The organism is Nocardia kruczakiae NBRC 101016 (assembly GCF_001612965.1).
GTDB lineage: Bacteria > Actinomycetota > Actinomycetes > Mycobacteriales > Mycobacteriaceae > Nocardia > Nocardia kruczakiae.
Genome location: NZ_BDBL01000011.1, coordinates 1 through 115,343 on the forward strand (window position 1 = coordinate 1; position 115,343 = coordinate 115,343).

The 115,343-nt window shown below is 67.2% G+C and carries 110 protein-coding genes, 1 pseudogene and 1 riboswitch (1 of these 112 running past the window's edge); of the genes and pseudogenes, 44 read left to right on the top strand and 67 right to left on the bottom strand.

The window, feature by feature from the left end:
- The 3 genes and pseudogenes from NK1_RS09855 to NK1_RS09865 form a co-directional block, all read right to left on the bottom strand.
- Positions 1–297: pseudogene (locus tag NK1_RS09855) on the bottom strand (hypothetical protein); the annotation flags it as partial.
- 73 nt (positions 298–370) lie between these two features.
- Positions 371–1,513: a hypothetical protein gene (locus tag NK1_RS09860; protein WP_245660415.1), complete on the bottom strand. Its 1,143-nt coding sequence runs from the start codon at positions 1,511–1,513 to the stop codon at positions 371–373.
- A 355-nt stretch (positions 1,514–1,868) separates the two neighbouring features.
- On the bottom strand, positions 1,869–3,407 hold the full coding sequence (locus NK1_RS09865; RefSeq protein ID WP_369689808.1) for an NAD(P)H-quinone dehydrogenase: 1,539 nt from the start codon (positions 3,405–3,407) through the stop codon (positions 1,869–1,871).
- An 82-nt stretch (positions 3,408–3,489) separates the two neighbouring features.
- Between NK1_RS09865 and NK1_RS09870 the strand changes: the two genes are divergently transcribed.
- Positions 3,490–3,972 carry a gamma-glutamylcyclotransferase family protein gene (locus NK1_RS09870; protein WP_039776727.1) on the top strand — a complete coding sequence of 161 codons (483 nt, stop codon included), beginning with the start codon at positions 3,490–3,492 and terminating at the stop codon, positions 3,970–3,972.
- Positions 3,973–4,024: 52 nt separating this feature from the next.
- Here NK1_RS09870 and NK1_RS09875 read toward each other — a convergent pair whose 3' ends face one another.
- The 4 genes from NK1_RS09875 to NK1_RS09890 form a co-directional block, all read right to left on the bottom strand.
- Positions 4,025–5,188 (bottom strand): M20 family metallopeptidase, encoded by a 1,164-nt coding sequence (locus NK1_RS09875; protein WP_063008329.1) that lies wholly within the window; start codon positions 5,186–5,188, stop codon positions 4,025–4,027.
- 149 nt (positions 5,189–5,337) lie between these two features.
- Positions 5,338–6,513 (bottom strand): M20 family metallopeptidase, encoded by a 1,176-nt coding sequence (locus NK1_RS09880; RefSeq protein WP_063008330.1) that lies wholly within the window; start codon positions 6,511–6,513, stop codon positions 5,338–5,340.
- Between the two features lie 204 nt (positions 6,514–6,717).
- On the bottom strand, positions 6,718–7,419 hold the full coding sequence (locus NK1_RS09885) for an enoyl-CoA hydratase-related protein (RefSeq protein WP_036498405.1): 702 nt from the start codon (positions 7,417–7,419) through the stop codon (positions 6,718–6,720).
- An 89-nt stretch (positions 7,420–7,508) separates the two neighbouring features.
- Positions 7,509–8,417, bottom strand: a complete 909-nt coding sequence (locus NK1_RS09890) for a ribonuclease Z (RefSeq protein ID WP_063008243.1) — start codon at positions 8,415–8,417, stop codon at positions 7,509–7,511.
- Positions 8,418–8,518: 101 nt separating this feature from the next.
- On the opposite strand from NK1_RS09890, the gene NK1_RS09895 reads away from it, so the two are divergent.
- Together NK1_RS09895 and NK1_RS09900 are read left to right on the top strand one after the other, a co-directional pair.
- The gene (locus NK1_RS09895) at positions 8,519–9,298 is read left to right on the top strand and encodes a purine-nucleoside phosphorylase (RefSeq protein WP_063008244.1); all 780 of its coding nucleotides are present in this window, start codon (positions 8,519–8,521) and stop codon (positions 9,296–9,298) included.
- A gap of 9 nt (positions 9,299–9,307) precedes the next feature.
- Complete coding sequence (locus tag NK1_RS09900) at positions 9,308–11,014, top strand: phospho-sugar mutase (RefSeq protein ID WP_063008245.1); 1,707 nt, start codon at positions 9,308–9,310, stop codon at positions 11,012–11,014.
- A 79-nt stretch (positions 11,015–11,093) separates the two neighbouring features.
- Here NK1_RS09900 and upp read toward each other — a convergent pair whose 3' ends face one another.
- Positions 11,094–11,723 carry a uracil phosphoribosyltransferase gene (gene upp, locus NK1_RS09905; RefSeq protein ID WP_036498402.1) on the bottom strand — a complete coding sequence of 210 codons (630 nt, stop codon included), beginning with the start codon at positions 11,721–11,723 and terminating at the stop codon, positions 11,094–11,096.
- A 114-nt stretch (positions 11,724–11,837) separates the two neighbouring features.
- Here upp and NK1_RS09910 point away from each other — a divergent pair, with 114 nt between their 5' ends.
- From NK1_RS09910 to NK1_RS09930, 5 genes are read left to right on the top strand one after another with little or no spacing between them, the layout of a single operon-like run.
- The gene (locus NK1_RS09910) at positions 11,838–12,158 is read left to right on the top strand and encodes a type VII secretion target (RefSeq protein ID WP_063008331.1); all 321 of its coding nucleotides are present in this window, start codon (positions 11,838–11,840) and stop codon (positions 12,156–12,158) included.
- Entirely contained in the window at positions 12,155–13,297 is a 1,143-nt protein-coding gene (locus tag NK1_RS09915; protein ID WP_063008246.1) for an NlpC/P60 family protein, read from the top strand. The genes NK1_RS09910 and NK1_RS09915 overlap by 4 nt, the downstream gene beginning before the upstream one ends.
- Positions 13,294–13,641 carry a hypothetical protein gene (locus NK1_RS09920; RefSeq protein WP_036498400.1) on the top strand — a complete coding sequence of 116 codons (348 nt, stop codon included), beginning with the start codon at positions 13,294–13,296 and terminating at the stop codon, positions 13,639–13,641. Before NK1_RS09915 ends, NK1_RS09920 begins: the two co-directional genes overlap by 4 nt.
- A gap of 22 nt (positions 13,642–13,663) precedes the next feature.
- Positions 13,664–13,996: a YbaB/EbfC family nucleoid-associated protein gene (locus NK1_RS09925; protein WP_030513580.1), complete on the top strand. Its 333-nt coding sequence runs from the start codon at positions 13,664–13,666 to the stop codon at positions 13,994–13,996.
- A gap of 33 nt (positions 13,997–14,029) precedes the next feature.
- Entirely contained in the window at positions 14,030–15,292 is a 1,263-nt protein-coding gene (locus NK1_RS09930) for a SatS C-terminal domain-containing protein (RefSeq protein WP_063008247.1), read from the top strand.
- A 41-nt stretch (positions 15,293–15,333) separates the two neighbouring features.
- On the opposite strand, the gene NK1_RS09935 is transcribed toward NK1_RS09930, so the two are convergent.
- From NK1_RS09935 to NK1_RS09955, 5 genes are all read right to left on the bottom strand, one after another.
- On the bottom strand, positions 15,334–16,428 hold the full coding sequence (locus NK1_RS09935; RefSeq protein ID WP_036498398.1) for an adenosine deaminase: 1,095 nt from the start codon (positions 16,426–16,428) through the stop codon (positions 15,334–15,336).
- Between the two features lie 111 nt (positions 16,429–16,539).
- Complete coding sequence (locus tag NK1_RS09940; RefSeq protein ID WP_084460740.1) at positions 16,540–17,043, bottom strand: DMT family transporter; 504 nt, start codon at positions 17,041–17,043, stop codon at positions 16,540–16,542.
- The gene (locus tag NK1_RS09945) at positions 17,040–17,564 is read right to left on the bottom strand and encodes a DMT family transporter (protein ID WP_167354244.1); all 525 of its coding nucleotides are present in this window, start codon (positions 17,562–17,564) and stop codon (positions 17,040–17,042) included. Before NK1_RS09945 ends, NK1_RS09940 begins: the two co-directional genes overlap by 4 nt.
- A gap of 146 nt (positions 17,565–17,710) precedes the next feature.
- Complete coding sequence (locus NK1_RS09950) at positions 17,711–18,997, bottom strand: thymidine phosphorylase (protein ID WP_063008250.1); 1,287 nt, start codon at positions 18,995–18,997, stop codon at positions 17,711–17,713.
- A gap of 44 nt (positions 18,998–19,041) precedes the next feature.
- The gene (locus tag NK1_RS09955; RefSeq protein WP_063008251.1) at positions 19,042–19,443 is read right to left on the bottom strand and encodes a cytidine deaminase; all 402 of its coding nucleotides are present in this window, start codon (positions 19,441–19,443) and stop codon (positions 19,042–19,044) included.
- A 329-nt stretch (positions 19,444–19,772) separates the two neighbouring features.
- Here NK1_RS09955 and sdhC point away from each other — a divergent pair, with 329 nt between their 5' ends.
- The 7 genes from sdhC (at position 19,773) to NK1_RS09995 (ending at position 25,301) form a co-directional block, all read left to right on the top strand.
- Entirely contained in the window at positions 19,773–20,174 is a 402-nt protein-coding gene (gene sdhC / locus NK1_RS09960; protein WP_051024341.1) for a succinate dehydrogenase, cytochrome b556 subunit, read from the top strand.
- A 1-nt stretch (position 20,175) separates the two neighbouring features.
- Positions 20,176–20,607 carry a succinate dehydrogenase hydrophobic membrane anchor subunit gene (locus tag NK1_RS09965; protein WP_030513572.1) on the top strand — a complete coding sequence of 144 codons (432 nt, stop codon included), beginning with the start codon at positions 20,176–20,178 and terminating at the stop codon, positions 20,605–20,607.
- Between the two features lie 13 nt (positions 20,608–20,620).
- Entirely contained in the window at positions 20,621–22,405 is a 1,785-nt protein-coding gene (sdhA, locus tag NK1_RS09970) for a succinate dehydrogenase flavoprotein subunit (RefSeq protein WP_063008252.1), read from the top strand.
- Positions 22,405–23,181 (top strand): succinate dehydrogenase iron-sulfur subunit, encoded by a 777-nt coding sequence (locus NK1_RS09975; protein WP_036498394.1) that lies wholly within the window; start codon positions 22,405–22,407, stop codon positions 23,179–23,181. The genes sdhA and NK1_RS09975 overlap by 1 nt, the downstream gene beginning before the upstream one ends.
- 179 nt (positions 23,182–23,360) lie before the next feature.
- Positions 23,361–23,570 carry a type II toxin-antitoxin system VapB family antitoxin gene (locus tag NK1_RS36185; protein ID WP_218023098.1) on the top strand — a complete coding sequence of 70 codons (210 nt, stop codon included), beginning with the start codon at positions 23,361–23,363 and terminating at the stop codon, positions 23,568–23,570.
- The gene (locus NK1_RS09985) at positions 23,567–24,001 is read left to right on the top strand and encodes a PIN domain nuclease (RefSeq protein WP_063008253.1); all 435 of its coding nucleotides are present in this window, start codon (positions 23,567–23,569) and stop codon (positions 23,999–24,001) included. The genes NK1_RS36185 and NK1_RS09985 overlap by 4 nt, the downstream gene beginning before the upstream one ends.
- A gap of 415 nt (positions 24,002–24,416) precedes the next feature.
- Positions 24,417–25,301, top strand: coding sequence for a phenylalanine 4-monooxygenase (locus NK1_RS09995; RefSeq protein WP_063008255.1), 885 nt, complete (start codon positions 24,417–24,419; stop codon positions 25,299–25,301).
- A 57-nt stretch (positions 25,302–25,358) separates the two neighbouring features.
- Here the strand turns inward: NK1_RS09995 and NK1_RS10000 are convergent, their stop codons facing one another.
- Both NK1_RS10000 and NK1_RS36020 read right to left on the bottom strand, forming a co-directional pair.
- Complete coding sequence (locus NK1_RS10000; protein WP_439955937.1) at positions 25,359–25,958, bottom strand: acyl-CoA-like ligand-binding transcription factor; 600 nt, start codon at positions 25,956–25,958, stop codon at positions 25,359–25,361.
- 49 nt (positions 25,959–26,007) lie between these two features.
- Positions 26,008–26,139, bottom strand: a complete 132-nt coding sequence (locus tag NK1_RS36020) for a hypothetical protein (RefSeq protein WP_281189149.1) — start codon at positions 26,137–26,139, stop codon at positions 26,008–26,010.
- A gap of 155 nt (positions 26,140–26,294) precedes the next feature.
- On the opposite strand from NK1_RS36020, the gene NK1_RS10005 reads away from it, so the two are divergent.
- Positions 26,295–27,608: a serine hydrolase gene (locus NK1_RS10005; RefSeq protein WP_063008333.1), complete on the top strand. Its 1,314-nt coding sequence runs from the start codon at positions 26,295–26,297 to the stop codon at positions 27,606–27,608.
- A gap of 219 nt (positions 27,609–27,827) precedes the next feature.
- Here the strand turns inward: NK1_RS10005 and NK1_RS10010 are convergent, their stop codons facing one another.
- The 7 genes from NK1_RS10010 to NK1_RS10060 all read right to left on the bottom strand — a co-directional run bounded on the left by NK1_RS10010 (position 27,828) and on the right by NK1_RS10060 (position 40,573).
- The gene (locus tag NK1_RS10010; RefSeq protein WP_063008257.1) at positions 27,828–28,217 is read right to left on the bottom strand and encodes a hypothetical protein; all 390 of its coding nucleotides are present in this window, start codon (positions 28,215–28,217) and stop codon (positions 27,828–27,830) included.
- A 2-nt stretch (positions 28,218–28,219) separates the two neighbouring features.
- Complete coding sequence (locus NK1_RS33575) at positions 28,220–36,190, bottom strand: toxin glutamine deamidase domain-containing protein (RefSeq protein WP_157104183.1); 7,971 nt, start codon at positions 36,188–36,190, stop codon at positions 28,220–28,222.
- A gap of 11 nt (positions 36,191–36,201) precedes the next feature.
- Positions 36,202–36,522 (bottom strand): WXG100 family type VII secretion target, encoded by a 321-nt coding sequence (locus NK1_RS10040; RefSeq protein WP_167354245.1) that lies wholly within the window; start codon positions 36,520–36,522, stop codon positions 36,202–36,204.
- A 91-nt stretch (positions 36,523–36,613) separates the two neighbouring features.
- Positions 36,614–37,084, bottom strand: a complete 471-nt coding sequence (locus NK1_RS10045) for a YbaB/EbfC family nucleoid-associated protein (protein WP_157104184.1) — start codon at positions 37,082–37,084, stop codon at positions 36,614–36,616.
- Between the two features lie 24 nt (positions 37,085–37,108).
- The gene (locus tag NK1_RS10050; protein WP_063008265.1) at positions 37,109–37,750 is read right to left on the bottom strand and encodes a hypothetical protein; all 642 of its coding nucleotides are present in this window, start codon (positions 37,748–37,750) and stop codon (positions 37,109–37,111) included.
- Positions 37,751–37,964: 214 nt separating this feature from the next.
- Positions 37,965–40,229 carry a hypothetical protein gene (locus NK1_RS34375; protein ID WP_157104185.1) on the bottom strand — a complete coding sequence of 755 codons (2,265 nt, stop codon included), beginning with the start codon at positions 40,227–40,229 and terminating at the stop codon, positions 37,965–37,967.
- A 5-nt stretch (positions 40,230–40,234) separates the two neighbouring features.
- On the bottom strand, positions 40,235–40,573 hold the full coding sequence (locus NK1_RS10060; RefSeq protein WP_063008267.1) for a hypothetical protein: 339 nt from the start codon (positions 40,571–40,573) through the stop codon (positions 40,235–40,237).
- An 824-nt stretch (positions 40,574–41,397) separates the two neighbouring features.
- Between NK1_RS10060 and NK1_RS10070 the strand changes: the two genes are divergently transcribed.
- Positions 41,398–42,393 (top strand): NAD(P)-dependent oxidoreductase, encoded by a 996-nt coding sequence (locus NK1_RS10070; protein ID WP_063008269.1) that lies wholly within the window; start codon positions 41,398–41,400, stop codon positions 42,391–42,393.
- 40 nt (positions 42,394–42,433) lie between these two features.
- Here NK1_RS10070 and NK1_RS33580 read toward each other — a convergent pair whose 3' ends face one another.
- Positions 42,434–42,637: a DUF397 domain-containing protein gene (locus tag NK1_RS33580; RefSeq protein WP_084460744.1), complete on the bottom strand. Its 204-nt coding sequence runs from the start codon at positions 42,635–42,637 to the stop codon at positions 42,434–42,436.
- On the bottom strand, positions 42,637–43,515 hold the full coding sequence (locus tag NK1_RS10075; RefSeq protein ID WP_063008270.1) for a helix-turn-helix domain-containing protein: 879 nt from the start codon (positions 43,513–43,515) through the stop codon (positions 42,637–42,639). Before NK1_RS10075 ends, NK1_RS33580 begins: the two co-directional genes overlap by 1 nt.
- 217 nt (positions 43,516–43,732) lie before the next feature.
- On the opposite strand from NK1_RS10075, the gene NK1_RS10080 reads away from it, so the two are divergent.
- From NK1_RS10080 to NK1_RS10095, 4 genes are read left to right on the top strand one after another with little or no spacing between them, the layout of a single operon-like run.
- Complete coding sequence (locus NK1_RS10080) at positions 43,733–44,098, top strand: hypothetical protein (protein ID WP_157104186.1); 366 nt, start codon at positions 43,733–43,735, stop codon at positions 44,096–44,098.
- Positions 44,095–44,727 (top strand): DUF3558 domain-containing protein, encoded by a 633-nt coding sequence (locus tag NK1_RS33585; protein ID WP_084460745.1) that lies wholly within the window; start codon positions 44,095–44,097, stop codon positions 44,725–44,727. Before NK1_RS10080 ends, NK1_RS33585 begins: the two co-directional genes overlap by 4 nt.
- Positions 44,728–44,729: 2 nt before the next feature.
- A complete protein-coding gene (locus NK1_RS10090; protein WP_063008273.1) occupies positions 44,730–46,082 on the top strand; it encodes a hypothetical protein in 1,353 nt (450 codons plus the stop codon).
- On the top strand, positions 46,079–46,807 hold the full coding sequence (locus NK1_RS10095) for an ESX secretion-associated protein EspG (protein ID WP_063008274.1): 729 nt from the start codon (positions 46,079–46,081) through the stop codon (positions 46,805–46,807). Before NK1_RS10090 ends, NK1_RS10095 begins: the two co-directional genes overlap by 4 nt.
- Before the next feature lie 106 nt (positions 46,808–46,913).
- Here NK1_RS10095 and NK1_RS10100 read toward each other — a convergent pair whose 3' ends face one another.
- From NK1_RS10100 to NK1_RS10115, 4 genes are all read right to left on the bottom strand, one after another.
- A complete protein-coding gene (locus tag NK1_RS10100) occupies positions 46,914–47,537 on the bottom strand; it encodes an antibiotic biosynthesis monooxygenase (protein ID WP_063008275.1) in 624 nt (207 codons plus the stop codon).
- Between the two features lie 97 nt (positions 47,538–47,634).
- Positions 47,635–48,648 (bottom strand): inner membrane protein YhjD, encoded by a 1,014-nt coding sequence (yhjD, locus tag NK1_RS10105; RefSeq protein ID WP_063008276.1) that lies wholly within the window; start codon positions 48,646–48,648, stop codon positions 47,635–47,637.
- A 51-nt stretch (positions 48,649–48,699) separates the two neighbouring features.
- Positions 48,700–49,722: a tryptophan--tRNA ligase gene (trpS, locus tag NK1_RS10110; RefSeq protein ID WP_063008277.1), complete on the bottom strand. Its 1,023-nt coding sequence runs from the start codon at positions 49,720–49,722 to the stop codon at positions 48,700–48,702.
- A gap of 59 nt (positions 49,723–49,781) precedes the next feature.
- The gene (locus NK1_RS10115; protein WP_063008278.1) at positions 49,782–50,714 is read right to left on the bottom strand and encodes an oxygenase MpaB family protein; all 933 of its coding nucleotides are present in this window, start codon (positions 50,712–50,714) and stop codon (positions 49,782–49,784) included.
- A gap of 99 nt (positions 50,715–50,813) precedes the next feature.
- Between NK1_RS10115 and NK1_RS10120 the strand changes: the two genes are divergently transcribed.
- Positions 50,814–51,521 carry a TetR/AcrR family transcriptional regulator gene (locus NK1_RS10120; RefSeq protein ID WP_245660417.1) on the top strand — a complete coding sequence of 236 codons (708 nt, stop codon included), beginning with the start codon at positions 50,814–50,816 and terminating at the stop codon, positions 51,519–51,521.
- A 6-nt stretch (positions 51,522–51,527) separates the two neighbouring features.
- Here NK1_RS10120 and NK1_RS10125 read toward each other — a convergent pair whose 3' ends face one another.
- The 3 genes from NK1_RS10125 to NK1_RS10135 form a co-directional block, all read right to left on the bottom strand.
- Positions 51,528–52,049: a barstar family protein gene (locus tag NK1_RS10125; RefSeq protein ID WP_063008279.1), complete on the bottom strand. Its 522-nt coding sequence runs from the start codon at positions 52,047–52,049 to the stop codon at positions 51,528–51,530.
- Complete coding sequence (locus NK1_RS10130) at positions 52,049–52,591, bottom strand: ribonuclease domain-containing protein (RefSeq protein ID WP_245660418.1); 543 nt, start codon at positions 52,589–52,591, stop codon at positions 52,049–52,051. The genes NK1_RS10125 and NK1_RS10130 overlap by 1 nt, the downstream gene beginning before the upstream one ends.
- Before the next feature lie 172 nt (positions 52,592–52,763).
- Positions 52,764–53,552, bottom strand: a complete 789-nt coding sequence (locus NK1_RS10135; RefSeq protein WP_084460746.1) for an exodeoxyribonuclease III — start codon at positions 53,550–53,552, stop codon at positions 52,764–52,766.
- Between the two features lie 14 nt (positions 53,553–53,566).
- On the opposite strand from NK1_RS10135, the gene ephH reads away from it, so the two are divergent.
- Positions 53,567–54,499: an epoxide hydrolase EphH gene (gene ephH, locus NK1_RS10140; RefSeq protein WP_223273386.1), complete on the top strand. Its 933-nt coding sequence runs from the start codon at positions 53,567–53,569 to the stop codon at positions 54,497–54,499.
- Between the two features lie 63 nt (positions 54,500–54,562).
- Here ephH and NK1_RS10145 read toward each other — a convergent pair whose 3' ends face one another.
- The 7 genes from NK1_RS10145 to NK1_RS10175 all read right to left on the bottom strand — a co-directional run bounded on the left by NK1_RS10145 (position 54,563) and on the right by NK1_RS10175 (position 60,730).
- Complete coding sequence (locus NK1_RS10145) at positions 54,563–55,819, bottom strand: acyl-CoA dehydrogenase family protein (protein WP_063008281.1); 1,257 nt, start codon at positions 55,817–55,819, stop codon at positions 54,563–54,565.
- Between the two features lie 18 nt (positions 55,820–55,837).
- Entirely contained in the window at positions 55,838–56,707 is an 870-nt protein-coding gene (locus tag NK1_RS10150) for an SDR family oxidoreductase (protein WP_063008282.1), read from the bottom strand.
- A gap of 14 nt (positions 56,708–56,721) precedes the next feature.
- Positions 56,722–57,603, bottom strand: a complete 882-nt coding sequence (locus NK1_RS10155) for a MaoC/PaaZ C-terminal domain-containing protein (protein ID WP_063008283.1) — start codon at positions 57,601–57,603, stop codon at positions 56,722–56,724.
- A 4-nt stretch (positions 57,604–57,607) separates the two neighbouring features.
- On the bottom strand, positions 57,608–58,042 hold the full coding sequence (locus tag NK1_RS10160; protein ID WP_036498339.1) for a type II toxin-antitoxin system Rv0910 family toxin: 435 nt from the start codon (positions 58,040–58,042) through the stop codon (positions 57,608–57,610).
- A gap of 13 nt (positions 58,043–58,055) precedes the next feature.
- Entirely contained in the window at positions 58,056–59,273 is a 1,218-nt protein-coding gene (locus NK1_RS10165; protein ID WP_063008284.1) for a lipid-transfer protein, read from the bottom strand.
- A 234-nt stretch (positions 59,274–59,507) separates the two neighbouring features.
- Complete coding sequence (locus NK1_RS10170) at positions 59,508–60,152, bottom strand: TetR/AcrR family transcriptional regulator (protein ID WP_063008285.1); 645 nt, start codon at positions 60,150–60,152, stop codon at positions 59,508–59,510.
- A 38-nt stretch (positions 60,153–60,190) separates the two neighbouring features.
- The gene (locus NK1_RS10175; protein WP_063008286.1) at positions 60,191–60,730 is read right to left on the bottom strand and encodes a potassium channel family protein; all 540 of its coding nucleotides are present in this window, start codon (positions 60,728–60,730) and stop codon (positions 60,191–60,193) included.
- Positions 60,731–60,986: 256 nt separating this feature from the next.
- Here NK1_RS10175 and NK1_RS10180 point away from each other — a divergent pair, with 256 nt between their 5' ends.
- From NK1_RS10180 to NK1_RS34380, 3 genes are all read left to right on the top strand, one after another.
- The gene (locus tag NK1_RS10180; RefSeq protein WP_157104187.1) at positions 60,987–61,370 is read left to right on the top strand and encodes a hypothetical protein; all 384 of its coding nucleotides are present in this window, start codon (positions 60,987–60,989) and stop codon (positions 61,368–61,370) included.
- A 624-nt stretch (positions 61,371–61,994) separates the two neighbouring features.
- The gene (locus tag NK1_RS10185; protein WP_245660419.1) at positions 61,995–63,338 is read left to right on the top strand and encodes a hypothetical protein; all 1,344 of its coding nucleotides are present in this window, start codon (positions 61,995–61,997) and stop codon (positions 63,336–63,338) included.
- On the top strand, positions 63,335–65,464 hold the full coding sequence (locus tag NK1_RS34380) for a hypothetical protein (protein ID WP_157104189.1): 2,130 nt from the start codon (positions 63,335–63,337) through the stop codon (positions 65,462–65,464). Before NK1_RS10185 ends, NK1_RS34380 begins: the two co-directional genes overlap by 4 nt.
- 1,040 nt (positions 65,465–66,504) lie before the next feature.
- On the opposite strand, the gene NK1_RS10195 is transcribed toward NK1_RS34380, so the two are convergent.
- From NK1_RS10195 to NK1_RS10205, 3 genes are all read right to left on the bottom strand, one after another.
- Entirely contained in the window at positions 66,505–67,767 is a 1,263-nt protein-coding gene (locus tag NK1_RS10195) for an FAD-binding protein (RefSeq protein ID WP_063008289.1), read from the bottom strand.
- Positions 67,768–67,931: 164 nt separating this feature from the next.
- Positions 67,932–69,098 carry an MFS transporter gene (locus NK1_RS10200; protein WP_063008336.1) on the bottom strand — a complete coding sequence of 389 codons (1,167 nt, stop codon included), beginning with the start codon at positions 69,096–69,098 and terminating at the stop codon, positions 67,932–67,934.
- 308 nt (positions 69,099–69,406) lie between these two features.
- Entirely contained in the window at positions 69,407–70,624 is a 1,218-nt protein-coding gene (locus NK1_RS10205) for an NADP-dependent isocitrate dehydrogenase (RefSeq protein ID WP_030513542.1), read from the bottom strand.
- Positions 70,625–70,936: 312 nt separating this feature from the next.
- A riboswitch (SAM riboswitch) is annotated at positions 70,937–71,048 on the top strand.
- A gap of 13 nt (positions 71,049–71,061) precedes the next feature.
- Between NK1_RS10205 and NK1_RS10210 the strand changes: the two genes are divergently transcribed.
- Entirely contained in the window at positions 71,062–71,301 is a 240-nt protein-coding gene (locus tag NK1_RS10210) for a hypothetical protein (RefSeq protein ID WP_063008290.1), read from the top strand.
- 44 nt (positions 71,302–71,345) lie between these two features.
- The gene (gene metX / locus NK1_RS10215) at positions 71,346–72,464 is read left to right on the top strand and encodes a homoserine O-acetyltransferase MetX (RefSeq protein ID WP_374726736.1); all 1,119 of its coding nucleotides are present in this window, start codon (positions 71,346–71,348) and stop codon (positions 72,462–72,464) included.
- Between the two features lie 15 nt (positions 72,465–72,479).
- Here metX and NK1_RS10220 read toward each other — a convergent pair whose 3' ends face one another.
- Entirely contained in the window at positions 72,480–72,725 is a 246-nt protein-coding gene (locus tag NK1_RS10220; protein ID WP_063008338.1) for a DUF3017 domain-containing protein, read from the bottom strand.
- A 197-nt stretch (positions 72,726–72,922) separates the two neighbouring features.
- On the opposite strand from NK1_RS10220, the gene NK1_RS10225 reads away from it, so the two are divergent.
- On the top strand, positions 72,923–73,387 hold the full coding sequence (locus tag NK1_RS10225) for a tRNA (cytidine(34)-2'-O)-methyltransferase (RefSeq protein WP_036498362.1): 465 nt from the start codon (positions 72,923–72,925) through the stop codon (positions 73,385–73,387).
- 14 nt (positions 73,388–73,401) lie between these two features.
- Here NK1_RS10225 and NK1_RS10230 read toward each other — a convergent pair whose 3' ends face one another.
- Together NK1_RS10230 and NK1_RS34385 are read right to left on the bottom strand one after the other, a co-directional pair.
- Positions 73,402–76,743: an error-prone DNA polymerase gene (locus NK1_RS10230; RefSeq protein WP_063008291.1), complete on the bottom strand. Its 3,342-nt coding sequence runs from the start codon at positions 76,741–76,743 to the stop codon at positions 73,402–73,404.
- A gap of 51 nt (positions 76,744–76,794) precedes the next feature.
- Positions 76,795–76,950, bottom strand: a complete 156-nt coding sequence (locus NK1_RS34385; RefSeq protein ID WP_157104190.1) for a hypothetical protein — start codon at positions 76,948–76,950, stop codon at positions 76,795–76,797.
- A gap of 128 nt (positions 76,951–77,078) precedes the next feature.
- Here NK1_RS34385 and NK1_RS10235 point away from each other — a divergent pair, with 128 nt between their 5' ends.
- The gene (locus NK1_RS10235; protein WP_063008292.1) at positions 77,079–78,428 is read left to right on the top strand and encodes an MFS transporter; all 1,350 of its coding nucleotides are present in this window, start codon (positions 77,079–77,081) and stop codon (positions 78,426–78,428) included.
- 6 nt (positions 78,429–78,434) lie between these two features.
- Here the strand turns inward: NK1_RS10235 and NK1_RS34390 are convergent, their stop codons facing one another.
- On the bottom strand, positions 78,435–78,611 hold the full coding sequence (locus tag NK1_RS34390; RefSeq protein WP_157104191.1) for a hypothetical protein: 177 nt from the start codon (positions 78,609–78,611) through the stop codon (positions 78,435–78,437).
- Positions 78,612–78,815: 204 nt separating this feature from the next.
- Here NK1_RS34390 and NK1_RS10240 point away from each other — a divergent pair, with 204 nt between their 5' ends.
- Positions 78,816–79,796, top strand: coding sequence for an SDR family NAD(P)-dependent oxidoreductase (locus NK1_RS10240; protein ID WP_063008293.1), 981 nt, complete (start codon positions 78,816–78,818; stop codon positions 79,794–79,796).
- Positions 79,797–79,818: 22 nt separating this feature from the next.
- Here the strand turns inward: NK1_RS10240 and NK1_RS10245 are convergent, their stop codons facing one another.
- From NK1_RS10245 to imuA', 4 genes are all read right to left on the bottom strand, one after another.
- Entirely contained in the window at positions 79,819–80,709 is an 891-nt protein-coding gene (locus NK1_RS10245) for a ferredoxin family protein (protein ID WP_063008339.1), read from the bottom strand.
- A gap of 65 nt (positions 80,710–80,774) precedes the next feature.
- The gene (locus tag NK1_RS10250) at positions 80,775–81,542 is read right to left on the bottom strand and encodes an alpha/beta fold hydrolase (protein WP_063008340.1); all 768 of its coding nucleotides are present in this window, start codon (positions 81,540–81,542) and stop codon (positions 80,775–80,777) included.
- Positions 81,543–81,613: 71 nt separating this feature from the next.
- Complete coding sequence (locus NK1_RS10255; protein WP_063008341.1) at positions 81,614–83,218, bottom strand: DNA polymerase Y family protein; 1,605 nt, start codon at positions 83,216–83,218, stop codon at positions 81,614–81,616.
- 22 nt (positions 83,219–83,240) lie between these two features.
- On the bottom strand, positions 83,241–83,972 hold the full coding sequence (gene imuA' / locus NK1_RS10260) for a DnaE2-dependent mutagenesis accessory factor ImuA' (protein WP_063008342.1): 732 nt from the start codon (positions 83,970–83,972) through the stop codon (positions 83,241–83,243).
- A 393-nt stretch (positions 83,973–84,365) separates the two neighbouring features.
- Between imuA' and NK1_RS10265 the strand changes: the two genes are divergently transcribed.
- A complete protein-coding gene (locus NK1_RS10265; protein ID WP_062994172.1) occupies positions 84,366–85,511 on the top strand; it encodes a serine/threonine-protein kinase in 1,146 nt (381 codons plus the stop codon).
- A 7-nt stretch (positions 85,512–85,518) separates the two neighbouring features.
- Here NK1_RS10265 and NK1_RS10270 read toward each other — a convergent pair whose 3' ends face one another.
- The 3 genes from NK1_RS10270 to NK1_RS10280 all read right to left on the bottom strand — a co-directional run bounded on the left by NK1_RS10270 (position 85,519) and on the right by NK1_RS10280 (position 88,299).
- Positions 85,519–86,181, bottom strand: a complete 663-nt coding sequence (locus NK1_RS10270) for a response regulator (protein WP_036498325.1) — start codon at positions 86,179–86,181, stop codon at positions 85,519–85,521.
- Between the two features lie 154 nt (positions 86,182–86,335).
- Positions 86,336–87,829 carry an ATP-binding protein gene (locus NK1_RS10275; protein ID WP_174552712.1) on the bottom strand — a complete coding sequence of 498 codons (1,494 nt, stop codon included), beginning with the start codon at positions 87,827–87,829 and terminating at the stop codon, positions 86,336–86,338.
- A 101-nt stretch (positions 87,830–87,930) separates the two neighbouring features.
- Entirely contained in the window at positions 87,931–88,299 is a 369-nt protein-coding gene (locus tag NK1_RS10280) for a DUF6223 family protein (RefSeq protein WP_063008294.1), read from the bottom strand.
- Positions 88,300–88,532: 233 nt separating this feature from the next.
- Between NK1_RS10280 and NK1_RS10285 the strand changes: the two genes are divergently transcribed.
- The 5 genes from NK1_RS10285 (at position 88,533) to NK1_RS10305 (ending at position 93,362) form a co-directional block, all read left to right on the top strand.
- Positions 88,533–89,750 carry a sensor histidine kinase gene (locus tag NK1_RS10285; RefSeq protein WP_063008343.1) on the top strand — a complete coding sequence of 406 codons (1,218 nt, stop codon included), beginning with the start codon at positions 88,533–88,535 and terminating at the stop codon, positions 89,748–89,750.
- A complete protein-coding gene (locus NK1_RS10290) occupies positions 89,747–90,439 on the top strand; it encodes a response regulator (RefSeq protein ID WP_063008295.1) in 693 nt (230 codons plus the stop codon). The genes NK1_RS10285 and NK1_RS10290 overlap by 4 nt, the downstream gene beginning before the upstream one ends.
- Positions 90,440–90,715: 276 nt before the next feature.
- Positions 90,716–91,345, top strand: coding sequence for an MspA family porin (locus NK1_RS10295; RefSeq protein WP_063008296.1), 630 nt, complete (start codon positions 90,716–90,718; stop codon positions 91,343–91,345).
- A 72-nt stretch (positions 91,346–91,417) separates the two neighbouring features.
- Positions 91,418–93,148 carry a PspC domain-containing protein gene (locus NK1_RS10300; RefSeq protein WP_063008297.1) on the top strand — a complete coding sequence of 577 codons (1,731 nt, stop codon included), beginning with the start codon at positions 91,418–91,420 and terminating at the stop codon, positions 93,146–93,148.
- The gene (locus tag NK1_RS10305) at positions 93,141–93,362 is read left to right on the top strand and encodes a hypothetical protein (RefSeq protein ID WP_063008298.1); all 222 of its coding nucleotides are present in this window, start codon (positions 93,141–93,143) and stop codon (positions 93,360–93,362) included. Before NK1_RS10300 ends, NK1_RS10305 begins: the two co-directional genes overlap by 8 nt.
- A gap of 82 nt (positions 93,363–93,444) precedes the next feature.
- Here NK1_RS10305 and guaA read toward each other — a convergent pair whose 3' ends face one another.
- Entirely contained in the window at positions 93,445–95,025 is a 1,581-nt protein-coding gene (guaA, locus tag NK1_RS10310; protein ID WP_374726730.1) for a glutamine-hydrolyzing GMP synthase, read from the bottom strand.
- Between the two features lie 216 nt (positions 95,026–95,241).
- Here guaA and NK1_RS10315 point away from each other — a divergent pair, with 216 nt between their 5' ends.
- Entirely contained in the window at positions 95,242–96,039 is a 798-nt protein-coding gene (locus NK1_RS10315) for an alpha/beta fold hydrolase (protein ID WP_063008345.1), read from the top strand.
- 21 nt (positions 96,040–96,060) lie between these two features.
- Here NK1_RS10315 and NK1_RS10320 read toward each other — a convergent pair whose 3' ends face one another.
- On the bottom strand, positions 96,061–97,230 hold the full coding sequence (locus tag NK1_RS10320) for a GuaB3 family IMP dehydrogenase-related protein (RefSeq protein WP_036498307.1): 1,170 nt from the start codon (positions 97,228–97,230) through the stop codon (positions 96,061–96,063).
- A gap of 333 nt (positions 97,231–97,563) precedes the next feature.
- Positions 97,564–99,108: an IMP dehydrogenase gene (gene guaB / locus NK1_RS10325; protein ID WP_223273388.1), complete on the bottom strand. Its 1,545-nt coding sequence runs from the start codon at positions 99,106–99,108 to the stop codon at positions 97,564–97,566.
- Between the two features lie 290 nt (positions 99,109–99,398).
- Here guaB and NK1_RS10330 point away from each other — a divergent pair, with 290 nt between their 5' ends.
- Complete coding sequence (locus tag NK1_RS10330; protein WP_025347353.1) at positions 99,399–99,812, top strand: DUF5319 domain-containing protein; 414 nt, start codon at positions 99,399–99,401, stop codon at positions 99,810–99,812.
- Positions 99,813–100,013: 201 nt separating this feature from the next.
- Here the strand turns inward: NK1_RS10330 and NK1_RS10335 are convergent, their stop codons facing one another.
- The 3 genes from NK1_RS10335 to NK1_RS10345 form a co-directional block, all read right to left on the bottom strand.
- Positions 100,014–101,216 (bottom strand): anti-sigma-D factor RsdA, encoded by a 1,203-nt coding sequence (locus NK1_RS10335; RefSeq protein ID WP_084460752.1) that lies wholly within the window; start codon positions 101,214–101,216, stop codon positions 100,014–100,016.
- Complete coding sequence (locus tag NK1_RS10340) at positions 101,209–101,787, bottom strand: sigma-70 family RNA polymerase sigma factor (RefSeq protein ID WP_030513512.1); 579 nt, start codon at positions 101,785–101,787, stop codon at positions 101,209–101,211. Before NK1_RS10340 ends, NK1_RS10335 begins: the two co-directional genes overlap by 8 nt.
- 127 nt (positions 101,788–101,914) lie before the next feature.
- Positions 101,915–102,802, bottom strand: coding sequence for a hypothetical protein (locus NK1_RS10345; RefSeq protein WP_245660420.1), 888 nt, complete (start codon positions 102,800–102,802; stop codon positions 101,915–101,917).
- 647 nt (positions 102,803–103,449) lie between these two features.
- Here NK1_RS10345 and NK1_RS10350 point away from each other — a divergent pair.
- From NK1_RS10350 to NK1_RS10360, 3 genes are all read left to right on the top strand, one after another.
- Positions 103,450–103,743, top strand: a complete 294-nt coding sequence (locus NK1_RS10350; protein ID WP_030513510.1) for a WhiB family transcriptional regulator — start codon at positions 103,450–103,452, stop codon at positions 103,741–103,743.
- 421 nt (positions 103,744–104,164) lie between these two features.
- Positions 104,165–104,740, top strand: coding sequence for a sigma-70 family RNA polymerase sigma factor (locus NK1_RS10355; protein ID WP_036498306.1), 576 nt, complete (start codon positions 104,165–104,167; stop codon positions 104,738–104,740).
- A 1-nt stretch (position 104,741) separates the two neighbouring features.
- Positions 104,742–105,050 (top strand): RskA family anti-sigma factor, encoded by a 309-nt coding sequence (locus NK1_RS10360; protein ID WP_245660421.1) that lies wholly within the window; start codon positions 104,742–104,744, stop codon positions 105,048–105,050.
- A gap of 305 nt (positions 105,051–105,355) precedes the next feature.
- On the opposite strand, the gene groL is transcribed toward NK1_RS10360, so the two are convergent.
- From groL to NK1_RS34395, 3 genes are all read right to left on the bottom strand, one after another.
- Positions 105,356–106,963, bottom strand: coding sequence for a chaperonin GroEL (groL, locus tag NK1_RS10365; RefSeq protein ID WP_063008300.1), 1,608 nt, complete (start codon positions 106,961–106,963; stop codon positions 105,356–105,358).
- Positions 106,964–107,132: 169 nt separating this feature from the next.
- Positions 107,133–107,435, bottom strand: a complete 303-nt coding sequence (gene groES, locus NK1_RS10370; protein WP_030513506.1) for a co-chaperone GroES — start codon at positions 107,433–107,435, stop codon at positions 107,133–107,135.
- Positions 107,436–107,979: 544 nt separating this feature from the next.
- Positions 107,980–108,126 carry a hypothetical protein gene (locus NK1_RS34395; protein ID WP_157104192.1) on the bottom strand — a complete coding sequence of 49 codons (147 nt, stop codon included), beginning with the start codon at positions 108,124–108,126 and terminating at the stop codon, positions 107,980–107,982.
- Here NK1_RS34395 and NK1_RS10375 point away from each other — a divergent pair.
- Positions 108,125–109,714: a DUF7159 family protein gene (locus tag NK1_RS10375; protein WP_063905953.1), complete on the top strand. Its 1,590-nt coding sequence runs from the start codon at positions 108,125–108,127 to the stop codon at positions 109,712–109,714. The two genes, NK1_RS34395 and NK1_RS10375, sit on opposite strands and share 2 nt — an antisense overlap.
- Positions 109,715–109,741: 27 nt before the next feature.
- On the opposite strand, the gene tsaD is transcribed toward NK1_RS10375, so the two are convergent.
- From tsaD to alr, 6 genes are all read right to left on the bottom strand, one after another.
- Complete coding sequence (gene tsaD / locus NK1_RS10380) at positions 109,742–110,776, bottom strand: tRNA (adenosine(37)-N6)-threonylcarbamoyltransferase complex transferase subunit TsaD (protein WP_063008301.1); 1,035 nt, start codon at positions 110,774–110,776, stop codon at positions 109,742–109,744.
- Positions 110,773–111,306 carry a ribosomal protein S18-alanine N-acetyltransferase gene (gene rimI, locus NK1_RS10385; RefSeq protein WP_063008302.1) on the bottom strand — a complete coding sequence of 178 codons (534 nt, stop codon included), beginning with the start codon at positions 111,304–111,306 and terminating at the stop codon, positions 110,773–110,775. Before rimI ends, tsaD begins: the two co-directional genes overlap by 4 nt.
- Positions 111,303–111,992 (bottom strand): tRNA (adenosine(37)-N6)-threonylcarbamoyltransferase complex dimerization subunit type 1 TsaB, encoded by a 690-nt coding sequence (gene tsaB / locus NK1_RS10390; RefSeq protein WP_063008303.1) that lies wholly within the window; start codon positions 111,990–111,992, stop codon positions 111,303–111,305. The genes rimI and tsaB overlap by 4 nt, the downstream gene beginning before the upstream one ends.
- A gap of 259 nt (positions 111,993–112,251) precedes the next feature.
- Complete coding sequence (gene tsaE / locus NK1_RS10395; protein WP_063008304.1) at positions 112,252–112,737, bottom strand: tRNA (adenosine(37)-N6)-threonylcarbamoyltransferase complex ATPase subunit type 1 TsaE; 486 nt, start codon at positions 112,735–112,737, stop codon at positions 112,252–112,254.
- Positions 112,730–113,827 (bottom strand): alpha/beta fold hydrolase, encoded by a 1,098-nt coding sequence (locus NK1_RS10400; RefSeq protein ID WP_245660422.1) that lies wholly within the window; start codon positions 113,825–113,827, stop codon positions 112,730–112,732. Before NK1_RS10400 ends, tsaE begins: the two co-directional genes overlap by 8 nt.
- 32 nt (positions 113,828–113,859) lie before the next feature.
- Positions 113,860–115,002 (bottom strand): alanine racemase, encoded by a 1,143-nt coding sequence (gene alr, locus NK1_RS10405; RefSeq protein WP_245660423.1) that lies wholly within the window; start codon positions 115,000–115,002, stop codon positions 113,860–113,862.
- Between the two features lie 161 nt (positions 115,003–115,163).
- Here alr and NK1_RS10410 point away from each other — a divergent pair, with 161 nt between their 5' ends.
- Positions 115,164–115,343: the beginning of an SDR family oxidoreductase gene (locus tag NK1_RS10410; protein WP_063008307.1), read on the top strand. 639 nt of this gene lie beyond the right edge of the window; the window shows 180 of its 819 coding nt (coding positions 1–180); its start codon is at positions 115,164–115,166; the stop codon falls past the right edge of the window.

Sequence of the window (115,343 nt, forward strand, 5' to 3'; positions counted from 1 at the left end):
CGTGGTGTCGGCCGCGCGCGGCGCCTCCGGTGCCGGAGGGCGCACGGTTTCCGGCGCCGCGGTCGAATCCGGCGCGCGGTATTGCGGGGGCGGCGGCGGGACGGACGGCGTCGCGGGGGCGTCGGCGGGCTGCCAGCCCAATGTGGGGCGTTCCGGTTCCCCGACCGGTGCCCAGCCGATCGCACCCGTTTCACCCGTCGGCGGCCCGAAATCGTTCAGCGGTGGTCCGAATCCGGAAACCGGCGGGCCGAATCCCGACTCGCCTTCGTCCCGGTCCTGATCGTCGCCGGAGGCCATCACCCGTTCCTTCCCCGAGACACACGCGTGGGGCGGTCGCGAACGACCGCCCCACGCGTCGATTCAGTCTGTATCAGTACTGGACCGTGCCACCCCACTGTGTGGTCGCACCAGCGACATTCACCGTTTGCGGAGCGAAATCACCCTGCGGGAGTCTACCAATCTGAGCGGCCGCATCCAGTGCCGCGGCGCCACCCGGCTGCTGCTTGATCCAGCCCTCGACGGCGGCCTTGGCCGCATTGGCCTCGGTGGTGTCGACGTAGTTCTCGGACTTCAGATCGTCGAAGCCGGTGGCGTGGGTGTACGAGGTGATCTTGATCTTGTTCGCCTCGACGAACTCCACCGACACACCCGCGTCGCCCACCCCGTTCGGAGTGCTGTAACCCACCGTGCCGACATATCCGTCGAGGTTGCTGAAGTGGTGGGTGTTGGCCACGTAGCCCGGCAGCAGCCCGCCGCCGTCGACGTTGGCTCCGACCTCGGTGTGTGGGCCGTTCATCTGGACGACCGGTGCGGCCGGTGCGGCCTGCAGGCTCGGCGAGGTCCACTGCGCCTGCTGCGACGGGGTCGAATTGCCCTGCTGGCTACGCAGCGTGTCCGCGTTGCCGCCGTTCTGCGACTGCGGCTTGTTCGGAGTGCCGACGGTCTGATCCGGTGACTGCTGCCCCGGCTTCAGCTGGTCGGCCTGACCGTTGGGGGTGGGCTGGTCCGGAACGACGGCCGGCTGCACCTGGCCACCCTGACCGGGCACCGGCAGCGGCGCGACACGCGGGGTGGTCACACCCGGCTGCGTCGGCGAGGCCAGGTTCTGGTCCGGCTTCGGCGTGTTCTGGTTGGGGGTCGTGACACCCGGCTGCGGGGTGGTGACGCCCGGCTGGTTCGGAGTCGTCACACCCGGCTGATTGGGGGTGGTGACGCCCGGCTGCGGGTTGCCGTTGCGCTGGGGCCCGTTCTGCTGGGTCCCGTTCTGCTGGTTGTTGTTCTGCTGCGGCCCGTTCTGCTGAGTGCCGGTCTGCGGAGCGTTCTCCTGCGTGCCCGGCGCGTTCTGACCCTGGCCGTTGTTGTTGTCCTGCGCGGGTGCCTCGTTGGTGGCGCCCGGCTGCGCCGGAGTGGTCGGCACGCTCGGCTGATCGGCCGGCGCGGCACTCGCCGTACCCGACGCGAGGATGGTCGCCACGGCGGCCGCGGTGGCCAGTGGCAACGACGTCGTGGCCATCGCTCGCTGCGCCCGACTCGGCTTACGATGTTTCACTGTCTCGCAATCCCTTTCCCGAGCTCGGCCAGTGCCATCGACCGACGAACGCCGCTCGACGGGGCCGTCTCCATTGGTCCCTCATCGATGTCCGGCCCGCACCCTGCTGCGGTCCGCGAGCCGCTCGCGGATTCCCGGCCCGGGAAAGATTGCATTCCCCCCGCCACGTGAACCTGCCAACCGCCCACCACTGACATCTCTGCCGGAAGTGAACCATACGAACAAGTTTCAGGCAACCGGTGCTACCCGACTGTGGGAAGCCGCACTCAGGCCGGCAAAAGATCAAGCGGGGCAGCACATTTGAAACAGCAGCCGCCCACTAGTCCAGATCGTCATGACGCATCAACTGCCGCGCCGCCTCGGTGACCGATCCCGACAGCGACGGGTACACCGAGAACGTCTGGGCCAGGTCGTTCACCGTCAGATTGTTCTGGACCGCGATCGCGATCGGCAGGATGAGTTCGGAGGCGATCGGCGCGACCACGACGCCACCGATCACCACACCGGTGGCCGGTCGGCAGAAGATCTTCACGAAGCCGCGGCGCAGGCCCGACATCTTGGCGCGCGGATTGGTGTTGAGCGGCAGCATCACCGTGCGCGCGGGCACCTCACCGTTGTCGATCGCGGTCTGGCTGACACCGACCGTGGCGATCTCGGGCCGGGTGAACACCGCGGAGGCGACGGTCTTCAACCGGATCGGCTGCACTCCCTCGCCGAGCGCGTGATACATCGCGATCCGGCCCTGCATCGCCGCCACCGAGGCCAGCGGCAGCAGCCCGGTGCAGTCACCGGCGGCATAGATCCCGGTCGCCGCCGTCCGCGAGACGCGGTCGACGCGCAGATAACCGCCGCGGTCGAGTTCGATGCCGATGCGCTCGAGGCCCAGATCCTGGGTGTTGGGCGTGGAACCCACCGTCATCAACGCGTGGGAGCCGGTGACCGTTCGTCCGTCCGACAGTTTGACCACGATCCCGTCCGCGGTCCGCTCGACGGCGTCGGCACGGGCCTGTTTGACGAGCTCCACCCCGCGTTCGGCCAGGGCGTCCTCGAGGACCAGCGCGGCGTCGGCGTCCTCCCCCGGCATCATCCGGTCGCGGCTGGAGACCAATTTCACCTTCACGCCCATCTCGGTGTACGCGGAGACGAATTCCGCGCCGGTGACACCGGAGCCGACGACGACGAGCGTTTCCGGCAGTTCCTTCAGATCGTAGAGCTGACGCCAGGTGAGGATGCGTTCCCCGTCGGGTTCGGCGCCGCGCAGCACCCGCGGGCTGGCCCCGGTGGCGATCAGGACGATCTCGGCCTCCATCACCCGTTCGGTGCCGTCGGCGAGCGTCGCGCGCACCAGATGTGTGGCCAGACCGGCGATCTGGTCGATCAGCTGACCGCGGCCGTTGAGGATGGTGACCCCGGCGGCCTGCAGTTTGGAGCGGATGTCGGACGACTGCGCCTGCGCCAGCGCCTTCACCCGGGAGTTCACCTCCGACAGCCGCACCTGCGCCTGCGCCACGTGCAGCGTGATGCCCAGATCACGCGCGCGCCGCAGATCGGTGCGCACACCGGTCGAAGCGATGAAGGTCTTGGACGGGACGCAGTCCCACAGCACGCATGCGCCACCGATACCGTCGGAGTCGATCACGGTGACCGTGGCTCCGTGCTGAGCTGCCACCAACGCCGCCTCGTAGCCGGCGGGGCCGCCCCCGATGATTGCAATGCGGGCCATGTGTACCTCCGCTATCGAGCCGTGCGGCCGGGATCTCCGGCACCTGTCGTCAACGTTATCGGTCCTGCTCCTCATCGTTTTGACCGCGTCATGGGTGACGTTGCGCGTGTCACCTACCGGTAATTCTCCGGACATCCGCCCGCCCCGCCGGAGACAGGCACGGCCCGAACCCGGCCGGATCGAAACAAGCAGTCCCTACATTCGATACTCTTGCCAGGTGCCGATATACGCCGCCTACGGATCCAATATGGACCCGGAGCAGATGCTCAAGCGCTGTCCGCACTCCCCCGTCTACGGAACGGGCTGGTTGGAAGGGTGGCGCCTGACCTTCGCCGGCGACGACATCGGCTGGGAAGGCCCGCTCGCGACGGTGGTCGAGGATCCGGGCTCCCGGGTGTTCGTCGTGCTGTACGACGTCTCCGCCGAGGACGAGCAGAGTCTCGACCGGTGGGAGGGTTCGGATTTCGGTATCCACAAGAAGATTCGGCTCCGGGTCTCGCCCAATTCGGGGACGGGTACGCAGCCGGTGCTGGCGTGGCTGTACGTGCTGGACGCCTACGAGGGCGGGCTGCCCTCCGCCCGCTACATCGGGGTGATCGCCGACGCGGCCGAAAAGGCCGGGGCTCCGGCCGATTACGTCCACGCGCTGCGCACCCGCAACAGCCGCAACGTGGGTCCGGGAACCTTCGGCTCGATGTAGCCGGGACGGAGCCGAACAGCCCGCCGGGTTCGCCACCCGACGGGCCGTCCGTTCAGCGTGCCTGCAGGACCAGATTGGTCATCACGCGCACGCCGGCCGCCAGCGCGCGCTCGTCGATGTCGAAGGTCGGCTGGTGGATGTCCAGTTGCGGGCCCTCGCCCGACCACACGCCCAGCCGCGCCATGGCGCCCGGAACCTCCTCGAGGTACCAGGAGAAGTCCTCGCCACCGCCGGACTGCGGAGTATCCGACAGCGCGTCCGGGCCCAGACCGAGAATCGCGTCCTCGAACATCCGGGTGGAGAATTCGTCGTTGACCACCGGCGGCACGCCACGCTTGTAGTTCAGCTGATACCGCACCCCGGTCGGGGCGAGCAGCCCGTCGACGATCTCGCGGACCATCGGCTCGAGCAGCGACCAAGTGGTGTGGTCACCGGTGCGCACGGTCCCGGTCAGCATGCCGGTCTGCGGAATCGCATTGGGCGCCTTACCCGCCGACACCGCACCCCACACCATCACCGTGCTGGTCCGCGGATCGATGCGGCGGCTCAGCAGTCCCGGCAGGCCGGTGATGACGGTGCCGATGGCGTAGACCAGATCGCTGGTGAGATGCGGCCGGGAGGTGTGTCCGCCCGGCGAGTCCAGCACCAGTTCCACGGTGTCGGCGGCGGAGGTGATGGCGCCGACCCGCACCCCGATCCGCCCGACCTCGAGCCGGGGATCGCAGTGCAGCGCGAAGACGCGCGAGACGTCGTCCATCGCACCGGCGGCGACCATATCGATGGCACCGCCGGGCATGACCTCCTCGGCGTGCTGGAAGACCAGCCGGACGCCGACCGGAAGATCGCCCATCTCGGTGAGGGCCAGGGCGGTACCGAGCAGGATCGAGGTGTGCGCGTCGTGACCACAGGCGTGGGAGACGCCGGGAACGGTCGAGGCGAACGGCCGCCCGGTGTACTCCTGCAGCGGCAGCGCATCCATATCGGCGCGTAGTGCCAGGCGCGGCCCGGCCGGGCCGATATCGCAGATCAGACCGGTGCCGGTGGGCAGTTTGCGCGGTTCCAGACCGGCTTTGACCAGCCAGGATTCGACGAATTCGGTGGTGCCGTGCTCGGCGCGGGACAGTTCCGGATTGGCGTGGATGTGGCGGCGCCAGCCGATCAGATCGTCACCGTGTTCGCTCAGCCACCCCTCGACCGCGGCCTGTCCGGCCGCGATCTCCGCCTGCCGTCCGGTCGCGAGTCCGGTGTGCCGACAGGTTCCGGCCTCCGGGCCTACCGCCTTGCTCTGCAGAGCGGAACCCGCGTCGCCGCGAGCCGCCGCGGCATCTCCCTCGCGGCCCGCCGGTGATGACCGGCCGATCGTGCTCACCGAATTTCCTCCTGTCGCTGAATACTGCGCTCCGACAACCTGTCCCTGTGTAGTTGATCGCCCGCAACCTGGATTGCGGTACGGGCCAGTGCCCGCGCCCCGTCGGTCACCGCGAGATCGGCCGACGGCGTCACACAGGCCGCGGCGAACTCCCGCTGGTGTGTCACCGCGCCGTTGGCCTCGATGCCGATAACCGGGTGGATGCCGGGAATGACGTTGGTGACATTGCCCATGTCGGTACTGCCCAGGGGCCGTGCTGCCTCGAGTTCCGGCGCGAGCGGCATGCGACCCATACCGATGATCTGCTCGCGGTAAGCACACAGTAGTGCGGAATCCGGCGTGAGCTCGGTATATGTGGGCGCCAGCGCCCGGATTTCATGGGTGCATCCGGTTGCCAGCGCTCCCGCCTCGAAGCAGGCCGAGGCGCGCTGCAGCAGATCGTCGAGGGATGCGGAATCGTCTGCCCGCAGGTAATACAACAGTTCCGCATGGCCGGGCACGATATTCGGGGCAACACCGCCCGACTCGACTATACCGTGGAGTTGCTGGCCCGGGCGCAGATGCTGACGGAGCAGACCCAGCGCGACCTGCGAGACGGTGGCGGCGTCCCCGGCGTTGCGGCCGTACTCCGGCGCGGCGCTGGCATGGGCTTCGCGACCGTGGAAGGACACCGACAGATCGGCCAGGGCCAGCGACCGCGCGCCCACGATGTCCAGCGGACCCGGATGCACCATCAGGGCCATCGCGACCCCGTCGAAGACGCCGCGCTCGAGCATCAGCACCTTGCCGCCGCCGCTCTCCTCGGCCGGCGTGCCGAACACCTTCACGGTCAGACCGCACCGATCGGCCACCTCGGCCAGCGCCAGCCCCGCGCCCACCGCGGCCGCGGCGATGATGTTGTGGCCGCAGGCGTGACCGATCTCGGGCAGCGCGTCGTATTCGGCGCAGATGCCCACCACCAGCTCGCCGCTGCCGAAGGTGGCGACGAAGGCGGTGTCCAGGTCCGCGACCGGCCTCTCGATCGCGAAACCGCGCTCGCGCAGCGGGGCCAGCGTCTTGGCCACGCTGCGGTGCTCGGCGAATGCCAGCTCGGGTTCGGCGTGGATGGAATGCGAGAGGGCGATCAGTTCCGATTCGGCCGCTGTGACCGCGGCATCGGCGGCGGCGAGCAGGGCCGGATCCGCCGGGTCCACCGAGGCGTCGGCATCGCCGGCACGGAGATCATCGGCGGCGGCCCGGGGGTCGCCGGCGGGGGCGCGGCCGGATGCCGCGGCCCGGTGCGCCGACCGGTCCGTGCGACTCCAGCTGCGTTCATCCCCGCTGCGTGGCATGGCACACAGTCTCGCACTGTGCGCCACGCGGTGATCATCCGGTGTTCAGGAGCCGAAGGCGAGATTTTCCGGTGTCGTGGGGGTATTCAGGCCCGCGAGCGCCCGTCCGTGCAGCGCACGCTTGATAACCGGCAGATTCGGCTTGCGGTTGCCGGTCAGTGCCGCGGCGCGCGCGACCGCCGCGGCCAGCACACCGTCGGCCTCGGCCGCCTCGTCGACGATGCCCGCGGCGATCGCGTCGGCGGCGCTGTAGCGGCGGCCGGTGGTCATCGCCTCGAGCGCCACCTGATTGGTCAGCCGCTCGGTGACGAGCGCGTTCATCGCCACCGTGAACGGCATTCCCAGATGGACCTCGGGCAGGCACCAGTACCCGCGATCCGAGCGCATCACCCGGAAGTCGTGCGAGGTGGCCAGCATGGCGCCCGCACCGAAGGCGTGCCCGTTCAGCGCGGCGACGGTCGGCATTTCGAAGGCCAGCAGCCGGCTGAAGACGGTGTGCACCCGGTCCAGGTACCAGTGCATCCTGTCCATGTTGCCGAACAGCCAGTCGGTGTCCAGGCCGTTGCTGAAGAATTTTCCGGTGGCCACCGTGACCAGCGCCGCCGGCCCTTCGGCGGCCTCGACCTCGTCCAGTTTCGCGTGGATGGCGTCGATCCAGTCGGGATGGAAGCGGTTCTCGCTGTCGGTCTGACCCTCGTTGCCGAGGTAGAGCACGAATACGTCCCCGTCACGGTCCAAGTACGGCATACGCAGAGAATATGCAGCTCCGAATGAACGCCCGCATCACACCCCCCGGCCAAGTTACCGGCGAGTTGTGATCACCGCTGGTGCACCGGTCACCGACGCGGCGGGAGCGGCACCCGCATCAGGTCCTCGGCGATCACCAGGTCCCCGTCGAAATACCGCTGCGCCTCGGCCCGGTGCCCCGCCAGATCGCCGTAGCGCTGCGAGAAATGGGTGAGCACGAGCGTTCGCACGCCTGCCTCCGCCGCCACGCGTGCCGCCTGCCCGGCGGTGAGGTGACCGAAATCGTCGGCCAGTTGCGCCTCGGCCTCCAGGAAGGTCGCCTCGATGACGAGCATATCGGCGCCTTCGGCCAATTCCGCTACGCCCGAACACATTCGGGTGTCCATCACGAAGGCGAAGCGTTGCCCGGGCCGCGGAACCGACACCTCGTCCACGGTGACCCTGCGACCGTCGGGCAGCCGGACCGCGCCTTCGCGCTGCAACGTCCCGACCATCGGACCCGCCAGGCCGAATTCGGCGAGGCGCTCCGGCAGGATCCGATAGCTGTCGGGTTCGACGAGCCGATAGCCGAAGGTGTCGATGCGATGCGACAGCCGCACCGCCTCGAAGATGAACGGCGCGTCCGGCAGCGGCACCGGGCCGTCCGCATCGATCGGATGCTCGCGCAGACCGGGAAAGTCGGGCACCACGCCGCGCAGATGTGTGAGCAGATCCGCGCCCGATCCCGGGAAGCAGATGTCGACCGGATGGGTGACCTGGTCCAGATTGAGCCGCGCCAGCACCCCGGGCAGGCCGAGGCAGTGATCGCCGTGGAAATGGGTCAGCCCGATCCGGGTGATGCCACTCGCCGAAACCCCCGCGAACAGCATCTGCCGCTGCGTCCCCTCCCCGGGATCGAACAGCAGGCCGTCACCGTCCCAGCGCAACAGATATCCGTTGTGATTGCGCCGGCGGGTCGGCACCTGACTGGCCGTCCCGAGGACTACGAGTTCACGCACGGCACCATCCTGCCCTCGCCCCGGCGACCGCGCCCGGCCGCGGCACCCGTGTCCGGCCCGCGCCGCGCACAACCGGCCCGTCGGCGCACTATCGTGGGCGCATGCTTGCCGAACAGGCCGCCGAGGCGATCGCCACACGTACGGGAGTCACGCGTCATCGGGTCGCGGTGGTACTCGGATCCGGCTGGCAGTCCGCCGCCACCGAGATCGGAGCGCCGCGGGCGTCGATTCCGATGACCGAACTGCCCGGCTTCGAACCGCCGACAGCTCAGGGACATCAGGGCATCGTGCATTCGGTGCAGGTCGGCGAGGTGCCTGTGCTGCTGATGATGGGCCGCCAGCACCTCTACGAGGGCTACGAACCGCACCGGGTGGTGCACGCGGTCCACGCGGCGGCCGCGGCGGGTGCGGAGACGGTGGTCCTCACCAACGCCGCAGGCGGGATCCGTCCGGGCCTGCGGGTGGGCGAGCCGGTACTGATCAACGACCACCTCAATCTCACCGGGCGCACCCCCCTCACCGGCGCCGCGTTCGTGAACATGGTCGACGCGTGGGACCCCGAATTACGCACGCTGGCAAGGGAAATCGACCCCTCGCTGACCGAGGGCGTCTACGCGGGCCTCAACGGTCCGCAGTACGAGACACCCGCCGAGATCCGCATGCTGGGCGGCATGGGCGCCGATCTGGTCGGCATGTCGACCGTGCTGGAGGCGATCGCGGCACGCTCGCTGGGCCTGCGACTGCTGGGCATCTCGCTGGTGACCAATCTGGCCGCGGGCGTGACCGGCGCGCCGCTGTCGCATCAGGAAGTGCTCGCCGAAGGGCAGGCCGCCGCACCGAGATTGGGCAAACTGCTGCGCGGTGTGCTGGAACGGTTGTAGGCGGGCGCCATGTTGCGATTCGGAACGGCAGGTCTGCGCGGCCCCCTGCGGGACGGGCCGGACGGGATGAACGTCGGCACGGTGGCGCGCGCGAGTGCCGGTGTGGCGGCGTGGCTTCGGGACCGCTGCCTGGGCGGCGGTCTGGTGGTCGTCGGCCGCGACGCCCGGCACGGCTCCGCGGAATTCGCCACCGTCACCGCGGAAGTGTTTGCCGCAGAAGGCTTTTCGGTGCTGTTGCTGCCGCGCCCACTGCCGACACCGATCGTGGCGTTCGCGGTGCGGGAGCTGGGAGCGGTGGCCGGCGTACAGATCACCGCGTCCCACAACCCCGCCACGGACAACGGTTACAAGCTCTATCTGGACGGCGGTTCGCAGCTGATTCCGCCTGCCGACACCGAGATCGAACGCCGCATCGATGCGGTCACCGAACCGATCGCGCGCACCGATCCTTCGACCGGCGCCCCCTCGCCGTCGATCCTGTCGCTGCCCGCCGATGCAGCCCGCGCCGACCTCGGCGAGGAACTCGTTCGCCGCTACCTGACGCGAGCCGCCGCCGTGCCCGAGACGATCGGCGGCGCGCGAACGATACCGCTCGGTGCGGACCACCACATCGTGGGCGAGAAACGCGAGGCGCGGCACGACGGCGAGGTGCGCCGGGCCGGTCAGCCGCGCGAGCCCGGTGGCACTCTCGAACCGGTCGATCCTGACGCGGAACCCGTTGCCGGGGAACGAATGACCACACCCCGCCCCGATATCCGGATCGCGTTGACGCCCATGCACGGGGTCGGCGGCGAGACGGCGGTGGCAGCGCTGGCGGCCGCCGGGTTCCGGGACGTCCATGTGGTCGACGAACAATTCACCCCCGATCCGGACTTCCCGACCGTGGCATTCCCGAATCCGGAGGAGCCCGGCGCCGCGGATCTGCTGCTCGCCCTCGCGGAGAAGGTCGGCGCCGATCTCGCCGTCGCACTCGATCCCGATGCCGATCGATGCGCGCTCGCGGTACCCGGCCCGCAGGGTTGGCGCATGCTGCGCGGGGACGAAACCGGCGTGCTGCTGGCCGATTACGTGTTGCGCGCTGCTCCGCCCGACTCTTTGGTCGCGACCACCGTCGTGTCGTCCCGGCTGCTCGGGAAGCTCGCGCCCGCACGCGGCGCCCGCTACGCCGAAACACTGACGGGCTTCAAGTGGCTCGCCCGCGCCGGTGCGGGCCTCGTATACGCCTACGAGGAGGCCATCGGTCACTGCGTCGACCCGGGCGCCGTGCGCGACAAGGACGGCATCACCGCCGCCGTCGCCGCCGCCGACCTCACCGGCCGCCTGCGGGAGCAGGGGCGTTCGCTGCTCGACGTCCTCGACGACTATGCCGTGGAGTTCGGCCTGCACGCCGGCGACCAGGTGTCACTGCGACTGGCCGATCCAACGGCCGCCGCGCAAGCCGTTGCCCGTCTGCGCGATACGCCGCCCGAGGTGATCGCGGGCGTCCCCGTCACCTGCACGGATCTGTCGACGGTTCGCGGCCCGATGCGGACCGACGCCCTGGTCTTCGAGGGCGAAGGGCAGCGCGTCGTCGTCCGTCCCTCGGGTACCGAGCCGAAGCTCAAATGCTATCTGGAGGTCGTCGAACCGGTCCCCGGCCGCGACGCGCTGGCTCGATCGAAAGCGGTTGCAGCAGATCGGCTCTCGGCGCTGCGTGACTTCTGCGAAAATCTGTGAGCCGCTGAGCTTCGGGCTGTCACGCCGGTTCGGTGGCCCGCGCACGCACCATCGTTGCGCTGCCCAGCGGCGGGCGACCTCAATCGTGACGCGGACCGAATTGCCGGTCCCCGGCATCACCCAGCCCCGGCACGATGAAGGCGTCGGCATTGAGTCCGGAGTCGACCGCGGCGGTCACCAATCGCACCGGCAGGCCCGACTTCTCCAGCGCCGCAATACCTTCCGGGGCGGCGACGACGCAGACGGCGGTGATGTCGGTGGCGTTGCGGGCGCACAGCAGTTCCAGGGTGTGGCGCATGGATCCGCCGGTGGCCAGCATCGGATCGAGGACGAAGACGGGTAGGCCCGACAGATCCGCGGGCAGCGATTCCATGTACGGCACCGGACGATGGGTCTGCTCGTCGCGCGCCACGCCGACGAAACCCACGCGGGATTCCGGAATCAGCGCACTGGCGGCGTCGACCATGCCGAGCCCGGCGCGCAACACCGGAACGAGCAGAGGTGGTTTCGCGAGCCGGGTGCCCCTGGTCGGCGCGACCGGGGTGTCGATGTCGAAGGTGTGCGTCGGGGCTTCCCGCAGTGCTTCGTAGACGAGGAATCCGGTCAGATCGGCCAGTGCCGCCCGGAATCCCGCGTTGGACGTGCGGGCATCGCGCATGGCCGTCAGGAGGGTGGCCGTCAGCGGGTGTTCCACGATATGCGTACGCATGAGGGAACGATAAGGTCTGTCGGGGTTCGAAAGTGGGAACCGTTGCGCAGGGGCATGCGTCGAACTACTCGGATGACGTAATCTGCCACCAGACCAGCACGATGGGGGATGTTGATGCACAAGATCTCGGTCGACACCGAGGGCGTCGCCGCCTACGGTGCCACAGCCGCGGGACTGGCCGGTGAAATGGGTGTTGCCGCGGCGGGTGCCGCCGGCGCCGACCCGCTCCTGCTCGGCCCGATCTTCGGACTGGTGGGGGGCGATTTCGTCGCCGCCTATGCCGCGGCCCATGCCGGGCACGTCGCGGGGATCGGCGAATTGTCCGCGGTGATGGGCAGTCTGGGGGCCGCCACGACAGGCGCCGCCGCCGCCTACTCCGAAACCGACGCCGCCCACGCCGCCGCACTGCGCGCCGCGGAAGGCCCGATCGGATGACGGGCGTCATCGATCTCGACGCACTCGCCCAACCACTCATCGATCTGCTCACCAGCTTCGGCTCCGGTGTGCTGCCGGCCGGCGGCCCGGCGGACGCACTGCGCCAGGTGTCCACCCACCTCGACGGAATCCACCAGGCCGGCAGCGCGAGCATCAATCAGATGACCAACGCCTGGAACGGCGGTGGTGGCGACGCCGCGATGGACAAGGCGCTCAAGGTGCAGACCTCGGCGGCCACGATGTCGGATCGTGGCAACGATATGGCCGATGTGGTCAGCCAGGCCGCCGCCACGGTGCAGACGGGCCAGAAGGAACTCGACGGAATCGTCCAGTCGTTCGTGCAGTCGGTGACGGCGCTGGGGCCCGCGCTGACGACTCCTCCGGGACTGATCACCGTGGTCAACTCGGCGATCGACCATTTCGGCCAGGCCCTGAATGTGGTCGGCCGGGTGCGGTCGGACCTCGACACGCACACCACCTCGATGACCGAGCTGACCCCACCCCCGCCGACGCCGTCCATGTCGGGTACCCCGGTGGCCGCGGCCTCGGTCGCCGCGCCCGCGCTGAGCACCGGCGCGCAGACGGCCAGTTCACTGCTCGGCGGGCTGGTGTCGAGCGGCGGTTCGATGATGAGCAGCATGACCAGCCCGGCCTCGGCGGCGACGCAGTCGCGGTCGAGCTCGGGTGCGACGAAAACCCCCGGAGCTCAGCAGTCCGGCGCCGACAAGCCCGGCCGCCACGGCGGCGTCATGATCACCCTGCCCGACGGCAGCCAGGTCGAGGCGCCCAATCAGAAGGCCGCCACCGCGGTCAAGGCGGCGATCAGCGCCTGCGGCACGCCGTACGTCTGGGGCGGTAACACCCCCGGGTCCGGGCTCGACTGCAGCGGCCTGACCAAGTGGGCCTACGGCGAGGCCGGCGTCGACCTGCCCCGCCTCGCCTGCGATCAGAGCGCCGGGGCGACACCGGTGAGCCCGGGCGATGTCATGCCGGGCGATCTGGCCATCTGGGACGGTCACGTCGCGATGGTCGTCGGTAACGGACAGATGGTCGAGGCCGGTGATCCGGTGCAGATCGACTCGATTCGAACGGAGAACATGGGAATGGCGTTCCACGGGTTCTACAGGCCGACGTCATGAGCCAGCCGCAGCAGCAGATCCCGAGCGTCACGGTCGCCGCCAGCACCAATCGCGCCGGCACCATCAGCGTGCGGGCCACCGATCAGGGCATTCCGGTGGAGATCAAATTCGAGCGCAGCGAATACCGTTACGGCGCACAGGCTTTGGCCGCGGAGATTCTGCGGCTGACCAAGCGGTCGGCGATCGTCGCCAAGGCCCGCCGGCGCGAACTGCTCGCCGAATCCGGCATGCCCACCGAGATCCTGGACAAACTGGGCCTGCCCACTCGTCAGGAAGCCGTCGACGAACTCGACCGCATGGACGACGAGGACACCGGACCCACCAGCTGGATGAGGCCCGTATGAGCGCTGCCGGAAAGGACGCACTGTGAGCGCGGAAATGGATGCCCTCGTCGCCGCGGCGACGAATAAACTCGAGGCCCTCGAGGCCGCGCTCTACAACCTCAAGAACGTGCGCGGTCGTTTCACCGCCGAGGACGGTTCGGTGAGCGTCGAGGTCGACAGCGACGGCGCCCTGGTGGGGCTGGATCTGTCCGAGGCCGTCACCTCGCATTCCCCGGCCGAAGTGGGCCAGTTGATCATCTGGGCGTGCCAGCAAGCTGCGCAGAATGCGGGAGAGCAGCGCTCCGAGGTGGTCGCCACCCTGAATTCCGCCTTCACCGCACCCGAATCGGGAAACGTTGGGGGGCGGGCCGAATAGTGCCGAAGGCAACGGCTCGATAGGCTTCCGGTCATGGCTTCTGGAGACATCGTCCCGATCGAGCTCGGTCTCACCGACGGCGATCTGGTCACCCTGTGGGCACCGCGCTGGCGAGACGGTGACGACGAGTGGGAGGCATTCCTCGGTCACGAGGACGAGCTCTACGGATTCGACTCCCCCGCGGAGCTCGCCGCGTTCATCCGGACCAACGACGACAACGATCTGGTGGACCATCCGTCCTGGAAGGTCGTCGTCGGTTTGTCCGCCGCCGAGCTGGAGCCGCAGGAGGAGCACGTCTTCGATCTGGTCGGCGTCCCGGAGCTCGCGGCCGGTGAACCCGACCCGGAGACCATCGCCGAACTGGAAGAGACCCTCGAGATGGTCCGCACCATCGGCGAGGTGTGCGAACTCGAGGTGGTCACCAAGTTCTTCGGCTCGCACCCCGTCCTCGGCGCACTGCCGGCGGGTGTGACCGCGTTCGTGGGCCGCGACGGCGAACAGCTGTGGGATCAGGTCGGCAACGCGATCGCCAAGGACTGGGATCAGGTCGTGGACGCCATCGATTCGGTGGTGGCCTCGCCCGAGGTCGATGCCGAAGCGCTGGCCGTGGCCGAGGCGGAACTGCTGGCCGCCGAGGAGAACGTCGTCGATGCCGAGGACGCCGCCGACACCGACGACGACGACATCGAACCGGTCGACCTCGACGAGGACGAGGACACCGACGAGGAAGACGACGAGGACGAAGAGGAGACCTTCTGGCACGAGGTCGGCATCGACCCGGTCAAGATCGTCACCTCCGAGGGCGAATTCTTCACCCTGCGTTGCTATCTGGACGACGAGCCGGTGTTCCTGGGCGCCAACGGCACCATCACCGTCTTCCCCTCCGAACGCGCGCTGGCCCGCTATCTGGCCGACGATCACGACCACGATCTGGCGCGGGTCAGCACCTACGGTGAGGTCCGCACGGCGGCGGTCGACGGATCACTCGAGGTCGAGGTCACCGAGGAGAACGTCTACGTGCTGCCGGGTCTGGCCGACGATCTGGGGCAGGGCCCCAAGTCGGTCGACATCGATCAGCTCGATCTGGCGGTCGAATTGTTCACCGACGCAGCCGATTACGTCGGCGACGACTCGGTCGAGCAGGCGCTGGCGAAGTCGACGCCGCTGGGCTGGTACGTCTCCTATCTGCTGGAGCCGGACCCGACCCGGCTGGCGCCGAGTCCGCCGTTCACCGCCGAGGCCGAGAGCTGGCGGGCCCTGGAGCAGGCCTTCGAGAACCGGCTGGAGAAGGGCTAGCCGGCTCCCGAGGCGCAGTCGTCATCCCGGAGACAGCGCGGTCATCCGATCAGCACGGCGTAACCGGGTTTGATCACCTCGTCGATGATGCGCAGCCGGTCCGGGAACGGGATGAACGCCGACTTCATGGCGTTGATGGTGAACCGTTCCAGATCGCTCCAGCCGTAACCGAAGGTTTCCACCAGCTTCAGCATTTCGCGGCTCATGTCGGTATCGCTCATGAGCCGGTTGTCGGTATTGACCGTGACCCGGAACCGCAACCGGGCCAGCAGGTCGAACGGATGCTTGTCCAGAGCCGGGACCGCACCGGTCTGCACATTCGACGAGGGGCACAACTCGAGCGGAATCCGTTTGTCGCGCACATAATTGGCGACCAGCCCGAGGGTGGGTTCGGCGCCGTCGCTGTCGAAGATGTCGTCGGTGATCCGCACCCCGTGCCCGAGCCGATCGCAACCGCAGAACGCCAGGGCCTCGTGGATCGACGGCAGTCCGAACGCCTCCCCGGCGTGAATGGTGAACTGCGCGCAATTGGCCCGCATGTATTCGAAGGCGTCCAGATGCCGCGAGGGCGGATATCCCGCCTCGGCGCCGGCGATGTCGAATCCGCCGACGCCGCGGTCCCGGAAGCGCACCGTCAGTTCGGCGATCTCGCGGGAGCGGGCGGCGTGCCGCATGGCGGTGAGCAGGCAGGTCACCCGGATGGGGGTGCCGGCTTCGGCGGCCAGCCGCTCCCCCTCGTGGAACCCGGCCAGGGTGTGCTCGACGACCTCGTCGAGGGTGAGGTCCCGTTCGAGATGCTGTTCGGGCGCGAAGCGGACCTCGGCGTACACCACGCCGTCGGCGGCCAGATCCAGCGCGCATTCGCGGGCCACTCGCCGCAGCCCCTCCGGCGTCTGCATCACCGCCACCGTGTGGGCGAAGGTCTCGAGGTAGCGCTCGAGCGATCCGCTGTCGGCCGCTTCGCGGAACCAGTGCGCCAGCGCCTCCGCATCGGTGGCGGGTAGCTGGTCATATCCGCAATCCTCGGCCAGTTCGAGCACGGTCGCGGGACGCAGGCCACCGTCGAGATGGTCGTGCAGCACGGCCTTGGGGGCCTGGCGGATCGAGGCGAGAGTCAAAGGCATCGGTCCAGTCATGTAACGACGCTATCCGCATTCGCGGACCCGCGCAGGCAACTTGCCCCGGTGTGCATCCAACCGCCGGGCTGTCGTTGCCCGACGGTCGCCGGCGCGTAGCCGGACGCGGGCTCAGTACTTCGCCATCAGATAGGCGCCCACGACGATCAGCGCACAGCCCGCCAATCGTTGCGCGCTGACCGGCCGGCGCGGGAAACCCATGACACCGAAGTGGTCCATGACCACGGCGAGCAGCATTTGGCCCGCGATGATCAGGGCATTGAACGTGCTCACTCCCACGCTGGAGGCCACGGTGATCATCGCGAAGATGGCGGCACCGCCGGTGAGCCCGCCGAAGGGGGCCCATCGTGGCATCGCCTTCAGATCCGCCCGAGACGGCCACGGCTGCCGCGGTGAAATCGCGAGTGCCACAGCGAATATCGCGCCGACACCGGCGAGCGCCACCGCGTAGGAGATCACGCCGCACAGAAAGACGTTGTGCAGGGCGAGTTTCAGTGAGTTCTGACATCCGGCCTCGACCGAGCGCAGGGCGCCGCCGACGAGCATCAGGACGAAGACGAGAATCATCGCCCCGCGGCCGAGCGTCGCAGGCCGGACTGTGGTGCGGGCGGTCATCGCGCCGCCTCCCGCGCCGGCACGAATTCGGGTGGCCTGGGCTCGGCCGCACGGGCATCGCCGGCCATGAGATAGACGGCGACCGCGATCAGCGCGGCCGCCAGCAGCCGGGGCGGGGTGGCGTGCCGTTCGGCGAAACCCATCGCGCCCACGTCGTCCATCACCAGCGCGACCAGCATTTCGGCCACGATGACCACGGCATTGAAGGTGGCGACACCGACATATTTGGCCACGGTGATCATGCCGAGCACCGCGACACCGCCGATCAGCCCGCCGAACGGCGCCCACCAGGGCATTTGTTCCACGTCGGCCCACGTCGGCCACGGCGAGTGCGAGACCACGGTCGAGATGACGAGGAAGACCGAGAATCCGGCCAGCGCGACGGCGTAGGACACCACCGCGCACAACCACATGTTCTTCAGATGGAATTTCTGCGTGTTCTGGCAGCCGACCTCGACGGACCGCAATCCGCCGGCGGCCAGGATGAACACGAAGATGAGTCCGAGAGCGACAGCACCCACGAGCACACGTCCTTCGCTAGGCAATCGAATGCCGTCCGCACGCAGGCGGTGCCTACCAGCCGGATTCTGCGGTCGTGCGCGATCAGAATAGCAACCTGAACGACGTGCCGTTGGTTATTGGCACAATAAACAGGTCACTCTCGTATTCAGAGCCCGATCCGGCCGAGGATCAGCGGATGCGCGACCGGCGGAACCGGCCCGATGTCGTATCCCGCCCGCAGTGCCGCGATCGCCGCGGGTACGGCCGCTTCGGAGTCGGTATGCAGGGTGAACAGCGGCTTACCGGCTGTCACCGAATCGCCCGGCTTGCAGTGCATTTCGACTCCCGCGCCGAATTGCACGGGATCACCCTGACGAGCGCGGCCGGCGCCGAGTCGCCAGGCGGCGAGGCCGACCGCCATCGCATCCAGCCGGGTGAGGACACCCGACTCCTGCGCCACCAGGGTTTCGGTGTGCCGCGCCCGGGGCAGTAACGCATCGGGATCGCCGCCCTGCGCCGCGATCATCGCCCGCCAGCGATCCATCGCGCGGCCGTCGGCCAGCGCATCGGCGGGGTCGACATCGTGAATTCCGGCCTGTGTCACCATTTCTCGCGCCAGGGCGACCGTCAGTTCGACGACATCGGCCGGGCCGCCCCCGGCCAGCACCTCCACCGCTTCGGCGACCTCGAGCGCATTACCCGCCGTATGTCCGAGCGGAGTGTCCATCGCCGTCAGCAGCGCGACCGTCCGCACGCCGGAGTCGGTCCCCAATTCGACCATGGCCGTGGCCAATTCGGTGGCATCGCGGAAGTTCTTCATGAACGCTCCGCTGCCGACCTTCACGTCCAGGACCAGTGCGCCGGTCCCCTCGGCGATCTTCTTGCTCATGATCGAACTGGCGATCAGCGGAACCGATTCCACGGTTCCGGTCACATCGCGCAGCGCGTACAAGCGCTTGTCGGCCGGCGCCAGATCGGCCCCGGCCGCGCAGATCACCGCGCCGATCTCCGGATCGGTGAGGATCGAGCGCATCCGCGCGGGGTCCAGATCGGCCCGCCAGCCCGGAATCGACTCCAGTTTGTCCAGGGTTCCGCCGGTGTGGCCCAGGCCGCGGCCCGACAGCTGCGGAACCGCCGCCCCACAGGCGGCCACGAGCGGCGCCAGCGGGAGGGTGATCTTGTCACCGACCCCACCCGTGGAGTGTTTGTCGACGGTCGGCCGGGGCAGGTCCGTGAAATCCATCCGCCGGCCGGAGGCGATCATCGCGGCGGTCCACCGGTCGAGTTCGCGGCGGGTCATGCCGCGCAGCACGATCGCCATCGCCAGGGCCGACATCTGTTCGTCGGCGACCTCGCCACGGGTGAACGCGTCGACCACCCAGTCGATCTGCTCGTCGTCGAGTTCCGCACCGTCGCGCTTGGCCGCGATCACCGACACCGCCGTATGGGTCATGGCGAAAAGCCTTCCAGATCCCGTTCGGGGTGCGGAAATTCACATCATTTCCGGCCGGCGGCCAGATCGTCGGGCCCGAAGGCGTCCGGCAGCAACCTCGCCAGCGGAACCGGACCGTCGCGATGATCGACGAGCAGTTCCGGGCCGCCGTGCTCGTAGAGCACCTGCCGGCACCGTCCGCAGGGCATCAGGATTTCCCCGTGCGAATCACAGACCGCGATCGCCAGCAAACGGCCGCCACCGGAGGAGCAAAAGTTACCGACGAGTACAGTTTCGGCGCAGACGCCGAGCCCGTATGAGACATTTTCCACATTGCAACCGCTCACAATGGAACCGCCGGCGGTGAGAGCAGCGGCGCCGACCGGAAAGCCGGAGTACGGTGCATACGCATTACGCATTACTCGAAATGCGTTGTGACGCAGGGAATTCCAATCAATTTCCGGCATATCGGTCCTCCGCTCGAATGGTTGATATGACAGCGTAGAAATGGCATCGCGACGCTGTCGAACATTCAGGCAAGGCAAACCTAACTCCCCGCTCGAAGGCTCAACGCACGGCACGCCGAATTAGTTCCGCGAATCGCCGGGGATTAGAGTTCTCCACAGATCGGTCCAGGTTTGGCAACGCACCGCCGGCCACCGCCTCCGGATGTCAGCGCCCGAGATGAGCTGGTGTTTCTCCAGATTCACATGCTCGGCGTATGCCGAAGCTGCGACCGGATCCGACTGCCGGCTCGCCGGCGTGTCCATCAACGACGTTGGAGGCACCGCACTCTATGACGACCACACTGGAAGCTCCGGCCCAGCCGAAGCGGAAGACCCTGTACCGCGGCGACCCGGGTATGTGGTCCTGGGCGATGCACCGGATCACCGGTGTCACGATCTTCTTCTTCCTGTTCGTCCACGTACTCGACACCGCTCTGGTGCGGGTCAGCCCGGACACCTACGACCGGGCCATCGAGACCTACAAGAACCCGGTCGTGGCCCTCATGGAGATGGGCCTGGTCGTCTGCGTGCTGTTCCACGCGCTCAACGGCGTCCGCGTCATCCTGGTGGACTTCTGGTCCAAGGGCCCCAAGTACCAGCGCCTGATGCTGTGGATCGTGCTCACCATCTGGGTTCTGGTCTCCGCCGCCGGCGTCGGCCGCCAGTTCTTCTACCTGCTGACGGAGCACTGATATGACCGCACCTGTTCTCGGCAAGTCCTACGACCGGCCCGCCAGCCTCGACTCGCCGCGCACCCCGCGCCGTTCCTCCGGCAACAACTTCGAGAAGTACGCGTGGCTGTTCATGCGCTTCTCCGGCCTGCTACTGATCGTGCTGGTGCTGGGCCACATGACGATCATGCTGATGCTCGACGGCGGCGTGAAGCGGCTGAACTTCGGCTTCGTGGCCGGCCGCTGGGCCAGCCCGTTCTGGCAGTGCTGGGATCTGGCCATGCTGTGGCTGGCGCAGCTGCACGGTGGCAACGGCCTGCGCACGGTCATCGACGACTACTCCCGCAAGGACTCCACCCGCTTCTGGCTGAAGACCCTGCTGGCCGTCGCCATGATCCTGATCATGGGCGTGGGCACCTACGTCATCTTCACCTTCGACCCCAACATCAGTTAGGAACGCCTCCGCGATGAGTGAATCCCGTCCGGTTCAGGAACACCGCTACGACGTGGTCATCGTCGGTGCCGGTGGCGCGGGGATGCGCGCGGCGATCGAGGCCGGCCCCCGGGCTCGCACTGCCGTGCTGACCAAGCTGTACCCGACCCGCAGCCACACCGGCGCGGCTCAGGGCGGTATGTGCGCCGCGCTGGCCAACGTCGAAGAAGACAACTGGGAATGGCACACCTTCGACACCGTCAAGGGTGGTGACTACCTGGTCGACCAGGACGCCGCGGAGATCATGGCCAAGGAGGCCATCGACGCGGTGCTGGACCTGGAGAAGATGGGCCTGCCGTTCAACCGGACGCCCGAGGGCAAGATCGACCAGCGTCGTTTCGGCGGTCACACCCGCGACCACGGCAAGGCGCCCGTGCGCCGCGCCTGCTACGCCGCCGACCGCACCGGCCACATGATCCTGCAGACGCTCTACCAGAACTGCGTCAAGCACGACGTGGAGTTCTACAACGAGTTCTACGTTCTCGACCTGGTGATGAGCGAGACCGACCGCGGTTCGGTCGCCACCGGTGTGGTCGCCTACGAGCTGGCCACCGGTGAGATCCACGTCTTCCACGCCAAGGCGATCATCTTCGCCACCGGCGGTTCCGGCCGCATGTACAAGACCACCTCCAACGCGCACACGCTGACCGGCGACGGTATGGCGATCGTGTTCCGCAAGGGACTGCCGCTGGAGGACATGGAGTTCCACCAGTTCCATCCGACGGGCCTGGCCGGCCTGGGCATCCTGATCTCCGAGGCCGTCCGCGGTGAGGGCGGCATCCTGCGCAACGCTTCCGGTGAGCGCTTCATGGAGCGCTACGCCCCCACCATCAAGGACCTCGCGCCCCGCGACATCGTGGCCCGGTCGATGGTCAAGGAGGTCCTCGAGGGTCGCGGTGGCGGCCCGAACAAGGACTACGTCTTCATCGACGTGACCCACCTCGGCGAGGACGTGCTCGAGGAGAAGCTGCCCGACATCACCGAGTTCTCCCGCACCTACCTGGGGGTGGACCCGGTGAAGGAGCCGGTGCCGGTCATGCCGACCTGTCACTACGTGATGGGTGGTATCCCGACCCGCATCCGCGGTGAGGTGCTGCGCAACAACACCGACGTGGTCCCCGGCCTGTACGCCGCCGGTGAGTGCGCCTGCGTGTCGGTGCACGGCTCGAATCGCCTGGGCACCAACTCGCTGCTGGACATCAACGTGTTCGGCCGCCGCTCGGGTATCGCCGCCGCCGAGTACGCCGCCCGCACCGAATTCGTCGAGCTGCCGGAGAACCCGGCGCAGATGGTGCAGGACTGGCTGGCGCTGCTGCTCAGCGACCACGGCAACGAGCGGGTCGCCGACATCCGGACCGACCTGCAGGTCACCATGGACGCCAACGCCGCGGTGTTCCGCACCGAGGAGACCCTCAAGACGGCGCTGACCGACATCCACGCGCTCAAGGAGCGCTACCAGCACATCACCGTGCAGGACAAGGGCAAGCGCTACAACAGCGACCTGCTCGAGGCCGTCGAACTCGGCTTCCTGCTGGAGCTGGCCGAGGTCACCGTCGTGGGCGCGCTCAACCGCAAGGAATCGCGCGGCGGCCACGCCCGCGAGGACTACCCCGACCGCGACGACGTCAACTTCATGCGCCACACCATGGCGTACAAGCAGGTCGAGCCCGGCAAGCCGGCGGAGCTGATCGCCGACATCCAGCTCGACTTCAAGCCGGTCGTGCAGACCCGTTACGAGCCGATGGAGCGTAAGTACTGATGACTGCTGTAGCCGAAGCCCCGGCCGGGCAGAAGCCGGCCCCCGTGCCCGACGGGTCGACCATGGTGACGGTCAAGGTCGCCCGGTTCAACCCCGAGGACGACAAGGGCGCGCACTGGGATTCGTTCCAGGTGCCGGTCCTGCCGACCGACCGCTTCCTGAACGTGCTCATCTACATCAAGTCCTACCTGGACGGCACGCTCACCTTCCGGCGCTCCTGCGCGCACGGTGTCTGTGGTTCGGACGCCATGCGCATCAACGGTGTGAACCGGCTGGCGTGCAAGGTGCTGATGCGCGACATGCTGCCCAAGAACGGCAAGGAGCTCACCGTCACCGTCGAGCCGATCCGCGGCCTGCCCGTGGAGAAGGACCTCGTGGTGAACATGGAGCCGTTCTTCGACGCGTTCCGCGCGGTGAAGCCGTACCTGATCACCTCGGGTAACGCGCCGACCCGCGAGCGCATCCAGTCCCAGACCGACCGGCACCGCTTCGATGACACCACCAAGTGCATCCTGTGCGCCTGCTGCACCACCTCCTGCCCCGTGTACTGGAGCGACGGGAGCTACTTCGGCCCGGCCGCGATCGTGAACGCCCACCGCTTCATCTTCGACAGCCGCGACGAGGGCGCCCGCGAGCGTCTCGACATCCTCAACGACGTCGAAGGCGTCTGGCGCTGCCGCACCACCTTCAACTGCACCGACGCCTGCCCCCGCGGCATCGAGGTCACCAAGGCCATCCAGGAGGTCAAGCGCGCCCTCCTGTTCGCCCGCCCGTGAGGTAGCAGACTCGCAGAGTCCGAAAAACGAAGGCCGCCCGCATCTTTCGATACGGGCGGCCTTTCGTATGCGGTCCCGGCCCGTAGCGCACGCACCCATCCACACGGCCGGTGGTGCCGAATAACGGTTGCATCAACCAGTATTGCTCGCCATATGGGGGCGGACATACCGTGGTAAATATGAAGACGATGATCGACTTGGACGACGAGGCCTTGATCCTGGCGGCCAAAGAGCTGGGCACAACCACCAAGAAGGACACCGTCAACGCGGCGCTTCGGTTCGTCGCCGAACGCCGTCGGCGCGTCGAGGAGATTCTGAACGATCCCTACGGCTTCGGAGTCGGTCCGGATATCGGCGACCCCGAGGTCATGCGCGGGGCTCGGCGGTGATCGAACCGATCCCACTGCGTCTGCACCTGATCGATACATCCGCATATGCACGCCTGAGCGACCCCGGCGTCCGGACCGTCATCGCCGGTTTGCTCGCCGATCGTGCGGCCGCAACGTGCGTCACGCTCGATCTCGAAGCGGGCTACTCGGGTCGAAATCTGGCAGACGTCCAGAACATCGCGGACAGCCGCCGGACACGATTCACCACGCTCCCGGTCACCGAGCCGATCGCCGACCGGGCTCGTGAAGTGCAGCTATTGCTCGCCAGACAGGGAAAGCATCGTGCAGCCGGCATCGTCGATCTACTCACCGCGGCAGTCGCCGAGTACCACGGAGCCACGATCCTGCACTACGACGAAGACTTCGAACACATCGCCTCGGTCACGCGTCAGCCACATGTCTGGGTCGTGCCGAGAGGCAGTATCGACTGACGAACGATTATTCGAGCCACAAACGAAAGCGAGGTGGGCCGTCATTTCGAGCGCGGCAGCGAAGGCCGTGGGCGCCGAGATCGTGTTCGAGGACGGCTGGTCGATATACATACCAGGCGCGCCGATCGCTGCTACCGGCGCGACACTGGACGAAGCAGTCTCCGAAATGCTGCTCGCACTTCGCGAATACGCTGCAGACTGGCGGGACCGATTGCAGTCGGCACCGAACCACATCGGACGTCAGGCATTGGTCCAGCTTGTTGAGCGCAGCTCGGATGGCGAACTCGAGGCCTTGCTGCTGGCACAGGGTGGATGTCCCCTCGGGCGCGACCGGAGGACCGGCTGCAACTAGGCAATTTGCTCAGTTTGCTGGGGGTTTGTTGTCGGATTGGGGCCGGGGTGCTTGCCTGGAGGCATGTTCACCGAAGCTCAGTTGTATTCGCCGGTTACCACGGGTAGCGACGGCGATGTCACGGTGCATTTGAGTGCCGAGCATCCGGGTGTGCACGATCCGGAGTATCGGGCGCGGCGCAACGCGATCGCCGCGCTGGCGCTGGCGTATCGGGAGGGGGAGGCTCTGCCGCGTATCGACTACACCGAGGAGGAGCAGCAGGTGTGGCGCATCGTGTCGGCGGAGTTGACACGCAAACATCGGACGTACGCGTCGGCGGAGGTGCTCGACGGCGCCCGGCGGCTCGGCCTGCCTGCCGACCATATTCCGCAGCTGGACGAGGTGACCGCGAAACTGGTGCCGCTCACCGGTTTTCGTTATGTGCCGGCGGCGGGACTGGTGCCGTTGCGGGAGTTCTTCGGCTCGTTCGCCGATCGAATTTTCCACTCCACCCAGTACATTCGCCACCATTCCGCGCCGCTGTACACGCCGGAGCCCGATTCGATTCACGAAATCATCGGCCACGCAAACCAATTGGCGTCACCCCGGTTCGCCGCGATCTATGCCGAGGTGGGCGCCGCCGTGGCCCGGCTGGAGACCGAGGCGGCGCTGAAATTCCTGGCCGACGTGTTCTGGTTCTCCATGGAATTCGGCGTGGTGCGCGAAAAGGGTGAAGTGCGTTGCTACGGTGCGGGTTTGCTGTCCTCGTTCGGCGAGATCGAGGAGTTCCGCCATGCCCGGCTGCGTCCGCTGAACATTCACGACATGGGCACCGCGACCTACGACATCACGCACTATCAGCCGATTCTGTATTGCGCGGAGTCGATTTCCGAGATCGAGGACGTGATCGGCGGCTTCTTCGCCACCATGACCGACGACAGCGCGGCCGCCGAACTGGCCGCGCCCTGAGCCGGGCCCGGCCGGGTCGGTGCACGCTCGGGAGTGAACCACGGCCGCCGATGACCGTCAGTCGGCCGAGTCCGCGGAATCGGTGGTCGCCGGCGGCCCCAGCGGCATACCCGCCGCGATGAATTCCGCGATCCGGTCCACCTTCTCCAGATCGAGCCCGTCCCGGCCGAACGCGGTCATCATCGCCCCGATCATCGCCCCGGAAAACGTGCGGACCTCGAAATCGTCGGGTTCGCGCCCGATCCTGCGAGCGAGCAGACCGGCGATCAGATCCACATTGCGTTCGGTCTCCTGCATGATCACACTGCGCAGCTCGGGCTCGTTGTAGATCAACTTCATCCGATCCTGTTCGAACTGCCAGTCCTGCGGGTCCAGATTGTGGAAGGTGTCGCGCATCGCCTGGCGGAACGCGGCCAGCGGCGACAGCTCCAGCGGCTGGGACTCGATGGCGTCGATCATGATCGGATCGACGTCGTCGGCCAGGACCACCTGCTCTTTGGTCGGAAAATAGCGGAAGAACGTGCTCGGCGAGATATCGGCGGCCTCGGCGATCTGCTCGATCGTGGTCGCCGAATATCCCTGTCGCTGAAACAGTTTCATCGCTTCGGCGCGGATGGTGCGGCGGGTGCGCTGCTTCTTGCGTTCGCGCAGACCCATCCGGGGCGACGTGGTCGCCCCGGAATGAGCCCGAGCGGGTGCCTTCGACTCAGCCGACATGCATCGATTCTCCCGCATCGGCGGCGGAGCGCGGGTCCGGCTCCCCGCTTCGGGTCCGGATCGCGGCGAGCAGCGCCGCCACCGCGCACACCCCGGCACACAGCCACAGCATCGCGCCCATCCCAATTCCGATGATCTCCGCAAGTTCATGACATGTCCATTCAGTTGGTTGTGTCTATATTTTGATAGTAACTATCATTTCATGGTCTCTGTCAATACTTGACCGCTCCGGGTGTTCGCGGCGCTATCGCGCAACGCCGCATAAGCTGCATGTCGATGAACACCCGCATGTCCCGCACCGTCCGCCTCCGCCGATCCCGCTCGCTGGCGGCCGCTGTTCTGACTGCCGGGCTGCTGGGCGCCACCACGGTCACCGGGCTCGGTGTGGCAGACGCGGCCCCCGCGCCGCCGTCGACGCCGTTCACGACGCCGAATACGGATTCCTGCCCGAACAAGACGGCCCCGCCGCCGCCGATCGACACCTCGGAGGTGCCGGCGCCCGGCAGTACCACGCCGTCACCGCTGCCGGTGCCGTCGGATCCGATCGGCGGCGACAAACTCGGGCGCTGCGGAGTGGTGGTTCCGGCGGGAGCACCACCGCTGCCCGCCGACATCTCGGCGACCGCGTGGCTGGTGGCCGACCTCGACACCGGCAAGGTGCTGGCCGCCAAGGATCCGCACGGCCGCTATCGGCCCGCGTCGACGATCAAGACGCTGCTGGCCGCCGTCGCGCTCCCCGCGCTGGACCCGAACCAGGTCGTGATCGGCACGCAGGACGACGCGAATGCCGACGGCACCCGCGTCGGCATCGGTCCCGGCGGCCGCTACACGAACGACCAGCTGTTCCACGCGCTGCTGATGTGTTCCGGCAACGACGCCGCCCACGCCATCGCCACCCAGCTCGGCGGCGACGAGGCCACCGTCGCGAAGATGAACGCGATGGCGAAACAGTTGCACGCCATGGACACTCGGGCCGCCACCCCCTCCGGCCTGGACGGCCCCGGGATGAGCACCTCGGCCTACGATCTGGCGACGATCTTCCGCCACGACATGCAGAACCCCACCTTCGCCTCGATCATCCACACCGAGCAGTACGACTTCCCGGGCTATCCCGCCAACCCCGCGATCCCCGACGACAAGGACCACCCCGGCTTCCCCATCGCCAACGACAACCACCTGCTCTACGACTACGACGGCGACCTGGGCGGCAAGACCGGCTACACCGACGACGCGCGGCAGACCTTCGTGACCGCCGCCGAGCGGGGCGGCCACCGCCTGGTCGTCACCCTGCTCAAGGCCGACGTCCTGCCAATCCGCCCGCCGGAGCAGGCGGCCCGCCTCCTGGACTACGCCTTCGCCCTCCCCGCCGGCGCGACTATCGGCTCCCTCCCCGACCGCAACACCGGCGAGAACTCGAACACCAACGTCGCCCTGGCCTCCCCGCCCGCCCACGACACCCCGACCGCAGCCGCGCCGACGACACCCCACGGCAACTCGAACCTGCGGACGATCGGCATCATCGGCGCGTTGGGGCTGGCCATCGCGCTGGGCTTGTTCGGGTGGTCACGCATGGGACGGTCGCGGCGGTAGACCGCAACTTTCGCCCGAAACGACGCCCTAGGAAGGTTCGACGAGGCGCATCGTCCGGTGGTCGAAGCGAAAGCAGTCAGGCCGACGCCCAGCCATCGTCGTCGCCTCGGCCTTGGCACCGACTATCGCAAATTCGGCCGTGACCTCCGCTGTCAGGTGTCTACCGGTTTGTGTTCAAGGCGGGCAGATAAGCGGCAAACTCGTCCATATGCTGCCGATTCAGTCGGATTCGCCGGAGCGGCGTTGCGCCTCTTTCGCTTCTCTTACGTACAGATCGTCATTCCAGGAGATGTCTTCGGGCTCGGGCGGATCACCTTTCCACGAAAAGAACCACTCGATCCAGTCTTCGCTGGGCAATTCACTGGCCGCAGAGCCATCCACCGCGAGACGGCGCGAAAAGTCCTCTGCCGTGGATCGGTCGACCGGTTCGTACCGATCCCAATTTCGGTGATCGGAGGTGAATTCGCGAACGCGCGCGGGATCGTATTGCCATGATTGGATAGCTTGATTCCATACCAGCGCGTCGTTCGATCTGTCGGTAGTAACGAACATCGTGAAGGGACGCGTGGTGCCGTAATCCCCCTCGCATACAGCTTTGTAATAGAGCATGTCTATTCCTTCCCGGGATGGAACGAATCCCCCGTCAGAGCTCGCACATCGAGGCCGAATTGGTCAACCACCCAAGCTAAGGATCGCCCGTTCTCGTCCAGCCACGTCAAGTAGGTTTGCCATTCATCCGGGTTCTTCCTGAGCCACTTGGCGAACCCGGTGTCAACAGGAGAAGGTTCGCCATCATGACGGGCTGGTAGATTTTCAGCAAGACCGAGATCGCCGTTGATTTGAAGCGTAGAGAAAAATGCGTGCACACGACGCTCGATCGGCTCGTCCAGACGCCGGAACACTTCATAGTATTCGTGGGTCAGTTTGTTCGCCCGCCAACTGGCATCGGTCGGAAACTGCAACTCGAACAGCCGCCCCTCGGGGGTTCTGACTGTCGTATTCATGCCGTAGTAGCGATTTCCCTCTCGCCAGAAATTCTTTATGTCGACCATCTCGTAACCATGCTCCTTCAATCGTTCGATTGTAGCCTCGAACGACTCGAGGTAGCGCTCCTCCGGCAACCGAACGGAGAATCGGACGACATCGTTGACCCGGGTGAGAAAGTCCGTGACACTCTCCTCGGGCATTCGCTCGGTAAAGTACTTCCGCCCAAGCGATTCCGGCGATTTGACTCGGTGGTCTTCGCCGCGCATCTCCGGTGGATCCGACCGCAGACCGAGCCCATCGGTCACTTCGGTGAGGATGCCTTGCAGATCACCCAGCACGCGGTCGGCAGTGGGTTGTGCATCGAGCACCGCCGTTGCGATCTCATTCACTTCGTCCGCGGACAGCTCCACTTCGACTGCCCTGGCGGGTTTCGCCGCGTAGACCGGCGCCTCATCCGAGCCACCGAGCTCGCCGGGCAATAGACTGCGCTGCTCCGCTGCCCTGAAGAGGGCAATTTCGCCCCACGTCTCGGCTACCTGGCCGCGGCGGTATCGAACGACTCCTTCGTCGCCACCGACTCGCAATCGGCCATCCGGCAATTCGCGAATATCGACGCCGAGCGCATTACGCGCACGACGATCGGCGTCCCACTCGTGCGGCCAGTCCGCCAATCGGTCGGTGGGAGCGTGCAACGCCGTCGGTACGTGGTCGAGCCCTGCCATGCGCGCAGCGGTCACCCGGCGATTATCGAGGCTGGCGATACGTCCGTCGGCCCACGTCACCGCATGCACGGGACCACCGCGCCACCCACCTGCGGCCATCGCATCCGCCAAATCGGGAATCGACAATCCATCCGAGGTCGCGCGGCTGACACTGCGTTGGGTGAATCGCACCTGCTCGGGTGGCACCATCGCCGTGACCTGCAGTGCCTGTTCGATGCGGGTTCGCTCCTCGATCGGCAGACCCGCGAGATCACCCATTCCCAGATCTTCAACTGTGGCGGAACGAAATTCGTCTGCAAACGAGGTGTAGTCGCCGTCGGCGCCGAACAGGTCCTCCAGACGGGGTCCTGATTCGGGGGGCCTCGGAGCCTGCTCGGCCATTCCGTCGACCACGTGTGGTGTCTCGTGGTCGCCCACACGAGGATCGGCCGCTGGCGTTGGCGCCTGCCCGTTGTTCTCCCCTAGCTCTCCCAGGTCCCCTCGTTCGGCCAGACCCCGTCCTGACTGCTCCGCATCTCCGCCCACGCTATGACGTTGCCCGCCATCGGCGCCGGGGGCTGGTACTGGAACGTGGTCTTGTCGATCGTCAGTTGGTACTCGGCGTTCTCCTGCGGGGGATCGGTCAGGGACAGGATCTGGACGTCGTACTGGATCGTGTTCGGATCCTCCTGGATGCGTCTGATGCTCAGCCGCCATTGGCGTGGGTAGATCTGATACGCCGTCGGCGGGCGGCCGGTCTGCTTCGCCTCCCGGAAGTCGTCCGCGATCATCATGCCGCTCCAACTCGGGTACTCGAATACCGTCCCGTTGTCCGCGTCGATCACCAGATTGGTCATGCCCACGTTCTGGCCCGTATCGATCTCCTGTTGGGTTGGGACCGTCTGAACCAGCCAGCCGATCTCGAACGGGTACAGGCGAAATCTGCGCTCGGGGTTGAAGATGCGGGCCAGGTACTCCTCCACCTGTTCCTGGGTGCGGTACTCCGCCATGTGTTCCTCCTCGCGGATCCGGGATGGGCGTAAACCACAAACGCAGCGAACCGCCCACCATATGTTCCGGCGGGTGTGCCGACATCGTCCCGGCCTGCGGATCCCACCACACTGGTCCAGCCGCGTCGCGCGGGTAGACGATGACGGTGGCGTGGGTGCCACCCTGGGTAGGCGATCCGTCGCGCTCGTAAAGAAGCTCGCCGGTCATCAGGTCCCGAGCGTGCCATTCGTTGACTACCAGCGCCGAGGACCCGGGCCCCATCTGTCGGATCATGTCGTGCAGAGCCACGAACTGTTCAGGCAGCGGGCGACCGTCTTGGAACTGATGCAGGCTGTCACCGATCCAGTTCGCCGCTCGCTCCACGCCGTGGATCTCACCACTGCTTCTGTCGATCGTGTTGTCGGGCAGCACATCCGGCCACCTTGGCGCTGACACCTCCGGCCGTCCGTGGAATGAAGCCAACGCCGACAAGGAACAGTCCAGACAGTTGTTGCCACGCCCTTGAACCCGAGGACCCCCGTCGTTGATCAGACGGCCGTAAGCGTTGGTACGCGGATCTGCACCTACCTGGAACCGATCACCGTCGCGGAGAGCATCCTCCACCATGGCCTGATACTCGGCGCGCTCCACCGACCGTAGGTTTCCGGTTCCGTAGTTGCGGTGTTGCGCCGGGCTTTCCACTGCCGAATCGGTATTCGCATGAGCGATCGTGTTGCTCAACTCGCGCACACTGCCCGTCCCGAGGCCGAGATGCGATTCCGGTGAAAGCCCGAGTTGCTGGTGCAGCTGCCGCGCGATCGCCTCGGGCGGGGTTCCCGGATGCCAGCTGCCGGGCGAATCACTCACGTGCATATGGATGTTCGCCGCGTTGGGGTCGGCTGTATGAACAAGATCCACAAGCACGCGATCACCGGAGAGCAACCGCCAGCCAGTGTTGAAAGCTCGGTCGGTCGCGAATTGGGCGTTCTCCCACAGGCGTTGAACGTCGTGAGGCGAGATGTGACCGTCGTGCGTGACGTTGACCCCAAGTCTCACGACAGTTACCGGGCCACCCGGGGCATTCGGATAGCGCCGGACGTCGAAGGCAGGCCGTGGACTGTCGCGGTCGGTACGGACCGGGATGACCCGATCGCCCTCCGGACGTTGGTTCCGATAGAACTCACGCTCGCGACGCGCTTGCTGGGCACGCTGCACCTCCGGGGACAGCGGCCGCGGCTGCGGGTGCCCCCCTTCACTTCGCGGGCCGTGCGGACTACTGGAATTGTCTCGCGGCGCCGGCACTGGGCGTTGCCGCGGATCGTGCGGCGGCGCGTGATTCGGCGCGGCCTCGCCCGACCGAGGAGCAGATCGTGGAGGCTCATGATTCGGAACCGAGCGAGTCGGCGGCCGATCCATCGGGTGATGCGGCGGCGGATTCGGATGCCCATGGGCGGTGGACCCACGCATATCCGGCCTGGGCTGCATGGGCGAGGGAGCCTCCGCGTGAGGATGCACAGGGCCCGGTGCCGGCCGCGGATGTTCTACCGGACGAGGTGGCGTGCTGTTGACCCACGGTGGGGTCGGACTCGATCCACGCCCGTAGTCGTGGTCGGGCGGGCTCGACTCCGGTGCCCGATTATCCGGTAACGGAGCGGGAGTGCGGGGTTCAGGCTGCCTCGGCGCATGCAGGGGTTGGTGCGGACCCGGTCCCTCGTGCAGCGGTGTGCGCGTTGCCGATTCGCCGGTATGTGGCGCGCGGAAATGCTCCGGCGGACGGTTGGGCAAGGGCGCTCGGTCAGGCGTCGGGTCGACCGAATGTGGCTCCTGTCGAGGTGTCGGCGCATCGCGACGAGGCTCGTGCGGCGGTATCGGCGCATCGGATTCGGGTGCGCGCGACGACAACCACGGCTCGGACGGCCGGTCGCGTGCCTGCACCGGTTCCGTCCGATTGTGTTGCGATGCAAGCGGTTCAAATTCAGGCAGATTGTGTGTCTCGGCGAATCGCGGATTATCGAGGTGCGTGAAATGCGGATTGTAAATCGGTTCACCGACGGAGACCGATACTCGATTTCCGTCAGGGTCGAGAATGAGCTCACGTGGCCATATTCGATAGATCGTGTCACCGGTGATGCCCCCGGGCGCGAGGATCTCTGCTTCCTGATGAGTGCCTGCAAAACCGTCCTTCATCGAACTGTGTGCGGTCGCGTCATGGAACGTCGCGTCCACATCGATGCCGTACGGGTGATACAGCTCGTGCATGTAGCGGATCTGGCGGAAGTTGCCGTCGGGCAACTTCTGCACGAGGCCCCGGGCAGCGAGTTCCTCCATGTCTCCGGTCATGCCCGGCTCCCGGCTGACAGTCCGCTCAGGACTGGTCGACAGCGAAAGCAAGCCGTCCGGAACGCCGCCGGCGGTGCCGACGTGCTTACCGATGTTCAGATTATTCGGATCCCGTGAGGCAAATCCCGAAGAGAAGATCTCCGGACCTCGTGAGTCCATCCGGAATAGAGCATTCTTCGCGTCCAAGAACTCGGAATCGGCGCTGAGGTCCCGCCAAAGAGGAACGGCCCCATCACCGGTATAACCCACTATGAACCCGTTCGGGTCGACTGCCGCGACCGCTTGGTCCAACGCACTGGTGGGCATATCACGGGTCAGATGGCGCGGGAGCTGATCCGCCGGACAGCCTGCATCGAAAACTGTGGGCTCGAGGCTGGCATACCGACGCTTGTTGCGTGGGTCGAAGATCCTCTGGTCGGCAACCTCGGTGAGGTATTCCTTTGTGAGAACTTCGGGTGTCTCGTAGACGGTCTGGTCGATAGCGATGTCGGAACGGACCCGCTCGTAGCCCCAGTTCCCGTATTTCAGCCGCCCATCTCGGATACCGCGAACGACATCTTCGATCGACCAGCCGTGTTCCCGCGCGAATTTGTGCGCGGCCTCTCTTTCTGTGAAATCCAGTCCGCTGAGATCTGGTCCCGATGTGGAATGACCGGGCTCAGGTACCGAGGTAGCGGCGACGACCGAATCCGAAGGTTCTGGAGGGTCGCTCAGGCTTGAATCCCGCCCCCGCCCGGCCAGTTCGGGTCGTTCCCCTTCCGCGCCAGAATGCGTCCGGCTACTTTCATCGCCAGCGGGTCGTTCGTTCCGTCCGCCGCTTTGACGGCCGGGCCTGTCTTCTCGATCACCAGCTCGCGGTTCAGTTCCGTCTCGCTGCTCCCGAACCGGTAGATCACCTCGGTCTCGGTTTCCGCCGTCTTCCGGTAGATCACGTACAGGGCCATCTTTTTCTCCCCAGTTCTGGTAGTTCTCGCCGGTGCGCTCGGGGATGTCGCTTTCCCAGTCGGCTTTGGTGTTGGCGTGCGCGTGCGCCTCGCGGTAGCTGGCGTCCGGGTGTTCACGGAGGTAATTCGATTCCGCCAGTTCATGTTCCAGCAGCTTGATGTCGGCGGGTAGCGGCTCGCCGCGAGACAGACGCATCCATGCCTCGGCGATATCAGGGTCGGCATCGAAGCGGCGGTTCTCGTGGCCGACGACATTACCGTCGTCGTCGAACACACTCAGTTTGTGTTCGGACTCGAACAGGTGCTGCTTCACCTGGCCGATTTCGTGCTCGGTGAAGCCGACCGAACCATCCTCGCGCGGCACGTCTGCGAGATTCTCGACCATATCGTGCACGTCGTTCCGCGAGGAGCGGATGGTGTCGTAAGCCTCGCCGGCCCACTTGTCCTGTGCCGCGACATCGAGCGGGTTGCGAGGACGGAATACACCGCCGCTCTGCGACTGCTCAGGACCGGCGTTGTCACCATCGGAACTGTGTCGATGATCTATTGGGCGACTGGGTTCCTCGTGCGCGGCGGTGTGGTGATCTGCCCCGCGGTCACGAGCGGGAGTCGGTACACCGACCGGGACCGCTTGCGCTTGCTGCGCGCCATCGGCGCGGGCGCCCGTCGGGGTGTCGACGCTCTCCGGTCGCCCGGCCGGCTGATCGAGCCGACGGTTTCCGTTCGAGACATCCTGTCGCGAAGCATCTCCGGGCACACGATCGCCGCGCGGAGAATCCGGATGCGCACTGCCCGGCTCCGGAAAACGAGAATCGGCGGGCCTGCCTGGCTCGTGCGGCGCCGACGCGTCGTTTCGATGAGCGGGATCCCCAGTGTGCTGTAGGTCTCCTGGATTTCGCGCGCCCGACGGGTGAGCTGAGCGGGGAGGAGTGTGGGGATTGTCCGGACGCACTGGCGTGCCCGACGGCCGCTCGGTGGCGACCGGCGGACGATGCGACGAGTCGGGAACCGGCCGGACGGTGGCATCCGGCCGAGCCGGCGCATCGGTATGGCCTGGGCGAGCGGGCGTGGCCTCCGGGCGCGGAGGGGCGCCGGCGGTCGAGGGTTCGGTTGTCCGGTGCACAGGCGCATCGGCGAGCGGCGAGCGCGGAGACTCCGGAACCCGCTGCGGCGCATGGCGATCCGGAGCGGGCGTCTGCGTATCCGGTCGCGTTGCGACGTCCGGCGCCGGGCGCGCCACAGGCATCTGTCGATCCCCTGGCGCAGCGCTCGGAGCCTGCGGTTGCGATGGTGGGGCGGAACGATCGGGTGACGGCGTCGCCGCCTGTGCTGGTGCCTGCTGATTCGTCGATCCCGGCTCGGGAGTCTGCGGCCCGCCGTTCGACCGCGCTTCGGTCGGAGGCTTGGCATCGCCGGCCTGACTCGCCCCGTTCGAGTCGGCTCGAGCCGCAAGGGATGTGTCGTGTCCGGCCGCGACAGTGGCGGCGTGATCGGCACCGTCTCCTTGGGACGCGGTGGGAGGGGCGTCTGCCTGCACGGTCCCCGGATCCGGATGGGTGCCGGAGGGATGTGTGTCGGACGGAGCCCCCACCTCCGAGGACGAAGGACGCGGGGGCGGATCGGTCGGCGAATGCTCCGAACCGCCCGCGGCAGGCTTGTCGGGGGTCGAATCGGCATGGGGACCGGTCGTTGCATCACCGTGCGGTGTGTTGTGTGACCCCGGCTTACTGGCCAGGCCGCCTCCGGCGCCGTCCAGCAAAGTGCTGGAGTCGATCGAATGATCGGGGTTGGTCGCGAGTTGAGCCGCCGCGTTGCCGACGACGTTGGCCGGCACCTCCGCCACATTCTTGCCGACCAATCCGGCGACCAGCCCGGGTTCGGCCCCGCCGGCGAGCCGACCGGCGAGATTGCCGCCGATGCCTTCGCTCATCGGCCCGGCCACACCCCCGGCGACGGCCCCTGCTCCCGTTGCCCGGAGGAAGCCGGCCAGATCGAACCCGTCTTGGCGGTGGCCCGCCGCCAGCTGAATACCTTGTGCCGCAGCGTCGGTGCCCGCACCGATACCCGCGCCGATCGCCGCCTGCGTAGCCACCTTGGCGCCCACGCGCATTGCGAGACGCCGGGCTACGAAGGCCGCACCCTTGGTCGTGATCTCGGTCAGCAGTTTCTCCACCGCCGCACGAATCGTCACCTTGACAGCAGCGGCGGCCGCCACCTCGCCTACCTGCCCGGCGCCGGGAACCCACGACCACGCGGTCATCGCGACCATGACCATCGCCGAGATGTAGATGGTCAGCTTGGTGTGTTCGATGTCGGTGGCGCCGTGCTCGAGCTGCTCGGCGAAGGACTCACACGTATTGATGAGGCGTTGCAGGTCGCTGCCGTCACCACCGGAGATATCCGCCCAATAGCTCGCCATCGCCTGATGGGCTTTACCGTCGATCGCATCGAGAGCGTCAACCATCGCCTGATCGGCCGGCTTCTGCAGCTCCTTCAGCGCATTCGCCATATCCGACCAGTGTGTTGCCGCTCGTCGCATGGCGTCTTCGTCACCATCGGGCCAGTGACCGAAGAGGAAATCCGACAGGTACGGAATTTGCGGCGGCCGCCACAGTGTCACGACAACCCCCGCTATGCCTTTCCGATGCCGTCCGCATTGGCGCGATCCTGGTCCTGAACGATGCCGGCCGTACCGGTGATCTTGTCACCGGTCGACTTCAGTTTGGCTGCGAGCGCGCTCAGTTCGTCGAGCGTCTGCTTGACACTGCCATCGCCTTCCTGCGGATAGTTCTTTTCGAACTCCGTGCCCGGGCGGTCCCCGCCCCAGCAGCGCCCCTCGGCATCGAGACCTTGTCGCAGCTTCTCCAAGGCGGTTTCGACTTCTTCACCCAACCGTTCGAATTGGGGTGAGATCGCGCGCAACCGCTCGGGGTCGGCAAAGAAGTCAACCACGCCCACACTCCCTCATCAGCTGCTCCGTCCTCGACTTGGACGCAGCGGTGCCGCGTCGGGTTCCACGAAATTTGTAGCGGCGCAACGGGCTCTACTGCTCCGGCTGCGGAAACTCCGAGAACTGCCGCCGAAGTTCTCGCATACTGGGCATGCCGGGCATGACCTCGTCGAGATCCGCCATACCGTCGATCACCGATTGAATGGGCTCGAGGAGCTTCGCACGAGCTTGTGTCACTGCCTCGACACCGCCACGGATCGCCGCGTTCAGTTCCTCTGTCAACTGTCGGGGAGTGCTGCGCCGATACGCGTCGTCCGCGATCTCGATCTCGGTGACCATCCCCGAACCGTTGACCGTCACTCGAGCAAGATTGCTCGGCGTAGTGGCACGTACCTTCAGCGCCGCGAGCTTGTGCTGGAGTTCGCCCAGTTCGCCTACCTCACGCTCGAAATCGTTCTGCATCGAGTTCAAGGTCGAGCGCAACCCATCGTTGGCCGACCGAATCTGTTCACGCTCCCACTGATTCACCACCCCGCTCCTTTCCGTTCGACCCAACGGCGGCAACGCATTTCGCTACGCAGTCGACGGTCACTCGGTGCCGGCGTCGTGCCCATGACGATCGAGCCACTGACGCCACAAGTCGAGCAGATCGGTTCCGGGAATTGTCATCACGGCGGCTTCACCGGGATTCACGACCACGCTCATCCCCGGACGAGGGCATATGTCCTCGAGCAGTTGCATACCTGAAATCTCCCGGCGCAGCCAAGGATTCACATCTTTGCGCAGCTGCGCGGCGGAGGAGAAGACCCTGATCTCCGGCTTACCATTCCACATCTCGATCGGCCAGCCTCGCTCACCGTTCGGATCGTCCTCGGGAAGGATTGTGATGAACTGCTGACGGCTGAACAACTCGATGAATCTCTCGAAGGTCTGATGTCCGCGAATTGTCCGCCACATGACCAGTTCGAACTCGTTGGTCAGCGGCTGGAATGCATACTCAGGACTCGGCACATAGTCCGGGTTCAGCCATGCCCGGTTGATCTCCCCGTTCTCATCGGAGCCCCAACCACACACGTAGTCGTGCGGCCACCGCGCCTCACCGGGTTTCATGCCGGTTTCCGTGTAGTAACGGAACTTGCCGGGGTTGGCGCGCGCCCACTCGCGATCCTCATCCGTCAGCGGCGGCATGACAGACCACGGATCGAGGTATGTTCCAGTCAGTTCCAGCATTTCCCTACCCCATGAATCGTCATCATCGAATCACTCGCAACCCCGTCCGACAGAAGTCCGCGCGCCGAAAACGCTACCGCAGCCGGGATACCGGTGGCCCGTAGTCCTCAGCCCGGGCTTCGTCCTCATCGGCCCACTCCGATGGCATGACGACCACGTCCCGGCCGACACGCTGTGTTGTGCCGTTCGGCGCCCGCCTCCGCAGCGTAAGCGCTCATTTCGCATCACCGGTGTCGATTTCGATCTTCACACCGGCAGTGGACGGCCGCGTAGCCGCCGGAGTCGACGGGTCACTAGTCGTGGTCATCTGGCTGGGCCCCGGCGATGGGACGCTCTCCAACGGACCTACTGTGGCCAATTCCGGACCGACAGTGCGAGACTGCGGCACGCTCCCACCAAGCGGACCGACCGTCGCCAACTCGGGGCCGGGGCCGTCAGCGGGAGGCCCATCGGGGATCTGTCCGCCGGCGCCCGGAACCGTCGTCCACAGCGGCTTCGGAGGAACGATTCCGCTCGGCGGACGCTCGGCATCCGGCGCGGACTTCCCTCCACCTCCCGGCGGGTGGGGCATTCCACTCATCGGCATACCAGGCGCTGCAGGGGCGTTCGTACCCCCACCAGAGCCCGTGTTCGAGTTCTCGACTCGAGGCTCGACTGCGTGTCCGGGAACCGAGCCCGGCGTAGCGGTTCCCGACGGTGCCGGTGTCAACGACTGCGCCGAAGATCCCGCCGCAGAAGCACCGCCGGGACCAGACGACCGTGCACCGCCCGAGTTCGAACCCTTCTCGTCGGACGGCCCGGTCGCGGCGGGCTCTCCCGCCTCGTCCGGCCCGGGCTTCAAGAACGGCACACCATCCTTGATTCCCATCGAGTACTCTTGCGGCTTACCGTCGGGCCCAGTGACTTTCGCGGTTATGGTGCCGTTCGGCGACTGTGTGACCGTGAGGTTTCCACCCAACGCGCTGAGATTTGCCAACTCTTTCGAGCCGGGCAGATTCTTCACGTCGGTCAGCTGGGAACCAGCGCCGGACAGCTGAGATCCGAGGCCGGAGATGTTGCCACCCAGCGACCCTAGACCTTGCTGAGCGATGTTCTGGATCTGGCTGAGCCCTTGCTGCAAAGTCTGAGTCAGGCCCTGCTGGACCGTTTGGCTCGCTTGACTCGCCAAGGTCGACAGGATTTGAGCCGGATTGAATTGTGTCGCAGAGGGAATGGTCGCGGACGGGACCGTGGGCGTCACGGTCGTCGGCGTAGCGGGAGTGACCGTCGACGGTGTCGTCGAGGCAGGTCCGGGAGCGGGCCCTGCGGGCGTCGAAGGCCCCGGCGAGGGCGTTTCGTTTCCAGGAGTGTCCGGCTGCGGAGGCTTTCGTATATGTCCGAACGAGTTCAACGCGTCGGTGACAACCTTCAGGTATCCCTGAATCGCGACATCGGTTTCGTGGCACAGGTTGGAGTACGCCTTGAAATAACCCTCGGCACTTTCACGAAATTGATTACGCCAGACAACGCACAGCGCCTGCGCCTTGTCGTCGAAAACCGTCATGCCGCATCCGCTGCCATCCGCCATCGTCGAGGAATCGGTCATGTTGGGCAGGTAGTGCAGCAACCCACCCCGGTTAGGACCGAAGACGCCATTGTCGGCAAGGACCTGGATCCGCGCACGAGCGTGGTCCCCGACTCCACGACGTGCGGCATAGTTGATGATCATCGAGACGTCGTCGTTCTCACTTGCGGCGTCGTCATCGTCACGAAGGTTTATACCGATGCCGTGACTGTTGCCGTTGGTCATGTCCACGCCGTTTATGCGATGGATACCTTGGAACTTCGCGAAGGCGTCGGCTTTGCGCTGTAGACAGCTCTTGATCTCGTCGACTGCCGTACAAAGAATGTCGGGCAAAGGCTCGAGTTCATCGGAAACGTCCTCGGCCCACGTGTTCAGTTTGGCCAGCTTGTCTTGCGCGGTTTCCCCACTGGAGCCCTGCCAGCATCCTGCGAGTCGCTGTGTTGCTTGCTGCTGATCGCTGTGAGCTTGCCGGACTTTCGGAAGCGCGTTGGAGATCCTCTGAGCCGCGCCGACCAGGTGATTCAGCTGCATGGATGCCTGCAAGTTGTACAGGCGGTCCATCTCGTCTTCTTTTTTCAGAGCTGGGATGTCTGAGGTTCCCCCCGAAAAGGCGTATCTGGCCTGAACGAGGTGGAACCAATGCAGCCATCCCTCCGATTCACGGTAAAACGGATTGAGACCGGAGTTGTATCCCGAGTTCGCGAAAGGGGCAGCGCCCTTGAGGATTCCATCTGCATCCGAGTTCGGATCGTACCGACCATCGTCGTCACCAATAGCCCGGTTGGCCGCCATATCGGACGAATCATGGTGTCCGTATCCAGCCCAATTGGCAGATCGGTCAACATCCTTCCCTCCGATGGTGACCCATGCGCCGGCGTCGCCGGCACCCAACCCGATATTCGCCTTCTCCGCCACCGCAGCTACTTTCCACCGGACGTCAGGTCGCCCGCGCTATCGAACGCCACCTTGCCGATATCACCGGCAAACTGGGCGTCGGTGTATTGCACGACGTCCGCGCTCTGCGTGAGCGCATCTCCGAATGCTCCGCAAGCCACGGACCAATTTTTCACGACCGCCGTCACATGGTCGAAGCCTTTGATTATATCGCCGGCGATCGTCTTATAGTTTTCTCCCAGGGCATCCGGTTCCAGCATGGTCCCCCAGGAGCCGGATACGTCGGACAGCGCCTGCGCGGCGTCATGAAACGAATTCGCCTGTTGCCGAACCATTTCCGGGCTCATGCTCAGATAGTCGCTCATCGACTTCCTTCCCCTCTCTGTACACGTACGAGATCGTGAGCGGGCAACTCCACTCGAACCTCGCTAAGTAAGCCAAGATTTCGGTGGCCCGTATCCTTCCGCTCTGGCCTCATCCTCGTCGGTCCAATCGACCGGCAGTACGACCTCGTCCCTCGCATGCTTGGCCCCGCCGTGTTTCTCGGACCTCAGAGCCGCCGTACGTGCCAGGGCCCCCCGTGCCGATCTGTCGCGTTCCTCCCGCGCTTCCCGCGCGGCCCGCTCCTGCGGCGTCTCCGATTCGCTATGGGCTGCGCCTGCCATCTCGCCCATGCGAGCAGTCGCCGCACGAGCTCGCTCGTCGACCTCGCTCACCTCTTGCTCGGTACGCCGCAGCGCGGAGATGTGGTCGGCCGTGATGCTGTCGAGTCGCGCACGCCAACTCACAGAACACCCAATCCGATTCCACCGATGGCGTACCGGCTGTAGCGGCACGCCGCACCCGATGTCGGTTCCTGTTCGAGAAGCACGATCCCCTCCGTATTTTTCCGTTCCGCCCGGGGATCTCCGTGTTCGTCCGAATGCACACACCGGTGGGTGGACACCCCCGCGCGTGACCAACGATCGCAGGTCGTGCCGATCAGCGCAAGCGTGGAGTGAGCGGCCGTATCGAGACGAGACGCGCAGTGGAACCGACGCCGCGTTGCCCCCACCGGTCCGGGACGCGTCACCCATACGGAGAAGGCCGAGTCGAGACCGCTCTCATCTGACAGGGTGGTCTGGTGACACGTCCGTCGCCTCCGCAACCTCGCATTCTTGTCATCGATCCCGCGCCGAGCGGGTTGGCGGTGGCCGAACTCGAAGGCTTGGCCCGGCTCGGTCTCGTCCCGACGGTCAACTTACATCGAGTTGTGGATCGCACTGCTCGTTCCGAGATCGAACATCGGTGGGACTGTACCGATTTCGAGGGGCGCAGAGCGGACGAGATCTTGGCAGCCTTCGATCGTGGCGGCGGGTACGACGCGCTGAAATGTCGCGCCAGTATTCCATTGAGCCGCAACGTCTTCGAGCAGGCGACAAACGACCGGCACGAACAACCGCTGCGATTGGTCGCCAAGGCCGCGTCCGGTCTGGACAGTTTCGATCTCGACGCCGCCGACGACTTGGGAGTCACGGTCCTGTCTACCCCGGGCGCGAATGCCGGCGCCGTTGCCGAGTTGACGATCGGGCTCATGCTCGACGCTCTCCGCGGAATCAGCAAGCGGGACAGAGCGCTTCGTTCCGGCGACTGGGGCACGGCCGTCGACGGTATGCCCGTTCGGAGTCTGTCGGATTCGCGGGTGGGACTCGTCGGCAATGGAGCGATCGCACGGGCGGTGGCCGAACGTCTCACGCCGTTCGGGGCGGAGGTGTGGGTCCACGGGTCGCCGCGCTTCACTGCCGAAGAGGCGGCGCGATGGCCTGCATATCGTGCCGAGAACCTGCGCGCCCTTCTGACCGGCTGCGACATCATCTCGGTTCATGTGCCGGCCGCCCCCGCGACTACCGGGCTCATCGGCGCGCGGGAGCTGCGCTGGATGAAGCCGGGGTCGGTACTGGTGAACACATCGCGGGAACAGGTGGTGCCCGAGGACGCCCTGGACGCGGCATTGCGCGACCCCAGCTGCGGTCTCGGTCACGCCGCCGTCGACGTATTCGCCACGGAGGGAGAGTCTTTCAGTTCAGGACTGGCTTCTAACCCAAATACGACACTCAGCCCTCACGTCGCAGGCATGACCCTGAGCGCGATGAGAACCAGTTCCGAACGGCTACTCGCCGAGATCGCCCGGTTCTACGCGCCGTAATGGATGCCAGATTCAGATCGCAAGTTCGACGTCGCGGTACTCACCGGTCCAGGCCGCCCCTTGTTACGGCTGCGGTGAACGCGGACCACTCAGCAGCGGCGAAGACCAGGGCAGGGCCGGTGCGATCCTTCGAATCACGCACTCCCACAGCATTATCCGGTAAGAACGCGACTTCGACGCAGTTTTTCGACCCTCCGCTACGACTGCTCTTGAACCATTCCGCATTCGATAGATCGACAACCATCAGACGTACTCCCTCGCTATCTGCCGGAGCAGGGATCGGCTTGCGGCCGGATCCATCACGCTTCGCCGGAGACCTTCGTAGGCCTGATGGTACCGCTGCACCGCTACTGGTTTTTCGAGATACAAATCCCCGATGAAACCTTCGACATAGACGACCGGCGGTTCTATGGTCTGCCCGCTTCGGTCGTTACCGAAGTCGAGAAGCACGAACGAGCCCACCGCCTCACCTAGCGGGAAGCCGGCCCGGTCGGGCAGTACTTGCACGTTGACGTTCGGACGACATCCCATGTCCGCGAGATGCTTCAGCTGTGCAGACATCACTTTCGGTCCACCTACGACGCATCGCAGGGCTGATTCCCGGAGGATCACGTCGAGTTCAGCCGGTTGATACTTGCGCGTGATCCTGGTCTGCCTACGCATAAGCAATTGGACACGTCTGGCATGTTCCTCAGCGGTGTCGGTCGGATGAGCAGTGCCGAACATCGCGCTGGCGTACGCAGGTGTTTGGAGCAGTCCAGGGACAAGTTCGGGCTCGTAAGTCTTCAAACTACGAGCTGAGGCCTCCAATCCGACATAGAAGTCGAAGTTTTCCGGAATGACATCGCCGAACTCACACCACCAGCTCAACTCGTTGCCATGGACTGCAAGGGCTTTCATAGCGACCACCTGCTCGCCTTCGAACCCGTAGACCTTGCACAGAGCATCGATGTCCACCTCCCTCAGGTGGGCCACCATCCCCCGCTCGATCCGCTGCAACGTACTCGCACTGCGCTGAATCAGCGCGGCCGCCTGATGCAGCGTCAACCCGCACTCCTCACGCCCGTTGCGCAGATACCGCCCGAGCTGCCGCCTCGGCAACGTGGAACCACACTCCGACATGCCTGCCTCCCTTCAGGTTCGCTTCGACCGTGGCAGCACATCACCACGCAATCCCCCACTGCCCCACCATCACAGAATCTCATTCGATCCCCACATAACCCCAGCAAGGATTGCATCTTTCGCCCGGCCCGCACAGCAGATCGAGCAGTCGAGGGAACCGCGGACGCTCACCGAGCGTCCAGTAAGGTGAGCGGGACGCACGATGGGAGGGACGCCGATGGACGTGGGGCAGTCAACCGCTAACGCGCTGTGGCAGCAGGCGGTCGACGGAACATTCAAGATGGAACCGGGGGCTGCGCATAAATGCGCGAAGGTATTCGAGAGGTTCGCGGAATCGCTAGACGAGCAGGTCCAGGATTCGTACCTGATCCACGCTCTCAGCGGGTTCGGAAGTTTCACCTCCGCATCCGATCTTCAGAGCGGATTTGCGAAAAAGGGCGAAAGTCTCACCGAAGCACTTCTCGGAATGCAGGAAGCAGCGCTGCAAATGGCTGCAGCTTACCTGCGAGCCGGTAACGACCTACAGGGAGCCGATGACATGAATCGCCGCGCAATCAATACAGCATCAGGTGTCACGAAATGAATCTTCGGATCTGGCTCACCGCAGGCTGCGCAGTGACAATGTTTGCCACTGCATCCGCTTGTTCGTCCAATAGTGATGCAGTCTCCAAATCCGCCACTTCCGCCCCGATGCCGGTTTCCGTACCAGCCAACACGCCTCCAGCTCCCACACTGACAGCACCGAGTTTGCAGCCTCCGAGGCAAGGCGGTGCCACAGATAGTGGCCGGCAGCCGGTTGCATTCGATCCGTGCACGTGGATACAGGACGAAACTGTTGCTGCGATCGGTTTCAATCCGAAGTCGCGTAAACGCGCGAACGACTCGGTAGCCGAGTACACCGCGTATACCTGCAGATTCACCTCGGATGTCCGCAGTATGGATGTCGACTCGACGAACATTTCATTCGCGGAGGATCAGCAGAAGAACGGATCGTGGCTGCATCCCATTGCGCCCGTGAACGGGCGCGAGGCAACATCCGGACAGGATCAGAGCATCCCCGGATCCTGTGAAACCCATCTGCGCACGAAGGCGGGATCGGTATTCATCAGAATGCTGTTGACGCTGCGCGGTCGCGGCGAGGCCGCCGATCCGTGTGCCGATATGGCAAATATCTCCTCGGCAATCGAAGCCTCGATCGGCAAGGATAACTGATCATGGGCGGCGAAAACCAGCCCGACCCGGGCATATCCATCCTGGGCCCCCTCCTCGGGCCGAAGCTGCAAGAATACGAGAATCGCAAGTCGGCCGACCAGGCTCAGCATGGCGCGCACCAAGTTCAGCAAGGGGTTCACCACCAAAGCACCGACCCGTCTTACATCAAAGATCTGGAACCTTGGGAGGCACTCGGACATCAAGATATCTACGACATGGTCATGAGCATGAAGCCGGATGCGATGCACGAGCATGCTAAAAAGTGGTTCAATATCGCCTCCGCGCTCGGTGGCGCTCTGTTCGGCTTGAACATATCGATCCAAAAGGAGCTGTCCGACGGCTTTCACGGCCAGTTCGCCGGCGCCGCTGCCGACGCCGCCAAAAAGTTCGTTCAGCAGGCCACCGATGTCCAAGAGGTCATCACGACAGTCAGCGCCCGAATCACTGCTGCCGCCTACGGCGCCGAGGCAGCCAAATTGGCTGTGCCTCCCCCCGATACGTCGTCGGCGCCCGCAACCACCGCGGCAGACATACTAGCGCGGGAGCTCGGGGCCGCGCCGCCGGCTCCGACCATCGACAAGGGCAAGGCCGATGCCGAGAAACGTCAGCAGGCGATCGACGCCATGCACAATAACTACGACCCTACGTACCGGCCCGCGGGAGACGGTGTCCCCACCTTCGTCCCGGTCGACGCTCCTGGTGGTGACGGCACGAACAGTCCAAACAGCGGACTGTCGAACAGCGGCAACGGAATAAACCATTCAGGCAATCCGAGCGGCCCCAATTCCGAGGGGGACGAGCGCAAACCGGGTGATTCGACCGAAAAGTCCGATCCGGACGCTTCGCAACAGACCGACCCCGCCAGTGCATCCCAGTCCGGGCAGAGCTCCAATGAACCAGGCAGCCAGAACGCATCGAACCCTGCCACGTCGTCGCTTCCCGGGAGCAGTACGCGCCCGTCGGGGTTTGATTCCACCAATGCCGCGGGATACGGCGGAGGCGGACCGGGATCCGGTGTCGGCTCCTATGGCACGCACGGCGGTTCGAGCGGCACCCAATCGGGCGGACCGGGCCGGAGCATCCCCGGAGTGCCTGGCAGTGGAAACTCCTCTGCTGCAAGCGCTTTCGGTGCCCGACCTGGTCAGCCCGGACTCGGCGGCATGCCCGGTATGGGCGGCATGGGTGGCGCCGGCAAGAAGGACGAGTCCGAGCGGGAGCACAAGACTCCCGACTACTTGATCATGAATCGGGAAGAGGAACTACTGGGCCGTCGCGAACGAACTCTTCCGGAGGCCATCGGCGCCGACGCCCCCGCAGCGCAGTTTCGCCCCGATGACGAGGGGCATCAGCGGTGAAATGGGAGTTCACACCGGACGAATTCGTGCACGTGTGGAAAGAGACGGGCAAGGATAGATACCCCTATCCGATTCAGCTGCGTTCGTCGGCACAGTGGCAGAGCGAGTACGAGCAGATGAGCTGGGAGCTGCGGACCAGGATGCCGAAGGGCTTCGACCCTGACCTTTCCGCCGCCTTACGAGTCGTCACGAATCCCGCGATCTCGTTGCTACTCACGGGAACTCGTAAGCGCCCCGTCCGAATCTACGCCGCAGTCGACACCACAGTCGGCGTGACGCTGGTCCAAAGGCCCGGTCCCGTAGCGGATTACGGCGGCAACGTGGTGATCGAGGCGGGCAGCGCCGCCATCGTGTCGAAAGTGTTCGGCGCTGTGCTCGGCAACCTCCCGGCCGGCCGGCAGCCCGCCCTGATCGAGAGTCTCGACCGCATCCGCACCGATCTCGACTCCTGGACAGGCACGACGGAAACCACCACCGACCGGATGAAAAAGCTGCTCAACGCGCCGCGTGCGGGCTCGGGCCATATCGAGGTCCGGTGCGGGCTACAGAGTTCGCGCCCTTATCCCCCGCAGTATCTCAGCTGGTTCGATGTCGAGGGCGACGGTCGCTACACCTATCGCCAGCAGTACAACGACTTTCGCATCGATCCCGCCTCTACCGAATCCATCTGTCACGACATCACACGCATGATGGAGATACAGCAGGAGTATTCGCGCGTGGATTGACCGCTGAGCCGCTGAACTGCATATCGGCTTTTGCCGACGATGCACCATCGTCGTACAAGAGTCTGCCGAGTTGCGGCGTCGCCCGGTGGCGACGCCGCGGCTCGCCTCACACCAATTCCGGCACCCGCAGATGCGCCAACGCCAGTTCGAACTCGCGCACGTCGATCGCCTCGACGCCGACCTGTCGGGCGGCATCGACACGTAGTGCCGCGGACTGTTCGCGGTTGCGCTGCATAGCCTCGGCGCTGTCGAAGACGCCGCAGGAAACCGCGCGTCCGGACGCACGGTTGATCAGCAGGCTCGCGCTGCAGAATCCGTCGAGTTGTTCCATCCCCGGCAGGATGTAGTTGCGGTAGGCGTCGGTCGACATGTCGAGGCGGCTCGGATCGGTCTTGATCCAGGTGGCGCGCACGCAGGCCCCGGGCATTGTGCGATGGTCCCGGTGCAGGACGGCGATTTCCCATTCCGCGACCTGCGCGGCGGTCCCACCGAAGACCGTCACGGCTCGGTCGCGCGCCGCCATGAAACCCGGCTCGCTCTCGTGCATTGCGGCCTCGGATTCCCACCCGGTAGTGGAGATACAACGGCCGAAGGTGCGATCGACGAGCAGCGACAATCCGGTACAACCGGGGGTTTCCTTCAGCATCGGCATGACGTCATCCCGCATATGCGCAATCCCGGCGTCGATAGCGGAGGGTTGCGCCTGAATCGTGGTAGACCGTGCGAACACGATCGACCCCCTCTCTGCTCGGGGCAGCGCCCGGCGGCGCCACCGGTGCTGTTCAGACTCCTCCGTGACAGCCGCGCTGGCAATAGCTCCGTACTCGTCACCGCTTACGGCGAGCGATTCCGACCATCGAACCCAGCGCCGCACCCACCCCGAACAGGGCCAGGCCCGTGCTCGCCGTCATGCCCGCGTGCATCCGCGGCTCGATCACCGCCGGTCCCGGCGCCGGGATCTCGGCCTCCACCTCGTTCTCCCGGGCGGTGGCGGCCCAGGCGGTGGCGAACAGGATGATGCGGGCGGTGATGTAGGCGAAGACCATGAGGCCGATGATCGAGCCGAAGGCGACGCCCGCCGGGCTGGTGAGCACCTTCTGCAGGTAGAAGGAGGCCACCTGCTTCCAGATCTCGAAGGCGATCGCGGCGATGAACGCCGCGCGCACGGCGCTGGTGAAGGTCACCGGCTGGCGCGGCAGCCGGGCGATGATCCAGACGAACACCGCCCAGGACGCGAGCACCGCGAGGACCAGCGTCAGCAATCGCAACAGCCATGAGACGCCGGGCGCCCTGTCGAGCCCGACACTTTCCAGCAGTTGCAACGCCAGCCCACTCGACGACAATGCCGACAGGCCCAGCGACACCACCATCGCGACGCCGAGACCGGCCAGCGCCATCAGATCCGACAGTTTGGTCTTGAACCAATTGCCCTCGTGCGCGGGCTGTTCCCACTGTTCGGTCAGGGCGGCGCGCAGGTTGGCCATCCAGCCCAGTCCGCTGTAGGCGGCGATGAACAGACCGATGAGGCCCACGCTGGTCCGGGACTTGATGGCCTGGTCGATCAGATCGTTGACCTGGCCGCCGAAGGACCCCGGGATGTTCTCGACGATCTTGTCGCGCAGTTCTTCGAGCAGATGCGGATCGCGGGCGAGGACGAATCCGGCGACCGCGAAGGCGACCATCAGCAGCGGAAACAGCGAGAGCACCGTGAAATACGTGATGCCGGCCGCGAAGTAGTCGCCGCGCTGGCGCTGGTAGCTGCCGCCGGCGCGGACGGCGTGGTCCAGCCACGGCCGCGCTCGCACCTCACGTTGGATCCGCGCCTTGAGCTTGTCGAGCACCTGTCCTCCCGAACCTGTTCAACCGCAACACACGGCCTCGCACGGCGCAGATCAGCGGTGCAGGAAACCCACTCGGTCGTACACCTGCGCGAGGGTCTTACCGGCGATCTCGCGCGCCTGCTCGGCTCCGGTGGCGAGAATGCGATCGAGTTCGCCCTGATCGTCCAGATACTCTTGCACTTTCGCCCGCAGCGGTGTCACGAATTCCACCAGGGCGTCGGCCACATCGGCTTTGAGCTCGCCATATCCCTTGCCCTCGAAGCCTTTTTCGAGTGTGACGATGGGCGTGTCGGTGAGCGAGGAGAGGATCACCAGCAGGTTGCTGACGCCCGGTTTGGTCTCCGGGTCGTAGCGAATCTCGCGTTCGGTGTCGGTGACGGCCGAGCGGATCTTCTTCGCCGACACCTTGGGATCGTCGAGCAGATTGATCAGGCCCGCGTCGCTGGCGGCGGACTTGCTCATCTTCGAGGTCGGATCCTGCAGGTCGTAGATCTTCGCCGTGCCGGTGACGATATGCGGTTCCGGGACCACGAACGTCTTCTTGAAGCGAGTGTTGAAGCGCTGCGCCAGGTTTCGGGTCAGCTCCAGGTGCTGGCGCTGATCCTCACCGACCGGGACCAGCTGCGGGCGGTACAGCAGGATGTCGGCCGCCATCAGGATCGGGTAGGTGAACAGGCCGACGGTCGCGTTGTCGGAACCCTGTTTGGCCGACTTGTCCTTGAACTGGGTCATCCGGCTGGCCTCGCCGAAGCCGGTGATGCAGCTCAGCACCCAGGTGAGCTCGGCGTGCTCGGGCACCTGACTCTGCACGAACAGGGTGGAGCGCTTGGGGTCGATACCTATCGCGAGCAGCTGCGCGACACTGCGCACGGTCCGGCTGCGCAGCTGCTTGGGGTCCTGCGACACCGTGATGGCGTGCATGTCCGGAATGAAGTAGAGCGCCTCGTAGTCGTCCTGCAGCGGCACCCAATACTGCAGCGCACCAAGGTAGTTGCCGAGGTGGAAGGAGTCGCTGGTCGGCTGGACGCCGGAGAGGACCCGCTGCTTGCGTTCGCTGGGGGCAGGACTGGACATGAACCGATCTTCCCATGTACGCCCAAGCGGTTTTCCCGGAGGGAGCGGGGCGGTGCCGCTCAGACCGCGTGCCGTTCGGCGTAGTTGCGCGGATCCACCCCCGGCATGCTGGATCTACCGCTCGCGACCAGGTCCTTTTCCCGCCGGGTGATCAGGCGATAGACCGGGGCGCTCGGTCCGGACAGGGTGTCGCGCAGGACCGGCGGCGCGAGCGGTGGCCGCACGTGGGCGGTGCGCACGGCCTGCGCGAGCCCCCGGTACGCGAGCTCCTCGCGCCGGCCCCACCGGATGTCGTACATCCGCCGGATCCGCGGCGGTAGCGAGCCCTGGACCAGCAGATGCGCCCCACTGCTGGCCTGCTGCAACGGGCGCGGCAGGGGATGCGGCACCTGCGCGCCCGCCAGATACGAGCCGACCAGCCGGGCCTCCTCGGTCAGATACAGCTCGTCCGAGGCGAGGTAGGCATCGAAGACCCGCCGGAAGGCCGGATAGTCCACCGGAGCGGCCGAACGCGGCATACCGAACAGCTCACCCCAGCGCACATAGTCCTGGTACAGGTCCTCCCGCTCGCCAGGAGTCAGCTTGCGCACCAGCACGTCGTGCATGACCTCGGCGGAGTCGGCGGTGAACGCCATGGTCATGAACATCAGATGCGGATCCAGCGCGGAGTAGTGCGAACCCGCCGGATGATGTGGGCCCGCGTCCTCGGGCAGCACACCTTCGACGGGGACATGCCGCTTGCGGGTGAACGTCAGCGCGCGATCGGCCTCGTCCTTGTCGCCGAGGAACACCGCCTCGAACAGGCGGCCGGTCAGCGCCAGCCGCGTGTAGGGAGTGGCGCGGTGGGCGGTGTTCTCGGCGGTGCCGACGAACAGCAGCGGATGAACCGCGCCGATCACCAGCGCCCGCAAGCCGTAGGTCAGTCCCACCGCGCGTTTGCGCATCACCCGGCGGATCATCGAATCGTCGGAGAAATATCCCGGACCAGGCATCGTCGCCCTCCTCGCATGGAATCTGGCAATAGCATCCACCAGAAACGCGCGTTCTGGCAAGAGTCCATGCCAGAATCGCGTCCGTGCCACAATCGGACCGTGACGGCACAGCGGACCTATGGCGGTATCTCGGCCGCCGAACGGCGCGCGGGCCGGCGTGCCGCGCTGCTCGACGCGGCACTCGAGATCATCGGCACCCAGGGCGTGGACAAGCTGACGGTCGCCGGGCTGTGCGCCCAGGCCGGGTTGAACGAGCGGTACTACTACGAACAGTTCACCGGCCGCGACGCCGTTCTCACGGCACTGTTCGACGGCATCGCCGAGGAGCTGGCGTCGGCCATCGTGCGGGCGTTGCAGGAGGTGGCCGGCGGATCCGCAGCGGACACTCCGTCCGGCGCGCGGGACGACACCGCCGACCCGTCCGCGCGCCGGACCCGGCCGGAAACCCGCACGATGGCACATGCCGCCGTCGCGGCCGGTATCCACGTGCTGACCGACGATCCGCGCAAGGCCCAGGTGGCGCTGGCGGTGAGCGCCTCCACACCGGAACTGCGCTCACGCACGCTGCAGACGATCGCGTCGTTCGCGAATCTGGTCGCCGCGCGCGGCATCGACTTCTACGCCTTGAGCACACCCACTCCGGACCCGGCGATCGGTTTCCGCGCGACCTACCTGGTGGGCGGCCTGGTGCAGACGCTCACCAGCTGGTTGCAGGGCGATATCGATATGACCCGGGAACAGCTCATCGACGAGACGACCGACGTGTTCGTCCTCCTCGGCGAGGATCTCGCCCATCGGCTGCGCTGAACGGCCTCACGCCGGGTCGGCCATGGTGAGCTCGACCGGCGACAGCACCGCCGGATGCTGTTGCAGCACCACCCGGAAGACGGTGCCGTGCGCGGCCCAGTATTCGGCCGCCTGGGTCATCGCGTCGGCGAACCATTCCAGATCCTCGCGCTGGTCGGCCAGCAGACCGCTCGAATCACGGATCACGACAACGTATCCCGGCGCCTCACCGACGAATTCGTCCAGATCGCGCAGACATTCGTCGAAGGCGTCGCGATTGTCGCCGAAATAGTAGGGAAACTGCAGGGCGGCGGCGAATTCATCGAAAACACCCGCGGTGGTGCGCATCTTCGTGCCCCGGACCTCACGGGCGATATACCCGTCCGGGACCTGGAATCGCACCCCGCTGAACGGTCCGGCGCCGACGTCGAGGGCGCCGAGAACCGGCCCCGTCGCGGCCCGGTGGGCGCGGCCGTTCTGCCGCGCAGCAGCCGCATCGGAGCCGGCATTCGGGGTCAGGAACTGCGACAACGACATGGTTTCGGCCATCAGCGCATCCTCGTGAAGGTCTGGTAGTGGTCGCCGGTGTAGTAGGCCGACCCGTCGCTGCCGGTGACGATGCGTTCGGCGTCGCGGGTCTGGCCGCGTTGCTTCGGGTTGACGTCCCATTCCTGATAAGTGATCGCCTTACCGCTCGCGTCGGTCTTCGGCAGGGTTCCGGCGCGGTTCATCCACTGATCACCGCCCTTGGTGCCCGGCGCGTTCGCCGAACCGGGCCAGCGTCCGGCGTCGATTTCGACGAGGGTGGCATAGGCGCGATCGGGGACGCCCGGCGCCCGGGTCGCCGACGCGGCGGGTGTGGCGCCGTTGCCGGGCGCGGGCTTGGCGGATGCGGTGGTGGACTGCGCGGCCTTGGTGGAGTGCACGGTCGCCGCCACCGAACTCGCGGTGTCGTGCGTGGCGGAACCGCCGCGCAGGCCCAGGACCCCGGCCACGATCGCCGCGATCACCAGCCCGCCCAGAACCATCAGGATGCGAATTCTCTTGTCGGACATGTTCATCGGTGCCTGTTCATCGGTGCTGCCGGACATGCGGAGGTCCTGACGGGGAGAACGACGAGTCGACTCGCCGCCCCGTCGGCCGGATGGTAGCGCGGCCCTCGTTCACGACAGACAAACCTACGGGACCACCTGGTGTCGTGTCCGGAAAGGCTGATGCGGCATCGCGGGGACGATGTTCCCACCGCGGACGGTCGATCGGGGTTCAGCGGTATTGCACGGTGACCGGGGCGTGGTCCGACCAGCGCAGTGCGTATTCGGGAGCGCGCTCTACCACGGCCTGCTTCGCGCGACCGGCGATCGCACCGCGTGCGAGGTGGTAGTCGATTCTCCACCCGGCGTCGTTGTCGTAGGCGCGGCCGCGGTAGGACCACCAGCTGTAGGGGCCGGGCACGCCCGGGTGGAGTTGGCGGACCACGTCGACATAGCCGGCGGCCAGCATCTCGTCGATCCAGGCCCGCTCACCGGGCAGGAAGCCGGAGTTCTTGACGTTGCCCTTCCAGTTCTTGATGTCGAGTTCGGTGTGCGCGACGTTCCAGTCGCCGCAGATCACGAAGTCGCGGGTCTGCGCCTTCATATGCGCGCCCAGTTCGCCGAGGAAACGATATTTCTCGTCCTGCATGGGGGTGTCGGCCTCACCGGTGTGTACGTAGACGCTCGCGACGGTCACCTCGTCGAAGTCGGCCTCCACGTAGCGGCCGACGCCGTCGAATTCGGTGCTGCCGAAGCCGATTCGCACGCGTGTGGGTTCTCGGCGCGACAGGATTCCCACCCCGGCGCGGCCCTTGGCGCCCGGCTCGGCGTGGGCGAGAAACCACCCGGCGTCGAGAACGGAGGCCAGCGCCTTACGGGTCTGCTCATCGGTTGCCCGGGTCTCTTGCAGGCAGACGATGTCGGCCTCGGTCACTGCGAGCCATTCGAGCATCCCCTTCCCGGTCTTGCCGGTAGCTGCGCGTATGCCATTGACGTTGACGGAACTGATGATGCTGGCCACGTATCGACCGTACAATGCGGGAATCAACCCGTCCTCGCGGACATCGCGGCCACGCCGAGCAGGCCGCCGCCGATCCGGAAGGGGTGACGACGATGACGTCCGGCACCACCCAACCCGCCACCTCCCTTGCGCCGATGACAGCCCTGCACACCGGATCGGGTGACCCGCTGCTGCTGTTGCACGGGTTTCTCATGTCGCCGCACTGCTGGGAGGACGTCGCGTCCCGATTGTCCGCTACTTGCGAGGTGTTCGCTCCGGCCTTCGCCGGGCATTGGGGCGGCCCCGACCTCAGTGGCTGGTACATCGACGTGAATCTGCTCGCCGACCGAGTCGAGGAACAGCTCGACGAATTGGGCTGGCGCACCTGCCATATCGCGGGCAACTCGCTCGGCGGCTGGGTCGGTTTCGAATTGGCCCGCCGTGGCCGCGCACGCACGCTCACCGCCATCGCACCCGCAGGTGGATGGCACAATCCATCGCTGGCCCAGCTCCGCGTGGGGCTCGAGTTCCTGTCGCTGGTGCCCATCGTGGAAATCGGCAAGCGGTTGCCCGCCTCGATCCGGTTCAGCGCGCCGGTCCGGCGGGCCACCGCCATGCTGCTGAGCAAGAACGTCGCCGCGGCGCCGCGGCGCGGGGTTGAGGCGGCGATCATGTCGGCAACCCACTGCGCGGCCATGCTGCCGCTGATCGCCAGCGGTTTGCGGATGGCCGTCCTCGACGATCTGTCCACGGTGCGGACACCGGTGCGGCTGCTGATGTGCGAATACGACCGGATCATCCCGAATCGCATGTACGCCAAGCGTTTTCTGCGGGAACTGCCCGAGACGGCGGACCGCATCCTGGTGCACGGCGTGGGTCACGTCCCGATGCTGGAGGCTCCCGACCGCATCGCGACCCTCATCGCCGAGCACGTCTATGCCAGCCGCACGCGTCTGCGGGCGGTGTGAGAAAGGCCGGCGGATCGGTTCGAACCCCTCGGCGCCGATCCGCCGGCCGCCATCACGTGGCGCTCACCGGCCCAGGAGACCCTTCGCGATATGGGTCACCTGGATCTCGTTGCTGCCGGCGTAGATCATCAGCGACTTGGCATCGCGGGCGAGCTGTTCGACGCGGTATTCCTGCATGTAGCCGTTGCCGCCGAACAGCTGCACGGCCTCCATCGCGACCTCGGTGGCCGTCTCCGAGCAATAGAGTTTGATCGCCGAGGCCTCGGCCAGCGTGGGCGGTTTCCCCGCGCGGCCGCGTTCGAGGGTGTTGAAGACCATGTTCTGCACGTTGATGCGGGCGATCTCCATCTTCGCGAGCTTGAGCTGCACCAGCTGGAAGCGACCGATCTCCTGACCCCACAGCGTGCGGGTCTTGGCGTATTCCACACAGAGCCGGTGACATTCGTTGATGATGCCCAGCGCCATGAAGCCCACGCCCACCCGTTCGGCGACGAAACTCGTTCGCGCGCTTTCCCGCCCGTCACCGCCCTGGTGTTCCTCGGTCTCGCCGAGCAGCCGGTCCCGGCCCAATCGCACGTTGTCGAAGAACAATTCGCCGGTGGGCGAGGAGTGCAAACCCATCTTCTTGAACGGTTTGCCCTGGGTGAAGCCCTCCATGCCCTTGTCGAGGACGAAGGTGAGCACCTTGCGATCGCGCCTGTCGGTGCCGTCGCCCTCGTCGAGTTTGGCGTAGACGACCACCACATCGGCGTAGGGACCGTTGGTGATGAAGGTCTTCTGGCCGTTGAGAATGTAGTCCTCGCCGTCGCGTTTGACCGAGGTCTTCATGCCGCCGAAGGCATCCGAGCCCGAATCCGGTTCCGTGATGGCCCAGGCCGCCACCTTCTTCAACGTCACGATATCGGCGAGCCAGCGCTCCTTCTGCGCGAGTGTGCCGCGCGACATGATGGTGGCCGCGCCGAGGCCGATCGAGACGCCCATCGCGGCCACCAAACCCATACTGACGCCGGACAATTCGCTGATCAGGACCGCCATCAACGACTGCTGCTCGCCGAACGGATCACCACCGGACCTGGGCTTCTTCTCGCGTTGGCCGGCCTCGTCCGGCGCGGCCTCGGCGGCACGCTGCTTGGCGAGCATCTTCTCGATCGCCTCGGCACCCATGACATCGATGCCGAACTCGCCGAACAGTTTTCGCAGGATCGGATACGGCGGCATCTCACCGCTGTCGAGAGCGTCCAGATGCGGCCGGATCTCCTTGTCGATGAAGGCGCGCACAGCCGCGCGGATCATCTCGTCGGTCTCGGACCATTCGAACATCGTCGTTCTCCTCCAGCGTCAGGGCAGCCGGGCTGCGATGTCGTCGATCAGCCAGGGGCCGTCGGTTTCGATGGTCTTCACGTCGTGCCAGCCGCCGAGCTCGGAGATCGCGCCGCCCTGGACGGCGAAGACCTTGCCGGTGACCGGGCATTTGTCGGTGGCCAGGTAGGCGACCAGCGGCGAGATGTTGGCGGGGCTGAAAGCATCGAATTCCCCCTCGCCCACCTCGGCGGCGAAGATCGCCCCCATCCCGGGGGTGGCCAGGGTCAGGCGTGTGCGTGCCATCGGGGCGATGGCGTTGACGCGCACGCCGTACCGCTCCAATTCCTCGGCGGCGACCAGCGTCAACGCGGCGATACCGGCCTTGGCCGCGCCGTAGTTGGCCTGGCCGGCATTGGGCAGGGTGACGCCGGAGGCCGAGGCGGTGTTGACGACGGCGGCGTTGGGCTGCTTACCCGCCTTCGACTGGTCCTTCCAATACGCCGCGGCGTGGCGCAGCACGTTGAAATGCCCCTTCAGATGCACCGCGATGACGGCGTCCCACTGCGATTCCTCGAGGCCGGCGATGAACCCGTCGCGCAGGATGCCGGCGTTGTTGATCACCACGTCCAGCGTCCCGAATTCCGAGATCGCCTGGCCCACCAGGTTTTTCGCGCCCTCCCACTGCGCGACGTTGTCGGTGTTGGCCACCGCCTTGCCGCCCGCGGCGCGGATCTCGTCCACCACCTGCTGCGCCGGTCCGGCATCGGCGCCCTCCCCGGCGTTGCTGCCGCCCAGGTCGTTCACTACGACCGAGGCGCCCTCCCGCGCGAACAACAGCGCGTGTTCGCGTCCGATGCCGCGGCCCGCGCCGGTGATGACGGCGACCCGCCCATCCAAAACACCCATGACAGTCTCCTCGACTACGAGTTGTCGGCGACGACCGCCAGGCCGTCGGTCAGAACGAGATCGGTTCCGCGTGCGGTGCGGAACGCGTAGGTGGTGTCGGAGCCGGTGGAGCCGGTCTTCCAGATCTGGGTCTCCAGATCGTCGCCGGGGAACACCATCTTCGAGAAGCGCACCGCGAACCGCCTCAACCGCTGCGCGTCGGACCCGGCGACCTCGGTGAGGACGGCCCACGACGACATCGCCATCGTGCACAGACCGTGCGCGATGATGCCGGGCAGTCCGGCATCCTTGGCCACCTGCTCGTCCAGGTGCAGCGGCACCGGATCGCCGGAGGCGGGGGCATAGCGGTAGGTCTGATCGTCGTCCACGTGCGCGGCGACCCGGGCCAGCGGCGGCTGCGCCTCCAGGCCGGGATCGAACTTGTGCGGCGGTGCGCTCTCACCGACCTGCTTGCCGACATCGATGTTGCGGAAGAAGGCGGTCAGGTACTGCTCGTTGACGAGCTCACCGTCGCAGTCCCGGCATTCGATGAGAATGGTGATGGTGGTGCCGTTCTCGCGGCCCTCGTAGCCGACCGCCTTGGCCCGCGAGACCAGCCGATCACCGGGGCGGATCGGGCGGTGGAAGTGAAAGTCCTGCTCGCCGTGCACGACTCGGCCGAAGATGTCCATCGGGACGACGTCGATCACCGGCATCATCATCGCCTCGAAGACGGGGACGATGGCGAAGACGGGTGAGGCGATATCGCCGGACAGGTGGGCCGGAATCGGGTCGTTGGTGGCGGCGGCGTACTCGGCGATCCGCTCCCGGGTGACCTCGAACCGCTCCTCGTCGGACCAGACGTTCAGGCCCGCATCGTCGAATTGCACGGGCCGGGGCCCTGTTTCGGTGGCCATATCGCTAGGCCGTCGCCAGGGCGTCGAGCTGTTCGAGGGTGGTGTCCAGTTGCTTGGCGCCGTCCTTCTCGACCGCCTTGCCCAGGGCACCCTTGATCAGCGCGCCCTCGAAATCGCCGGAGACCGAGAATTTGCTCCCTGCCCCCTCGGGTGCGATGTCGAAGGAGAACTTCACCTTCACGCCGGCCATCCCGGCGCCGCTGAGGACCAGGTTGTTCGGCGAATTCACCTCTTCGACAACCCATTCCATCTTGTTCGCCATGCCGAGCATCATGATCTTGGCGACCAGCTTCGAGCCCGTGGTCAACGTGGCCGGCGGCTCCTCCATCCAGCGCTCGTGAATGGTGAACCATTTGTCCCAGGTCTGCGGATCCGAGACGACCGCCCACAGCGCGTCGGGGGTGGCGTTGAGGTTCTTGGTGGCTTCGATGTGGCCCATGTTCGTACTCCTTTCAGCGCTCGGCGCGCTGGTAAGCGGTGACGACCGCGGCTCCGCCGAGGCCGATGTTGTGCTGCAGTGCGGCGGTGACGCCCTCGACCTGGCGTTTGTCGGCGTCGCCGCGCAGCTGCCAGGTGAGTTCGCTGCACTGGGCCAGACCCGTCGCCCCCAGGGGATGGCCCTTGGAGATGAGGCCGCCCGACGGGTTGACCACCCATGTGCCGCCGTAGGTCGTCTGATCACCGTCGATGAGGCTGCCCGCCTCGCCCTCGCCACACAGGCCCAGCGCCTCGTAGAGCAGCAGTTCGTTGGCGGAGAAGCAGTCGTGCAGCTCGATCACCTGGAAGTCCTGCGGGCCGAGCCCCGACTGCCGGTAAACCTGCTGCGCGGCTTGCACATTCATGTCGTAGCCGATGAGGTTCTTCGCGGTCCCGTCGAAGGTGGAGGCGAAATCGGTGGTCATCGCCTGGCCCACGATCTCCACCGCCCGCCCGGCCAGACCGTGCCGGTCGACGAAATCCTCGGAGGCCAGGACCACCGCACCCGAACCGTCCGAGGTGGGCGAGCACTGGAGTTTGGTGAGCGGGTCGTAGATCATCCGCGCGCCCAGGATGTCGTCGAGCGAATACGCGTCCTGGAACTGCGAATACGGGTTGTTCACCGAATGCTTGTGATTCTTGTACCCGATCTTCGCGAAATGCTCCGCGGTGGTGCCGTACTGCTTCATATGTTCGCGGCCCGCCGCGCCGAACATCCACGGCGCCGGCGGGAACAGCACCTCGGAGATCTCGGCCAGCGCCATCATGTGCTTGGCCATCGGCTGCTCGCGATCGTCCCAGGTGGAGCCGAGCGAACCCGGCTGCATCTTCTCGAAGCCCAGCGCCAGCGTGCAATCCGCCAGCCCACCCCGAATCGCCTGCGCCGCAAGGTAGAGCGCGGTGGAACCGGTGGAACAGTTGTTGTTCACGTTGATCACCGGAATGCCGGTCATCCCCAGTTCGTAGACCGCGCGCTGGCCGGAGGTGGACTCACCGTAGACGTAGCCGACGTAGGCCTGCTGCACCTCCCGATAGTCGATCCCGGCATCGGCCAGCGCCTTGGTGCCGGATTCGCGGGCCATATCCGGGTAGTCCCACGCGCGCGTCGTGCCGTCGGCCTCCTCGACCTGCCGCCGACCCGGTTTCTCGAACTTCGTCATTCCGACGCCGACGACGTAGACCTTGTTCGTCATCGAACCACCCTTCTCCCAGTCGGCCGCCCCTCGAGCGGCAGTGGTCGATCCGTTCCGATCGAACTGGAAACAAACATACGGAGCTGTATGTAAAGACGCAATAGGGTGTGCGCTATCGCCGTGAGTTCGGGAGGTATGCCCAGCTAGAACGTTTGTGTTGATACGTACAGGCGCATCTGTAGCTCGCTGCAGCTCGCGCCTTGCCGCCGACGCAGCAGCGTGACGGTACGGGCGTCAGCCGCCCATTCCGAGGCCCGGGAGTGCGGATTCGGCGGCCCGGCGCAGGTGCGCGGACGCGCGCTGCCAGCGACGGTGGGCGCGCTCCGGATCCGGAGAGACGAAGTTGGAGACCAGGATTCCGCGCAAGGTATCCATCGCGGTATAGGCGAAGTCGCGAACTTCCTTGCGCCGCAACTCATCCGGGACCAGCTGCGACACCGCCATCAGAACGGCGTTGTTGACGAACGGTTCGACCTTCTCGGCCTCGGCGGCCAGCACCGGATCGGTGCGGCCGGCCACCCACAGCTCCATGGCCGCGACGAACAGCGGCCCCTGATGCAGCTCCCACATCGCGTCCAGGGTGGCGCCGATCGGATCGTCACCGGCGCGCAACCGGCCCAGCTCCTTCATCGCAGCCTCGGTGCGCCGCTGCGCCAGGTGGGAAATCGCGGCCACGACCAGATCGGTTTTGGAGCCGAAGTGGTGCACCTGCGCGCCGCGGGTGACCCCGGCCCGCTCCGCGACGCGCGGCGTCGTGGTGCCCGCATAGCCGTATTCGACCAGGCAATCGATGGTCGCGTCGAGCAATCGCACCCGCATCTCGCTGCTGCGCTGCTCCTGGGTGCGACGCGGCGGCTTGCCGACGACAGATCTGGCCATCCGGAAATCCTACACTTACATACACGCGTGCATGAAACTCACTCGGGCTCGCGCGCCGCCCGTCCGCGCTGTATCGCGGCCAGCAGCACTCGCACCCCGGCGCCGATGAGCGCCAGATCGGCCAGAATCTGCACGGTCACCACGACGCGCGCCGCCTGCGAGGTCGCCGCGATATCGCCGAAACCGACCGTCCCCAGCACGGTCACCGTGAAATAGAGCGCGTCGATCCGGGTCAGCAGCGCCGAGAAACTGTCCGGCTCGGCCGCCGACATCAGGACGTACGTGGTGGCGAACATGAGAATGAAGGCCACCGCGATCATGGTCAGCGCCTCGGCCCCGCGCAGCCCGGGATAGGGCGCGGCCACGATGCGCGTCGCCTGCCGCACGATGAGCACCACGACCACCACCAGTCCACCGCACAGCCCCAGAATCGGACCCAGCTCGTTCAAATGCCGCAGGGGCAGGACGAAATACAGCGCCACCAGCACGATCGTCGTCAGCGTGGTCCGCGCGGCGGCATACACCACCGCCCGCCGCCGCGCATCACCACCGCCACTCCCCTGTATTCGCGGATCCATTCTGACCTCCCGGTCGAGTGCTGCCGCCTGCTCCGGATCACTCAACCACGCCGGAGGGGCGAACGAGCGGAGGTTGGGCCTCGGCAAGCAGTCACTTCCCCACAGTGGGAAATCACACCCCCGCACGTCGGCGACTCGAGTTGAGAGACTGAATATCGACCAGTCGGTGACGAGCTGCGCCCGACTCTGTTCGACGAGTCGGCGGGGCTCGCGGGCCGGCATGTCGAGATGTCCCGCCGGAGCAGCGTGAGGATTGATGAGAGAACTTCACCCCGATGTGCGCGTGGCGATGGCGATGGGACGAGAGTTGAAGCACCGCATCGCCGAAATGCGTGAGCGTGCCGATGGCATAGTCGCGCGCCGACCCTCGCCGAGCGGGATGGTGATTCCCGAGATCAACGTTTACGGCCAGCTGACGGACCTGTACCTCGCCCCCGGCACCTGCGACCGCTTCGGCAACGACGAGCTGGTCGCCGAGATCATGGCGGCCATCCGGGAGAGCACCGCCAACGCACGCCGGCAGTACGACTTCGCCATGAACGAGGGACATCACCATGTGCCGCTGGCCGAGAAGGCGCGGCAGTGGCGGGCGGAGATGGACGCACCAAAGCCCTCCACCACTGGGAACCCAGAAGAATAGGTTCGGACGGCTGGGCGGGAGGATTGGCCAGTTATGGCAGGTTATCTGGATCAGGACCCGGATCGGCTGCGCGAGGCCGCCTGGCAACTCCAGAGGTACGCGGACGCTATGCGGAAATGGGGAGAGATACCCGAGGAGTGGCTCAAAGGGTTCCCGGGCAGCTACGGCACCATCGCGCACCCGATGCACAAGGCCTTGCACGACTACTACCAGAAGCGCCACGACAAGGCCGAAGCACAAGCTGCCTCGAGTGAACGCACGAAGAACGCTCTACTGGCAGCTGCGGACCGAATCGAACAGTCCGAACTCTCCGGGGGAAAGCAGATCGCCAACTCGGGCCCGCAAGGGGGTGCCGGTCCGGTAACCCACGGGCAAGGCGCTCCGGACGGGTCGACACCGAAAGTTTCTGCGCAGCAACCGGATTCACCGCATCGATCAACGCTGGACCCGCCGCATACGTCCGCGCCACCGGTCGGTCCGGCGCACCCCGCCCCCGAGACCGACTCGCCGACACCCAGCACATTCCCGTCAAGCTACGACCCTGAGCAGGCGTTCGCAGGACCGAACACGGCTGCGCCCGTGGACTTGCCGCCCTCGCTCGCGAACCCTCCACACGACGATCCCGTGCCCGCCACTCTGCACGCCATTTCGGGAGAGCACACAGCGCCCGACGACGTCGCCCCCTTCACCTCCGGATACGGAATCGACGAAGGACACGACGTCCCGCTCGGCGGAGGGGTGGCGCCGCCACCCCCGCCAGGCCCCGGACCGGACGGCCCGGGCGCGCCCCCGCCCAGGCCGCTGCGAAGCGGACCGTTCGCGGCCTCGATTCATCAGGCGCGAGAAGGGCGACAGTCTCTGCCGCCGTTGGTGGTCGGCGATCACGTCGACGACGACCTGACGCTGGCGCGGACCTTATTGAGCGCCGTGCTCTTCGCGATCGGCGACACGGCGCCGGGTATCGAGTGGGCAACGGGTGTAGTGCGCAACCGCAAAGGCGCTGTCGTCCTGCTGACCTCCACAGAGGGACGTGGATGGCTTCCGCCGGGGTTGTTCCTACCCTCCGAGGTTCTTATTCCGTGGCAATGGGATTCGATCCTCGATGCCGAGGGCCGGGCCGCCATCACGACGCTCGAGAGCAGCTCCGACCCCGCCCGGATCCTCACCGAATTCGGTCACCACGCATATCGCAACAACCGGGGACGACTGTATGCCCTCGCGTCGTCGACCACGGTGGACGACTTCCTGCGCTCCACCCTCGGTGGTGAAGTGGCTGTCGCGGAGGAGGTTACCGCGAGCGAAGCCGCTGTCGACCTGTCGCGGCCCGGTATCGGCCTATCCGACCGGCTGGATATGTGTGGATCCCGGGTGTCACGACAGCGCGCCGCAGAGATACCCGATTCCGACATTCACGCCGCATGCCTGCACTTCGCCAGCACCGCCGACGAGTTGGTTCGGCAGGTGGTCTCCGACGCCGCTGCGGGGAATTCGACACAGCGGGTCCACCGCTTACGGACGCTCGAGTCGCTGCGTGCCGGGCAGAAGTTGCCGGCATACGCTCAGGAGAACTCCGCTGTCCCCGCGCGCCCCGACATCGCGCTGTCCACGGCGGTATTCGCGCCGCCCGCCGCAGCTCCATCGGTATTCGCATCGCAGGTTGTCAGCGCCGGAGCCGACCGACTGTCACCGGACGTGAACCGCCGGCGTAGCCGGACACTCGAACGGCGCGCCGATGAATTGGTGTCGCTGCTGTCGACGAGGAACAGCGACCGCGCAACGCTTCGCGATGTCCTGTACGTCCACGATCAGATCGCTGAACATCCACAGCTCCAGAGCATGCTGCGGAGGGCGAACACCGGCGCCGATGCGGTGTCGACCGGATACGAGACCACGCCGGTTCCGGTCGCCGAATATTCGACAATTCCGGTGAATTCAGGGCTGCACGGTGAAGAAGGGCGTATCCGATGACGGACGTGAATACGAAAGCAGTCGCTGATCTCACCAACGAGATCCACGATAAACACGACCATACGTGGAACGACGACTACTACGAGAAAAAAGACGCCACAGACATTCTGGACAAGATGCTCGCCCTCAACCCGACCGAGTTAGAGCTGGTTTGGAACAATCTGTCCAAAGAGGAGCGCACAGATCTCGCAGACGACGTAGACTCCGGCAATTGGGACCCTCGCAAGGAGGACAAGTACAAAGGCCTCGCAACGGCGTTGGGCAACGATGATTTGAACGCCGCCAAGAAGGTCAAGACCGACCAGGTGGCGGCGAAGGGCGAGGCCGAGGCAAAATTCGGCTCTGGCTGGGGATTCGGATACGGCGATGGCAAGAAGCACTACGAGGAAGTACTGCTGTGGGTCCCGAAAGGTGCGAGTGATGCGCTGAAGACGCTGATCAACGACACGCAGGAGACCATGCAAAGCGGTTTCGACTCGCTCGGCTCCCGCGACCCCAAGGATGCACCCGACTTCAGTACGGTCCTGGAGAACCATCAGGTAGGCAGTGTCGACGGGTGGTCCCACGTGATCGATACCTACAACGACTTCAAATCCCTCTACGAGAAGCGCGACACGACTTATCAGGAGAAAAACAAGGACGTCAATTTCACGACAAAGGATACCAAGGACGATATCAAGAAATGCGCTGGGCAACTGCACGACGTCAAAGAAGCCCTCAACAAGGACCTGCAACAGGATTTCAGCAAGTACGCCCCGAAAGACAACAAGATAACTTTACCGGGGCCACACGAAACTGCTACGGTCACCGCCCCCGGCGAAGTGGTCTACACCCGGAAGACGGAAAACGATAATTTCGTCCTCACGCCGGAAGCAGAACAGAAGTACTACGTCACCCCCATCCAAACCGCCGTCGACAAATGGAACAAAATCTACGACGACACGGCGATGAAGCTTCAGAAGAAGGCCGACGGCGTCGACGATCCGGGTCCGAAGGAACCGGAGAAACCAGCGGCGCCCGCCGCACCGGCGGCCCCTGCGGCACCGGCAGCGCCGGCGACGCCCTACACGCCCGTCGCCGACACCTCCGGTACCACCGATCTGGCCGACCAGACGGACTACAGTGACATTTTCGGCGACCTGTCCGACGGACAATCCCAGACCGATGCCACCGATATCTCGGATCTCTGGAACGTCGACGGAGCGAGCGCCACCGGCACCGGCACCGGCACCGGCGACGGCAGCGCCTCGACCAGCGGCTCCGACTCTTCCGATTCCACGGCATGGGACCAGATAGCGAACGCCCTTACCGGCAACACCGGCAGTACCGGGGCCACCGGTCAGAATTCCACCGGAACCACCGCCGCGGCGTCGAATCCGTTCACCGGAGCCATGAATCCCTTGGCTGGGTATATGAACAATCCGATGGGGAACTTCGGGTCGGGCGGATTCATGAACCAGGCGGGTAATCAGAACAATTCCGCATCGCAGTACGGCCAGAACCCCCTGTCATCCGCTCTCGGAAGACAGTCGAATTCACTTCTTCCCGAGGCTAATTCGGCGCAGACGGCGGCGGGCGCCACCGCGCAGCAGGCCGCCTACACGAATCCGGCCTCGGCCGTCTCGGCCACGCCGGCTTCCGGCACGGCCCCGCATATCGGCAATTCCATGGTCGACATGAAACTGCCGGACGGCAGTGCGCCGCAAAAGGTTCCCGCAGTTGTGGCCGACGCCGTGAACAGGGCGTTCAACAATCCGAACGGCAGCGATGCGGCCGCCGCCTACGGCAGCGCCTTCGCGCAGGCCACACCGATCGACGGTTCGAATCTGCACACCGGCGATGTCGTGCAGTGGGCCGATCGCAGTGCGGTGATCGTCCGCGAGGGCACCAACAATTACTACATCATCACCGACGGCCAGATGCGGCACGTCAGTCTGGAGGAGCTTCCCAACTACGACAACGGAGCATTCGGCCGATTCCAAGGCTTCTTCCGACCGGCCGGGGCCGGGGATTCGGACCAGCAGGGACAGCTACAGGCGAACGCTGTCGTCCAGCCGACCACGGTGGTCTCCGCATCGTCGACAACCTCCACGCGCCCGCCGAGCACCGACACGCAAGAGACATGACGGCCGCGGCGGCCCGGTCGGCCGGGGACTTCCTGGTCGATGTCGCCGAGCGGATCGGCACCGGTTGCACGCCGGAATCTCTTCGCTCGGTGCTGCTTCGGGCCTGTGGTGGCCGATTGGACACACGCACACCGAGCGGGCGTCGCTCCAGCGGGATCACAGTAGCCGGCATGCCGTTCGAAGCCAGCGTGACCGGCGGGCGGGGACACTCCGCCCGGCTGCTGCGCTACATAACCGAAACCTCCACCTGGGAACCGGAGTTCGCGGTTCGGCTGGAGGCGTACCTCGCCGCCATCGCGGGGCTGGTCTCCTGGCTGCCGGATGGGAACGACGAGGTGGTCGACCTTCTGCACGCGTTCGTCACCACTGTCTACCCTGATCCTGCCGCGATCGAGCGGGGGCGACGTCCGGCTATGTGGCTCGGGATTGTGCATGACCCCGCCGAGCCGGATCGCCTTGCCGGTCTCAAGGTGTACTGCAGCCCGGCCGCGAGGGCCGATGCCTTGGAGGCCGTGAGCCGACGATGGCCCGGGTTCGAGGGATTGTGTCCGATACCCGAGAACGACGATCTGTTTCGCAACGCCGGACTGGCGGTAGAGGTCGACGCGTACGCCCGCCTGACCTACAAGCTCTACGTGCGAGCACGCTCCCGAGACGTAGCGGTGCCGATGAAATTGGTCCGCTATTTCGGCGATTCTGCCTGGGAAGCACTGTCCGAATTCACCAGGTGCGGTGTAGACGCCGCCCACTTGCACGACTTCGGCTACTTCGTCTGCTGCTCCCGCCGCGCAGATGAAGACCCTTCATACACCGTGTCATTGGCTACGAGGCGCTCCGACGACATCAACGCGCTGGTCCGTGAGCTGGCTGTGCGGCATCACGGCAGCACACGGGCAATCGATGCACTGGATCACGCCGCGCGATCCAACAGCGCGATCTGGCGCTGTTCAGCGCTCGCACTGGGTTTCTCACCGGACGATGGCATCGACAAACTGAACGTCTATGGCACACCGATGTGGGAGACCCCTCGGAAACCGAGCTCAGGTCCGCCCGGCCGCTCGCACGATCGCGAGATTCGCATTGACGTGCCCGAGCCGCAGCGAGGCACGAAGTTCGGCGAGCCGATCGAGGTCGTCGCCGTAGAGACCAGCAGCCTTCGCGTCGTCGAGGTCGACGACTCCGTATAGGTACGGGCGGCCGCCCAGCTCGCAACAGCTTCGCTGCAAGTCGCGAAAGGTCTGGCACGCAGCGGCTTCGGCGGCGGGCTCCCGATCGACGGTGGCATACAGCCCCACCCCGACCGAGACGGGGGCGGGCAGGATAGGTGCGAAAGCGAAGGGCACGGCGTCGGCAGCGTGCCGAATGACCAGGATGTACACCATGGTCGACGGATCGTCGAACGGTGCGCGATCAAGCTGTGCCGCAACGTTTTCGATCATCGAAATACAATGCTCGGCCGGTACGACGTAGTCGGCCCACATCCGTCCTCGCCCGGGAGGAGTCTGCCGCGCGGCGTGCGGATCGGACTCCCACTGCTGCGACCGGATGACAACGGCGCAGTTCTCGCGTTCACATGCGCCTCTCGAGCGGGCGCCTCGCCATCCTGTGACCGATCTGATCCGGCCGCGCCGAGACATTCCCCAATAGGAGTCGACGTCGACGTCGCCTGCGACTCGCGCGGTGTATTCGGCGAGCGCGCCGAGCGTCGCGTGATCGTTGCGATGCTCGTGCATCAGAGATTCATGCTCGACCGTCCGCAGCACCACACGCTCGATCAGGCCGACCGCGCCCAGTCCTCCGAGCGCGAACCGGAACAACTCGGGGTGTTCGGTCCGGGAACACCAACGGCTGCTACCGGTTCCGTCGATCAGTTGAATACGTTCCACCTGGTCGACCTGCCAGCCTGATCGGATCGAATCCGATCCGGCACCGCCCACCGACAAGGTGCCACCGACCGACATGTGCAGATAGTTCGGCAGCACCGGAAACGCCCGACCGTGCCCGTTCAGATATCGCTCGAGCCCGTGCCAGCTTGCACCGGCGGGCACTTCGAACAGCCCGTTACCCAGGTCCCGGATCTCCCGGGTCGCGCTCTCGGGCGCGTACGTGACCAGCAGCTCGTCGCCGGTGACCGTCTGCCCAGCGCACGAATGCCCGGAACCACGAAGCGTCAACGGCCGGCCGGAGCCGAGCAGGGCGGACGGAAAGGCGGACGGCAATCGATGGACCGCCCGGGGTGTGGCTCGATGCAAGCCACCGAAGTCGGTGTCGAATTCCGCGGCGGAAACCTCAGCGGCACTCATGATTTCGATACCGATCGTGTCACCGTCCGGTCAGCGGTATGCGGCACGCCGTCATCGTAGCGAGCTGCCGGGGCGGTTTCTCACTGCCAGGAGTAGGGCGCGGTCGGATCGTCAGGCGCTGCGACGAACCGACGACATGGCACTTCTCGCCCGGTCGCCGATGTTCAGCCGCGCCCCACAGCAACCTCGCGGTGCGCCGGGACCCTGCGGGCCGACCACGCAGTGATGGTGAACAGCACCACCCCGGCCACAGCCAGCCCCGCTCCCACGACGGCGGGTGCGGTGTATCCCAGCCCCGCCGCGATCACCAGCCCGCCCAGCCACGCGCCCGCCGCGTTGGCGATGTTCAATGCGGCGTGGTTGAGGGCGGCGGCGAGGGTTTGGGCGTCGTGGGCGACATCCATCAGGCGGGTCTGCAGACCGGGTGCCAGCGCGGCTCCGGAGGCGCCGACCAGGAAGGCGCCCGCGGCGGCGGTGAACGGGTTGTGCGCTGCGGCAACGAATCCGGCGAGGATCACCACCATGGCGATCATCGCGGCGAAGACCGAGCGGTCCACACCGCGGTCCGCGAGCACCCCGCCGACGATATTGCCTGCCACCATGCCCAGGCCGAACAACGCCAGCACGATCGGAACCAGCCCCTGCGACATGCCGGCCACATCGGTCAGCGTGGACGTGATGTAGGTGTACACCGCGAACATGCCGCCGAAGCCGACCGCGCCGACCAGCAACGTCAGCAGTACCTGCGGACGGCGTAGGGCGGTGAGCTCGGTGCGCGGATCGGTCACCCGCACCCCGTGCAGATCGGGCACGAAGCGGCTGATCGCGAAGACCGTGGCGAGCCCGATGACGGCCACGACCACATAGGCGTCGCGCCAGCCGAGGCCCTGCCCCAGCCAGGTGGCGGCGGGAACGCCCACCACATTGGCGGCGCTCAGGCCCAGCATCACCGCGGCGACGGCCTTGGCCCGCTGCCCCACCGGAGCCAGCGAGGCGGCCGCGAGCGAGGCCACGCCGAAATAGGCGCCGTGGGGCAGGCCCGCGACGAACCGGGCCGCGACCAGAGCGGGGAAGGCCGGGGCCAGCACGGAGGCGATGTTTCCGATGGTGAACGCGACCATCAAGGCGATCAGCAGGCGCTTGCGCGGCATCCGGGCGCACAGCGCCGCGATCACGGGCGCGCCGACCACCACGCCCAGCGCGTACGCCGAGACGGCATGTCCGCCGGTGGGCTCCGAAACATGCAGGTCCGCGGCGATGTCGGGCAGCAGTCCCATGGTGACGAATTCGGTGGTGCCGATCCCGAAACCGCCGAGCGCCAGCGCGAGCATCGCCGGAATGTGCCATCCGGTGCGAGTCTGCGGCGCCGCCCCGGAGCCGAGCGCCGCACGGGACGACGCGGCACTCGCGGGTGACTCCGGTGGGAAGTCGACGGGTGGTGCGGTGCGCACGGGAGCTGAGTCGGCCATGGGTGTGGCCAACACACGCGGCGGCCGCGGCGATACCGGCGGCCGGGGTGATTCGACTCACGCGATCGGGTGCGGAAAGCAATTCGGGCACCCGCGGCCACCGGGATCGGTGGGGGCGGGTGCCCGGATATGTCTACCGGCCGCGCCGGATTCCGGCCGGTCGTGAGCGTTCAGCTCAGTTCGCGCGCCAGGTTCGCATCCAGCACGCCGAGGAACTCCTCAGTGGTCAGATAACCCTGGTTGCCGCCGACCAGCAGCGCCAGATCCTTGGTCATCTGGCCGCTCTCGACGGTCTTGATGACGACGTCCTCGAGGGTCTGCGCGAAGCCGATGACCTCGGGGGTGTTGTCCAGCTTGCCGCGATGCGCCAGACCCCGCGTCCACGCGAAGATCGAGGCGATCGGGTTCGTGGAGGTGGGTTTGCCCTGCTGGTGCTGCCGGAAGTGGCGAGTCACCGTGCCGTGCGCGGCCTCGGCCTCACAGGTGCGGCCGTCCGGGGTGAGCAACACCGAGGTCATCAGGCCCAGCGAGCCGAAGCCCTGCGCCACGGTGTCGGACTGCACGTCGCCGTCGTAGTTCTTGCAGGCCCAGACGTAGCCGCCTTCCCACTTCAGCGCGGAGGCGACCATATCGTCGATCAGCCGGTGCTCGTAGGTCAGTCCGGCCGCCGCGAACTCGTCCTTGAACTCGGTCTCGAAGATCTCCTGGAAGGTGTCCTTGAACATGCCGTCGTAGGCCTTCAGGATGGTGTTCTTCGTCGACATGTAGACGGGGTAGTTCTGCTGCAGGCCGTAGTTCAGCGACGCCCGCGCGAAGTCCTCGATCGACTTCTTGAAGTTGTACATACCCATGACGACGCCGCCGTCCTCGGGCATCTTCACCACTTCGTGGACGATCGGCTCGGAGCCGTCCTCCGGGGTGAACTGAATCGTGACGGTGCCGGCCTGATGCACCTTGAAATCGGTGGCGCGGTACTGGTCACCGAAGGCGTGACGGCCGATGATGATCGGCTTGGTCCAGCCGGGAACCAGACGCGGAACATTGGAAATGATGATCGGCGCGCGGAAAATGGTGCCGCCGAGGATGTTACGAATAGTGCCGTTCGGCGAACGCCACATCTTCTTGAGGCCGAATTCTTCGACACGTGCCTCGTCGGGGGTGATGGTGGCGCATTTGACGCCCACGCCGTGCTTCTTGATGGCGTTGGCCGCGTCGACGGTGACCTGGTCATCGGTCTTGTCGCGGGTTTCGATGCCGAGGTCGTAGTACTCGAGGTTCACATCGAGGTACGGATGGATCAGCTTGTCCTTGATGAACTGCCAGATGATCCGGGTCATCTCGTCGCCGTCGAGTTCGACGACGGTCCCTTCAACCTTGATCTTGGACATGGATCTTCGTGTCCTCCTAAGGAAGGTGTGCTCCCATTGCACGGCCAGGCGAGCACGCTTGTGAGCGGACCCCAGCTGTTCAACAGACAACGTATACGCCCCGCGTTGTCCACGAGACGCCTGGTGCTAAACAAGACAAGCGTACTGGTGCGCTGGGTCTCACTGACAGGGGCGGTCCCATTGAGAGCTACCCCCGTCACATCGGCCCGATGCCGATCGGCGAGGAAACGGACATACGCCGCGAACATCCGACTCGAATCGGGCGAGCCCAACCCTCGCCCCCGTCGTGCCCGATTGTTACCATCCACGGCAGGTCATGAGCGCCAGCGCCAAGCCCCGGCTCGCTGGCCGGCAACCCTCCAGTTGCGGTGGGGTGCTCCGGGTGATTGACCGGGCTCTCGAAAGCCGAGAGCAAGCGCGACTGTCAGGAGCAACAAGTGAGCGAGTCCACCGTGCCCATCGCCGGCAAGTCCGTGGAGGCGGCGGAGCGGCGCAGCCGTATCGCTACCATCGGGGATGTGTGTGCCCCAGCCCTCCGTACCGCCTCGACCACGCGCGCGCTCTCGCCGTGCGCCGACCCGGCGGCCGCCGGCGTCGCGTTCCGGCAGGTCCGCGGGCCGATGCGGGTGATGGGGATCGATCGCGTGGCACGGCTCGACGTGGTGACGGCACGGTGACCGTGAGTATCGAATCGAGCACTTCCCGCCCGGGCGCTACGACACTGCTACCCCCGCCGGACGGCACGGTGGGAATCATCGGGGTCGGCGATGTCCGCCTCGAGAACGGCGCGGTCGTCCCCGGTGTCGAACTGGCCGTGCAGCGCTGGGGTGAACTGGCCCCCGGCCTGGACAACGTGGTGCTGGTCGAACACGCGCTGACCGGCGATTCGCACGTCTGCGGGCAACCCGACGAACTGCACGCCCTGCCGGGCTGGTGGGACGGACTGGTCGGACCCGGCGCGGCACTGGACACCGACCGCTGGTGCGTGATCGCGACCAACGTTCTGGGCGGTTGCCAGGGCAGCACCGGCCCCTCGTCCCTCGCGCCGGACGGAAAACCTTGGGGGGCACGCTTTCCGGAGATTTCGATCCGCGACCAGGTGAGCGCCGAAGTGGCGCTGCTGGACCTGCTCGGGCTGAACCGTATCGCCGCGGTGGTCGGCGGTTCGATGGGCGGCATGCGGGTGCTGGAATGGATGGTCGGATACCCCGATCGTGTCGACGCGGCCCTGGTGCTGGCGGTCGGCGCCCGCGCCACCGCAGATCAGATCGGCACCCAGACCACCCAGATCGCCGCGATCACCTCGGATCCGGACTGGCAGGACGGCGATTATCACGGCACCGGCCGCCGGCCGCTGGCCGGACTGCGCATCGCGCGCCGGATCGCGCATCTGACCTACCGCACCGAATTCGAGCTCGACCACCGGTTCGCCAACACCGCGCAGGGCGACGAAAACCCTTGGGACGGTGGCCGTTATGCGGTGCAGAGTTATCTGGAGCATCAGGCCGACAAGCTGGTCGCACGGTTCGACGCGGCCACCTACGTGCTGCTGACCGAGGCCATGAACCGGCACGACGTCGGCCGCGGGCGCGGCGGCATCGAAGCCGCGCTGGCCGCCACCCCGGTGCCGTGCGTGGTCGGCGGCGTGGATTCGGACCGGTTGTATCCGTTGCGGACCCAGCAGGAACTGGCCGATCTGCTGCCCGGCTGCAAAGGTCTGGAAGTCGTGCACTCGCGCGACGGCCACGACGGTTTCCTCACCGAGATCGAGGCCATCGGCAAATTGCTGGAGCAGACGATGGAACTGGCGCGCGCCGCGCAGGACGCCCGCGCGTCCTGAGTCCGTCCTCCGAGTTCAGCCGACGCCGAGGCTGCTGATGGTGGCCGCCAGCACGATGATCGCGCCGCCCAGCACGGTATAGGCGCCGATGTCGAACGGACGGCTGCGCACCGCCAGGAGCCCGACCCGCGCTGTCGGCAGGCACAACCGCAACACGGCCGCGAGCAGCGTCGCACCGCCGATGAAGAACGCACCGCGCCGCCACCGGTCCTGGGCCAGGAAAACCACCGCGACCAGCAGCACCACGACGACCAGCAGCATCGGCAGATGAACCTGGAAGAAGCGGCTCGCCGGGCTGGAATGCTGCGGGTGGGTGGTCGGCACGTCGGTCACGGCTGCGATTCTCGCATGACGGCACCGCCCGCGGATCGGTGGCGGGGGCCGGTGCCGCCACCGTGGGCATCCGGTTCAAGGTGGTCCGCGACCGGTGACATGCCGGCAAACGGTACCGTCTCGGTGTGCTCAAGCTGGTGTTCTTCGAACCGCGTATCCCACCGAACACGGGCAATGCGATCCGTCTGGCGGCCGGCACGGGGTGCGAACTGCATCTGATCGAGCCGCTCGGATTCGATCTGTCGGAGCCGAAGCTGCGCCGCGCCGGATTGGACTACCACGATCTCGCGGTGGTCACCGTGCACGAAAACCTTTCCGCCGCATGGAAATCCCTGCGTCCCGAGCGCGTCTTCGCCTTCACCACCCATGCCACCACGCACAACACCGACATCGCCTACCGTGCCGGTGACGTTCTGCTGTTCGGCCCGGAACCGACCGGCCTCCCGGACGACGTCCTGGCCGACCCGCACATCACCGACCAGCTGCGCATCCCGATGCTGCCTGGCCGCCGGTCGATGAACCTGTCCAATGCCGCGGCGGTCGCGGTGTACGAGGCATGGCGGCAGCTGGGGTTCCCGGGGGCCGTATAGGCGGCAACGGCCGGTCAGCGGAAATCACGCGACTTCGAGGCCATCCGCAGGTCCATGCGCTGCAGATGTTCGGCCACCACGCTCACCACGCCCTCGGCGTTCTGCACCCGGCCCCGGATCAGCAGCGCGGGGGCGCCCTGGGCGATGCGGCGGTAGCGGCGCCACAGGCCCACCGAGCACACCACGTTCACCATGCCGGTCTCGTCCTCCAGGTTGATGAAGGTGACTCCGGACGCGGTGGCCGGTCGCTGCCGATGCGTCACCGCGCCGCCGATCAGCACCTTGGACCCGTCGGGCACGGCGAGCAGCCGGTTCGCGGCGACCACGCCGAGTTCGTCCAGGCGCGGACGCAGGAATTCGGTGGGATAGCGGCCGGGCGACACACCGGTCGCCCACACGTCGGCGGCCGCCATTTCCAGTTCGCTCATCCCGGGCAGCGCCGGCGCGTCGGTGACCGCCCCGGTCCCCGGCAGCCGATCCGCCCGCTCCCCCGCCGCCGCACCCGCCGCCCACAGCGCCTGCCGCCGATCGAGCCCGCGACCGGACGCGGATTCGATACTGCCGAGCGCACCCGCGGTGGCCAGGGCCTCGGCCTGCGGCACGGACAACTCGACCCGGCCGGTCAGGTCCAGGAACGACCGATAGGGACCGGAGGACCGGGCCGCGACGATCTGCTCGGCCACGTCGTCACCGATGTGCCGGACCGCGGACAAACCCAGCCGCACCTGGGTTCCGTGCTGCTCGAGCGTCGCCCCGGCCAGGCTGTGATTGATATCCGGCCCGTGCACCACCACCCCGTGCCGGCGGGCGTCGGCCACCAGCGACTGCGGAGAGTAGAAACCCATCGGCTGCGCGTTCAGCAGTCCCGCGCAGAACGCGGCGGGATGATGCAGTTTGAACCAGGCCGAATAGAACACCAGCGCGGCGAAACTCTGCGAATGACTTTCCGGGAAACCGAAATTCGCGAAGGCGTAGATCTTCTCGTAGATGCGATCGGCCAGCTCGCCGGTGATTCCGTGCAGATCGCGCATGCCCTGATAGAAACGGCCGCGCAGCCGCTCCATGCGCTGCGGTGACCGTTTCGATCCCATCGCGCGGCGCAACTGATCCGCCTCGGCGGGAGTGAATCCCGCGATATCGATCGCCATCTGCATGAGCTGTTCCTGGAACAGCGGAATTCCGAGGGTGCGGGCCAGCGAACTCTCGAGCGCCGGATGGTCGAGCGTCACCTCCTCCCGGCCGTTGCGCCGGCGGATATAGGGATGTACGGAACCGCCCTGAATGGGACCGGGCCGGATCAGGGCGACCTCCACGACGAGATCGTAGAAGGCACGCGGGCGCAGCCGCGGCAGCGTCGCCATCTGGGCGCGCGACTCGACCTGGAAGACACCCACCGAATCCGCACGCGCGAGCATCTCGTAGACGGCGGATTCGGTGAGATCGAGGGCGTGCAATTCGACGACCTCACCTTTGTGCTCGCGCACCAGATCGATCATGTAGTGCAGGGCCGAGAGCATGCCCAGGCCGAGCAGATCGAATTTCACCAGACCCGCTGCGGCACAATCGTCCTTGTCCCACTGCAGCACGCTGCGGCCGGGCATGCGCGCCCACTCGACCGGACAGACGTCGGCGATCGGCCGATCGCAGATCACCATGCCGCCGGAATGAATGCCGAGATGCCGCGGCAGGCCCTCGATCTCGCCCGCCAATTCCAGGACCCGATCCGGAATATCGGTATGCGTCTCGGACGCCACCCCGGTCCACCTGCTCACCTGTTTGCCGAACGCGTCCTGCTGGCCGGGCGAAAACCCCAGCGCGCGAGCGGCATCGCGCACCGCGGACTTACCGCGATAGGTGATCACATTGGCCACCTGCGCGGCGTATTCGCGACCGTACTTGCGGTAGACGTGCTGGATCGCCTCCTCCCGGCGATCGGATTCGATATCCAGATCGATATCGGGCGGACCGTCGCGTTCGGGCGCCAGAAAGCGTTCGAACAGCAGATCGTTGGCGACCGGATCCACATTGGTGATGCCGATCGCGTAGCAGACCGCGGAATTGGCCGCCGACCCCCGGCCCTGGCACAGGATGTCGTTGCGCTTGCAGAAGTGGACGATGTCGTGCACGACCAGGAAATAGCCGGGAAAATTGAGTTCGGTGATGATCCGTAGTTCGTGTTCGATCTGCCGGTACGCCTTGGGATTTCCCTCCGGTGGGCCGTATCGCTCGCGCGCCCCGGCGAGGGTGAGTTCTCGCAGCCAGGAATTCTCGTCGTGCTCGGGCGGCACATCGAACGGCGGCAATTCGGGGGCGATCAAGCGCAGATCGAAGGCGCATTCGCGGGCCAGATCGACCGCCCCGGCCACCGCCTGCGGGCATTCGGCGAACAGCCGGGCCATTTCCGCACCCGACCGCAGATGCCCGCCGCCGGTCGGCGGCAGCCAGCCGTCGATCTCGTCCAGACTGCGCCGGGCCCGGATCGCCGCCAGCGCCATCGCCCGGCGCCCCTGGGCGGGGGTGGCGAAATGCGCTGCGGTCGTGGCGATCACCGGCACGTCCAGCCGTGTGGCGAGGGCGATCAGCCGGGCATTGCGTTCGTCGTCGTCGGGCACTCCGTGGTGGGTGAGTTCGACGCTCACCCGGTCGCGTCCGAACAGATCCATCAACCGGCACAGCTCCGCCTCCGCCTCGGCATCACCACGTTCCAGCGCCCGGCGCACGTGACCTTTGCGGCAGCCGGTGAGGATATGCCAGTGCCCGGCCGCGGCGGCGGCGAGCCGATCCAGGTCGTACCGCAGGATTCCCTTCTCGCCGGCCACCATATGTGCCGCCGACATCTCCCGCGACAGCCGCCGATATCCTTCCTGGCCGCGCGCCAGCACCAGTAGATGCGGTCCGGACGGGTCCGGTTCCCCCGTGCGCGGCTGGGAATCGTCCATCGGCGCCGAACCGAATATCGTTGCCGCGTCGCGGGTTTCCCCCAGCGACAATTCGGCGCCGAACACCGTCGGCAGCCCCCATTCGGCGGCGGCCTCGGCGAAACGCACCACACCGTAGAAGCCGTTGTGATCGGTGAGCGCCAAGGCCTCGAGCCCCAGCCGCACCGCCTCCTCCACCATTTCCTCGGGTTGGCAGGCGCCGTCGAGAAAGCTGTAGGCCGAATGCGTGTGCAATTCCGCATACGGCACCAGCGGACCGCTCGCCTCCGGCCGCGTACCCGCCCGGTATTCGCCGCGGGTATGCGACCACGCCGGGCTGTCCCCGCCGTCGCCCGGCGGTGTGGCCCCGCGACCGGGCAGACCGGAGAGCACCCGCTCCATTTCCGCCCAGGTGGGCGGGCCGTTTCCCCAGCCCATCCGCAACACCTTCGTCGATTCGAACGTATATTCGATATCGATGCTAACTCGCTAGCCCAGGGTTCGGGAAGGCAGCCCCGCTGCGGGCAGCCAGGCCGGACGAAGGCCCCCGACAGCCGCGGCGACGAGCAGTGCGAGGACGGCGACCACCAGCGACGTTCGCAGGCCACCGAGGAAGTCGACCGCGCCGCCGACCTGCACACCCACAGCGCGGGAGCCGGAACCGAGCGCCGTGATATACGCCGCTGGAATCGCGCTGATTCGAATCCTTTTCGCGGATACCGACTCGCCCTAATGTCACTGCGCGAATCGACGGCGGGAAGGAAAGGGACCCCATGTCTGTACTGGAGTCCGCGCCGGCGAGTACGCGCGCCGCGGAGCAGCACGAGGAGCGGACAAAACATCTCGGCGCCGCCGAAACTCGAACAGCGGTGGCGGCGAGCCTGATCGGTACCACGGTCGAGTGGTACGACTTCTTCCTCTATTCCACCGCCGCCGGCATCGTCTTCAACAAACTGTTCTTCCCGGATACGAGCGCGTTCGTCGGAACCATGCTGTCGTTCGCGACATTCGCGGTCGGTTTCGTGATGCGTCCGGTCGGCGGATTGGTTTTCGGCCATATCGGTGACCGCATCGGGCGCAAACGCACCCTCGCACTGACCATGGCGATCATGGGCGGCTCGACCGCGCTGATGGGTGTCCTGCCGACCAGTGCCGCGATCGGTATCGCGGCGCCGATCCTTTTGCTGGCGTTGCGCATTCTGCAGGGTTTCGCACTCGGCGGGGAATGGGCCGGTGCGGTACTGCTGGCCGTGGAACACAGTCCCCGCAAGAAGGTCGGCCGGTTCGGCAGCTATCCGCAGATCGGTTTGGCGCTCGGCCTCGCACTCGGCACCGGCGTCTTCGCGCTGCTGCGTTCGGTTCTGAGCGAGCAGGCATTTCTCGACTACGGCTGGCGAATCGCCTTCGGCGCCAGCGTGGTTCTGGTGGTCATCGGCCTGGTGGTGCGGCTCAAGATCGACGAGACGCCCGCGTTCCGGGAAATCGACCGGCTCAATCGGATCTCGAAAGTGCCTGTGGTCGAACTGTTCCGGAATGCGCGCACCCGGCGCAACACCGTCCTCGGCCTGCTCTCGCGATGGGGTGAGGGCGCGGCGTTCAACACCTGGGGTGTCTTCGCGATCAGTTTCGCGACCGGGCATCTCGGATTCGAACAGGTTCCGGTACTGCTCGCGGTGACCATCGCCGCGGTCGTGATGGCCGCCCTCATTCCGGTATCCGGAAATCTGACCGACAGGTTCGGGCCGCGCCGGGTCTACATCGCCGGTATCGCCGCGTACGGCGTGCTGGTGTATCCGGTATTCGCGCTGTTCGAGGTCGGCAATATCGTCGTGTTCACCCTCGCGATCATCGCGGTGTTCGGTGTCGCCCATGCCCTGTTCTACGGTGCGCAGGGTACGTTGTACGCCGGGCTGTACCCGGCCGAGGTGCGCTACACCGGACTCTCGTTCGTCTATCAGGTCTCGGGGATCTACGCCTCGGGCATCACTCCGTTGATCGTCACGGCGCTGATCGCGGCAGGCGGCAAAACTCCCTGGCTCGCCTGCGGCTATCTGGTGGCGACGGCGGTGATCAGCGTGGTCGCGACGCTGTTCATCAGCGAGGACGACCGGCTCACCGCCTGAGCCCGCTCATCCGCCGGCGTACAGGGCGCGACGCCGCCGACGCGCACGCCGGACCGCCTGCTCCGCGGCGGCAGCGGCTTCTCGTTCGGATGCCCCCGCCGCGAGCGCCTTCGCCCGGGCATCGGCCCCGGCCTTCTCGTCCCTGGCCGCCGAACGTCGGCGCAACGCTGTCCACAGACCCACCGTCGTCTCCTCCCGCACAGATATCCGAACACCCAGCATGACCGCGGGAGTACCCGGCCGGCATCGCCCTGCGGGATGACCGAAGGAGGGCCGGGGTAGTCCTCGTGGCTTACCCGGCTCCTCCCGGCGATGTGCGCCGGCCCCTTGGCAGCGGAACTTACTTTGGAGTAAGTTCGGGGGAAATCGACCTGCAAGGGAGCAGCGATGTCGGATAACCACGCGGCCGAACAGGGCTATCTGTCCCGTCGGCGGGCACGCCGGGATCTCACCGGAAAACATGTCGTCATCACGGGCGCCTCCTCCGGAATCGGGCGGGCGGCGGCGACCGCCGTCGCCGCCAAGGGGGCCGTGGTGCTGCTGCTCGCGCGGCGCGACGAGGAACTGAACGCCGTGGTCGAGGAGATCACCGCCGCGGGCGGGCAGGCCTGCGCCTATCAGTGCGACGTCACCGATTCCGATTCGGTGGACCGGACCGTGAAGTCGATTCTCGACACGCACGGCCACGTCGACATGCTGGTCAACAATGCCGGCCGCTCCATCCGGCGCGCCGTGCACCGATCCACCGACCGGCTGCACGATTTCGAACGGACCATGGCGGTCAACTATTTCGGTGCGGTGCGAATGACGCTGGCGCTGCTGCCCCAGATGCGGGAGCGTAAATTCGGTCACATCGTCAACATCTCGAGCGCGGGGGTCCAGGTCGCCACGCCTCGTTTCGCCGCCTATCTGGCCAGCAAGGCCGCCCTGGACAAGTTCGCGGAGGTCACCGCGGCCGAAATGCTCTCCGACAACATCACTTTCACGACCATTCACATGCCGCTGGTGCGGACGCCGATGATCGCGCCCAGCGGTAAACAGGGACCGTCGGAATCTCCCGAATGGGCGGCGGCCACCATCGTGCGCGCGCTGAGCGAGCGACCGCGGCGCATCGACGTGCCCGTGGGCACCCTGGCCGAATACGGGACGCTGTTCGCGCCGGGGATCAAGGATCGCGTCATGCACCGGTACTACCGGGCACTGCCGGACTCCCCCGCCGCCAAGGGGGAACTGCCGGTCGAGGACGAACCGGAGTCGGAAGTGCCCGCGTTGCAGGCGAAACCGCAGCGCAAGTCGTCGACGGCGGGGCGGGTCACACGCTCGACGTTGCGCCGCGCCGCGCGATTGGTGCCCGGCACCTACTGGTGAACGCGGCAGCGGAGGCGAAATATCACGTGGTCTCGCGGATTTCGTCCGCGACGATCGCCGTCGCCGGTTTCGGGGCGGCACCGCAGCTCGCCTGACGAGGCGGATATCCGACGGTCCGCGTGGTGACCAGCCACCGGCGGCCGTCGGTGTGGGTCACCTCGGCGGCGCCGGCGAAGGTCGCCGGATCCGATGCGGGAGCCTCGACAGTCGAGACCTTCAGCTGATCGAGAGCGGCCGGCACCCGTTCGCGCACCGCGATCTCCGCCACCTGCTCGACCGGAGAAAGGCAGCTTCGTCCGCGAAACCCGTTCAACGACAGATCATTACGCCCGACAGCCGCCACCGCGCGGACCGCGTCCTCGCCGTCGACCCGGCCGTAGGTCAGTCCCTCGGGCAGGATCACCATCGCGGGCGCGAACCGATGCCCACCGGTATGCGAGCACTCCCAGACCAGATCCGGATATTCGGCCGCCAGCCGGGCCGCGATCGGACGGCCCAGCCGCGCACAACACTGATCGCGCTTGCCGTGGGCGCACACCAGGATCAGCGGATCGGTCACGCGCTCACCGATTCCCGGCGCGGGACCGTTCAGCACCTGCGGGTCGATATCGAGAAGCTGTTCCAGATCGGTGACGGTCAGACGTTCGCACCACGAATCCTGCGGCCGGGAGGCGGCGAGCAGAACCGTTCGCACACCGATGAATTCGCCGCGGCCCGGACGCCGGATGAGGGTGGGACGGACTCGCGCGGCCTTGGTCCGTGCGGCCAGTTCTGCGGTGACCTCGGCGCCGAGAACCGCATCACCGATCACATCGCGGCCCCAGGCGCCGGGTTGTTCGATGCACAGCCAGCCGCTCACCCGGGTCGCGCTGCCCGGCAGCGGAATATCGGCAGCGGCCGCCGAACACGGCAGCCCGTCGAAGTCGCTCGCGGATGCCTGCGACGTGGATGGTGCGGAACGGAAATCGGCCCCCACGGTCAGTGCTCCAGGAACGGCAGCACCACCGAAGCGAATTCCCGATACCGGTCGCGGTGGATGCTGTGCCCGCAGGTGAAAGCCTCGACCCGGCAGTCTGGCACGCTGGTGCGGAAGATCTCCAACTTCTCCGGATCGACCATGCCGCCGGGACCGCCGCGCAACATCATCGTGGCTGCGGTGATATCCGCGAGCCCCTCCCACCATTCCGGATGCGGTTTGCGGAACTGCTCGAGCGCCGGAGTGGTCATCGACCGATCGAAGGCGAGGACCGCGCGTGGGTGACGCAACAGACTGGTGGTGGCATGCCACAGTTCCGGCACCGACGGCAGCCGCCGGGTGAGGGTGAGTTGTTCGTCACCGGAGCGCAGCGGCAACGGCTGCTCCTCGAGTACCAGCCGCCGGACCAGCGCCGGTCGTTCGATGGCCACCCACGAGCAGGCGTATCCGCCCAGCGAATGGCCGACCAGATCGACGGTGGTCAGTTCCAGCCGATCGCAGAGGTTCAGCAGGTCCGCGCCGAAGTCCTCGAACCGGTAGGAGGCGGTGTGCTCGCTGCGGCCGTGTCCGCGCAGATCGGGGATGATCACCCGGCGCCCGGACCGGATCAGCGCGGTGGCGAAGCGATCCCAGGTGTGGCCGTCGCCACCCATCCCGTGCACCAGCACCACCGGGATCTCCGAGAGCGGATGCGTGGTCGGCGCGCTGCCCGAATCCCGATAGGCGATCTGCACCCCCGGCAGGGGCACCCGGATGACGTTCGACTCCACGATCAGCCAGGGTACGTCGCCGCGGCCGCCGTCGCCGCAGCGTGTGGGGTGTTCCATAGCCCGGGCCGGGGCTACTCGTAGAGTCCCTCCACGTGCCAGATGTGGTCGTAGCCGAGCAGCAGTAGGGCACGCTCCTCGGTGTCGAGCAGGATCTGCACGCGCACGGCGCCGCCGGAATCGCCGGTGGCCCACCAGCGTTCGTCCAGCAGCCAGGGCCCGGCCCAGCCCGCGACCAGCCACGACTTCTTGCCCCAGTGCAGTTCGGCCGGTTCGGCGGTGAACTCGCCACGATCGGTGAGCCAGATCGGGCTGCCGTCGCCGGACTCCAGCCGGACCTCGGGACGGTTGCCCAGCACCACCGCGGGGGCCGGTTGCGGCAGCCGGCCCGGCCACGGCAGGCCGGGGTCGGCGGTGGGGACCAATTCCTCACCGAAGGTGATCAGGGTGACGCGTTCGACGGGTCCGCGGCCGCCGCTGAGGACACCGATCCGCACCGCCTCACCGCCCAGCAGCCCCTGCACCCGGGTCAGGGCACGGCGGGCGCGTTGATCCTCCTCGCCGACCCCGCCCCAGAGTCCGAGTTGCAGCGCACCGGCCGCCACCACCTCGACCGGTTCCAGGCGCAGCAAGGTGATCGGAGCGGACGGCGGCGCTTCGGCACCACCCGCCCGCCCGCGTTTCCCGGTGTTCCGGGCGCGGTGGGTCAGCCAGCCGTCCAGCTGCCAGCGCACCCGATCCGCGGTGGTTTCCGGGGTGAGCGGCTGGGCACAGCGCCAGATTCTCGACAGGGCTTCCCCGGCCGCGGTTTCGGCGTGGACCGCGAGCCGGGTGCAGGCCACCGAGGCCGCCGCCAGTCGTTCGTGCAGGCGGGTGGCGAGCATACGACCGGCGAAGGCGGCGGCATCGACCCGCTCGATCGGCGGATCGCACCGGTACTCCACCATCAGATCCGGGGCGGGCGGGGCCGCCGAGGGCGGGCGCTCCGGTTCGGCACGGGCACACCGGTGCGCCCGGATCGCGTCGGCGCCGAAACGGGAGGCGACCTCGGCGGGCGTGAGGGCCGCGAAATCACCGATCCGGCGTAAACCCAAGCGATGCAACAGATCCACCAGTTCGGCCCGTTCCGGCGGAGCCAGACTCGGCTCGACGGCCAGCTCGCCCACCGGCAGCGGCGCCAGGAAATTCGCGGCGGCGCCGGGTGCGACGATCTGCGCCCGGCGCGCGGCGATCACCGCGGCCGACAGCTCGTCGGCGATGCCGATGCGGCATTCCACACCGAGTGCGGCGACCGCGTCGACCAGGCGTTCGGCGGCCTCCTCCTCGGAACCGAAGTAGCGGGCAGCGCCGCGTGCGGCGAGTACCAGCAGGCCGGGCCGCAGGACCTCCACCCCCGGCACGGTCGCGTCCACGGCCGTCGCCACCGGTTCGAACAGTCGCGCATCGCGGTCCGGATCCGCCTGCGCCACATGGAGGTCCGGGCATCGCGCCTGCGCCTCGCGCCTGGTCAGACCGCGGCGCACGCCCGCGTCGCGAGCCACCGCCGAACAGGCCACCACCCGATTCGCGTGCAGCACCACCACCGGCCGCAGCGGTGAGAGATCGGCCACGGCGGCGGCCGCGGCGGCCGGCCAGTCCGGGCACCACACCGCCAGTACGCGAAAACCGGGGCGTTTCATCACGCTCGCCTGCCGCGTTTCATCACGCACCCACTGCCGACAGCGTCGTGGGCGGCGAATCCGATTCCGGGACAATCCATTCGACCCGGCCGTCACGCGGGCACAGATCGAGGGTGCCGGTGCGTTCCGGCGCGGACCGGCCGCGCACGCAGACGTCCAGGCGCACCGACCGCAGCCGGCCGCGGCCACGCCCCAGGCCCGAATAGCCCGCGACCCGGGTGTCGATCCGCAGCATCGGACCGCTCCAGGCGCCGCCGGTCACCACGAGCGTGGACCCTTTGCTGCGGGCGCGGGCGGCGAGAATTCGAGTTCGGCTGGGCGGCACCGACATACCGGCCAGGCCGACCACCACCAGATCCAAACCATCCAGCAACACTGCGGCGACCTCCACCGGATCCGGGCCGGGCTCGGTCACCACGGCCAACCGGCCCAGATCGGCGCCCATCTCCGCGGCGGCGAGCAACCCGAGCCGCGGCAAACCGATCGCCGCGGCGTAACCACCACCACCGGTCACCGCGGCCAGCAGGCCGGTCAGCAGCGACCCCGCCCCCGAGTAGGCCACCACCGCCCCCTTCGGCACCCCACCCTCGGGCAGGAGCCCGGCCAGGGCGGGCGGTACGGGAAGCAGCTCTCTGCGCAGTTCATCGGCGGTCGGCGGGCGTTCCACGACCTCGACCCCACGGGCCGGAACCGCGGCCATCCGCCGCCGCAGCTCCGCCAGCTGCACGGCTCGCGCATCACCAGCCGAACCCATCTCGCCGACCACCTATCTCTCACCGAACGGTCTCCACCGCACTCGATGCACCGCACCGCCGCATCGGCTACATTCCGCTCCTCCTCCGCCTCGGCCGCCGCGCCGGAGCCCGCCTCCCGCGACAGCATCCGGAAGCATCGCCGAGAGGTGCAGCACCGATTCAGCTATCGATCTTAATCGAATATACGTTCGATCCGGTGACAGTAGAACCTTCCGACCGGTCTCCGTCAAGCCGCACCGGCCCACGTGTCACATCAGCCTCACTGCGACTGTTCCGTCACCGGTCGCGGCTGTTGTCCACGCCACCCCTCAGTGGCATCAGCCGGGCTGTGACCGCTGCCAACCCCGGCCCGAAGCAGGCCGGTCGCCCTGGTTTTCGGCTATCCTCGCGCCGTGACCGAACGCGCCCGCCCCATCGTCGGCCCCGACTATCTCGTCGCCGGCCGTTACCGCCTGCAGTCCAAACTCGGAGGCGGCGGTATGGGTGCGGTATGGCTCGCCACCGACCGGCTGCTCAACCGCGAGGTCGCCATCAAACAGGTGCTCACCACCGCGGGGCTCAGCGAGGCCGAGGCGACCGAGGTGCGCAACCGGATCGTGCACGAGGGCCGCGTCGCGGCCAAGCTCTCGCACGAGCACGCCATCGCCGTTTACGACGTGGTGCTCGAGGCGGGCGAACCGTGGCTGGTGATGGAGTATCTACCCTCGCGCAGCGTCGCCAAGGCGCTCGCGCTGGCCGACACCCTCTCCCCCATCGAGGTCGCGCAGATCGGTGCGCAGGTGGCCGATGCGCTGGCCGCCGCCCATGCCGCCGGGATCGTGCATCGCGATATCAAACCGGGCAACATCCTCGTCGCCGATCGGGGCTCCGACGTGGGCATGGCCAAACTCAGCGACTTCGGTATCTCCAGTGCCGGTGAGGCTTTCGACGAACCGGAGGACGTGATCACCGGCACCCCGTCCTATCTGCCGCCGGAGGTGGCTCGCGGTGCTCAGCCGGGCCCGGCCAGCGACGTATTCTCCCTCGGCGCAACGCTGTACACCGCGATCGAGGGACATCCGCCGTACGGATTCGACGACGACAACGACGTCATCGTCACGCGCGCGGCGATGGCGCAGATCATTCCGCCCACTCGCAGCGGGCCGCTCACCCAGGTGCTGCTGCACATGATGGAACCGGCGCCGCAGCGTCGCCCCACCATGGCCGAGGCGCGCGAGGAAATCCTCACCGCCGCATTCGGTCCCGGCACCGGGCCCTATATTCTCGGCGCCCCGATCCGCACCGACGACGGCACGATTCCGGCCTGGGCGGCCCGCAATTCGGCGGCCGGACTGCGCAGTCCGCATTCCGCGCCGCTGCCCCGCCCGCCACGGGTCGCCGCGACCGGAGCCGTTGCGCAGCAACCGAAATTGGGGAAATCGAAACTCGTCGACATCGACTTCACGAAGTTCGGGCCCAATGCGGCGCCGCTCGCGATCGCGGTGGGCCTGCTGATCGGACTGCTCATCCTGATCGTGGTGCTCGTCGCCGCGATGTAGGCGCGACTCAGTCGATGCGTCGGCGGTGCGCCCAGCGAGTCAGCGCATTGCGGTTGGACTGCTGGGTTTTTCGCAACACGTTGGAGGCGTGGGTTTCCACGGTCTTCACCGAGATGAACAGGGTTTCGGCGATTTCGCGATAAGTGTAGCCGCGGGCCAGCAGGCGCAGCACTTCCAGTTCGCGCGGGGTCAGCGAATCCAGTTCCGGGTCCAGCGGGGGTTCGGGAGCCGGTGAGCGCCCGGTGAACGAGTCCAGCACGAAACCGGCCAGCCGCGGACTGAACACCGCGTCGCCGCCCGCGACGCGCCGAATGCCTTCGGCCAGTTCGGAACCGGAGATGGTCTTGGTGACGTAACCGCGCGCGCCCGCACGGATCACCGCGATCACATCCTCGGCGGCGTCGGAGACGCTCAGCGCCAGGCATACCGGGCCGTTACCCGACGCCGAACCGTTCGGGCGATCGTCGATGCCCTGCAGTACCGCCACACCACCGCCGTCGGGCATGTGCACATCCAGCAGCACCACATCGGGTCGCGCGGCGTCGATCCCGGCCACGGCCTCGGCGACGGTACCCGCCTCCCCGACGACATCCATATCGGCTTCGCGGCTCAACTCCGCCCGCACCCCCGACCGGAACACGGCGTGGTCGTCGACCAGAAAAACCCGGATCGTCACAGTTCTCCTCACCTCGAGCCGGCCCGCTGCCGGGCGCGGCGGCGCCAACTCATCGGTACCACATCGGTGGTCGGGGTGCTCGGCACCGGCCTCGAGGACGGCGGCATCACCGCCGGTCCGAATTCTGCCCACTCCGCGGGTGCGTCCGCTAATGCGACCGGCTGGGGCCGGGCTCCGCGGTCTCGGCCTGCTGTGCCTCGGCATGCTGCGGCTCGGCATGCTGCGGCTCGGCATGCTGCGGCCGGCCCTGCGCATCGCCGACCCGGTCCGCGTCGCCGGAGGCCGGCATCCCGGTCTCGGCGCCGTCGAACCCGCCGGTTTCGCCCTGACCTTCGGAATCCTTGCGGGGCATCATGATTCGCACCTCGGTGCCGCGGCCGGGTGCGGTCTGCACCTCCACGGTGCCGCCGCGGCGTTCGATCCGGGCGTGAATGGATTTCGCCAGGCCCTGCCGGTCCGCCGGAACCGCGGCCGGATCGAAACCGGTGCCGCGATCGCGCACGAAGATACTGACCTGATGCGGTTCCACCTCGGCGAAGACGTCGATGGTCGGCACACCGGCATGTTTGGCGGCGTTGACCAGCGCCTCGCGGGTGGCGCCGAGCAGGGCGGTGAAATGTTCCTTCGGCAGGCCGAATCCGGTGTCGCCGACATCCATCGAGACGTCGCCGACGGTCACCGGCGTGACCTGGACCCCGTGCTGGTCCTCGACCTCGCCGGCGATGGTGCGCACGGCGGCGGCCAGGCTCGACTGCGCGGGCATGGAATCCTCGAACAACCACTTCCGCAGTTCCCGCTCCTGGCTGCGGGCCAGCCGGGCGACCTCCTGCGGGTCGTCGGCCTGCCGCTGGATCAGCGCCAAGGTCTGCAGTACCGAATCGTGCAGATGTGAGGCGATCTCCTCGCGTTCCTCGTTGCGGATGCGGGCCGCGCGTTCGGCATTGAGGGCACGCATCATGCGCAGCCACAGCGGCACCGTCAGCAGACCGACGCCGATCAGGGTGACCGCGACCGCGATCAGTGCCGAACCCAGCGAACTCAGATTGATGCGGGCCAGCACCACCACGCCCAGCCCGACCACGATGAGCGTCGCCCCGGCCAGGATGCGCGTCCAGGTGAGCACGGTCGGCCGGGCGGGCAGACCCAGAATGGAACGCGGCCCCTCGGCATCGAATTCGCGCCACACCAGCGCCGCACCGACGGCGACCACGATGATCGGCGCCACCACCCGCGCCGCGGTCCCGTTGAACAACCACGCCATCGAGACCGACAGCGCCAGCCCGAGCAGCACGAGCCCGACGGCCTGCCGCCGCTCGGACGCCGTGGGCGGCGGCCCGTCCGCACCGGAGGAGGTGAAGATCCACAGCAGCCCATAGGCCACGATCCCCGCCCCCATCAAGGCCGACAGCAGGACGAACGCCATCCGCACCTTGAAGACGTCGACACCGAGATGGTCGGCGATACCGCCCGCGACGCCGCCGACGACCCGCCCACCGGATCGCCGCAGCAACCGCGGCTGCTCGAGAACCGGATCGGCGCCCCGGGCGTCCGGCCCGAAACCGTCCACACCGGCACGAGGTTCGAACCCCACGCGACCGTCGAACCCCGAACGCGCGTCGAATGCGGGCATGGACGGGTACATGCCTTCGATCCTGGCACGTCACCCCGACAACCGACCATCGGGAAATACCCGGATTCCCGATCTCGGGGTCCCGGCGGCGCCGTGTCGCCGGAACCGCCGTGTCATCCGAACCGGCGGGCCCGCACCAGCGCGAGGCCGCCCAGAATCACGCCGCCCAGTCCGAGCACCACCGCGGCGATCGCGCCGGCGAGCCCGTTGCCGGTGCCGAGACCGCCGGCGGCCTCGGCACCGTGGATGCCGCCGACGATCACGCCGACCGCTCCCAGCACCAGCGCGGTGAGGGCCCGGAACCGGCCGGTGCCGGCCCGCCGGGATCCGGACGAGATCGCCAGTCCCCCGGCGACCACACTGATCAAGCCCAGGACGGCCGCGATGCTGGGAACGGTCCGGCCGACGCCGACTTCGTACCCGGCGGCGGTAACGGAGAGGTGAGTAGCAGAGAGCGCGGTGAACATATCGAGCGTGGGCATCGCGGATCCTTCCGGTCGAGCGAGGAGTGGCGGCCGTGCAGATCCCACGGACTCGGAATCGGCGGCGGCCGCAACGATCGTCGCGCCACGACCCGGTCGACGGCATCGGCCCGGAAGCGACGACGCCTACGCCGTTAGGCGTAGGCGAGCGATGTCCGACCGCGCACCGCGACGTACGGTGTCGCGCGATCGGCACGATGTGCCGGACCGGTGCGGACTCCTATGATCGCCACATGCCGGACCGCGTCACACCGCTCCGCCTGCCCGTGTGGTCTCAGGATCTGCTGCTGGCGGTATTCATCACCGTGATGCAGGTCCAGGGCACCGTGGTCCGCAACAGCGCCCGGCCGGAGTCGGTGCTGCGCCCGCTGTCGGATTTCGGGTATCTCGGCTACCTCCTCTTGATCGCCGCGGGCGCCGTCCTGGTCGTGCGGCGGCAACGTCCGGTCGCGGTCTTCGCCGTCACCGCGCTCACCAGCGCGGTCTACTACACGCTCGACTTTCCGGACGGGCCCGGGTGGCTGGCCCTGTTCGTCGCGCTCTACACCCTCACCGCCCGTGGCGACGGGCGGCGCTCGCTGGTGGTGGCCGGAGTAGGTATCGCGGCCCTGACCGCGATCTGGCTCCCCGCCGCAGCGGACGTCGAACCACCGGCAGCGATCGGCTGGGTCTATTTCCGGATAGGCGCCGCGGTGATGAGCGCGGCGCTCGGCGAAAGTGTCCGCTCGCGGAAAGTCGTTGCGGCGCAGGCATTGGAGAGGGCGGAGCTGGCGGAACGAACGCGCGAGGAGGAGGCCCGCGCCCGGGTCGACTCGGAACGTCTCCGCATCGCCCGCGAAGTGCACGATACGGTCGCTCATGCCATCGCCGTCATCAACGTCCAGTCCGGCGTGACCGCGCATGTGCTCGACAAACGGCCCGAACAAGCACGCGAGACCCTGAAGATCATCGAGCGGACCAGCTCTCGGGCGTTGACGGAGATGCGGGCGATCCTCGGAGTTCTGCGCGACGACACCGACGAGCGCGCCCCGCATCCGGGCCTCGCGCAGATCCACGAACTGGCCGCTGCCGCCCGCGACGCCGGGATCGAAATCGAATTCGACACGCCTGCACCGCCTCCCGAGATACCCGGCGCGGTCGGCACCGCGGTGTATCGGATACTGCAGGAGTCGATCACCAATGTGATCCGTCATGCCGGCTCGACGCGAGTATCGGTCGAGGTGACCTACGGTGCCGACGCGGTCGAGGTCCGCGTCACCGACGAGGGGCGGCGGCCGCAGGCGAGCCCCCTCGCCACCGCTCGAGCGGGCAGCGACGGGCGCGGCATCCTCGGCATGCGCGAGCGATGCCGGCTCCTGGGAGGTGACCTCGACGCGGGCCCGCTCCCGCACGGCGGATTCGCGGTCACGGCCCGGCTTCCCTTGACGACGACGGAAACGGTGAATCTGTGAGCACTGCGGCGGACTCACCGGACGGCGGCACCCCGATCCGGGTTCTGCTCGTCGACGACGAGCAGTTGGTGCGGTCGGGATTTCGGCTCCTGCTCGATATCGAGGACGACATCACAGTCGTCGGGGAGGCCGCGACCGGGGCCGAAGCCGTACGCAAAGCCCGTGCGCTGCGCCCGGATGTCGTCCTGATGGATATCCGGATGCCGACGATGGACGGCATTCAGGCCACCCGCGACATCGCCGCCACGCCGGGGCTGCGGGATGTGCGGATTCTCATTCTGACCACCTACGACACCGATGCCTACGTCTTCGAGGGACTGCAGGCCGGCGCCGCCGGCTTCCTGCTCAAAGATGCCGGTCCGGCCGAATTGCTACACGCTATCCGCGTGGTCGCCGCCGGTGAGGCCCTGCTCGCGCCCCGTATCACGCGCCGGCTCATCGCACAGTTCACGGCCCGGCACACCGCCGACCGAGCCGCCGAACAGCGGCTCGCGGTACTGACCGAACGGGAGCGGGAGGTGCTGGCTCTGGTCGGCCAGGGCATGAGCAATGCCGAAATCGGCGCCGAACTGTTCCTCAGTCCGGCCACCGCCCGCACCCACGTCAGCCGGACGATGGTCAAACTCGGCGCTCGCGACCGCGCGCAATTGGTCGTCATCGCCTATCGAACGGGGCTGGTGGCGCCGTAGACCGAGCGCGTCCGGTCCGGACAACGCCGAGCGACGGGCGGCACCGGCCCGGCGGACGCCGCCCGCGGTGCCGATGCCGGACCGGAATTTCGCAACAGCCTCGATCACCTGCGGCTATGACGTATCGACCTGACTTTCTCCGGGTGCCGGGGAGCTCTCGATTCCTACCGTCGATTGCGTCGCCCGCTGACGGCGGGCGGCTCACGTCCCGGCAGTCGTTTCGCCGCGGACAGCTGATCTCGCCGGTTCGCCCGGCGTGTACGGGGAGGAATCCGCATGTCCATCGCATCTGTCTACGCCACCGCAACCACGGCTCTCGCGCTGGCGCTGCTGCCGGCCACCGGCGCCTCGGCCGCGGGGCCGGGCGGTCACGAGAACACGTATCCGGCACCGAACGGGTACAGCTTCACCGTGGGCCATCTCGATTACGCGGCCCATCCGGTGACCGCGCTGAACGGGATGCCCACCAATCGAGAAGTGTTCCTGGACAACACGTCCTACGCGCGGATTCCGAGCGGCACCGGCACGTTGAAGGCGGGCTACTTCGTCGCGTGCGCGGTCGATATCGACCTCGGTTTCAGCGCCGACGCCTCGGCCTCGCTGAGCGCCGGAGCGACGATCAGCCCGGATCTGGTGGAGCCGAGTGCGAGTGTGACGCTCGGCCCCAGCGTCTCCGCCGGCATCGGGGTGAACGTGTCGGTCACGCCCGGGAAGATCACCGACGTCGAGGTGGGTCGGAAACACCTCGACGCCGGGGAGACCGAGTATCTCGTCAGCCGGGACTTCCATCTCATGGTGCAGGGCTGCGGCGGTCCGCTGACCATCCGCGCCTACAGCAAGATCGAGGTCTCCGCGGCGGAGGTCGACGGGAACGGCGCCGTCTTCGCGGATCCGACCGTGCTCTGACTGGCGTATCCGGGTTCGTTTTCAGGGTGAACCCCGATGCCATTCGATGCTGCTCACGGCCACCATGGAGCTATGACCACAGCGAGCGGCGGGACCGGCGGCACGAGCCGGACGGGATTCAGCGAACAGCTCCAGCACCTGTGGCGGACGCGTCCGACACGGCTGCCGGGACAGAGTCCGGTCGCCGGCGTGGCGTCCGGATTCGGCCGTCGCTACGGCGTGGACCCGGTACTGATCCGGGTCGCGTTCGTGGTGTCGACGATCTTCGGCGGTGCGGGCATCGTGTTGTATCTGGCGGCATGGTTGCTGCTGCCCCCGGCGGGTGATGCGGTATCACCCGCGGAGGGCCTGATCAGCCGCGGGCACAGTTCGCAATCGTCCACCAAGACCATCGTCCTGATCGTCGCCCTGGCGATCGCGGTCACCACCATGGGGCCGGTGGGAGTCGGACTCGGCGGCTCGGGGGTGATCAGTTTCGCCCTGATGGTGGCCGGTTGGTGGCTGCTCTACATGCGGCAGCCGGAACCACCGTTCGACGGCTCGTATCCGCTGCCCGCCGAGGGCGGTATCGCGGCGACGGGATATCCGGGGGCGAGCTTCCCGGGTGGGTCGCCATGGAGCGGAAGTCAGTACGGACCGTTCACCACACTTCCCGACCACTACGAACCGGATCCGAACCGCGTTGCGAGCAGCCAGGTTCCGGTCACGGTGACGCCGGAGAGTCATCCGGACGAAGCACGCGCCGACTCGCCCTACACTGCGAGCTCAGCCGACGAAGCGACCGAAAGCATTGCGGCCGAAGTCCTTCCGACGGAAGAGACGCCAGGCCAACCGGCCCGTTCAGCTTCCGCGTCCGAGCCCGGTACCTCCGAACCCGTTGCCGCCGAATCGGACTCGCCCTCCGGCGAGATGACCACCGACGAGATGCCGCCCGACGATCGCCCCACGGTCGCGATGACCCGGCCGCTCCCCGTCGAATCCGAAGCGGCGGCAGTCTCCGCCGAGCGCACGGCCGAGGACGAGTCGGACCCGGACGATTCGTCGGGCCCGGGCGGAAGTGCCCGTCCCACCCCGGCACCTCCCCCCGGCCCGCGCCCGATCGGCGCCCGCCCGATCCCGGACCCGGCGCATATCGGCCCCACTCCGGCGGGCTGGGATCCGCTCGGCGTGGCGCCGATGGCCTGGGATCTGCCCACCCCCACGCAGGAACGCCCGGTCGCCGTGGTCCCGGTACAGCGGCCGCGGTCCCGGCTCACCCCGGTGGTGATCGGCCTGGCGGTCCTGGCGGCAGCGGCCGCGGGGGCGGTGGCCGCCGCGGGAGCGGACTGGATGACACCCGCGCGAATCGGCGCGGTCGCCCTGGCGGTGGTCGGCCTCGGCCTGATCGTCGGGGCCTTCCTGCGCCGCGGTTACGGCTTGATGGTGGTGCTCGCGCCGCTGGCCGGCTTCGTCATCCTCGCCTCGATGGTCGGCCCGGTCGAATTCGATCGCGGGGCCATGGGCGACCATGTCTGGACCCCGGCCACGGCCGCCGATCTGGCGCCGGAATACAAGATCACCATGGGCTCGGGCACGCTCGACCTGCGCCAACTGCCCCTGACCGAGAATCGCACGGTCCACGTGAATGTGCAGATGGGTGACTTCCGGGTGCTGGTGCCGGAATCGATGCGCCTGCACGCCACCTGCAACGCCAGCATGGGCGACGTGTCCTGTCCGCAGGGACCCACCGGACCGGCCGACGGGCCGATTCTCACTCTCGACATCGATGTCCACGCCGGAAACGCGGAGGTGAAACGTGGCTGACAACGACACGGCCGACACTCGGACCGACACTCGGGGCGGGCCGTCGTTCTCGCTCCTGCTGGCCGGAATACTCGCCCTGCTGGTCAGCGTCTGGGCCTTCATCGGCCCCACATCCTGGCCCTTCCACAGTGCGGTGCCGGTGGGCTGGATCGTGGTGGGCGTCGCGGTGGTCGTGGGCATCGCCCTGGTGATTTCGCCGCGACGGAAGAAATAGCGTCCCGAACAACGGAAAGAAGGAAGGGGCCTTCCAGCCGACGCTGGAAGGCCCCTTCTCCGCTATCGGCCGAGACAGCCGCTCACTCCCATTCGATGGTGCCCGGCGGCTTGCTCGTCACATCGAGCACCACGCGATTGACCTCGGCCACCTCGTTGGTGATGCGGGTGGAGATGCGTTCGAGCACCTCGTAGGGCAGGCGGGTCCAGTCCGCGGTCATGGCGTCCTCACTCGACACCGGCCGCAGCACGATCGGATGGCCGTAGGTGCGTCCGTCGCCCTGCACGCCGACACTGCGCACATCGGCCAGCAGGACCACCGGACACTGCCAGATCTGCGCGTCCAGACCGGCGGCGGTCAACTCCTCACGCGCGATCGCGTCGGCCTGCCGCAGGGTTTCCAGCCGGTCCGGGGTGACCTCGCCGATGATCCGGATCGCCAGGCCCGGCCCCGGGAAGGGCTGGCGCGCAACGATGTCCTCCGGCAACCCGACCTCGCGGCCGACCGCGCGAACCTCGTCCTTGAACAGCAGTCGCAGCGGCTCGACCAGCTCGAATTCCAGATCCTCGGGCAGGCCGCCGACGTTGTGGTGGCTCTTGATGTTGGCGGTGCCGGAACCGCCGCCGGACTCCACCACATCCGGATAGAGGGTGCCCTGCACCAGATATTCGACCGCGGGTCCGTGACCGTCCTCCACGCCGGTGGACTTCACCACCTCGGCGACCGCATCCTCGAAGGAGCGGATGAACTCCCGGCCGATGATCTTGCGCTTCTCCTCCGGATCGGTGACGCCCTTCAGCTCACCGAGGAACTTCTCCACCGCGTCGACGGTCACCAGTTTGGCCCCGGTCGCGGCGACGAAGTCGCGCTGCACCTGCTCGCGCTCACCGGCCCGTAGCAGGCCGTGGTCGACGAACACACAGGTCAGCCGGTCACCGATGGCCCGCTGGACCAGCGCGGCCGCCACCGCGGAATCCACTCCGCCGGACAGCCCGCAGATCGCGTGCCCGTCGCCGATCTGCTCACGCACCTGCTCGACCAGCGCGTCGGCGATATTGGCCGGAGTCCAGGCCGCGGGGATGCCGGCGATTTCGTGCAGGAACCGGCTCAGCACCTGCTGGCCGTGCGGCGAATGCAGCACCTCCGGGTGGTACTGCACACCGGCCAGCCGCCGGGCGCGATCTTCGAAGGCGGCGACCGGCGCACCGGCCGTCGTCCCCGTGACCTCGAAACCGGCCGGGGCGTCGGTGACCGCGTCGCCGTGGCTCATCCACACCGGTTGCACCGTCGGCAGTCCGCCGTGCAGGACGCCGCCGTCGATGTTCAGTTCGGTGCGGCCGTACTCGCGGGTGCCGGTGTGCGCGACCGTGCCGCCGAGCGCCTGCGCCATCGCCTGGAAGCCGTAGCAGATGCCGAAGACCGGGATGTCGAGGTCGAACAGCCGCGGATCGAGCTGCGGCGCGCCCTCGGCGTACACGCTGGACGGTCCGCCGGACAGGATCACCGCCAGCGGCTGCCGATCGGCGATCTCCTCCACGGTCGCGGTATGCGGTACCACTTCCGAGTAGACACTGGATTCGCGCACGCGCCGCGCGATCAACTGCGCGTACTGCGCCCCGAAGTCGACGACGAGAACTGGTCGCTGGGTTTCTGCCACCCGCACAGTTTAGTGAGCGCATCGGCGCACCTCGAGGGCGGGCGAGCCTGCCGGTCGCGGCCGTGACCGCCCCCACTCCGCCGGTCCGACGCCGGCCGTATCGACCGGGTGCCGACCGATGTCCGAAACGGCCTATCCGCCAACGCATATCCATGCTCGCCGGCCTCCGCGACGATCGCGAAGGCGGAGCAGCAGCAGTCGGCGACCGCTATCCTCGTGCTCGTGCCATTCGCCCGTGCGATCGATGCCGAAATCCATTACGAGGATTCCGGCGGTCGTGGTCCCGTGGTGCTACTGGGGCACGAATTCTTCATGGACCGAACGATGTTCGCCTCGCAGGCGGCCGCGCTGTCACCGGAGTTCCGGATCGTCACCTGGGATGCGCGCGGACACGGACGCACCCGCGACGAGGGACTGCCCTTCACCTATTGGACGGCGGCCCGCGACGCCCTGACCGTGCTGGACCAGCTCGGCGTCGAACGCGCGGTGGTCGGCGGCACCTCACAGGGCGGGTTCAGCGCCATGCGCACCGCGCTGCTCGCTCCGGAACGGGTGGCCGCGCTCATCCTGATCTCCACCGAGGCGCACAGCCCCACCCCGCAGGAACTCGCGACCTCGCGCCGCTTCCTGGACCGCTGGAAGGAGCCGAATATCCGGCATGTCCTCGCGGAGCACATGGCGCACTGGCTGATCGGAGACGACGCCTGGTACCGGGCGGTGTGGACCAAGCGATGGCTGGCGCGCGACCCGCACGAACTCGAGGCCGCGGCCGGATGCCTGCTGGCCCGCGACTCGATCCTGCATCGGCTGGCCGAAATCACCTGTCCCGCACTGGTCATCCATCCCACGCGGGCCGGCATCCCGCGCGCGCACGCGCTGGAAATGGCGCGCCGGCTGGCCGGATCGCGGTTCTGCGAAATCGAGGATGCCCGTCAGGCGGTCAACATGACTCACCCCGCGCAGGTCAACGCCGCGATTCGCGACTTCCTGCGCGGGGACGTGCTGACCCGGCTCAACTGATCCGGGTCACGGCGCGAGATCTCAGGCCCGCACGCTGAGGCCGACCCGCTGGAATTCCTTCAGATCGCAGTATCCGGCCTTGGCCATCGAACGACGCAGGCCGCCAACGAGATTCACCGACCCCCACGGATCGCTGGACGGACCGTACAGCACCTTCTCCAGGGTGGGCTGCTCGTCCGGCTCGGCGAACTGCAACAGCGCGCCGCGCGGCACCGACGGATGCGCGGCCGCCGAGGGCCAGTACCAACCGCGGCCGGGCGCGTCCTGCGCCAGCGCCAGCGGCACACCCAGCATCGCCGCATCCGCACCGCAGGCGATGGCCTTGGCCAGCTGGCCGGAGGAGACGATGTCACCGTCGGCGATCACGTGGACGTATCGACCGCCGGTCTCGTCGAGGTAGTCGCGGCGAGCGGCGGCGGCATCGGCGATCGCGGTCGCCATCGGGACACCGATACCGAGCACCTCACCGGTGGTGGTGGCGCCGGGCATCGAGCCGTAACCGACGATCACACCGGCGGCGCCGGTGCGCATCAGATGCAGGGCGGTGCGGTGATCGCTGACGCCACCGGCCACCACCGGCACGTCCAGTTCGGCGATGAAGGTCTTGAGATTCAGCGGTTCCACCGACGAGCCGGCGTCCTCCGCCGGCACCGCGCTCGCGCCGCCGACGTGTTCGGCGGAGATGATGGTGCCGTGGACGACCAGCAGGTCGATACCGGCCTGCACCAGACTCGGAGTCAGGGCGCGCGCGTTCTGCGGGCTCACCCGCACCGCGACCGTCACCCCGGCGGCGCGCACCTGCGCGACCGCGGCGGCCAGCAGATCGGGCTGCATCGGCGCGGCGTGCAGTTCCTGCAGCAGTTCGACCGCGGCCTCGGGCCCCTTGTGCTCGGCCACCTCGACCAGCTGCTCGATGCGCGCGCTCACATCGGCGTGCCGGGCCCAGAGTCCCTCGCCGTTGATGACGCCCAGCCCGCCGAGGCGGCCCAGTTCGATCGCGAATTCCGGCGACACCAGCGCATCGGTCGGATGCGCGACCACGGGGATGTCGAATCGGTAGGCATCCAGCTGCCATGCCAGCGACACCTGCTTCGACGACCGAGTGCGCCGCGACGGGACGATGTCGACATCGTCCAGCTCATAGGTACGCCGGGCGGTCCGACCCATCCCGATCTCGACCATGTCCCGCACTGATGTCTCTCCTTAGTGTGTTGCCACGCCCGTGTGTGCGACGAACTTGCGCGCGCCGGCGTCACGACGTCGCGGCGATCTCACGCCGACGCGCGTCCATCCTCCCAGTTCCCGGCGTATGCCATACGCCGGGGGCGGTCCGTGTCGGACGTCAGGCATGGGGACCGGCCGGGCGTGGTCGAACATCGACACGACCGACCGGTATCTCATGGATCGCGAGGGGCCGGCTCATCTCACCGACACGCCTTGTCCCCGAAGCACTTCCACCCTCCGCGGCGAGGGGGTCACCGATCCGACGTGGCAGAGGCTTTCGCCTCTCGCTCCGGCTTCTACTTACTTGCCGCGGCCGGTGTAGTTCGGGGCCTCGACCGTCATGGTGATGTCGTGCGGGTGGCTCTCCTTGAGCCCCGCCGCGGTGATCTGCACGAACTGCGCCTGCTGCAGGTCGGAGATCGACTGCGAACCGGTGTAGCCCATGGCCGCGCGCAGACCGCCCACCAGCTGATGGATGACCTGGTTCACCGGACCGCGGAAGGGCACCCGCCCCTCGATGCCCTCGGGCACCAGCTTGTCCTCGGCCAGCACGTCGTCCTGGAAGTAACGGTCCTTGGAGTAGGACTTGCCCTGTCCGCGTCCCTGCATGGCGCCCAGTGACCCCATGCCGCGATAGCTCTTGAACTGCTTGCCGCCCACCAGGATCAGTTCGCCCGGGGATTCGGCGGTACCGGCGAGCAGCGAACCGAGCATGACGGTCGACGCACCGGCGGCGATGGCCTTGGCGACATCGCCGGAGAACTGGATGCCGCCGTCGGCGATCACCGGCACGTCGGCGGCGCGGCACGCGGCCACGGCCTCGAGAATCGCGGTGATCTGCGGGGCGCCGACGCCGGCGACCACACGGGTGGTGCAGATCGAGCCGGGCCCGACACCCACCTTGACCGCGTCGGCGCCGGCCTCGACCAGTGCCGCCGCACCCTCGCGGGTGGCGATATTGCCGCCGACGACCTGGATCCGGTCGCCGACCTCGTTCTTCACCTTGGCGACCATCTGCAGCACCTGGGCCTGATGGCCGTGCGCGGTATCGACGATCAGCACATCGACCCCGGCGTCGGCCAGGCTCATCGCGCGCGACCAGGAGTCCTCACCGACGCCTACCGCCGCACCGACCAGCAGACGGCCGTCGCGGTCCTTGGTGGCGTTCGGGTACTGGTCGGTCTTGACGAAGTCCTTGACGGTGATCAGCCCGCGCAGCCGGCCGTTACCGTCGACGATCGGGAGCTTCTCGATCTTGTGCCGGCGCAGCAGGCCGAGGGCGGCCTCGGCGGTGACACCCTCCTGGGCGGTGATCAGCGGCGCCTTGGTCATCACATCGGCGACCCGGCGGTTCTGATCGACCTCGAAACGCATGTCGCGGTTGGTGATGATGCCGACCAGCGCACCGGTCTCGTCCACCACGGGCAGACCCGAGATCCGGAACCGCGCGCACATCGCGTCGACCTCGGCGAGGGTGTCGGACGGGCGGCAGGTGACCGGATCGGTGACCATTCCGGCTTCGGACCGCTTCACCGTCTCCACCTGGGCGGCCTGATCGGCGGCCGACAGATTGCGGTGCAACACGCCCATACCGCCGGCGCGGGCCATGGCGATCGCCATCCGCGCCTCGGTGACGGTGTCCATCGCCGAACTCACCAGCGGAGTGCGCAGCGTGATCTCGCGGGTCAGCCGGCTGGAGGTCTCGACCGAGCTGGGGATCAGATCGGAAGCGGCCGGCAGCAACAGCACGTCGTCGAACGTGAGGCCGAGCATGGCGATCTTGTTCGGATCGTCACCACCCGTATGCGGGCGGACGGCTCGTTCGCCCATCACGGGACTACTCATCTGATCGACCCCTCCTGGACCTCGAAAGCACCGATACGGCACTGCGGCCCCGCATTCCGCGGGACCTCGGTACCGATCGAGAACAGCTGATGGATGGTGGAGCCGAAGCGTGCTACCCGGCGCCCGTGTATCCATGGTATCGGCCGCCCGCGGGGGCGACCTCGTCGCCTCCGACACAGTGGTGGACGAGGGTGGACACAGTGGTGGACGAGGGTGACAGCCGCACAACAAGCGCGTCAAAATGCCTTCAGCGCTGGCGCGGAGGGGGTGGTTCTGCGTACCGTGGGATTGTGCGTGACCATCTACCACCTGGCCTGCCGCCGGACCCCTTCGCCGGAGATCCCTCCGACCCGTCGGCCGCGCTCGATGCCATTGAGCCTGGGGAGCCGCTGGACCCCCATGAGCGCCTAGCGGTCGAAGAGGATCTCGCCGATCTCGCGGTGTACGAGGCGCTGCTGTCCCATCGGGGCATCCGCGGTCTCGTGGTGAGCTGTGAGGATTGCCGGCAGGACCACTACCACGATTGGGACATGCTGCGCGCCAACCTGCTGCAACTGCTGGTCGACGGCACGGTCCGCCCGCACGAGCCCGCCTACGATCCGACGCCGGAGGCCTACGTGACGTGGGACTACTGCCGCGGATACGCGGATGCCTCGATGAACGAAGCCCTGCACGGCGACGGATTCGACGGCTTCGACGCCTGACCCGTTGTGCAACAGCCGCGTAGTGCTTGCGCCGGCGTAGCCGCGCGCACGTCCGGCGTGTGACTTTCCACACTTCTGCCGAGTCTTTCGGCGCGCACATCTACCCCGGAAAACACGAATCCGACCGCCGGAATCGGCGATCGGTTCTCGTATCGGAAATCTCGTCCAGCCGGATATGTCGTTCCGGCCGGATATGTCGCTCTAGCCGATGCCGGTGTGCAATCCACCACCGGCCGGCGGCACCACCACGGTCGGCGCCGAGGGCACCGACGGGCGAACCGGGGCGACGGTCTGCTGCGGCTGCGTCGGCGGGACCACCGCCCCTCCGCCGATGGTGGTCGGCGAATTGGCGGTGGGCTGATTCGTCGGCGGCTGCTGCTGTGTCGGCGGCTGCTCGTTGGTCGGCGGCTGCTGCTGTGTCGGCGGCTGTTCGTGCGTCGGCGGCTCGGCAGTTGTCGGCGGTTGCTGCTGCTGTTGCGTCGGCGGCTTGGCACCACTTCCCGGCTCGGTGCCCGGTGTGCCCGGTCCCGAACCGTTCGCCCCGGTTTCGGGCGCGGTCTGGCTGCGCATGATCTCCGGTCCCGGAGTGCTCTGCTTGGAACCGCTGCTCTCGTGCTGGCCCGGGTTGGTGGCCTGTCCCGGCGTCGTCGGCGCGACCACGGTCGGAGTGGTCGGCGTCGTATTCGCCTTCGGCTCCAGTGACTCCAGCGCGGCGGCCACCTGGGGCGCGGTGGTCTTCAGCTGATCCAGCAGATGCTGCCAGCGCAGCTGCAGATCCTGCTTGCGCGAATTGTCATCGACCTGGGTCGTGTTGGTGGAAGCGCTCTCCAGCAGTGCCTTGGCCTGTTCCGGGTGTCCCTGGTCGATCAGCGTCTGCGCCTTGGTCATATCGTCGTCGGCGCGCTGGGCGATCGTGGTCTGCGCCTGCTGGCTGAACACGACCTCCTTCACCCGCCACAACGGATCACCCGGCTGCGCGCCGTAGGAGAACGCCGTCGTCCCGCCCGCGATCACCGCGACCGCGGCCGCGGCGCCCATCAACGGACGTACCAGTCGCAGCCTGCCGCGGCGATGGGCGTTGACCCTCGCCTCCCGCGCTCCGATCTCCTGGTTGACCGCCGCTACCACGGCGTCCAGATCGGGACCGGCCGGCATCGGAGTCTCGACGATATCGGCCCGCCAATTCGCGAGCAGACTCGCGAGTTGATACTCCTCGGCACTGTCGGTCGCGACGGGACCGTCGCCGGCGATGGCGTCGATCAGCGCATCGTCGCGGCGTACCGCCGCGATATCCACCGGCCCGGAATCACCGGACTCCCCGGATGCCTCGGCATAGGGACCGCTGTTCGGCGATCCAAGCCGCGCCTTCCAGTCGCCCCGACCGCGCTCGCCATCCCTAGCCATACATTTCACCTGCCCTCGCCACTTGTGACTTCAGTTTCGCGAGCGCCCGATGCTGAGCCACTCGTATAGCTCCCGCCGTACTGCCCACGGCGACAGCAGTTTCTTCTGCTGACAAACCCATGACCAAACGCAGGATCAGGATCTCTCGGTGCTTCTCCGGTAGCGTGGCCAGCAGACTGTTCATCTGCCGGCTCGTTTCGGATTCGAGAGCGCGCTGCTCCGGCCCCTGGTCGGTGGATATGACATCTGGTACTTCGGCCATCGCGTCCGCCTTGTTACGGGCGGCGTTGCGATGAGCGTCGGCGACCTTGTGCGAGGCGATTCCGTACACGAAAGCCATGAACGGCCGCCCCTGGTCCTGGTAACGCGGCAGGGCGGTCATCACAGCCAAGCAGACCTCCTGCGCCACGTCGTCCGCGGAGAGCTGCCCACGCTCCGCGGAACCGATCCGCGCACGGCAATAGCGAACTACCAGCGGGCGGATGATTTCCAGTACCTGGGCTAAAGCGGAACGGTCGCCCTGAGCTGCAGCAGCTACGGCGGCGTCCAACTCCTCGCCCGAGTGCGTCATCGTCAGAGATATTCCTGGCGTTACAAGTGGCACGGCCGGATTTCGACCGGTGCTTCCACCGGTCGGTGGAACGGAACCAACAATAGCGGCTCAGCTATGTGAGTCGGACAACATGGGGGATCACTGCTCACCCGATTTCCGGACCGAGCCGCAGCCGACCGCCCCGACCAGCCAGGATCTGCGCGTACGCACCCGATTCCGCGGCCGCGCGACGGGCCTCGTCCGGTTCGCACACCCCCGCTCGCAACATCGCGGCGGCCCAGCGCAGCGGCAGCAATCCGTGTGCGGCGCAGTCGGAATCGACCAGCTCGGCCACGGCGCGGCTGCGATCGATGTCACCGTCGCCCGCCGCCGCGGCGGCCACCAGCAGCCGCGACTTCACTTGATGCCGAACCGATCCCATCCGCCCGGCCGCGGCCACCGCCGCCTCGGCATGAGCCAGGGCAGGCTCGGCGACCAGTCCCATACCGGGTGCTGCAAGCGCGGTTTCGGCGCTGACCCAATGCCAGCGCACCAGGGCTCGCAGATTCGCCGGCGCGCGATCGACTTCGTCGCGACAGCGCCGCAGCAATCGCGCGGACACCTGTGGCTGCCCGGTCCCGAGCGCGTCCGCGGCCAATCCGGTGAACGCGTCGCAGACCGCCGCGGCGCGCATCGGATCGGCCGCCCTCCCCACCGGCGGGTTCACGGCCAGCGCCGCCGCCCGCCCGTCCAGAATCGCCGCGCCCGCATGCCGGCCGAGCTGGCGCAGCAGCGACGCCTCGGTGGAGGCCACGAGCGAGCCGAGGATCGGATCCGTGGTCAGCCGGGCGGCCCGGAGCAATTCGGCGCGTGCCGCCGCATATCGCCCTTGACCACCGAGGACGACCGCCCGCAGCCAGGTTTCGACGGGGCCGGTGGCGGCGGGAAGATCCGCGGGCGCGATCCCGGGGCGGCCGCCGAACGCCGCGTCGGCCAGTACGGGCGCGCTCCCGGAGGCCAGCAACCCGCCGACTCGCGGAGACAAATCCAACACCAGCGCACCTTATCCGGAGGGGTGCGGTACCCCACACCGCGCACGGGCTATTTCTCAGCGAAAAATCGGGGGCACCGTGTTTCCATCAGGTAAATCTGCGACGAGCTAACCGCCGGCGCACCGAAGCGAAATTCGCATGCTTTTCGGATTATTAACCTGCCCGCCCCGGCTCGGCCATCCGGACTTCTTCCGCACCAGCGGGACCAGTGTGCCACATCACATATCACACTCCCCAGCGTTGGCAAGTACAACAGGTCATTTCTTCCGCTAAGCACCGTGTGAACTGGGAATATGTGAGAATCTACGGACATGTCGCAATACTCGCGAAACAAGTCAACCGGTCAGTATCGCTTTCCCGGTCCGGAAAGTAAACAGCGTGCAGGTTAAATCTGAGATCTGCCGGAATTGCGATCACTGTCGACGTATCTATTGACGTGATTTCACTGTGCGACCTAACGTACTTCATCGCCGTCGTCGGCGCCGCGCGAAATTGCGGCGACCGCGTACTGCGATCGCCGGAGATCGGCGATACGGTCCGAGCCCGATCTCGGCGAGGTCACTGTCGCCCCCGCCCAGGGTCCGGACAGACCGCTGCTGCCAAGCACCGCTCGACAACGCCGACGAGCTCGCACCATGAGGAGTTCACCATGCCCATGCCCACCCACCTCCCCGGTCCCAACGCCGACATCTGGGATTGGCAGATGCGCGGTTCGTGCCGCGGTGTGGACTCCTCCGTCTTCTTCCATCCCGACGGCGAGCGCGGACGCGCGCGCACCCAGCGGGAGTTGCGCGCCAAGGAGATCTGCCGGACCTGCCCGGTGCTCATGCAGTGCCGCAGCCACGCCCTGAAGGTCAGCGAGCCGTACGGCATCTGGGGCGGTATGTCGGAGACCGAACGCGAACTCCACGCCCGGCGCAATCGCCGCCGGATGGCCGTCTGACCGGCGCACGCGAAATTCGGTCGCAGCGGACCGATCCGAACCAGCTGGGGCGCCGAATACCTAGCAAACAACCGGCCACTGAACGTGGCCGGCGACAACGGTACAGGCGCAGGTTCTCGGCCACCGCCGATTCGCCTGCCGCAGGTAGACCAACAGCCGCACCCAAGCCTCAGCGTTTCGTAAAAGTCATCGGCGTGTCACGGCGTGTCTCCATACACTCCTCGGCGTGTCGTTCTATGCGCGAAATCCGCTGGGCCACAGGTGCGTTGCCTGACGCACCCCACCTGGAAGGAGGTCATAGCGGCGCGCTACGGTAGTGGCCGATGACACAGAATGGAGCGTTGTGACAACGCGGCCGCCGGCCGCAGAGGGCGACTCGTTCCAAGGATCCATCGGGGACGGTCGGGTGGCCACACCGAGTGTGGACTCTGCGATCACGGCACGCGCAAGCGAAAGTATCGAGCTGGCGGCACTTCTGGAGCGCTGCGGCCGGGCCGATCGGCAAGCATTCGCCGAGCTGTACGACCGCACGAGCGCCCGGGTATTCGGATTGGTGCTGCGTGTCCTCCACGATTCCGGTTACGCGGAGGAGACGACCCAGGAGGTCTACCTCCAGATCTGGCGCACCGCAGCCAATTTCGACCCGGCCAAGGGTTCGGCGGTGACCTGGCTGATGACGCTCGCGCATCGGCGGGCCGTCGACCGCGTCCGCGCCGAACAGGCGCACGCCCAGCGTGAGGTCACCTACGGCGCCGCGACTCTCGGCAACGAATTCGACGAGGTCACCGAGGAAGTCGGCCGCCGACTCGAACAACAGGCCGTACGCGAGAGCCTCGCCACCCTCACCGAAACCCAGCGCGAGGCCATTTCGCTGGCATATTTCGGCGGCCGGACATATGCCGAGGTGGCTACTTACCTCGGAGTAGGGTTACCGACCGTCAAGTCCCGGATTCGGGACGGATTGACACGACTGAAAAAGAGTTTGGGAGTGACGTGAGATGAACGAGAGCCAGATCGATCTCGCGCATACGGTCGCGCTCGGATCGATCGGCGACGAGGACCAGCGCGCGGTGCAGGAGCTGTTCGACTCCGGCGATCCGGCACTGCGCGCGGACTTCGACACGGAAGTGCAACTGACCAGAGAAGCTCTTACCCTGTTCGCCTCGGCGTCGGCCGTCCAGCCACCCGCCACCCTCCGCACCCGGCTCCTGGCCGCGATCGCCGACGATCACGCCCCCGCCGCACGACATATTCGCCCACCGGCTCACCGCAACGGTGAGGAAGCCGGCCCCACCTCCCTCAACTGAGCCCCCGGCGACGACCGAGCCCGGCGCAGACGCCACGCTCCAGCGAGGATCCCCTCGCGGTCTCACCCCGAAAACGCCAACGGCCCGTTCACGTTTCGAACGTGAACGGGCCGTTGCGTTACACAATCTGCAGTCACCGAGGATTCTCGGCCCGACCCAACCCCCACGGGTTGCGGCCCGGCTCGTCGATCGGTGCCCGTTGCGCACGCGACGAAGGAGCAAGCAACGGGTGCCGATCGACGAGACCTAGGGGGCCGCGACCCTGCCGGAGCGAAGCGGAGGCCAAAAATACAGAGGCCGATAACTCAGTGCGCGTGACCGTGGTGGTCGCCCGCCTCTTCCTCGGCCGGCTTGTCGACCACGGCGCTCTCGGTGGTGAGCACCATCCGCGCCACGGAGGTGGCGTTGAGGACCGCGGAACGGGTGACCTTGACCGGGTCGACGACACCGTCGGTGATCAGGTCGCCGTAGGTCAGGGTGGCGGCGTTGAAGCCGTCCTTGCCCTCGCTGACCTTGCTGACCACGACCGCACCGTCGATACCGGCGTTGGTGGCGATCCAGTACAGCGGCGCCCGCAGCGCCTGCCGCACGACCTCGACGCCGATGGCCTGGTCACCGGTCAGCGAGTCGCGCAGTTCGACCAGCTTGGTGGCCGCCTGCACCAGTGCGGTTCCACCGCCGGAGACGATGCCCTCCTCGACCGCGGCCTTGGCCGCGCTGACCGCGTCCTCGACCCGGTACTTGCGCTCCTTGAGCGCGGTTTCGGTGGCCGCGCCGACCTTGATGACCGCGACGCCGCCGGACAGCTTGGCCAGCCGCTCCTCCAGCTTCTCGCGGTCCCAGTCGGAGTCGGTGGCCTCGATCTCGCCGCGCAGCTGCGCGACGCGGGCGTCGATGGCCTCCTGGGTGCCGGCGCCGTCGACGATGGTGGTCTCGTCCTTGGTGACGACCACGCGACGGGCGTGGCCGAGCAGGTCCAGACCGGCCTCGCGCAGGCTGATGCCCAGGTCGGGGTTGATCACGGTGCCACCGGTGACGACGGCCAGGTCGTCGAGGAACGCCTTGCGGCGGTCACCGAAGAACGGCGCCTTGACCGCGACGACCTTGAGGGTCTTGCGGATGGCGTTGACGACCAGGGTGGACAGCGCCTCGCCCTCGATGTCCTCGGCGATGATCAGCACCGGCTTGCCGGATTCGGCGATCTTCTCGAGCAGCGGCAAGAAGTCGGGCAGCGAGCTGATCTTCTCCCGGTGCAGCAGCACTTGGACGTCCTCGAGGACGGCTTCCTGCTTGTCGGGGTCGGTGACGAAGTAGCCCGACAGGTAGCCCTTGTCGAACTGCACGCCCTCGGTGATCTCCAGGTCGGTGCTGACCGTGGAGGACTCCTCGACGGTGACCACGCCGTCCTTGCCGACAGTGGTCAGCGCCTTGCCGACCATCTCGCCGATTTCCTCGTCACGCGAGGAGACGGTGGCGACCTGGGCGATGGCCTTCTCGCCGGAGACCGGCTTGGCGGCGGCCAGCAGCGCCTCGGAGACGACGTCGGCGGCCTTGCTCATACCGACGCCGAGGCCGATCGGGTTGGCACCGGCGGCGAGGTTCTTGAGGCCGCCCTTGATGAGGGCCTGGGCCAGCACGGTGGCGGTGGTGGTGCCGTCGCCGGCGACGTCGTTGGTCTTGGTGGCGACGCTCTTGACCAGCTGCGCGCCGAGGTTCTCGAAGGGATCCTCGAGGTCGATGTCGCGTGCGATGGTGACGCCGTCGTTGGTGACGGTGGGGCCGCCGAACGCCTTGGCCAGCACCACGTGCCGGCCGCGCGGGCCGAGGGTGACCTTGACGGCGTCGGCCAGCTTGTCGACGCCGCGTTCCATTGCCCGACGAGCCTTCTCGTCGAACTCGATCTGCTTTGCCATGGTTGAGATGTCCTTGGGGTGGGAGTGGTGGACGGGCCTGCGACGACCCGCGGCCTGGATGCAGGAGTCACAACGATCACTGCCCCGGGGCCCATGCGTGGGGCACCGGGGCAGCGGTCGTTACGGTGCGATCCGAATCGCGACGGCCGCGAGGGTCATCGGTCGGTCATCACTTGTCGACGACGGCCAGCAGGTCGCGCGCCGACAGGATCAGGTACTCCTCGCCGTTGTACTTGATCTCGGTGCCGCCGTACTTGCTGTAGATGACGACGTCGCCTTCCTTGACGTCCAGCGGAATGCGCTTCTCGCCGTCCTCGTCCCACCGGCCGGGTCCTACGGCGACGACGGTGCCCTCCTGGGGCTTCTCCTTCGCCGTGTCGGGGATGACCAGGCCGGAGGCGGTCGTCGTCTCGGCCTCGTTGGCCTGGACGAGGATCTTGTCCTCGAGCGGCTTGATGTTCACGCTCGCCACGTTGAGCCCTCCACTTTCAGGGGATTCGGTCGTCCGGGGCTGTTCCCCGGACTCACGGTTTGGTCACGGTGTTGATGCGGCGTTCGTGGAGCGTTACCACTACCGCCGTGCCGACCCTGCGCACAGCCCCGTCGTCGCGGGTGCCGGGACCCTTGCCCAAAGTCGAGCTGGCACCTGAGCACAACCAGTGCCGACTAGCACTCTATACATGCGAGTGCCAGCGCTCAAGGGTGGGCAGTGCTGACTTCACGACACGCCCGAGGGCATGGCAATTGATCCGAAAAATCTGTAACGTTCGGATAACGGATTGTGACAGTATGTAAGACGGTTCCGTGATCGGTCATGTCGTACGACAGCTGTGTCGTTACGGCGTGCCCATCGGCCGTAGCCGTCACGCGATCCGCCGAGTACAACAGCTTCACCCATCGCGCGACGACCTCGCGCACACCTGAGACGAGAACAAGACCGCACGTGATCGACGGCCGGTCCCGACCCTGAAAACGGATCGCACCTGATGGGACCGAGAGCCTGACGGTATGGCGCCTCACCGGACCGCCCCCCGACGGAGGAAGACCCGTCCCGATCCGCGCGCGGAGTATTCGCCGCACAGCGGATGCCCCTGATGTCCGTTCGAGATGGTCGGTACCACCATGGCCGTCCGCTCGACCAGCTCGAGAAGGGAGGTGAACATGCGAACATCCCTCGGTATCTCCGCCGGGAACGAGGTCGTCTGCTCGGCCGTCGTCGCCACCGCGCCCAACGGTGCCCGGAGTTTCGACTACCGCGTCGTATCGGCGGATGTGGCACATTCCGATCCGGGTGATCTGGTCGCCTCGTCGATCGAACTGATGACCACGCAGATGCCCCGCGACTATCTGCACCGCGTCGGCACGCACTCGCCCGGCGCCTCGGCGCCGCAGACCCAGCCCGTCCCGCCCGGCGCCATCGCGGTCGCCTACCGCGATCGCGAGCAGGCGATGGCGATTCGCGCCGCGATCGGCCGGCAGCGCCGGGATGTGCAGCTCATCCCCGAAAGTACTGCGGCACTGACCTATTTGCGCGACACCGGCCTGCTCGACCGCTACGAGACGGTGGCGGTGATCGACCTCGGCGCCTCCGGTACGACGGTCACCGTGGCCGATCTGGCCGAGGACACCGTGCTGCGTTCCGAGCGCACCGAGGCGATCAGTGGCTCCGCGGTGGACGAGCTGATCTACCACCACCTGCTGGACTGCCATTTCGCCCGCCGCGGCACCCGGCCGAACCGGAACATGCTGATCAATCGCAGCCGGGCGGCCAAGGAGCATCTGTCCATCGCCCCGGCGGTGACCATCGACCACGTCGCCGGGCAGCCGCTGAAGCTGACCCGCGCCGATTTCGCCGAACTGATCGCCGATCTGCTGCACGAGGCGGCCGACTACGCCCGCGCCGTCTTCGCACGCGCGCCGAAAGTCCCGGAGGCGGTGGCGATCATCGGCGGCGGCGCCAATATCGCCTCGTTGGTCGACGGACTCGACGCACTGCTCGACATCCCCGTGGTCTCGGTTCCGGAGCCGGAGGCGGTGACCGCGAAAGGTGCGGCGCTGGTGGCCGATTCGGCCCAGCCCTCCACCTTCTCCCCGATCGCGCTGGGGAGCGACGGATCGGCCGGAACCTTCACCAAGGTGATCGGCACCCTCGTCGGCGCGGTCGTGGTGGTCGGCCTCGTGGTCGGCTACGGCGTCAAGGAACTCGTGCCGACCGCCCATCAGGATGTGACCCCGGCGGGGACGACCGATACCCAGCTGACCACCACACCCGCGCCGACCCCGATGCCCGCGGGCACACCGACCGACGGCACCGGGCAGAGCCGGACCGAACATCCGCCGGCGAGCAGCACCCAGCCGGGCAGTTCGGCACCCGGCACCTCGCCGGGCAGTTCGCTGCCGACGACCAATACCGATCAGGTCCCGCCGGTCACGCCGACCACCAGCGCGCCGGTACTGCGGCCGGATCCGAATCTGCCGCAGATTCCGCTGCCGCCCAACCTGCCGCATCTGCTCGGTCCGCTGCTGGGAACCACCACGCCCCAACCGGTTACGCCCGGCACGAGCACACCGAACACCCCGACGCCGGGGGCCGCGCCGACCAAGCCGGGCAACACCCGGGTTCCGGTGCTGCCGCGGTCGAGTTCCGGATCCGCGGATTCGGACCGGGCCCAGCCCGCCGAGCCGGGTGATCCCGTTCCGTCCGGACGGTCGGCAGCGCCCGGCACGACGACCGTGCAGCCCCAGGACTGAGCCGAAGGAATCCTCTTCGGGACGGCGTCAGCGAATCTGGCTGGTGGACACCGAAAGTCCCGGATCGGTCGCGACCGTCAACGGGGACGGTTCGGCGCCGCCCGCGATCACGTGGGCGCCCAGGGTGGCGATCATGACGCCGTTGTCGGTACACAGGCGCGGCTTGGGCACCCGCAGAGTCAGACCGGCTGCCGCGCATCGTTCTTCGGCCATCGACCGGATGCGGGAGTTGGCGGTCGCGCCGCCGCCGAGCACGAGCGTGTCCACACCGACATCCTGCGCCGCGCGCACGGCCTTCATGGTCAGCACATCGGCCACGGCCTCCTGGAACGACGCCGCGATATCGGGGATCGGTAGTTCGGTTCCGTTGCGCTGGGCCGCCTCGACATAGCGGGCGACGGCGGTCTTGAGACCGGAGAAGGAGAAGTCGTACCGCGGATCACGCGGCCCGGTCATCCCGCGCGGGAAGGCGATCGCGGCCGGATCACCGTGAGCCGCAGCGGCATCCAGCGCCGGGCCACCCGGGAAGCCGAGGTCCAGCAGTCGCGCCACCTTGTCGAACGCCTCGCCGGCGGCATCGTCGACGGTGCTGCCCATTTCGACGATCGGCTCGGCCAGGTCGGTCACCTGCAGCAGATGGGTGTGCCCGCCGGAAACGAGCAGGGCCACACACGGCGGCATCGGACCGTGTTCGAGGGTGTCGACGGCTACGTGCCCGCCGAGATGGTTCAAGGCGAACAGCGGGATATCCCAGGCCGCCGCATAGGCTTTCGCGGCCGCGACGCCCACCAGCAGCGCACCGGCCAGGCCCGGTCCGATGGTGACGGCCAGCGCATCCGGCTTGGCGATCCCCGCCGTCGACAGGGCGCGCCGCATGGCGGGCACGATGGCCTCGAGATGGGCGCGCGAGGCGATCTCGGGCACCACCCCACCGAACCGCGCGTGCTGGTCGACGCTGGAGGCCACCTCGTCGGCGAGGAGTTCGCAGGTGCCGTCCGGATGGCGGCGCACGATGCCGACGCCGGTTTCGTCACAGGAACTTTCGACACCCAGGACGATCATGACAGGACCTCGGAGTCGTGGGCGCGCTCGGCGCCCGGGTGCGGGAATCCGGTCATCGCCGGGCGGCGCATGGTGAACGCGTCGGCGCCGCTGGGCTGGTAGTAGCTCTTGCGCAGGCCGATGATGTGGAAGCCGTGCTTCTCGTAGAGCGCGATGGCCGGCGCATTGTCGGTTCGCACCTCGAGGAAGACCGGTCCACCGCGCCGTCCGGCCTCGGCCAGCAATGCGCGCAACAGCACCGTCCCGATTCCCCCGCGGTGCACGTCCGGATCGACACCGATGGTGTGGATCTCGGCCTCGGGATGGTCGACTGTGCCCAGCAGCGCGATACCCGCGTACCCGAGCATGCGCCCGGCATCGTCGCGCGCCACCAGATAGCGATTGTGCGAGCCGGCCAGCTCCGACCGGAAGGCCACGTCCGGCCAAGGATCGTCCTCCGGGAACAGCAGCAGTTCCAGTTCGACACAGCGCGCGATATCGGCCGGGCCCATCGGTTCGATATGGACCACGGGCGAGGATTCGGTACTCATCGCACCGCCTGATAGCTGCGTTCGACCGCATCGGGCCGGCGCAGATACAGCGGGACCAGCGGCTCCGGCGTCACGCGCGCGAGGATGTCGTGGGCGGCGCACCGCACCAGACCCGCGGGCGACGGGGTCTCCACCGGCAGCACCGAAAGATCGAAAAAGTCGACGTGCGAGGGCGATCCGGCGATCGCGGTGGCGTCCCCGGAATCCAGATCGACGGGTTTGCACACGCCCGGGCCGTCGACGCGCCCACTGCGGCGATACCGCGCCCAGTACACCTCGCGACGGCGGGCGTCGGTCACCACGAGCAGTTCGGCGCCGGAACTCTCGTCCTGCCCGCCCGGCACGTCGGACCATGCCTCCGCGGCGATGGCGTCGAGACTGCAGACGCCGTGCACCGGCAGGCCCAGGGCGTCGCCGAAGGCGGCGGCGGTCGCCATACCGACTCGCAGGCCGGTGAACGGGCCGGGGCCGATACCCACCACGACCGCCCCGATATCGGTGCGCGTGCGGTCGGCCTCCTCGAGGCAGGCCAGGATCTGCGGGGTGAGCACCTCGTTGTGGGCGCGCGCGTCCACGGTCACCCGGGAGGCGAGAGTGCGGACCTGCGGCTGTGTGGCGGCCTGCTCCAGTTCCACCAGTCCTGCTGTAACGGCAGGCGTCGCGGTGTCGACAGCAAGTACAAGCATGATTGCCTCAACGATACCGGTTGGTCACCTCCCGTATGCCATCAGCGCCGTCGGCGTATCCGCATGTCGCAACCGCGGGGCAAACCGCTGCGCGCCGGATGTGCGCACGTCGTGACGAGGCACCCGCCCAGGGCTCGTCAACGATCAAGTGCCGCAACAACTGCCGGGGCGCCGGTGCGGCCGGGTGCGGTCGGCCGGGCCGGATTCCACGCTGCCGCGGATTCGCCCGAGCCGCATCGGTGGCGAGCATCACAACCGATCAGTACTGTCCGACCCACTCCCAGGTGGCGGTGCGTGTCTCCGATTCCGCTTCCCGATGCAGCCGCACCCGCAGATGACGGTCCGCGAGATGTTCGACCACTCCGAGACCCCATTCCACCACCACGACCGATTCGTGCAGATCGGCATCGAGGTCCAGGGCGTCCAGTTCGTCGAGATCACCGCCCAGCCGATAGGCGTCGACATGGACCAGCGGTATCGACCCCGGCGCCGCGCCGGCGCGATGCTGGCGCGCGATGATGAAGGTCGGTGAGCTGACCCGCCCCTCGACCCCGAGCCCGGCCGCGATCCCCCGGGTCAGCGCGGTCTTCCCCGCACCGAGCGGACCGTCGAGCACCACCAGATCCCCGGGCCGCAGCTCGGCCGCCAACTCCCGGCCCAGCGCCTCGGTATCGGCGACCGTGGGCAGTTCCCGGCGCTCGGCCTCGCCCTGATCGGCCGGCGCCCCGTCGCGATGCTCAGCCATTGCTCGCCTCCCGGCCCGCGCCGAATTCGACGGACGAGCCGCCGAAGACGCCCGCGCGCAACAGCAATCGCTCCAGCGCGGCATTCATCAACTCGGGATACTGCAGATGCACCATATGCGCGGCGTCGGTGACCCGGACCAGATCGGCGTCCGGGAGCCGGGCGGCGAGTTCACGCGAATTGCGGAACGGGATGATCAGATCGTGGTCGCCGCCGACGACCAGCGCCGGCCGCGGCGCGAGCACCGGCAGCGCCGCCGATTCGTCGTGGGCCTCCAGTGCCTCGAGGAATTTCACGATGGTCTCGACCGGTGTCCGATCGATCATCGAGGTGGTGAATCGCGACAGTGTGGGACTGACGTCGCCGTGGAACGAACTGACATGCAGCACCGGGGTGATCAGCCGGCGTGCGGTGACCCGTCCCGCCTGCACCAGTGCCGGGGAGGTGTGGACCAGTACCCGGAACCCGTCGATCGCCGGACTGCGCAACAGCTGTGCCGCACCGGCACTGGTCACCCCGGCGGCGGTGGTGGACAGCAGCGCGGAGGCCAGTACGCGGCGCTCGAACAATTCGGGATCCCGGGCGGCCGCCGCGAGAATCGCCATCCCACCCATGGAATGGCCCACCAGCACCAGCGGCCCGTGGGGGGCGCACTCCTCGATCACCCGCAGCAGGTCGCGGCCCAGCTGCGCGACCGTGCAGCTCGCACTGCTCGGCGTACCGGAGCTGCCGTGCCCGCGTAGATCGAAGAACACCATGCGGACCTGCCCGCCCCACTGTCGCGCCAGATCGCGGCGCTGAAAGTGGAACGAATGCATGCTGTTACAGAATCCGTGCACGAAAACGACCGTGGCGGAAGGATTCTCGGCGCCGACGACACGGGCGGCAAGCGGTACGCCGTCGTCGGCCACCACGCGGCGCGCGGGGTCGCGGTCCAGCAGCGTGAAGTCCTCGTCGCGCAGGTCGTCACCGCGGGCCGGCCAGGCGACGGCGGCGCCCATTCGCCGCAGGGCCTGCGCACCGGCGAGGGCGCCCAGCACGCTCGCGGATGCCACCCCGCCCCGCAGCAGTGTGGACCGTACCCGCCGCACGTTCCGAAACCGATGTGCCCGTTCGGGTTCCATCACACCACCCCTGCCTGTCCGGTATAGCCTCGCACGACACGGCCACGGGGGGAACACACGATCTCGTAGTGGATGGTGTTCATCAGTTCCGCCCACCGCTGTGCGTGCGGATCGCCGGGAGCCCCGCCGAACAGCACCGCGCGATCGCCCTCCTGCACTCCCTGGCGGTTCTCGCCGAGGTCCACGACCAGCTGATCCATGCACACCCGGCCGATGTTCGGATACTCCGCATCACCGATCCGCAGTGCGATCCGCCCGCCCAGACCGCGCGGCACACCGTCGGCATAGCCCGCCGGAATCAGGGCCACGGTGGTGTCGTGCGGCGCGATCCACTCGTGGCCGTACGACACGCCCTCCCCCTGCGCCACCCGCTTGACCAGGGCGACCCGGGCCCGGAAGGTCATGGCCGGACGCAGGCCGAAGTCGGAGATCTCCGGAATCGGACTGAGACCGTAGACGGCGATACCGGGCCGCACCATGTCGAACGCCAGATCGGGCCGGGTGAGGGTGGCCGCGGAGTTGGCCAGGTGGACCACCTCGGGCTGCAGCCCGTAATCCTTGGCCACGGCGATGGCCTCGACGAACCTGTCCCGCTGCACATCGATGACCGGATGCTGCGGCTGATCGGCATGGGCGAGATGGGAGAACATCGCCCGCAGCTGCACCACCCGCTCCGCGACCAGCTCCTGCAGCAGCGCCAGCACGTGCGGATATTCCGCGGAGGAGACACCGTTGCGGTTCAGGCCGGTATCGAGCTTCAGCGTGACGGTCGCGGTGGTTCCGCTGGCCCGCGCCGCGCGCTCCACCGCCCGCAGATGGGCGGTCGAGGACACGCCGATCTCGATATCGGCGGCGATCGCGGCGGTGTAGTCCGCGTCGGAGGTGTTGAGCCAGCTGAGGATGGGCGCGGTGATACCGGCCGCGCGCAGCTCGAGCGCCTCGGAAATGGTGGTCACGCCGAGTTCAGCCGCGCCCGCGGCCAGTGCCGCCCGGCCGACCTGCACCGCGCCGTGGTTGTAGGCGTCGGCCTTCACCACCACCATGACCGCGGCATCGCCCGCGTGTTCGCGCAGTATCCGCACGTTGTGTGCGATGGCATCCAGATCGACGACGGTCTCCACCTGCGGATCAGCGCTACTCACGGCTACCGATCCTGCCACGCGGCGCGCCGCGGGCACCCGGCGCGCCCGAGTGTCTTCGGATCGCGTCGAGTTCACCCCTTGCTTGGAGTGCACTCCAGCTCGTTAGCGTGGTTCACGCGGGCATACGCCGCCCGCCACCACCCATCCACCAGAGGGGTTTCATGAGCAAGGTTTGGTTCATCACCGGCGTCTCGCGCGGATTCGGCCGCGAATGGGCCCTCGCGGCCCTCGAGCGCGGCGACCGGGTCGCCGGAACCGCGCGCAAGCTGGACACGCTCGACGATATCGTCGCCGCCTACCCCGACACCTTCCTGCCGCTGCAGTTGGACGTCACCGACCGT

Bases quoted from the DNA above. Each gene is read 5' to 3' on its own strand.
- NK1_RS09860 (WP_245660415.1), bottom strand. From the start codon at position 1,513: ATGGCCACGACGTCGTTGCCACTGGCCACCGCGGCCGCCGTGGCGACC.
- NK1_RS09865 (WP_369689808.1), bottom strand. From the start codon at position 3,407: ATGTCCGGAGAATTACCGGTAGGTGACACGCGCAACGTCACCCATGAC.
- NK1_RS09885 (WP_036498405.1), bottom strand. From the start codon at position 7,419: ATGCCGTACTTGGACCGTGACGGGGACGTATTCGTGCTCTACCTCGGC.
- NK1_RS09895 (WP_063008244.1), top strand. From the start codon at position 8,519: ATGCTTGCCGAACAGGCCGCCGAGGCGATCGCCACACGTACGGGAGTC.
- NK1_RS09900 (WP_063008245.1), top strand. From the start codon at position 9,308: ATGTTGCGATTCGGAACGGCAGGTCTGCGCGGCCCCCTGCGGGACGGG.
- upp (WP_036498402.1), bottom strand. From the start codon at position 11,723: ATGCGTACGCATATCGTGGAACACCCGCTGACGGCCACCCTCCTGACG.
- NK1_RS09910 (WP_063008331.1), top strand. From the start codon at position 11,838: ATGCACAAGATCTCGGTCGACACCGAGGGCGTCGCCGCCTACGGTGCC.
- NK1_RS09915 (WP_063008246.1), top strand. From the start codon at position 12,155: ATGACGGGCGTCATCGATCTCGACGCACTCGCCCAACCACTCATCGAT.
- NK1_RS09920 (WP_036498400.1), top strand. From the start codon at position 13,294: ATGAGCCAGCCGCAGCAGCAGATCCCGAGCGTCACGGTCGCCGCCAGC.
- NK1_RS09930 (WP_063008247.1), top strand. From the start codon at position 14,030: ATGGCTTCTGGAGACATCGTCCCGATCGAGCTCGGTCTCACCGACGGC.
- NK1_RS09935 (WP_036498398.1), bottom strand. From the start codon at position 16,428: ATGACTGGACCGATGCCTTTGACTCTCGCCTCGATCCGCCAGGCCCCC.
- NK1_RS09940 (WP_084460740.1), bottom strand. From the start codon at position 17,043: ATGACCGCCCGCACCACAGTCCGGCCTGCGACGCTCGGCCGCGGGGCG.
- NK1_RS09950 (WP_063008250.1), bottom strand. From the start codon at position 18,997: ATGACCCATACGGCGGTGTCGGTGATCGCGGCCAAGCGCGACGGTGCG.
- NK1_RS09955 (WP_063008251.1), bottom strand. From the start codon at position 19,443: ATGCCGGAAATTGATTGGAATTCCCTGCGTCACAACGCATTTCGAGTA.
- sdhC (WP_051024341.1), top strand. From the start codon at position 19,773: ATGACGACCACACTGGAAGCTCCGGCCCAGCCGAAGCGGAAGACCCTG.
- NK1_RS09965 (WP_030513572.1), top strand. From the start codon at position 20,176: ATGACCGCACCTGTTCTCGGCAAGTCCTACGACCGGCCCGCCAGCCTC.
- sdhA (WP_063008252.1), top strand. From the start codon at position 20,621: ATGAGTGAATCCCGTCCGGTTCAGGAACACCGCTACGACGTGGTCATC.
- NK1_RS09975 (WP_036498394.1), top strand. From the start codon at position 22,405: ATGACTGCTGTAGCCGAAGCCCCGGCCGGGCAGAAGCCGGCCCCCGTG.
- NK1_RS36185 (WP_218023098.1), top strand. From the start codon at position 23,361: ATGAAGACGATGATCGACTTGGACGACGAGGCCTTGATCCTGGCGGCC.
- NK1_RS09995 (WP_063008255.1), top strand. From the start codon at position 24,417: ATGTTCACCGAAGCTCAGTTGTATTCGCCGGTTACCACGGGTAGCGAC.
- NK1_RS10000 (WP_439955937.1), bottom strand. From the start codon at position 25,958: ATGGGTCTGCGCGAACGCAAGAAGCAGCGCACCCGCCGCACCATCCGC.
- NK1_RS36020 (WP_281189149.1), bottom strand. From the start codon at position 26,139: ATGGGCGCGATGCTGTGGCTGTGTGCCGGGGTGTGCGCGGTGGCGGCG.
- NK1_RS10005 (WP_063008333.1), top strand. From the start codon at position 26,295: ATGAACACCCGCATGTCCCGCACCGTCCGCCTCCGCCGATCCCGCTCG.
- NK1_RS10010 (WP_063008257.1), bottom strand. From the start codon at position 28,217: ATGCTCTATTACAAAGCTGTATGCGAGGGGGATTACGGCACCACGCGT.
- NK1_RS10050 (WP_063008265.1), bottom strand. From the start codon at position 37,750: ATGCTGGAACTGACTGGAACATACCTCGATCCGTGGTCTGTCATGCCG.
- NK1_RS10060 (WP_063008267.1), bottom strand. From the start codon at position 40,573: ATGAGCGACTATCTGAGCATGAGCCCGGAAATGGTTCGGCAACAGGCG.
- NK1_RS33580 (WP_084460744.1), bottom strand. From the start codon at position 42,637: ATGGTTGTCGATCTATCGAATGCGGAATGGTTCAAGAGCAGTCGTAGC.
- NK1_RS10075 (WP_063008270.1), bottom strand. From the start codon at position 43,515: ATGTCGGAGTGTGGTTCCACGTTGCCGAGGCGGCAGCTCGGGCGGTAT.
- NK1_RS10080 (WP_157104186.1), top strand. From the start codon at position 43,733: ATGGACGTGGGGCAGTCAACCGCTAACGCGCTGTGGCAGCAGGCGGTC.
- NK1_RS33585 (WP_084460745.1), top strand. From the start codon at position 44,095: ATGAATCTTCGGATCTGGCTCACCGCAGGCTGCGCAGTGACAATGTTT.
- NK1_RS10090 (WP_063008273.1), top strand. From the start codon at position 44,730: ATGGGCGGCGAAAACCAGCCCGACCCGGGCATATCCATCCTGGGCCCC.
- trpS (WP_063008277.1), bottom strand. From the start codon at position 49,722: ATGTCCAGTCCTGCCCCCAGCGAACGCAAGCAGCGGGTCCTCTCCGGC.
- NK1_RS10115 (WP_063008278.1), bottom strand. From the start codon at position 50,714: ATGCCTGGTCCGGGATATTTCTCCGACGATTCGATGATCCGCCGGGTG.
- NK1_RS10125 (WP_063008279.1), bottom strand. From the start codon at position 52,049: ATGGCCGAAACCATGTCGTTGTCGCAGTTCCTGACCCCGAATGCCGGC.
- NK1_RS10130 (WP_245660418.1), bottom strand. From the start codon at position 52,591: ATGTCCGGCAGCACCGATGAACAGGCACCGATGAACATGTCCGACAAG.
- ephH (WP_223273386.1), top strand. From the start codon at position 53,567: ATGCGGGAATCAACCCGTCCTCGCGGACATCGCGGCCACGCCGAGCAG.
- NK1_RS10145 (WP_063008281.1), bottom strand. From the start codon at position 55,819: ATGTTCGAATGGTCCGAGACCGACGAGATGATCCGCGCGGCTGTGCGC.
- NK1_RS10150 (WP_063008282.1), bottom strand. From the start codon at position 56,707: ATGGGTGTTTTGGATGGGCGGGTCGCCGTCATCACCGGCGCGGGCCGC.
- NK1_RS10155 (WP_063008283.1), bottom strand. From the start codon at position 57,603: ATGGCCACCGAAACAGGGCCCCGGCCCGTGCAATTCGACGATGCGGGC.
- NK1_RS10160 (WP_036498339.1), bottom strand. From the start codon at position 58,042: ATGGGCCACATCGAAGCCACCAAGAACCTCAACGCCACCCCCGACGCG.
- NK1_RS10165 (WP_063008284.1), bottom strand. From the start codon at position 59,273: ATGACGAACAAGGTCTACGTCGTCGGCGTCGGAATGACGAAGTTCGAG.
- NK1_RS10170 (WP_063008285.1), bottom strand. From the start codon at position 60,152: ATGGCCAGATCTGTCGTCGGCAAGCCGCCGCGTCGCACCCAGGAGCAG.
- NK1_RS10175 (WP_063008286.1), bottom strand. From the start codon at position 60,730: ATGGATCCGCGAATACAGGGGAGTGGCGGTGGTGATGCGCGGCGGCGG.
- NK1_RS10180 (WP_157104187.1), top strand. From the start codon at position 60,987: ATGAGAGAACTTCACCCCGATGTGCGCGTGGCGATGGCGATGGGACGA.
- NK1_RS34380 (WP_157104189.1), top strand. From the start codon at position 63,335: ATGACGGACGTGAATACGAAAGCAGTCGCTGATCTCACCAACGAGATC.
- NK1_RS10195 (WP_063008289.1), bottom strand. From the start codon at position 67,767: ATGAGTGCCGCTGAGGTTTCCGCCGCGGAATTCGACACCGACTTCGGT.
- NK1_RS10200 (WP_063008336.1), bottom strand. From the start codon at position 69,098: ATGCTCGCGCTGGCGCTCGGCGGTTTCGGGATCGGCACCACCGAATTC.
- NK1_RS10205 (WP_030513542.1), bottom strand. From the start codon at position 70,624: ATGTCCAAGATCAAGGTTGAAGGGACCGTCGTCGAACTCGACGGCGAC.
- NK1_RS10220 (WP_063008338.1), bottom strand. From the start codon at position 72,725: ATGCTGCTGGTCGTCGTGGTGCTGCTGGTCGCGGTGGTTTTCCTGGCC.
- NK1_RS10230 (WP_063008291.1), bottom strand. From the start codon at position 76,743: ATGGGCTGGGGAAACGGCCCGCCCACCTGGGCGGAAATGGAGCGGGTG.
- NK1_RS10235 (WP_063008292.1), top strand. From the start codon at position 77,079: ATGTCTGTACTGGAGTCCGCGCCGGCGAGTACGCGCGCCGCGGAGCAG.
- NK1_RS10240 (WP_063008293.1), top strand. From the start codon at position 78,816: ATGTCGGATAACCACGCGGCCGAACAGGGCTATCTGTCCCGTCGGCGG.
- NK1_RS10255 (WP_063008341.1), bottom strand. From the start codon at position 83,218: ATGAAACGCCCCGGTTTTCGCGTACTGGCGGTGTGGTGCCCGGACTGG.
- imuA' (WP_063008342.1), bottom strand. From the start codon at position 83,972: ATGGGTTCGGCTGGTGATGCGCGAGCCGTGCAGCTGGCGGAGCTGCGG.
- NK1_RS10275 (WP_174552712.1), bottom strand. From the start codon at position 87,829: ATGTACCCGTCCATGCCCGCATTCGACGCGCGTTCGGGGTTCGACGGT.
- NK1_RS10280 (WP_063008294.1), bottom strand. From the start codon at position 88,299: ATGCCCACGCTCGATATGTTCACCGCGCTCTCTGCTACTCACCTCTCC.
- NK1_RS10285 (WP_063008343.1), top strand. From the start codon at position 88,533: ATGCCGGACCGCGTCACACCGCTCCGCCTGCCCGTGTGGTCTCAGGAT.
- NK1_RS10295 (WP_063008296.1), top strand. From the start codon at position 90,716: ATGTCCATCGCATCTGTCTACGCCACCGCAACCACGGCTCTCGCGCTG.
- NK1_RS10300 (WP_063008297.1), top strand. From the start codon at position 91,418: ATGACCACAGCGAGCGGCGGGACCGGCGGCACGAGCCGGACGGGATTC.
- guaB (WP_223273388.1), bottom strand. From the start codon at position 99,108: ATGAGTAGTCCCGTGATGGGCGAACGAGCCGTCCGCCCGCATACGGGT.
- NK1_RS10335 (WP_084460752.1), bottom strand. From the start codon at position 101,216: ATGGCTAGGGATGGCGAGCGCGGTCGGGGCGACTGGAAGGCGCGGCTT.
- NK1_RS10340 (WP_030513512.1), bottom strand. From the start codon at position 101,787: ATGACGCACTCGGGCGAGGAGTTGGACGCCGCCGTAGCTGCTGCAGCT.
- NK1_RS10350 (WP_030513510.1), top strand. From the start codon at position 103,450: ATGCCCATGCCCACCCACCTCCCCGGTCCCAACGCCGACATCTGGGAT.
- NK1_RS10360 (WP_245660421.1), top strand. From the start codon at position 104,742: ATGAACGAGAGCCAGATCGATCTCGCGCATACGGTCGCGCTCGGATCG.
- groL (WP_063008300.1), bottom strand. From the start codon at position 106,963: ATGGCAAAGCAGATCGAGTTCGACGAGAAGGCTCGTCGGGCAATGGAA.
- NK1_RS10375 (WP_063905953.1), top strand. From the start codon at position 108,125: ATGCGAACATCCCTCGGTATCTCCGCCGGGAACGAGGTCGTCTGCTCG.
- NK1_RS34395 (WP_157104192.1), bottom strand. From the start codon at position 108,126: ATGTTCACCTCCCTTCTCGAGCTGGTCGAGCGGACGGCCATGGTGGTA.
- tsaD (WP_063008301.1), bottom strand. From the start codon at position 110,776: ATGATCGTCCTGGGTGTCGAAAGTTCCTGTGACGAAACCGGCGTCGGC.
- rimI (WP_063008302.1), bottom strand. From the start codon at position 111,306: ATGAGTACCGAATCCTCGCCCGTGGTCCATATCGAACCGATGGGCCCG.
- tsaB (WP_063008303.1), bottom strand. From the start codon at position 111,992: ATGCTTGTACTTGCTGTCGACACCGCGACGCCTGCCGTTACAGCAGGA.
- tsaE (WP_063008304.1), bottom strand. From the start codon at position 112,737: ATGGCTGAGCATCGCGACGGGGCGCCGGCCGATCAGGGCGAGGCCGAG.